Annotated in this window: 85 protein-coding genes, 1 tRNA gene, 1 pseudogene and 1 riboswitch; of the genes and pseudogenes, 61 read left to right on the top strand and 26 right to left on the bottom strand. The window is 68.1% G+C overall.

What is annotated here, in order from left to right; genetic code table 11:
* A pseudogene (locus IQ458_RS19645) lies at positions 1 to 231 on the bottom strand (hypothetical protein); the annotation flags it as partial.
* A 233-nt stretch (positions 232 to 464) separates the two neighbouring features.
* Between IQ458_RS19645 and IQ458_RS13640 the strand changes: the two are divergent.
* From IQ458_RS13640 to IQ458_RS13625, 4 genes are all read left to right on the top strand, one after another.
* Positions 465 to 1040, top strand: coding sequence for a YceI family protein (locus IQ458_RS13640; protein WP_141455456.1), 576 nt, complete (start codon positions 465 to 467; stop codon positions 1038 to 1040).
* 169 nt (positions 1041 to 1209) lie between these two features.
* Positions 1210 to 1407, top strand: coding sequence for a zinc-finger domain-containing protein (locus tag IQ458_RS13635; RefSeq protein WP_141455457.1), 198 nt, complete (start codon positions 1210 to 1212; stop codon positions 1405 to 1407).
* Between the two features lie 16 nt (positions 1408 to 1423).
* Positions 1424 to 2563 (top strand): glycosyltransferase family 4 protein, encoded by a 1140-nt coding sequence (locus IQ458_RS13630; RefSeq protein ID WP_203323161.1) that lies wholly within the window; start codon positions 1424 to 1426, stop codon positions 2561 to 2563.
* Positions 2538 to 3875 (top strand): O-antigen ligase family protein, encoded by a 1338-nt coding sequence (locus IQ458_RS13625; RefSeq protein WP_183639341.1) that lies wholly within the window; start codon positions 2538 to 2540, stop codon positions 3873 to 3875. The genes IQ458_RS13630 and IQ458_RS13625 overlap by 26 nt, the downstream gene beginning before the upstream one ends.
* A gap of 67 nt (positions 3876 to 3942) precedes the next feature.
* Here IQ458_RS13625 and IQ458_RS13620 read toward each other — a convergent pair whose 3' ends face one another.
* Positions 3943 to 4860 (bottom strand): LpxL/LpxP family Kdo(2)-lipid IV(A) lauroyl/palmitoleoyl acyltransferase, encoded by a 918-nt coding sequence (locus IQ458_RS13620; protein WP_183639340.1) that lies wholly within the window; start codon positions 4858 to 4860, stop codon positions 3943 to 3945.
* 34 nt (positions 4861 to 4894) lie between these two features.
* Between IQ458_RS13620 and waaA the strand changes: the two genes are divergently transcribed.
* Positions 4895 to 6193, top strand: coding sequence for a lipid IV(A) 3-deoxy-D-manno-octulosonic acid transferase (gene waaA / locus IQ458_RS13615; protein WP_192198032.1), 1299 nt, complete (start codon positions 4895 to 4897; stop codon positions 6191 to 6193).
* Positions 6194 to 6200: 7 nt separating this feature from the next.
* A complete protein-coding gene (locus IQ458_RS13610) occupies positions 6201 to 7442 on the top strand; it encodes a CaiB/BaiF CoA transferase family protein (RefSeq protein ID WP_203323160.1) in 1242 nt (413 codons plus the stop codon).
* Positions 7443 to 7538: 96 nt separating this feature from the next.
* Here IQ458_RS13610 and IQ458_RS13605 read toward each other — a convergent pair whose 3' ends face one another.
* The 3 genes from IQ458_RS13605 to IQ458_RS13595 all read right to left on the bottom strand — a co-directional run bounded on the left by IQ458_RS13605 (position 7539) and on the right by IQ458_RS13595 (position 10420).
* Entirely contained in the window at positions 7539 to 8930 is a 1392-nt protein-coding gene (locus IQ458_RS13605; protein WP_203323159.1) for a TolC family outer membrane protein, read from the bottom strand.
* A gap of 20 nt (positions 8931 to 8950) precedes the next feature.
* Positions 8951 to 9607 carry a protein-L-isoaspartate O-methyltransferase family protein gene (locus tag IQ458_RS13600; RefSeq protein ID WP_203323158.1) on the bottom strand — a complete coding sequence of 219 codons (657 nt, stop codon included), beginning with the start codon at positions 9605 to 9607 and terminating at the stop codon, positions 8951 to 8953.
* Between the two features lie 147 nt (positions 9608 to 9754).
* Entirely contained in the window at positions 9755 to 10420 is a 666-nt protein-coding gene (locus tag IQ458_RS13595) for a TetR/AcrR family transcriptional regulator (RefSeq protein WP_183639335.1), read from the bottom strand.
* Between the two features lie 110 nt (positions 10421 to 10530).
* Between IQ458_RS13595 and IQ458_RS13590 the strand changes: the two genes are divergently transcribed.
* Entirely contained in the window at positions 10531 to 11628 is a 1098-nt protein-coding gene (locus IQ458_RS13590) for an efflux RND transporter periplasmic adaptor subunit (protein WP_235996843.1), read from the top strand.
* 76 nt (positions 11629 to 11704) lie between these two features.
* Positions 11705 to 14875 carry an efflux RND transporter permease subunit gene (locus IQ458_RS13585; RefSeq protein WP_203323156.1) on the top strand — a complete coding sequence of 1057 codons (3171 nt, stop codon included), beginning with the start codon at positions 11705 to 11707 and terminating at the stop codon, positions 14873 to 14875.
* 23 nt (positions 14876 to 14898) lie between these two features.
* Here the strand turns inward: IQ458_RS13585 and IQ458_RS13580 are convergent, their stop codons facing one another.
* The 11 genes from IQ458_RS13580 to ilvC form a co-directional block, all read right to left on the bottom strand.
* Positions 14899 to 15222, bottom strand: a complete 324-nt coding sequence (locus IQ458_RS13580; RefSeq protein WP_192198028.1) for a low molecular weight protein tyrosine phosphatase family protein — start codon at positions 15220 to 15222, stop codon at positions 14899 to 14901.
* A gap of 11 nt (positions 15223 to 15233) precedes the next feature.
* Positions 15234 to 15929: an aspartate/glutamate racemase family protein gene (locus IQ458_RS13575; RefSeq protein WP_192198027.1), complete on the bottom strand. Its 696-nt coding sequence runs from the start codon at positions 15927 to 15929 to the stop codon at positions 15234 to 15236.
* Positions 15930 to 15995: 66 nt separating this feature from the next.
* The gene (locus IQ458_RS13570; protein ID WP_203323155.1) at positions 15996 to 16400 is read right to left on the bottom strand and encodes a hypothetical protein; all 405 of its coding nucleotides are present in this window, start codon (positions 16398 to 16400) and stop codon (positions 15996 to 15998) included.
* Positions 16401 to 16527: 127 nt separating this feature from the next.
* The gene (gene leuB, locus IQ458_RS13565; protein WP_192198025.1) at positions 16528 to 17616 is read right to left on the bottom strand and encodes a 3-isopropylmalate dehydrogenase; all 1089 of its coding nucleotides are present in this window, start codon (positions 17614 to 17616) and stop codon (positions 16528 to 16530) included.
* Entirely contained in the window at positions 17606 to 18187 is a 582-nt protein-coding gene (gene leuD / locus IQ458_RS13560) for a 3-isopropylmalate dehydratase small subunit (RefSeq protein WP_141455471.1), read from the bottom strand. Before leuD ends, leuB begins: the two co-directional genes overlap by 11 nt.
* Positions 18187 to 19638 carry a 3-isopropylmalate dehydratase large subunit gene (gene leuC / locus IQ458_RS13555; RefSeq protein WP_235996842.1) on the bottom strand — a complete coding sequence of 484 codons (1452 nt, stop codon included), beginning with the start codon at positions 19636 to 19638 and terminating at the stop codon, positions 18187 to 18189. Before leuC ends, leuD begins: the two co-directional genes overlap by 1 nt.
* Positions 19639 to 19651: 13 nt before the next feature.
* Entirely contained in the window at positions 19652 to 21211 is a 1560-nt protein-coding gene (locus tag IQ458_RS13550) for a 2-isopropylmalate synthase (protein WP_183639327.1), read from the bottom strand.
* The gene (locus tag IQ458_RS13545; RefSeq protein ID WP_183639326.1) at positions 21208 to 22332 is read right to left on the bottom strand and encodes a threonine dehydratase; all 1125 of its coding nucleotides are present in this window, start codon (positions 22330 to 22332) and stop codon (positions 21208 to 21210) included. Before IQ458_RS13545 ends, IQ458_RS13550 begins: the two co-directional genes overlap by 4 nt.
* A gap of 78 nt (positions 22333 to 22410) precedes the next feature.
* A complete protein-coding gene (locus IQ458_RS13540; RefSeq protein ID WP_141455474.1) occupies positions 22411 to 22662 on the bottom strand; it encodes an ACT domain-containing protein in 252 nt (83 codons plus the stop codon).
* On the bottom strand, positions 22646 to 24370 hold the full coding sequence (ilvG, locus tag IQ458_RS13535; protein ID WP_203323154.1) for an acetolactate synthase 2 catalytic subunit: 1725 nt from the start codon (positions 24368 to 24370) through the stop codon (positions 22646 to 22648). Before ilvG ends, IQ458_RS13540 begins: the two co-directional genes overlap by 17 nt.
* Complete coding sequence (gene ilvC, locus IQ458_RS13530; protein ID WP_203323153.1) at positions 24367 to 25377, bottom strand: ketol-acid reductoisomerase; 1011 nt, start codon at positions 25375 to 25377, stop codon at positions 24367 to 24369. Before ilvC ends, ilvG begins: the two co-directional genes overlap by 4 nt.
* Positions 25378 to 25767: 390 nt before the next feature.
* Here ilvC and ilvD point away from each other — a divergent pair, with 390 nt between their 5' ends.
* Together ilvD and IQ458_RS13520 are read left to right on the top strand one after the other, a co-directional pair.
* Positions 25768 to 27609 (top strand): dihydroxy-acid dehydratase, encoded by a 1842-nt coding sequence (gene ilvD, locus IQ458_RS13525; protein WP_192198023.1) that lies wholly within the window; start codon positions 25768 to 25770, stop codon positions 27607 to 27609.
* 50 nt (positions 27610 to 27659) lie between these two features.
* Positions 27660 to 28472, top strand: a complete 813-nt coding sequence (locus tag IQ458_RS13520; RefSeq protein ID WP_203323152.1) for a PhnD/SsuA/transferrin family substrate-binding protein — start codon at positions 27660 to 27662, stop codon at positions 28470 to 28472.
* Between the two features lie 11 nt (positions 28473 to 28483).
* On the opposite strand, the gene IQ458_RS13515 is transcribed toward IQ458_RS13520, so the two are convergent.
* Positions 28484 to 30031, bottom strand: a complete 1548-nt coding sequence (locus IQ458_RS13515; protein WP_203323151.1) for a BCCT family transporter — start codon at positions 30029 to 30031, stop codon at positions 28484 to 28486.
* 143 nt (positions 30032 to 30174) lie between these two features.
* Positions 30175 to 30278, top strand: a riboswitch (TPP riboswitch).
* A 70-nt stretch (positions 30279 to 30348) separates the two neighbouring features.
* On the opposite strand from IQ458_RS13515, the gene thiC reads away from it, so the two are divergent.
* The 4 genes from thiC (at position 30349) to IQ458_RS13495 (ending at position 33799) form a co-directional block, all read left to right on the top strand.
* The gene (gene thiC, locus IQ458_RS13510) at positions 30349 to 32226 is read left to right on the top strand and encodes a phosphomethylpyrimidine synthase ThiC (protein WP_203323150.1); all 1878 of its coding nucleotides are present in this window, start codon (positions 30349 to 30351) and stop codon (positions 32224 to 32226) included.
* Between the two features lie 109 nt (positions 32227 to 32335).
* On the top strand, positions 32336 to 32947 hold the full coding sequence (locus IQ458_RS13505) for a DUF4136 domain-containing protein (RefSeq protein ID WP_183639316.1): 612 nt from the start codon (positions 32336 to 32338) through the stop codon (positions 32945 to 32947).
* On the top strand, positions 32944 to 33111 hold the full coding sequence (locus tag IQ458_RS13500; RefSeq protein WP_181444250.1) for a hypothetical protein: 168 nt from the start codon (positions 32944 to 32946) through the stop codon (positions 33109 to 33111). The genes IQ458_RS13505 and IQ458_RS13500 overlap by 4 nt, the downstream gene beginning before the upstream one ends.
* A 7-nt stretch (positions 33112 to 33118) precedes the next feature.
* Positions 33119 to 33799, top strand: coding sequence for an ion channel (locus tag IQ458_RS13495; protein ID WP_192198019.1), 681 nt, complete (start codon positions 33119 to 33121; stop codon positions 33797 to 33799).
* A gap of 91 nt (positions 33800 to 33890) precedes the next feature.
* Here the strand turns inward: IQ458_RS13495 and ppa are convergent, their stop codons facing one another.
* Positions 33891 to 34427 carry an inorganic diphosphatase gene (gene ppa / locus IQ458_RS13490; RefSeq protein ID WP_183639312.1) on the bottom strand — a complete coding sequence of 179 codons (537 nt, stop codon included), beginning with the start codon at positions 34425 to 34427 and terminating at the stop codon, positions 33891 to 33893.
* Between the two features lie 197 nt (positions 34428 to 34624).
* Between ppa and IQ458_RS13485 the strand changes: the two genes are divergently transcribed.
* The 3 genes from IQ458_RS13485 to IQ458_RS13475 all read left to right on the top strand — a co-directional run bounded on the left by IQ458_RS13485 (position 34625) and on the right by IQ458_RS13475 (position 36637).
* The gene (locus tag IQ458_RS13485; protein WP_183639310.1) at positions 34625 to 35413 is read left to right on the top strand and encodes a lytic transglycosylase domain-containing protein; all 789 of its coding nucleotides are present in this window, start codon (positions 34625 to 34627) and stop codon (positions 35411 to 35413) included.
* A 121-nt stretch (positions 35414 to 35534) separates the two neighbouring features.
* Entirely contained in the window at positions 35535 to 36038 is a 504-nt protein-coding gene (locus tag IQ458_RS13480) for a hypothetical protein (protein WP_183639308.1), read from the top strand.
* An 89-nt stretch (positions 36039 to 36127) separates the two neighbouring features.
* Positions 36128 to 36637, top strand: a complete 510-nt coding sequence (locus tag IQ458_RS13475; protein ID WP_203323149.1) for a CcdC protein domain-containing protein — start codon at positions 36128 to 36130, stop codon at positions 36635 to 36637.
* 18 nt (positions 36638 to 36655) lie between these two features.
* Here IQ458_RS13475 and IQ458_RS13470 read toward each other — a convergent pair whose 3' ends face one another.
* Positions 36656 to 37291 carry a Rossmann-fold NAD(P)-binding domain-containing protein gene (locus IQ458_RS13470; RefSeq protein WP_183639304.1) on the bottom strand — a complete coding sequence of 212 codons (636 nt, stop codon included), beginning with the start codon at positions 37289 to 37291 and terminating at the stop codon, positions 36656 to 36658.
* Between the two features lie 173 nt (positions 37292 to 37464).
* Between IQ458_RS13470 and IQ458_RS13465 the strand changes: the two genes are divergently transcribed.
* The 24 genes from IQ458_RS13465 to IQ458_RS13350 all read left to right on the top strand — a co-directional run bounded on the left by IQ458_RS13465 (position 37465) and on the right by IQ458_RS13350 (position 66132).
* Positions 37465 to 37866: a hypothetical protein gene (locus tag IQ458_RS13465; protein ID WP_183639302.1), complete on the top strand. Its 402-nt coding sequence runs from the start codon at positions 37465 to 37467 to the stop codon at positions 37864 to 37866.
* Between the two features lie 206 nt (positions 37867 to 38072).
* Positions 38073 to 38465: an EF-hand domain-containing protein gene (locus IQ458_RS13460; protein ID WP_141455490.1), complete on the top strand. Its 393-nt coding sequence runs from the start codon at positions 38073 to 38075 to the stop codon at positions 38463 to 38465.
* A gap of 163 nt (positions 38466 to 38628) precedes the next feature.
* A complete protein-coding gene (locus IQ458_RS13455) occupies positions 38629 to 38967 on the top strand; it encodes an EF-hand domain-containing protein (protein ID WP_183639298.1) in 339 nt (112 codons plus the stop codon).
* 55 nt (positions 38968 to 39022) lie between these two features.
* Positions 39023 to 39370, top strand: a complete 348-nt coding sequence (locus tag IQ458_RS13450) for a hypothetical protein (RefSeq protein ID WP_183639297.1) — start codon at positions 39023 to 39025, stop codon at positions 39368 to 39370.
* A gap of 151 nt (positions 39371 to 39521) precedes the next feature.
* On the top strand, positions 39522 to 40238 hold the full coding sequence (locus IQ458_RS13445) for an HAD family hydrolase (RefSeq protein ID WP_183639295.1): 717 nt from the start codon (positions 39522 to 39524) through the stop codon (positions 40236 to 40238).
* 200 nt (positions 40239 to 40438) lie between these two features.
* A complete protein-coding gene (locus tag IQ458_RS13440) occupies positions 40439 to 40909 on the top strand; it encodes a hypothetical protein (RefSeq protein ID WP_183639293.1) in 471 nt (156 codons plus the stop codon).
* A gap of 83 nt (positions 40910 to 40992) precedes the next feature.
* Entirely contained in the window at positions 40993 to 41472 is a 480-nt protein-coding gene (locus IQ458_RS13435) for a hypothetical protein (RefSeq protein WP_183639291.1), read from the top strand.
* 111 nt (positions 41473 to 41583) lie between these two features.
* Entirely contained in the window at positions 41584 to 42600 is a 1017-nt protein-coding gene (locus tag IQ458_RS13430; protein WP_328805185.1) for a sugar kinase, read from the top strand.
* 249 nt (positions 42601 to 42849) lie between these two features.
* Complete coding sequence (locus tag IQ458_RS13425; protein WP_192198015.1) at positions 42850 to 43689, top strand: HpcH/HpaI aldolase/citrate lyase family protein; 840 nt, start codon at positions 42850 to 42852, stop codon at positions 43687 to 43689.
* A 97-nt stretch (positions 43690 to 43786) separates the two neighbouring features.
* Complete coding sequence (locus tag IQ458_RS13420; RefSeq protein WP_203323147.1) at positions 43787 to 46198, top strand: sodium:solute symporter; 2412 nt, start codon at positions 43787 to 43789, stop codon at positions 46196 to 46198.
* A gap of 82 nt (positions 46199 to 46280) precedes the next feature.
* Entirely contained in the window at positions 46281 to 47156 is an 876-nt protein-coding gene (locus IQ458_RS13415) for a LysR family transcriptional regulator (protein ID WP_183639284.1), read from the top strand.
* A gap of 278 nt (positions 47157 to 47434) precedes the next feature.
* The gene (locus IQ458_RS13410; protein ID WP_192198013.1) at positions 47435 to 49642 is read left to right on the top strand and encodes a TonB-dependent receptor; all 2208 of its coding nucleotides are present in this window, start codon (positions 47435 to 47437) and stop codon (positions 49640 to 49642) included.
* Positions 49643 to 49665: 23 nt separating this feature from the next.
* A complete protein-coding gene (locus IQ458_RS13405) occupies positions 49666 to 50973 on the top strand; it encodes a serine hydrolase domain-containing protein (protein ID WP_203323146.1) in 1308 nt (435 codons plus the stop codon).
* Positions 50970 to 51920 carry a ribokinase gene (locus tag IQ458_RS13400; RefSeq protein WP_183639278.1) on the top strand — a complete coding sequence of 317 codons (951 nt, stop codon included), beginning with the start codon at positions 50970 to 50972 and terminating at the stop codon, positions 51918 to 51920. The genes IQ458_RS13405 and IQ458_RS13400 overlap by 4 nt, the downstream gene beginning before the upstream one ends.
* A 26-nt stretch (positions 51921 to 51946) precedes the next feature.
* A complete protein-coding gene (locus tag IQ458_RS13395) occupies positions 51947 to 54133 on the top strand; it encodes a formylglycine-generating enzyme family protein (RefSeq protein ID WP_203323145.1) in 2187 nt (728 codons plus the stop codon).
* 3 nt (positions 54134 to 54136) lie between these two features.
* The gene (locus IQ458_RS13390; RefSeq protein ID WP_235996841.1) at positions 54137 to 56056 is read left to right on the top strand and encodes a glycoside hydrolase family 127 protein; all 1920 of its coding nucleotides are present in this window, start codon (positions 54137 to 54139) and stop codon (positions 56054 to 56056) included.
* Between the two features lie 128 nt (positions 56057 to 56184).
* Positions 56185 to 57372 carry a CaiB/BaiF CoA transferase family protein gene (locus tag IQ458_RS13385; protein ID WP_203323144.1) on the top strand — a complete coding sequence of 396 codons (1188 nt, stop codon included), beginning with the start codon at positions 56185 to 56187 and terminating at the stop codon, positions 57370 to 57372.
* Between the two features lie 143 nt (positions 57373 to 57515).
* Positions 57516 to 58211: a TorF family putative porin gene (locus tag IQ458_RS13380; RefSeq protein ID WP_203323143.1), complete on the top strand. Its 696-nt coding sequence runs from the start codon at positions 57516 to 57518 to the stop codon at positions 58209 to 58211.
* Between the two features lie 11 nt (positions 58212 to 58222).
* Complete coding sequence (locus IQ458_RS13375; RefSeq protein WP_141455506.1) at positions 58223 to 58315, top strand: potassium-transporting ATPase subunit F; 93 nt, start codon at positions 58223 to 58225, stop codon at positions 58313 to 58315.
* 15 nt (positions 58316 to 58330) lie between these two features.
* On the top strand, positions 58331 to 60049 hold the full coding sequence (kdpA, locus tag IQ458_RS13370; RefSeq protein ID WP_203323142.1) for a potassium-transporting ATPase subunit KdpA: 1719 nt from the start codon (positions 58331 to 58333) through the stop codon (positions 60047 to 60049).
* 10 nt (positions 60050 to 60059) lie between these two features.
* Positions 60060 to 62108 carry a potassium-transporting ATPase subunit KdpB gene (kdpB, locus tag IQ458_RS13365; protein ID WP_203323141.1) on the top strand — a complete coding sequence of 683 codons (2049 nt, stop codon included), beginning with the start codon at positions 60060 to 60062 and terminating at the stop codon, positions 62106 to 62108.
* 10 nt (positions 62109 to 62118) lie between these two features.
* The gene (kdpC, locus tag IQ458_RS13360) at positions 62119 to 62751 is read left to right on the top strand and encodes a potassium-transporting ATPase subunit KdpC (RefSeq protein WP_203323140.1); all 633 of its coding nucleotides are present in this window, start codon (positions 62119 to 62121) and stop codon (positions 62749 to 62751) included.
* A gap of 4 nt (positions 62752 to 62755) precedes the next feature.
* Complete coding sequence (locus IQ458_RS13355; protein WP_203323139.1) at positions 62756 to 65386, top strand: sensor histidine kinase; 2631 nt, start codon at positions 62756 to 62758, stop codon at positions 65384 to 65386.
* Between the two features lie 17 nt (positions 65387 to 65403).
* A complete protein-coding gene (locus tag IQ458_RS13350) occupies positions 65404 to 66132 on the top strand; it encodes a response regulator (protein ID WP_183639262.1) in 729 nt (242 codons plus the stop codon).
* Between the two features lie 36 nt (positions 66133 to 66168).
* Here IQ458_RS13350 and IQ458_RS13345 read toward each other — a convergent pair whose 3' ends face one another.
* Positions 66169 to 67275, bottom strand: a complete 1107-nt coding sequence (locus IQ458_RS13345) for a PQQ-dependent sugar dehydrogenase (RefSeq protein WP_203323138.1) — start codon at positions 67273 to 67275, stop codon at positions 66169 to 66171.
* A gap of 199 nt (positions 67276 to 67474) precedes the next feature.
* Here IQ458_RS13345 and IQ458_RS13340 point away from each other — a divergent pair, with 199 nt between their 5' ends.
* From IQ458_RS13340 to IQ458_RS13300, 9 genes are all read left to right on the top strand, one after another.
* Positions 67475 to 68611: a sensor histidine kinase gene (locus IQ458_RS13340; RefSeq protein WP_203323137.1), complete on the top strand. Its 1137-nt coding sequence runs from the start codon at positions 67475 to 67477 to the stop codon at positions 68609 to 68611.
* 26 nt (positions 68612 to 68637) lie between these two features.
* The gene (locus tag IQ458_RS13335) at positions 68638 to 69441 is read left to right on the top strand and encodes a LytR/AlgR family response regulator transcription factor (protein WP_203323136.1); all 804 of its coding nucleotides are present in this window, start codon (positions 68638 to 68640) and stop codon (positions 69439 to 69441) included.
* Between the two features lie 121 nt (positions 69442 to 69562).
* The gene (locus tag IQ458_RS13330) at positions 69563 to 70054 is read left to right on the top strand and encodes a nuclear transport factor 2 family protein (RefSeq protein WP_203323135.1); all 492 of its coding nucleotides are present in this window, start codon (positions 69563 to 69565) and stop codon (positions 70052 to 70054) included.
* Between the two features lie 5 nt (positions 70055 to 70059).
* Positions 70060 to 70539, top strand: coding sequence for a YybH family protein (locus IQ458_RS13325; protein ID WP_203323134.1), 480 nt, complete (start codon positions 70060 to 70062; stop codon positions 70537 to 70539).
* 204 nt (positions 70540 to 70743) lie between these two features.
* Positions 70744 to 71775 (top strand): tRNA dihydrouridine(20/20a) synthase DusA, encoded by a 1032-nt coding sequence (gene dusA / locus IQ458_RS13320; RefSeq protein WP_203323133.1) that lies wholly within the window; start codon positions 70744 to 70746, stop codon positions 71773 to 71775.
* A 12-nt stretch (positions 71776 to 71787) separates the two neighbouring features.
* On the top strand, positions 71788 to 72702 hold the full coding sequence (locus IQ458_RS13315) for an arginine deiminase-related protein (RefSeq protein ID WP_203323132.1): 915 nt from the start codon (positions 71788 to 71790) through the stop codon (positions 72700 to 72702).
* A 148-nt stretch (positions 72703 to 72850) separates the two neighbouring features.
* Positions 72851 to 73276 (top strand): hypothetical protein, encoded by a 426-nt coding sequence (locus IQ458_RS13310; protein ID WP_183641430.1) that lies wholly within the window; start codon positions 72851 to 72853, stop codon positions 73274 to 73276.
* A 65-nt stretch (positions 73277 to 73341) separates the two neighbouring features.
* Positions 73342 to 74028, top strand: coding sequence for a response regulator transcription factor (locus IQ458_RS13305; RefSeq protein WP_141455518.1), 687 nt, complete (start codon positions 73342 to 73344; stop codon positions 74026 to 74028).
* Positions 74028 to 75473 carry an ATP-binding protein gene (locus tag IQ458_RS13300; RefSeq protein ID WP_192197999.1) on the top strand — a complete coding sequence of 482 codons (1446 nt, stop codon included), beginning with the start codon at positions 74028 to 74030 and terminating at the stop codon, positions 75471 to 75473. Before IQ458_RS13305 ends, IQ458_RS13300 begins: the two co-directional genes overlap by 1 nt.
* 30 nt (positions 75474 to 75503) lie before the next feature.
* Here the strand turns inward: IQ458_RS13300 and IQ458_RS13295 are convergent, their stop codons facing one another.
* Positions 75504 to 76250, bottom strand: a complete 747-nt coding sequence (locus IQ458_RS13295; protein WP_328805183.1) for a M90 family metallopeptidase — start codon at positions 76248 to 76250, stop codon at positions 75504 to 75506.
* Positions 76251 to 76253: 3 nt separating this feature from the next.
* On the bottom strand, positions 76254 to 76589 hold the full coding sequence (locus IQ458_RS13290) for a hypothetical protein (protein WP_183641428.1): 336 nt from the start codon (positions 76587 to 76589) through the stop codon (positions 76254 to 76256).
* A gap of 221 nt (positions 76590 to 76810) precedes the next feature.
* Between IQ458_RS13290 and birA the strand changes: the two genes are divergently transcribed.
* The 8 genes from birA (at position 76811) to IQ458_RS13250 (ending at position 81515) form a co-directional block, all read left to right on the top strand.
* Positions 76811 to 77779: a bifunctional biotin--[acetyl-CoA-carboxylase] ligase/biotin operon repressor BirA gene (birA, locus tag IQ458_RS13285; RefSeq protein WP_183639245.1), complete on the top strand. Its 969-nt coding sequence runs from the start codon at positions 76811 to 76813 to the stop codon at positions 77777 to 77779.
* On the top strand, positions 77776 to 78528 hold the full coding sequence (locus tag IQ458_RS13280; RefSeq protein WP_183639243.1) for a type III pantothenate kinase: 753 nt from the start codon (positions 77776 to 77778) through the stop codon (positions 78526 to 78528). Before birA ends, IQ458_RS13280 begins: the two co-directional genes overlap by 4 nt.
* Positions 78529 to 78550: 22 nt before the next feature.
* Positions 78551 to 79258, top strand: coding sequence for an SPOR domain-containing protein (locus IQ458_RS13275; RefSeq protein ID WP_203323131.1), 708 nt, complete (start codon positions 78551 to 78553; stop codon positions 79256 to 79258).
* 33 nt (positions 79259 to 79291) lie between these two features.
* Positions 79292 to 79367 (top strand) — tRNA-Thr (locus IQ458_RS13270).
* A gap of 122 nt (positions 79368 to 79489) precedes the next feature.
* Positions 79490 to 80413 (top strand): arginase, encoded by a 924-nt coding sequence (gene rocF, locus IQ458_RS13265; RefSeq protein ID WP_183639239.1) that lies wholly within the window; start codon positions 79490 to 79492, stop codon positions 80411 to 80413.
* 156 nt (positions 80414 to 80569) lie between these two features.
* Entirely contained in the window at positions 80570 to 80722 is a 153-nt protein-coding gene (locus tag IQ458_RS13260) for an entericidin A/B family lipoprotein (protein WP_141455525.1), read from the top strand.
* Positions 80723 to 80914: 192 nt separating this feature from the next.
* A complete protein-coding gene (locus IQ458_RS13255; RefSeq protein ID WP_141455526.1) occupies positions 80915 to 81049 on the top strand; it encodes an entericidin A/B family lipoprotein in 135 nt (44 codons plus the stop codon).
* 250 nt (positions 81050 to 81299) lie between these two features.
* Positions 81300 to 81515, top strand: coding sequence for a CsbD family protein (locus IQ458_RS13250; protein ID WP_183639237.1), 216 nt, complete (start codon positions 81300 to 81302; stop codon positions 81513 to 81515).
* A gap of 75 nt (positions 81516 to 81590) precedes the next feature.
* Here IQ458_RS13250 and IQ458_RS13245 read toward each other — a convergent pair whose 3' ends face one another.
* Positions 81591 to 82412 carry a hypothetical protein gene (locus IQ458_RS13245; RefSeq protein ID WP_203323130.1) on the bottom strand — a complete coding sequence of 274 codons (822 nt, stop codon included), beginning with the start codon at positions 82410 to 82412 and terminating at the stop codon, positions 81591 to 81593.
* A 104-nt stretch (positions 82413 to 82516) separates the two neighbouring features.
* Between IQ458_RS13245 and IQ458_RS13240 the strand changes: the two genes are divergently transcribed.
* From IQ458_RS13240 to IQ458_RS13230, 3 genes are all read left to right on the top strand, one after another.
* Complete coding sequence (locus IQ458_RS13240; protein ID WP_203323129.1) at positions 82517 to 83812, top strand: tryptophan--tRNA ligase; 1296 nt, start codon at positions 82517 to 82519, stop codon at positions 83810 to 83812.
* A 1-nt stretch (position 83813) separates the two neighbouring features.
* Positions 83814 to 84113, top strand: coding sequence for a hypothetical protein (locus tag IQ458_RS13235; protein WP_203323128.1), 300 nt, complete (start codon positions 83814 to 83816; stop codon positions 84111 to 84113).
* Between the two features lie 192 nt (positions 84114 to 84305).
* Positions 84306 to 85235: an MBL fold metallo-hydrolase gene (locus IQ458_RS13230; RefSeq protein ID WP_192197993.1), complete on the top strand. Its 930-nt coding sequence runs from the start codon at positions 84306 to 84308 to the stop codon at positions 85233 to 85235.
* On the opposite strand, the gene IQ458_RS13225 is transcribed toward IQ458_RS13230, so the two are convergent.
* The 3 genes from IQ458_RS13225 to IQ458_RS13215 all read right to left on the bottom strand — a co-directional run.
* Positions 85236 to 85619, bottom strand: a complete 384-nt coding sequence (locus IQ458_RS13225) for a VOC family protein (RefSeq protein WP_203323127.1) — start codon at positions 85617 to 85619, stop codon at positions 85236 to 85238. It lies immediately after the preceding gene.
* A 47-nt stretch (positions 85620 to 85666) separates the two neighbouring features.
* Positions 85667 to 86050 carry a VOC family protein gene (locus IQ458_RS13220; RefSeq protein ID WP_183639225.1) on the bottom strand — a complete coding sequence of 128 codons (384 nt, stop codon included), beginning with the start codon at positions 86048 to 86050 and terminating at the stop codon, positions 85667 to 85669.
* A gap of 68 nt (positions 86051 to 86118) precedes the next feature.
* Positions 86119 to 86879: dihydrolipoamide acetyltransferase family protein (locus tag IQ458_RS13215; protein WP_203323126.1), on the bottom strand; the 761-nt coding region annotated here is incomplete at its 5' end.

Raw genomic sequence — 86879 nt, 5'->3', positions numbered from 1 at the left:
GGGGGCGGCCAGCGCGGCCCGGAACGCGGACCCGAACGCACCCGTGTCCCCGGGCAGCCGCCGGGGCGCCCACCAGCGCCAGGGCGCGCTCGTCCGCAGGACCAGTGCCTCGTGCGGTGCCGCCTCCAACGCGCCGGCCAGGGCCGACGCCTGGCGGACGTTGCCCGCATGGCCGTCAGTGAGGGTCCAGAGGCGGTCGGAAAGCAGGGTGGGGCGGTCTGTTTGTTCCACCTGTCAAAACAATCCGTTCCGGAGCAGCCGGATGATCGCCAAAGTCGGGACACTCTACACTGGCCGGGTTGTGATTCGCGCGGTCGGGCGAATCCGACGTGCCCGATCCCGCCTCCTTTCGGATGAACCTTTTCCCCGGGTCTTCCGCCGGCCGTCGGTCATGTCGCCCGCCTCGACCCCGCCTTGACGAAGCCTGACGTATTCGACTGACCACCACCCCCGGAGATTCCACCATGCGCAAGACCCTGTTGATTGCCGCCCTGTTCGCGTTCGCCGGTTCCGCGTTCGCCGCCCCGGTCACCTACAAGATCGACCCCAACCACACCGACGTGATCGCGCAGTGGAGCCACTTCGGCTTCTCCAACCCGAGCGCGCACTTCGGCAAGGCCGACGGCACCATCGTCTATGACGCCGAGAACGTGTCCGCGTCGAAGGTCGAGGTGACCCTGCCGCTGTCCGGCCTGAACAGCTTCGTCGCCGATTTCGACGAGCACCTGCGCAGCGCCGATTTCTTCGACGCCGCCAAGTTCCCGGCCGCCACCTTCAAGAGCACCAAGGTGGAAGCCGCCGGCGAAGGCAAGCTCAAGGTCACCGGCAACCTGACCATCAAGGACATCACCAAGCCGGTGGTGCTGGACGTGACCCTGAACAAGGCCGGCGAGCACGCCATGGCCAAGCGCGCGGCGATCGGCTTCGACGCCACCACCACCGTCAGCCGCACCGAATTCGGCGTGGGCAAGTACGCGCCGGCGGTCAGCGATGAAGTGAAGCTGCGCATCACCACCGAAGCGATGGTGCCGAAGGAGTAAGTCTCCCCGGGGCCGGTGCCCCTCCCTCCCCCGACCGGCCCACCCGCGCCGTCCGGTTTCCGCCGGGCGGCGTTTCTTTTTTTCGCCGGCCTTGTCCGCGGCGCGCGCACGGGCCCGGTTTCCCCACCGGTGGTAAACTTCCCCGGTTCCCCCGAATCGCATCGCCGCCATGAGCCAGACCGCCACCGCGCCCGCCAACGCCGAGAAGCGCTACACCGTGCATCGCGCCGACCTGCCGTTGAGCTGCCCGCTGCCGTCGATGGCGCTGTGGAACTCGCATCCACGCGTGTACCTGCCGATCGAGGATGCGCCGGGCGGCGAAGTCCAGTGCCCGTACTGCGGTTCCCACTTCGTCCTCGCCGACTGATTCCGGCCGGGCCGCGATGCCCCGCCTGACCGTGGTGCAACTGCTGCCGGCGCTGGAGTCCGGCGGCGTGGAGCGATCGACCCTGGAGATCGCCGAGGCGCTGGTCCGGGCCGGCCATCGTGCCATCGTCGTCTCCGCCGGCGGCCGGTTGGTACCCGCGCTGGAAAAGTCCGGCGCCGAACACATCACCCTCGACATCGGCCGCAAGTCGTTGCTGACCCTGCGGCACGTCCGCACCCTGCGCGATCTGTTCCTGCGCGAGCGCCCGGATCTGGTGCACGCCCGTTCGCGCCTTCCGGCGTGGCTGGGATGGAAGGCGCTGGGCGCTGTGCCCACCGCGAGGCGCCCGCGCTTCGTCACCACCGTGCACGGCCTCAACTCGCCGGGTCGCTACAGCGCGATCATGACCCGTGGCGAACGGGTGATCTGCGTATCGGAAACCGTGCGCGACTACGTGCTGGCGCACTACCCGCGCACCGATCCCGGCAAGCTGCGGGTTATCCCGCGCGGCATCGATCCGACACGCTTCCCACATCGGGCATGGCCTGATCGGGCGATGCGCGCCGAGTTCGCCAGCGAATACCCGGGCCTGGCCGGCGACGGCCCGCTGCTGTTGCTGCCCGGCCGCGGGACGCGGCTGAAGGGGCATGGCGATGCGGTCTCGCTGCTTGCCCGGCTGCGCGCGCAGGGACTGGACGCGCGATTGTGGATGCCCGGCGCGCGCGAAGCCGGTCGCGAGCAGTACATCGGCGAACTGGAACGGCAGGCCGGGCAGGGCGGCTTCGGCGACGCGCTCGTGATCACGCCACCGACCGCACGCATCGCCGATGCCTATGCGGCGTCGGATCTGGTGCTGCAACTGTCGCGCAAGCCCGAGGCATTCGGTCGCACCGTCATCGAAGCGCTGTCGGTGGGACGTCCGGTGGCGGGCTGGGACCATGGCGGCGTCGGCGAACTGCTGGCGGAACTGCAACCGCAGGGCGCGGTGCCGCCATTCGACGAAGCAGCGCTGCTGCGGACGGCACAATCCCTGCTGGCGTCGCATCCGTCGCCTTCAGCGGCTACGATGCCGGCCTACACCCTGCGTGCGATGCAGGACGCCACGCTCGCCACCTATCTTGAACTCGCCCATGACCGCCAGCTCGCCGATCACTGAGAACGCGCAGCACGCGCCCCACGGCTGGCGCTGGGCGCCGGCGTGGGTGCTGACGTTCGTCGCGCTGTGGCCGATGCCCGGGTTCGCCGAGGGCGTGATGGTGCTCGGCGCATTGGCGGCCATCGTCCGCTTGCTGCTGGCACGCTTCCGCGGCAGTGCCAGCCTGCTCAGCAACCCGGCCTGGGCGCTGACCAGCGTGATGTTCCTGGCCTACTGGCTGCCCGAATTGATTTCGGCCGTCGAGGCGGTCGACTCCGCGCGCGCGCTGCGCGAGGCGGTGGTGGATCTGCGCTACCTGCCTTTCCTGTGGCTGGTCGCCGCCGCAGTGGCCAACGAACGCGGCCGACGGACCACGTTCGGCGGCCTCGCCGTCATCGTGGCGGTATGGACCTGCGATGCGCTGCTGCAGGCGGTGTCGGGCACCAGCCCCTTGTTCTGGAGCCTGGATCAGCTCAAGCAGCTGACCAGTGGTCATTCCATGTGCACGGCCGAGGACGTGGCGGTGCTGGATCGCCTCAGCGGCTTCCTGGGCCCCTGCAACCTCAAGCTGGGCGTGGTGCTGGCCAGCCTGTCCCCGTTCGTGCTGTTCGGCGCGGGCCGGAAGCTGGGAACCTTCGGATGGGTCGCCGCGGCCGCGGCGGTGGGCGTGGTGATCATCCTGGCCGGCGCGCGCGCCGCCTGGATCACCTATGCGCTGGTGCTGGTGTTCTCCGGCCTGCCGCTGCTGGGCTGGAAACGCCTGTTGGCGGTATTCGCCTTCGGCGCGCTGGCGCTGGTCGCACTCGGCGTGTCCTCGCCGCAGCTGCGCGAACGCCTGGACCGCACCAGCCAGGCCCTGGCCGCCGACGAGGACGGCGTCGACATGGCGCTGTCCGGACGTACCCAGATATGGGGCGCGGCCTGGTGCATGGTCAAGGAACAACCGATCAACGGCGTCGGCGTGAGGGGATTCCGCAAGGCGTTCCCCGACTGCGATCCGTTGCACGGTGGCCGCCCGGCGTGGGGCCACGGTCCCGCGCTGCATGCCCACCAACTGGTGCTGGAAGTGCTGAGCGAAACCGGCGGCATCGGCTTGCTGCTCTGGCTGGCCGGCGCCGCGCTGGCCTGGCGCGCCTGGCGCTATGCCACCCCGCAGGCCAAGGAACGCGCGCGCCCGGCGATGCTGGCGCTGGCGGTGACGGTGTTCCCGTTCAATACCCACCTGGCGTTCTATTCGACATTCTGGGGCGGGCTGACCCTGATGCTGGCCGCGCTCTACACCGGTAGCCTGCTGGCCCGCGAGGCCGCGCCGGAATCCGGGCCGGCGGCGTGATCCGGTTGGCGGGTCCCGCGGCCTGAGCGAGGCGTGTCTGATCCGGACTGCGCGGACTACAGGCGGACTACGGGTCGTACCGCTTGCTGCGGCCTTCGGGCTGGCGCTTGAAGCGGCGGTGGATCCACAGGTACTGCGCGGGCGCTTCCCGCACCATCGCTTCGATCTGCGCGTTGACGCGCGCGCTGTCGGCCACCGCGTCCTGCGACGGGAAATCCTCCAGCGGCGGCGCCACCCGCAGGATGTAGCGGCCGCCTTCGCGGCGATGGAAGAACGGCACCACCGCGCATCCGGTCAGGCGCGCGAGCTGGTGGGTGGCCGTAATGGTGGCGGCCGGCACGCCGAAAAACGGTGCGAACACCGTGTCCTTGCCGCGCATGTCCTGGTCGGGCGCGTACCAGAGGAAACCACCCTGCTTGAGATGACGGACCGCGCCGCGGATCTCGTCGTTGGTGAACATGTGGGTGGCATAGCGCAGGCGGCCGCGCTTGACCGCCCATTCGAACACCGGATTGCGGTGGCGCCGGTACATGCCGGCCAGTTCGATGTGGTCGCAGATGAGCCGGCCGCACATCTCCAGTGTCATGAAATGCCCGGACACCATCAGCACGCCGCGTCCCTGCGCACGCAGCGCCTGCAGGTGTTCCAGTCCTTCGACGACCACGTCGCGCCGCATCGGCGTGATCGAGCCCCACCAGGCGCGCGCGAACTCGAACAGGCCGACGCCCAACGCCTGGAAGCTGTCCTTCAGCAATGCCTGCCGCTCCGCCTCGTCCATGCCCGGGAAGCACAGCGCGAGGTTGACCTCCGCCGCGCGCCGGCGCGAAGGCGCCAGGTATGGCGCCAACCAGCCGATGCACGCACCCAGCGCGCGCTGCACCGGCCAGGGCAACTGCGCCCCGGCGACCATGACACCCAGGCCAAGCCACTTCAGCCACAGGCGTGGGGAAAACGGGGGGCGGGCGGGCATCTGCGGGGCGGCCATGGCTTAATTCTAGCGTCTTACCTATCCTTTCCCGATGCGGAAGGACTTCACCGAGCGTTTGTTGCGTGGCCTGTACTCGGGCGCGCTGTACCTGTTGACGCCCGTCACCGTGTACCACCTGATCTGGCGCGGTTTCCGCTTCGCCGAGTACTTCCAGCGCTGGAACGAGCGCTTCGGCAGTTATGAGCGCAAGCCGGAGCCGGCGGACATCTGGCTGCATGCGGTGTCGGTGGGCGAAGTCAACGCCGCCGCGCCGGTGGTGGAAGCCTTGCGCCGCGCGCGTCCGGACCTGCGCTGGGTGGTCACCACCATCACCCCGACCGGCTCGGAGCGGGTCGCCGCCCTATGGGGCGACAGTGTCGAACACGTCTACGCGCCCTACGACCTGCCCGGCGCCGTCGGGCGCTTCCTGGACCATTACCGCCCGGCGATCGGCCTGGTGATGGAAACCGAGCTCTGGCCCAACCTGCTGTTCGGTTGCCAGGACCGCCACATACCGACCTATATCCTCAACGGTCGCCTGTCGGCGCGTTCACTGCGTGGCTACAGCGTATTGCGGCCGTTGATCGCGCGGACCCTGCGCACCCTGCGCCGGGTCGCCGCGCAATCCGATGCGGATGCGCGCCGGTTCGTGGTGCTCGGCGCGGATCCGGAACAGGTGCGCGATATCGGCAACCTCAAGTTCGACGTGCGTGTTCCCGATGGACTGGACGGGTTCGTGGCAGGCTTCCGCGAGAGCGTCGGCCCGCGTCCGGTCTGGATCGCGGCCAGTACCCACGAGGACGAGGAATCGGCGGTGCTGGCGATCCACCGCCATCTGCGCGCGCGCTGGCCGGATCTGCTGCTGCTGTGGGCGCCGCGCCATCCCGAGCGCTTCCCGCGCGTGCAGGAAGCGGCCGAAGCCGCGCACCTGCGCACGGCCTCCCGTCGCGGGAAGCGCTGGCCGGCCGCGGATACCGACGTGTTCGTCATCGATACGCTGGGGGAACTGGCTTCGTTCTACGCCTGCGCGGATGTGGCTTTCGTCGGCGGCAGCCTGCAGCCGATCGGCGGCCACAACCTGCTGGAACCGGCCGCGGTGGGCACCCCCGCGGTGACCGGTCCGCACCTGCACAATTTCGTCGAGATCGCCAAGCGGCTGAGGGAGGCCGATGCGCTGATCGTCGGCCAGGACGCGCAGGCGGTGGCGGCCGGCGTGCAGCGCCTGCTCGAGGACCCGATCGAACGCCAGCGCATGGCCGACAACGGACGCGCGCTGGTCGAACACGGACGTGGCGCACTGGCGCGCACGCTGGCGATGATCCAGCCGGATCTGCCGCCCTCGGTGGACTGACGCGCAGGTGAGTACGCCCGTCATTCCTCCACAGGCGCTGGCCGGCGTGCGCGTGCTGGATCTGTCGCGGGTGCTCGCAGGGCCCTGGTGCACGCAGACGCTCGCGGATCTGGGCGCGGACGTGATCAAGATCGAGCGCCCCGGCAGCGGTGACGATACCCGTGGCTGGGGCCCGCCATTCCTGCGCGATCACGATGGCCACGAGACCGGCGAGTCGTCGTATTACCTGTGCGCCAACCGCAACAAGCGATCGCTGGCGGTGGATATCGCGACCGCCGACGGGCAGGCGTTGATCCGCCGGCTGGCACGGGGCTGCGACGTGGTGGTGGAGAACTTCAAGGTCGGCGAAATGGCGCGCTATGGACTGGACGCCGCCCGCCTGCGCACCGACGATCCGCGCCTGATCTATTGCTCGATCACCGGCTACGGACAGACCGGGCCGTATGCGCGCCGCCCCGGTTACGACTTCGCCGTGCAAGGGCTGGGCGGCCTGATGAGCGTGACCGGCGAACGCGACGGTCTGCCCGGCGCGGGACCACAGAAAGTGGGCGTCGCCGTCGCCGATCTGTTCACCGGCATGTACGCCACCGTCGCCATCCTGGCCGCGCTGCGGCATCGCGACGCGACCGGAGAAGGGCAGGTCATCGACATGGCGTTGCTCGATGCGCAGGTGGCGATGCTGGCCAATCTCGGCAGCCAGTACCTGGTGGGCGGCGTCGTGCCGCAAAGAATGGGCAACGGCCATCCGAGCATCGTGCCGTACCAGGCGTTCGAGGCCGCCGACGGCCACGTCATTCTCGCGGTGGGCAACGACGCGCAGTTCGCGCGTTTCTGCGCCATCGCCGGACATCCGGAATGGGCCGGCGATCCGCGTTTCGCCCGCAACGCCGATCGCGTGCGCAACCGCGACGTGCTGGTTCCATTGATCGCGGACGCGATGCGCATGCGCGGCCGCGCGGATTGGCTGGCCGTGCTCGAAGCCGGTGGCATTCCTTGCAGCCCGGTCAACGACATCGACGAAGTGTTCGCGGACCCGCAGGTGCGTGCCCGCGGCCTGCGGGTGAGCGTGGATCACCCCGCACGGGACGCGTTGCCGATGGTGGCCAGCCCGCTGCGATTGTCGGCCACGCCGGTGCGCTATCGAAGCGCGCCGCCGATGCTGGGCCAGCACAGCGAAGAAGTCCTGCGCGAGTCGGGATTCTCTCCACGGGAAATCGACGAGCTGCGCGCTCGCGGCCTCATCTCCTGAGGCCGCCCGCGGCCGCGCGGCAGGAATCTGGATTGAACTTACAAAAAAACGGCGGGCCGAAGCCCGCCGTTTTCACTTGTCGATGGTGCGGTCCGATCAGTTGGCGCTGGTGGCCGCCGGCGCCAGACGTGCCTCGGCGTTGACCGTCAGCAGGCGGTTCACGTCTTCGACATCGGCGCGCTCCAACGTGCCGGCGGCCTGCTCCAGCAACAGCCGGTTCTGCAGGTACTGGTACTTGGAGCGGGCATACTCGACCTGCGCCTGGAACAGTGTGCGCTGGTTCTGCAGCACGTCCAGCACGGTGCGGGTACCGACTTCCAGGCCGACTTCGGAAGCGTCGTAGGCGCTCTGCGCCGACACCACCGCCAGGCGGCGGGCCTCGACTTCGCTCACGCCCGCGACCAGCGCCTGATAGACATTGCTGGTGTTGCGGACCAGGGCGCGCTTGGTCTGCTCGACGGTATCGTCGGCGATGTCGCGCTGGGCCAGGGCCTGGCGCACGCGCGACTGGGTGGCGCCACCGGCGAACAGCGGCACGTTCAGGGTGATGCCCCACCGGTGGCCTTCGGAATCGCTCGAAATGCCCGGGCTGCCGGGGCCGTGCACCGAATCCCAATTGGCGCCGTTGCTGTAGCTGCCCTGGAAGCTGAGGGTCGGGTAGTGGCCGGCGCGCGCACTGGACACGCCGAAGTCGGCGGCCTGCTTCTGGAACTCGGCGGCTTTCAGCGCCGGATTCTGTTCGACCGCGCGATCCACCCAGCCCTGCGCCGACTGCTCGGCCGGCAGTTCGGGACGGAAATCGTCCGGCAGGCCCTGCAGGTTGCTGATCGGCTGGCCGGTCAGTTCGGTCAGGGCGCGGTAGGTGTCGTCCAGGGTGTTGCGGCTCAGGATGGTGCTGGCGCGGGCGCTGTCGTACTGCGCGCGGGCTTCATGCACGTCGGTGATCGGCGCCAGGCCGACTTCGAGGCGCTTCTGGGTGTAGTCGAACTGCTTCTTGGCGGCGGCTTCGTTGGTCTGTGCCGCGGCCAGCGACTCGATCGCGATCAGCACGTCGAAGTAGGCCGCCGACGTGCGGGTGATCAGCTCCTGGTTCGACGAGTTGAGGTTGTAGTCGGCCGCGGTGCTGTTGGCGCGCTCGGCACGCAGGTTGGAGATGCGGCTCCAGTCGAAGATCGACTGGCTCAGCGTCGCACCGTAGGTGCGGCCCTTGGTGTCGCCGACCGCGACGACGTTGCCGAATTCATCCTGCTGGAAATTGCCGGGTCGGCTGCTGTGCGAACGCTCATAGCCTACCGAGCCATCGAGCTGCGGAAGCAGCGCGGCGCGTGCCTGCACCTTGCCTTCCTTGGTGCTCAGCGTGTTGGACTCGGCGATCGACAGCTGGGTATCGCCGGTCCGCGCCAGATCGAAGGTCTGGAGCAGGTCGGTGGCGCTGGCGCCGACGGGCAGGGCAAGGGCGAGCGCGAGTACGAGGGGGCGACGGCTCATGCGGTTTCCTTATTGATCCTTTAGAAGACGAACTTCGGCGCCGGGGCGGCGCCGACAAGGTAGGCGAGATCAGTCTCGAACAACGATTCGATGCGGCCGCCGTTGACATCGGCGTGGTGCAGGACCGCTTCCATCACCGGCGACTGTCCGCGCACGACGAACAGGCGGCCACCGGGGCGCAGCCATTCCAGGAAACGCGCCGGGATGCTGTCCACCGCCGCGGTCACGCAGATCGCATCGAAGCGGCGCTCGGTCGTGTAGTGCAGCGCATCCGCGGTTTCGATGCGTACGTTGTTGCCCAGGCCGGTGCGATCCAGGCGCTCGCGCGCGGCGGCGGCCAGTTCGGGCTGGATTTCCAGGCTCACCACGTCGCGCGCCAGCGCGCCCAGGCAGGCCGCCATGTAGCCGCTGCCGGTGCCGATCTCCAGCACTTCCTCATCGGACTGGATGTTGAGCGCCTGCAGGGTACGGCCCTCGAGCACCGGCTTCATCATCTTCTGGCCATGGCCCAGCGGGATCTCCAGATCCGCGTAGGCCAGCGCGCGGTGAATCTCCGGGACGAACGCCTCGCGCGGCAGCGTGGCCAGCACGTCCAGCACGCGGACTTCCAGCACGTCCCAGGGACGTACCTGCTGTTCGACCATGTTTTCGCGGGCGAGGGAGTAATCGATCGTCATGGGGGAAATCATCCGGCGCGTGGGACTGGGTCGAGCATTTTACCGGGACGGCCCCGGTCGCGCTCGGGAAGGATCGCGGCTGGCCCCCGCAGGGCGCAGTGCCGGAAGTCACCGCGACCTCCGTCGGGCATCCTCGGCGGCATGAGCCTAGCGCTTTCCGTAGGCCCGCAGGAACAGGTCCACGCCGGCATCCAGGTGGCTGTCCACGTCACCCCGGCCGGGCCGCTCGCACAAGCCGCACATCATGCGTCCATGGAGATCGCCCTTGATCAGGCTGAAGAACTGCTCGGCGGCCCGGGGCACGTCGGGGATATCCAGCTCGCCGGCATCCACGCGCGCCTGCAGCAGGGCGGCGAAGGCGTCGTGGGTGCGCTGCGGCCCGGCCTGCCAGAACACCTGCTTCAGGTTGTCGTCGATGTTGCCGGGCACCAGCATCATCCGGTGGGTGCTGATGGCCTCGTCGCTGCTGATCAGGGCGAAAAACGCCTGGGCGATGACCCGCAACTGGTCGCGCAGCGGTCCCTTGAGTTCGATCTGGAACAGATCGTCGGGCAGCATTTCCTCGCATTTGGCCCGCACGGCCTCGGTGAACAAGGCTTCCTTGTCACCGAAATGGCTGTATACGGTCAGCTTGGAGACGCCGGCCTCGGCGGCGATCTGATCCATCGAGGTTCCTCCGAAGCCCTCGCGGGCGAACAGCCGCTTGGCGGCGTCGAGGATGGCGGCACGCTTGCCGAGATCCTTCGGACGCCCGGGCCCGGTGGCGGGCTTGGCGGCAGGACGGCGGCTGGCGGGGGGAACGGGGCTGGCCATTCGGCAATACTAGACTACTCGGTTCGATATTTATACTATACCGGCAAGTCCATTAATTACTGAATGACAACGGAGTCGCGATGCACAGGCACGGCTTGCGCGGGATCGGAATGGGTCTGTTCCTCGGATTGGCGCTGTCGGCCTGCGGAGGAAGCGATGAAGCCGCGGAAACCCCGCGGCCGGCCATGGTGGTGCATCCCGCCGGCGGGGTCGAGGCCGCGCTGACGGCTTACGCGGGCGAGGTGCGGGCCCGCGAGGAAAGTCCGCTGTCGTTCCGGGTCGGCGGCAACCTGACCCGTCGAAACGTCGATGCCGGCGCGCGGGTGCGGCGCGGAGAAATCCTGGCGCTGCTGGATCCGGGTGATTTCAGCCTGCAGGAGCAGGCCGCGCGCGCCGAACTGGCCGCGGCCGAGGCCGAACTGGCCCGCACCCGGGGCGATCGGGACCGTTATGCCAAGCTGGTCGAGCAGTCGGTAGTCAGCCGCTCGGCCTACGATGCGCAGGTCGCGGCCTGGAAGGCCGCCGAAGGCCGCGCCCGCGCCGCCCGCGCGCAGATGGAAGTGATGCGCAACCAGGCGGGCTATTCGCAACTGCGCGCGCCGCGCGACGGGGTGATCGCCAGCCGCCAGGCCGAAGCGGGCCAGGTGGTGGCCGCCGGCCAGACCATCTACACGCTGGCCGCCGATGGCGGGCGCGAGGTCGCGATCGGCCTGCCGGAAAACCGCATCCGCGAGTTCAGCGTCGATCAGCCGGTACTGGTGGAACTATGGAATGCGCCGGGTGAGCGGTTGCCGGGCACCATCCGCGAAATCGCACCCGCGGCCGATTCGCAGACCCGCACCTACGCCGCGCGGGTCAGCCTGGTCGGCGAAGCGGTCAACGCGGTCGAGCTGGGCCAGAGCGCGCGCGTCTACGTACAGGAACATGGCGCCAAGGCGGCATTGAAGCTGCCGCTGTCGGCGGTGCAGCGTGGTGCCAAGGGCGGCACCGCGGTCTGGGTGGTGGATCCGAAGACCGCCAAGGTGTCGCTGCGACCGGTTCGGCTCGGCGCCTATGGTGATACCGAAGTACCCGTGCTGTCCGGCGTCGCCGCGACCGACTGGGTCGTGGCCGGCGGTGGCCATCTGCTGCGCGAAGGCGTGGCGGTGACGCCCGTGGATCGCGACAACCGTCCCGTGCTGGCGGCACCCGCCAAGGAAGCGCGCTGATGAAAGCGACGATCAGCATGGCGCGCGCGCCCGCGCGGCCGCTTCGCGTCGCATCCATTGAAGGGAGTCGCTGACCATGCGCCGCTTCAATGTCTCCGAGTGGGCCCTGACCAACCGCTCGCTGGTGCTGTTCGCGATGATCGTGCTGGCGCTTATCGGTACCTGGTCGTACCGGCACCTGGGCCAATCCGAGGATCCACCGTTCACTTTCAAGGCGATGGTCGTGCGCACGGTATGGCCCGGCGCGACCGCAGACGAAGTGTCCAAGCAGGTCACCGAGCGCATCGAGAAGGCGCTGATGACCACCGGGAAGTACGAGTTCATCCGTTCCTATTCGCGGGCTGGCGAGTCGCAGGTCATCTTCATGGCCCGGGATTCGCTCAACTCCAGGGACATTCCCGAACTCTGGTACCAGATCCGCAAGAAGGTCGGCGACGTCCGCTATACCCTGCCCGAAGGCGTGGTGGGGCCGTTCTTCAATGACGAGTTCGGCGACACCTTTGGCAACATCTATGCGTTGACCGGGCCGGGTTTCGACTATGCGGTGATGAAGGACTACGCCGACCGCATCCAGCTGGAACTGCAGCGCGTATCCGACGTGGGCAAGGTGGAACTGGTCGGACTGCAGGACGAGAAGGTCTGGATTGAACTGTCCAACACCAAGCTGGCGACGCTGGGCATCCCGTTGACGGCGGTGCAGCAGGCGCTGGACGAGCAGAACGCGATGACCCCGGCCGGCTTCTTCGAGACGCCGAGCGATCGCGTGCAACTGCGCGTCAGCGGCGAATTCAGTTCGGTCGAGGAGATCCGCGAGTTCCCGATCCACGCCGGCGGCCGCACGGTGCGCCTGGGCGACATCGCCGAAGTGCGTCGCGGCTTCGCGGATCCATCCGCGCCGAAGATGCGCTTCATGGGCGAGGACGCCATCGGCATCGCGGTCGCGATGAAGGACGGCGGCGACATCCTCAAGCTGGGCGATACCCTGGAACACGAATTCCAGCGCCTGCAGAAGACCCTTCCGGTCGGCATGCAGCTGCGCAAGGTATCCGACCAGCCGCATGCGGTGGAGGAATCGGTCGGCGAGTTCGTGCGGGTACTGACCGAGGCGGTGATCATCGTGCTGGTGGTGAGCTTCTTCTCGCTGGGTCTGCGTACCGGCCTGGTGGTGGCGGTCTCGATCCCGCTGGTGCTGGCGATGACCTTCGCGGTGATGCATTACTTCGGCATCGGCCTGCACAAGATCTCGCTGGGCGCGCTGGTGCTGGCGCTGGGCCTGCTGGTGGACGACGCGATCATCGCGGTGGAGATGATGGCCATCAAGATGGAGCAGGGTTACGACCGGCTGAAGGCGGCGAGCTTTGCCTACGAGTCGACCGCCTTCCCGATGCTGACCGGCACCCTGGTCACGGCCGCCGGCTTTCTGCCGATTGCGACCGCCGCGTCGAGCACCGGCGAATACACGCGCTCGTTGTTCCAGGTGGTGACGATCGCGCTGGTGGTGTCGTGGATCGCGGCGGTGCTGTTCATTCCCTATCTCGGCGACAAGATGCTGCCGGATCTGGACCAGCCGCGCCCGCCCAAACCGGGTTCGCTGGCCGCGCGCTGGCATGGCCTGCGCGCGCGCCTGGCCGATCGCCATCCCGCACTGGCCGGCTGGCTGGAACCCGCGCCGCATGACGCCCACGATCACGACCCCTACCAGCGGCCGTTCTACCAGAAGTTCCGCAAGCTGCTGGATGCCTGCCTGCGCCATCGCTGGCTGGTGATTGGCGTGACCGTGCTGGCATTCGTACTGTCGATCGTGATGTTCCGTTTCATTCCGCAACAGTTCTTCCCCGATTCGGTGCGTCCGGAACTGATGGTGGATCTGGAGCTGGCCGAAGGCAGCTCGCTCAAGTCCACCGATGCGCAGGCACGCCAACTGGAGAAGCTGCTGGCCAAGCGCGAAGGCATCCAGAACTACGTGGCCTACATCGGCACCGGCTCGCCGCGTTTCTACCTGCCGCTGGACCAGCAATTGCCACAGGCCAATTTCTCGCAGTTCGTGGTGCTGGCCGATGACATCGAGACGCGCGAATCGACACGCAAATGGCTGATTGAGGAAGTCGCGCCGAAATTCCCGCAACTGCAGTTCCGGGTGACCCGGCTGGAGAATGGACCGCCGGTGGGCTATCCGATCCAGTTCCGCGTGTCGGGCGAACACATTGATCGCGTGCAGGCGCTGGCACGCCAGGTGGCCGAGAAGGTGCGCGCGAACCCCAATGTCGCCAACGTCAATCTCGACTGGGATGAACCCAGCAAGATCGTGCGCCTGGTGATCGACCAGGATCGCGCCCGCGCGCTCGGCGTGAGCACCGCGCAGGTATCGCACTTCCTGACCAGTTCACTGTCGGGCCTGCACGTGAGCACCTATCGCGAGGGCAACGAGTTGGTCGAGATCCTGCTGCGTGGTCCGGAGCAGGAACGCGCGCGCATGGATCTGGTCGGCAGCCTGGCGGTGCCGACCAGCAATGGCGGAAGCGTGCCGCTGTCGCAGATCGCCAACCTGGAGTACGCCTTTGAGGACGGCATCATCTGGCACCGCAACCGCCTGCCGACGGTGACCGTGCGTGCGGATCTCAATACCGATGATCTGACCCCGCCGACCGTGGTGGGGCAGATCCAGCCGACCCTGGAGGACATCCGCAAGGCGCTGCCGGAAGGCTACCTGCTGGAGACGGGCGGCACCGTCGAGGATTCGGCGCGCGGGCAGAATTCCATCAACGCGGGCATGCCGCTGTTCCTGCTGGTGGTGGCGACCCTGCTGATGTTGCAGCTGCGCAGCTTCCCGCGGATGGCGCTGGTGGCGATGACCGCGCCGCTGGGGCTGATCGGCGTGACCCTGGCGCTGCTGATCTTCCGGGTGCCGTTCGGTTTCGTCGCCATGCTCGGCACCATCGCCCTGGCGGGCATGATCATGCGCAATTCGGTGATCCTGGTGGATCAGATCCAGCAGGACATCGACGCGGGCCATGACCGCTGGCATGCGATCATCGATGCCACCGTGCGCCGGTTCCGGCCCATCGTGCTGACCGCGCTGGCGGCGGTGCTGGCGATGATCCCGCTTTCGCGCAGCGCGTTCTTCGGGCCGATGGCGGTGGCGATCATGGGCGGCCTGACCGTGGCGACCCTGTTGACCCTGCTGTTCCTGCCGGCGCTGTACGCGGCCTGGTTCAAGGTCAAGCCCGAGGAAGGCAACGCGGCCTGACGCAGGGTGGGCTTCGGCCCGCCCTAGCGAAGATACCGCGGTACCTTGGCGCGCAGCAGCGCGATCAACTCCGGGTCCATGTAGTCGTACTCGTCAGGGATATCGAGGCAGACGATTCGCTGCCGGCCCAGGTGGGCACGGAAGCGCGACGACAGCTTGTCGCGGTGCGCGCGTTCCATGACGAATACCAGATCCGCCCACGTCAACAACTCCGGCGTGAGCGGATTTTCAGCATCGTTGTTCAGGCCGGCCGACGCGGTCTCCACGCCGGGCCAGTCCGCAAAGACCTGCTCGGCCGTCGGACTGCGCAGACGGTTCTGGCTGCAGATGAAAAGCACCTTGCGCATGCCTGCCGGACTCAGGCACCGAGTGCGTGGTCGGCCGCGGCACGGGCATGCAGCGCGGTGGTATCGAAGAGCGGGACGGGCGAGTCGTCCGTGCCCACCAGCAGCGATATCTCCGTGCATCCCAGGATCACCGCTTCCGCACCGCGTGCAACCAGACGGCCAATGATGTCCCGATAGAGGTGCCGCGAGCGGTCGTCGACGATGCCCCGGCAAAGCTCCTCGTAGATGATGCGGTGGACCTCGAGGCGGTCTTCGCTCCCGGGGACAAGCACTTCCAGGCCATGCCGCCGCTGCAGGCGCTCGCGATAGAACTCCTCTTCCATGGTGAAGCGCGTGCCCAGCAGGCCGACCCGCCGGACTCCCGCCGCGGCGACGGCGCTCGCGGTCGGATCGGCGATGTGAAGCAATGGCAGCGCGATCGCGGCTTCCACCGCGGGCGCGACCTTGTGCATCGTGTTGGTGCAGATCACCAGGAAATCGGCACCGGCCGATTGCAGGCGCCGCGCACCGTCTGCCAGCAGCGTCCCCGCGCGCTCCCACTCGCCGCCGCGTTGCAATTGTTCGATCTCGTGGAAATCAACGCTGTAGAGCAGGAGGCGCGCCGAATGCAGCCCGCCCAGGCGTTCCTGCACGCGCTGGTTGATCAGGCGGTAATAGGGCACGGTGGATTCCCAGCTCATGCCACCCAGCATTCCGATGGTCTTCATTCCGGCATTGTAGGGGCAAGGACACGCGGGTGATGCGTGTGGGAGACAGGTGGGAACGGATGCCAATCAGGCGTCCGATGGAGAACCTTCGTCGCGAACCAGGGCTTCGCCGGCCGGTTTCGGATCGGACTGTAGAACCAGTTGTGCCAGCAACGCCACCCACACGGGAATCACGAACCAGCCCCGCCAGACATCTTCGAGCCCGCTCTTCGGGAATCCATGCTTCGCCACGAAGTAGAACACGCCGAAAAACAGCAGGACGAAGATCGGAACCAGGCGCGGTTGCATGAGGCCCATGAGCCCGGACTCGTTGGCGTCGGCCGTTTCCGGGGGCGAGTTGAGCAGGAAGACCAGGGCCAGCGGAAGGAAGCCTTCCAGCACCGGCCATCCCGCCAGCGAGCCGACGCCCCAAAGCGTGATCAGCGAGGCGGAGACCACCAGTTTCAATCGATGCTTCGTGCCGGGCGTCATGTCCGCGTCCTCTGCATGCCGAAGCGGACTATGGCCGGATCAGGTCTCAACCACAAGCAGTTGGGGACGGCTGGCAAGACAGGCAAAAAAAAGGCGGGCCGAAGCCCGCCTGTCAGAGAGAGCAGACTCAGTCCCTGAGTTCGGCGACGTAGCAGTGCTCGTTCAACTGTTCGACCACCGCCTGGGCGGCGGCCTGGGTGGAGACACCGCGACCACCCGCGGCCAGATCATTGGTGAACACCTGCGCGTTCAGGGCGCCGTCGACCGCGCGCTCGATGCAATCGGCCTCTTCGTCCAGGCCCAGCGAGTGGCGCAGCAGCATCGCGCAGCTCAGGATGGTGGCGTACGGGTTGGCGATGCCCTTGCCGGCGATGTCCGGCGCGGAACCGTGGATGGGCTCGTACAGGCCGACCCGGCCGTCGCCCAGCGAGGCCGACGGCAACAGACCCAGCGATCCGGCCAGCATCGAGGCTTCGTCGGTCAGGATGTCGCCGAACATGTTCTCGGTGACGATCACGTCGTACTCGCGCGGCCGCGACAGCAGATGCATGGCCATGGCATCGACCAGCACGTGCTCCAGTTTCACGTCGGCGAATTCCTCGCGGCCGATGCGCGCGGTAACGTCGCGCCACAGGCGCGAGGTCTCCAGCACGTTGGCCTTGTCCACCGACACCAGGTAGCCGCGACGCTGGCGCGCCAGGCGGAACGCGCTGCGCACCACCCGCTCGATCTCGGTGACGCTGTAGCTGCACAGATCGCTGGCGCCGCGTTCGTCGCGGGTCTTGTCGCCGAAGTAGATGCCGCCGGTCAGTTCGCGCACCACCATGATATCCACGCCGGTCAGCAGGTGCGGCTTGATCGGCGAGGCGTTCAGCGCGGCCGGGTGCGGGCGGACCGGTCGCAGGTTGGCGAACAGGCCCAGTCCACGGCGCAGCGCCAGCAGGCCCTGCTCGGGACGGATCTTCGCGTTCGGGTCGGACCATTTCGGTCCGCCCACCGCGCCCAGCAGCACCGCGTCGGCCTGCTGGCAGGCGCGCAGCGTGGCGGCCGGCAGCGGATCGCCATGACGATCGATGGCGATGCCGCCGATGTCGTGTTCGGTGAAGGTGAAGTCGTGGCCGTGGCGACGGGCCACGGTACGCAGGACGGAGACGGCGGCGGCGGTGACTTCCGGACCGATGCCGTCGCCGGGCAGGACGGCGATTTCAGCGCGCATGGCGGGTTTCCTCGTAGTGTTCGATATCGGCCTGGCGGGCCAGCAGATAGCCCATTTCGTCGACGCCCTCGAGCAGGCAGGTCTGGGCGAAGGCATCCAGCGGGAAGGGGTAGACGCGGCCGTCGGGCGTGCGCAGCTCGCGCGCGGCCACGTCGATGACCAGTTCGTCATCGGGGCGTTCCATCAGCGCCTGCACGTCGTCCTCGGCCAGCACCACCGGCAACAGGCCGTTCTTCAGGCTGTTGTTGCGGAAGATGTCGGCGATCTCGCTGCTGACGATCGCGCGCAGGCCCAGGTCGGTCAGCGCCCACGGCGCGTGTTCGCGCGAGGAGCCGCAGCCGAAGTTCCGGCCGGCCAGCAGTACGGCACGGCCGGCGTTTTCCGGCTGGTTGAACGGGAATTCCGGATTGGGCGTGCCGTCGGCCTGCCAGCGCCAGTCGTTGAACGCATTGCGGCCCAGACCGGCGCGTTCGGTGGTGGACAGGAACCGGGCCGGGATGATCTGGTCGGTGTCGATGTTGGTCTGGCGCAGCACGACGCTCTGCGAACGCAGTTCACGGAAACCGCTCATCACGCCACCTCCTTGCGCGCACCGAACAGTTCGCGGGGATCGCTGACCCTTCCGTTCACCGCCGCCCACGCCGCCGTCAGCGGCGAGGCCAGCAGGGTGCGCGAGCCGGGGCCCTGGCGTCCCTCGAAATTGCGGTTGCTGGTGCTGACGGCCAATTGGCCGGGGGCGACCAGATCACCGTTCATGGCGATGCACATCGAGCAGCCCGGTTCGCGCCATTCCGCACCGGCGGCACGCACGATGGCGTCGATGCCCTCGGCCTCGGCCTGGCGCTTGACCTGCTCCGAGCCCGGCACCACCAGCATGCGCACGCGCGCATCGATCTGGCGGCCGCGCAGTACGGAAGCGACCTCGCGCATGTCGCTCAGGCGGCCATTGGTGCAGGAGCCGACGAACACCACGTCCACCGCGGTGCCGGCCAGCGCGTGGCCCGCCTCCAGCGCCATGTAGTCCAGTGCCTTGCGCGCGGCGGCGTCGTTGGCGGCGGGAATCGGGACATCCACGCCGATGGCGGTGCCCGGATGGGTGCCCCAGGTCAGGGTCGGGCGAATGTCCGCGGCGTCGATGCGCACTTCCACGTCGTGGCGGGCACCCTCATCGCTGCGCAGCGCCGACCACTCGCGCCTGGCCTGCTCGAAGTCGGCGCCCTTGGGCGCGCGCGGCGCCTGCGCCAGCCAGGCGAAGGTGGTCTCGTCCGGGGCGACCATGCCGGCGCGCGCGCCGGCTTCGATCGACATGTTGCACAGGGTCATGCGCTGCTCCATGTCCATCGCGCGGATGGTGGAACCGCGATACTCGATAACGTGGCCGGTGCCGCCGTTGACGCCGATCACGCCGATGATGTGCAGGATGACGTCCTTGGCGCCGACGCCCGGCGCCAGTTCGCCCTCCACCGTGATCGCCATGGACTTCGGCTTGCGCTGCAGCAGGCACTGGGTGGCCAGCACGTGGCCGACCTCGCTGGTGCCGATGCCGAACGCCAGCGCGCCGAACGCGCCGTGGGTGGAGGTGTGGCTGTCACCGCAGACGATGGTCATGCCGGGCTGGGTGAAGCCCAGTTCGGGCGCGATGACGTGGACGATGCCGCGCTGGTCGGAACCCATGTCGAACAGTTCGATGCCGTGTTCGGCGCAGTTGCGCGCCAGGGTCTGGACCTGCGATTCGGCGGCGGCCGTGTAGTAGGGCAGCCTGCCGTCCGCGCCGGCGGGCAGGGTGGGCGTGGAGTGATCCATCGTCGCCTTGGTGCGGTCCGGGCGGCGCGGCTTCAGGCCGCGCGACTTCAGTTCGGTGAACGCCTGCGGCGAGGTCACTTCATGAATCAGGTGCAGGTCGATGTACAGGACCGCGGGTGCGGCGTCGCTTTCGGGACTGACGACGTGCGCGTCCCAGAGTTTGTCGAACAGGGTACGGGGTGGTTGGGTGGTCATGGTCGGGGAGTCGGGAGAATTCATGTCGCGATCGGCCTCACGCGGCCGCTACTTCCTGGCTGGCAACGCGGCGATGGCGCAGCAGGCGGTTGGCCACGTCCAGCCATGCCAGCGCCGATGCCTCGATGATGTCCTTGCTGGTGCCGGTGCCTTCGTATTCCTCGCCTTCGCAGCGCACCGACAGGCTGGCCTCGCCGCGCGCGTCGGCGCCGATGCCGACGCTGTGAACCTGGTAGCTCTCCAGTTGCAGTTGCACGCCGGTGGCGGCTGACAGCGCGCCGAACAATGCGTCCACCGGACCATTGCCCTGCGCCGTTTCGGCGACCCGGTTGCCGTCCGGATCCGACAGTTCGACCAGGGCGTTGGCGCGGCTGCCGACGTCGCTGATGGTCATCGAGGACAGGCGGTAACCGTCGCTGACGGACGCATCCTGCATCAGCGCCTGCAGGTCGGCGTCGCCAACCACGCGCTGCTTCTCGCACAACGCCTTGAACTGCTCGAACACCAGCTTCAGCTCGTCCTCGTCCAGCCAGTAGCCCAGTGCGCGCAGGCGCTGTTCGACCGCTGCGCGGCCGCTGTGGCGGCCCAGCACCATCTGCGAAGAGGGCCAGCCCACGTCCTGCGGCTGCATGATTTCGTAGGTGCCGCGATGGCGCAGCATGCCGTGCTGGTGGATGCCGGATTCGTGGGCGAAGGCGTTGGCGCCGACGATCGCCTTGTTGCGCTGGACCGGCATGCCGACCAGCCGCGACAGCAGCTGCGAGGTCGGCACGATGCGGCGGGTGTCCACCCCGGTGTCCAGGTTGTAGAACGCGTTGCGGACCTTCAGCGCCATCACGATTTCCTCGATGGCGCAGTTGCCGGCGCGCTCGCCGATGCCGTTGATGGAACCCTCCACCTGGCGCGCGCCGCCCTCGATGGCGGCCAGCGAGTTGGCCACGGCCAGGCCCAGGTCGTTGTGGCAGTGGGTGCTGAACACCACCTTGTCCGCGCCCGGCACCTGCGCGATCACGCGCTGGAACATGCCGCGGATTTCCTCCGGCGTGGTGAAGCCGACGGTATCGGGCAGGTTGATGGTGCGGGCGCCGGCGGCGATCGCGGCGGCGACCACCTCGTGCAGGAAATCCTCCTCGGTGCGGGTGGCGTCCTCGGCGGAGAACTCGACGTCGTCGATATGCGCGCGCGCCATGCCGACGTGCTTGTGGACCGACTCCAGCACCTGCTCGCGGCTCATCCGCAGCTTGTGCTCGCGATGCAGTGGACTGGTCGACAGGAACAAGTGCAGGCGTGGCCGGGCGGCGGCGGTGACCGTGCGCAGCGAGGTCTCGATGTCACCCGCCAGGCAGCGCGATAGCACCGCCAGGGTGGTCCCGCGCAATTCACGCGCGATCAGCGCGTGCGCCTCGCGGTCCGACTGCGAGCTGGCGGGGAAGCCGGTCTCGATGATGTCCACGCCCAGGTCGGCCAGCCCGCGCGCCATCACCAGCTTCTGCTGCGGGGTCATGCTGCAGCCGGGCGACTGCTCGCCGTCGCGCAGGGTGGTATCGAAGATGCGGACGTGGTCGGACGGCTTGGATTCGGAAATGTTCGTGTTCACCAGCTGGATTCCTCTGCGACGGCGGCAGTGCGGCGCGGACGGGATGCGGGCGGCACTGCGGTGGAACGGGGGATGGTTGGATTGCGCGGCGTCGTGCCGGCAAGCGAAGGCTCGCCTTCGCGGTTGCGCCGGCGCGGTTTGCGCGGCGGGCGCGGACGGACTTCGGAGAGCAGTCGGGCCAGGACGGTGGCATCGATGTTCCCGCCGGACACCACCGCGCACTTGCGCTTGCCGGCCACGCGCCGGCCGGCGGCCAGCGCCAGCGCGCCGGCGCCTTCGGCGATGACATGTTCCTCCAGCGCCAGCCGGACCAGCGTCTCGCGCAGTTCGGCCTCGCGCACGATGACCACGTCGTCCAGCAGGTTGGCGCACAGGCGGCGGGTGATGAAGCCGGGAATCTTGACCCGCACGCCGTCGGCCAGCGAAGCGGCGGGATCGCGCGCGGCGGTGTCGCCGCGGATGGCGCGGGCCATCGAATCCACGCCTTCCACCTGCGCCCCGATCACGCGCACGCCCTGCGATTTCAGCGCCAGCGCGACACCGGACGCCAGGCCGCCGCCGCCGATCGGCACGATGACCACGTCCGGCGCGTGTGGGGCGATTTCGATTCCTACCGTGCCCTGGCCGGCGATCACGTCCGGGTCGTCGAACGCGGACAGGAAGCGGTAGCCGTTCTGTTCGGCGAGGTCACGGGCGAAGGCGAAGGCTTCGTCGTAGCTGGCGCCATGCTGGCGCACGGTCGCGCCCCAGTGGGCGACACCGGCGATCTTGGTTTCCGGCGCGCCGTGCGGCATCACCGTGATGGCCTGCACGCCCAGCCGGTAGGCGGCCCAGGCCACGCCCTGGGCGTGGTTGCCCGCCGAAGCGCAGATGACCGGGCGGCTGTCGCCGCGTTCGCGCGCGGCCAGCAGCGCGTTCAATGCGCCGCGCACCTTGTAGGAACCGGTGCGCTGCAGGTTCTCCAGTTTCAGCATCACGCCGAAGCGTTCGGCATGGTGCAACGGCGTCGGCGGCAGATAGCGGCGCAGGCGCGCCTGCGCGGCCAGCACGTCGGCCACGCTGACCCGGACGTCGCCGACGTCCGGGTCTTCGCTGCTGGCGGCGCGGCCGGCATCAGGCATCGCGGCACGCGAACGGCTGATGTTGAAGAAGACGCCTCCGGACGTGGGTGCCGACGGCGTGGACGGACAACGTGTTCATCACGCGGCCTCCCCGGAATCGACGGCGGTGATCTCGACCGATTCGCAGTCGTAGATCTTCTGCATCTGCAGGCGCAGGGTTTCGGGCGGGCGCTGGCCGTCGACCACCAGCTGCACGCGCCAGCGCCCGTCGGAGGGCGCGGGTTCGCCGCTGATGGCGCGCGGCGCGAAGCCGCGCCGCTCGGCCATGCCGATCACGCGCGTCAGCGCGCCCTCGGCGGGTTTCAGCACCAGGTCAAGCCGGTATCGCATGGGAGGAGGGCTCCGGGCTCTGCTTGGCGGGATTGCCGTCCAGCATCGAGCTGTTGGCATGGTTGGGCGGCACCAGCGGCCATACGTTGGCCTTGATGTCGATGGCGACGTGCAGCAGCGCGGGACCGGGCTGGGCCAGCAGTTCGGCCAGCGCGTCATCGACCTGGTTGCGCAATTCGATGCGGCGGGCGGGAATGCCGAACACCTGCGCCAGCGCGGCGAAGTCCGGGTTGTCGGACAGATCGATTTCGCTGTAGCGCTCGGCGAAGAAAAGTTCCTGCCATTGCCGGACCATGCCCAGCGCGCTGTTGTCCAGCAGCACGATCTTCACCGGCAGTCTGCAGCGGGCGATGGTGGCCAGCTCCTGCACGTTCATCATGAAGCTGCCGTCGCCGCTGACCAGCACCACCGTGCGATCCGGGCAGGCGAACTGCGCGCCCATCGCCGCCGGCAGGCCGAAACCCATCGTGCCCAGCGCCCCGCTGGTCAGGTGGTTGCGGGGATGCCCGAACTTGCAGTGCTGGGCCACCCACATCTGGTGCTGGCCAACATCGCAGGCGACGATCGTGTCGGCGGGCGCCACTTCGGTCAGCCGCTTCAGCAGGCCCGGCGCATAGATGTCGCTGCCTGGCGCGTCGTAGCGGAAGCCGTGCCGTTCGCGGTTGCCGGCGCAGCGCTTGCGCCATTCCTCGCAGGTGCTGCGCGCCGCGCTCAGGGTCCGCAGGCCGGCGGCGACGTCGCCCGGAATCGCGATGTCGGCGCCGCGCAGCTTGGAGATCTCGTAGGCGTCGGCATCCAGGTGCACGACCCGCGCGAACGGCGCGAACTCGGCCAGCTTGCCGGTGGCGCGATCGTCGAAGCGCGCGCCGACGACCACCAGCAGATCCGCTTCCTGCACCGCCATGTTGGCGGCGCGGGTCCCGTGCATGCCCAACATGCCCAGGAACTGCGGGTGGTTGCCGGGCAGCGCGCCCAATGCGCGCAGGGTCAGCACGGTCGGGATGCGGGTGGCCTCGACGAACTGGCGGAACGCATCCACGGCGTCCGCCAGGGCGATGCCGCCGCCGCCGTAGATCACCGGCTTCTCGGCGCCGGCGATCGCCGCCAGCGCCTCGGCCAGCCGCGCGTCCTCCGGTGCCGGCACCGGATCGATCGCGGCCGGCACGTGGTCCGGCAGATGCGAGGCATCGGCCATCTGCACGTCCTTGGGCAGATCGATCAGCACCGGTCCCGGACGGCCTTCGCGCGCGATGCGGAACGCTTCGCGCACCATCTCCGGCAGATCCTCGACGCGCCGCGCCAGGAAGCTGTGCTTGACGATCGGCATGGTCAGGCCGAACACGTCCAGTTCCTGGAACGCGTCCGTACCCATCAGCGGCGTGGCGACCTGTCCGGTCAGGCAGACCATCGGCACCGAATCCAGCATCGCGTCGGCGATGCCGGTGACCAGGTTGGACGCACCGGGGCCTGACGTGGCCACGCATACGCCGACCTTGCCGCTGGCGCGGGCGTAGCCGTTGGCGGCCAGCGCCGCACCCTGCTCATGGCGCACCAGGATGTGCTTCAGCGACGAATCCACCAGCGCGTCGTAGAACGGCATGATGGTGCCGCCCGGATAGCCGAACAGCGTATCCACGCCTTCGGCTTCCAGGGCCTGGGTCAACCAGCGGGCGCCATTGCGGGAAGCAGCGGCAGCATCGGCGTTCATGCGGCGGCGGCCTGTTCTGTATCGGGTTGGGAGGCGTTGGCCTGCAGCCACACCATCTTGGCGCGCAGTTGCTTGCCGACGACTTCGATCGGATGTTCCAGGTCGGCCTGCTTGTACTTCTTGTAGTTCGGCAGGCCGGCTTCGTACTCGGCGATCCAGTTCTTGGTGAAGGTGCCGTCCTGGATGTCCTTCAGGACTTCCTTCATGCGTGCCTTGGTGCCGGCGTCGATCACGCGCGGGCCGCTGACGTAGTCGCCGTACTGGGCGGTCTCGGACACGAATTCCAGCATGCGGGTGATGCCGCCCTCGTAGAACAGGTCGACGATCAGCTTCAGCTCGTGCAGGACTTCGTAATAGGCGATTTCCGGCTGGTAACCGGCTTCCACCAGGGTCTCGAAGCCGGCCTGCACAAGCGAGGAAGCACCGCCGCACAGGACCGCCTGCTCGCCGAACAGATCGGTTTCGGTCTCTTCCTTGAAGCTGGTCTTGATGATGTTGGCGCGGGCGCCGCCCAGGCCGGCGGCATAGGCCAGCGCCAGCGCCTCGGCCTGGCCGCTCTTGTCCTGGTAGACCGCATAGATGCAGGGCACGCCGCGGCCGATTTCGTACTCGCGGCGGACCAGCGCGCCCGGGCCCTTGGGCGCGACCAGCACCACGTCCAGATCCTCGCGCGGGCTGATCAGGCCGTAGTGGACGTTGAGGCCGTGGGCGAACAGCAGGCAGGCGCCTTGCTTCATGTTCGGCGCCAGCACGTCGTTGTAGAGCTGTTTCTGGACCATGTCCGGGGTCAGCACGGCGACCAGGTCGGCATCCTTCACGGCTTCGGCCGGCGACTTGACCAGGAAACCGTCGGCCTGGGCCTTGGCCTCGGTGGGACCGCCCGGGCGCAGGCCCACGGTGACGTCGAAACCGGATTCGCGCAGGTTCAGCGCGTGCGCGCGGCCCTGGCTGCCGTAGCCGACGACGGCGATCTTGGGTTGCGGGGCGGAGGAGGCGGCGGTGGTCATTTGCGGAATTCCTGAGTTGGGAAGGGCGGGTGGGTCGGAAAAAATCGGCGGCAATAAAAAACCCCGCACTTCTCAGTGCGGGGTTTTGCGAATCTGGCGTTGTTTTCTGCTTACACGCCCGTTCGTCCCGCACCTGTTGGCGAGGTAATAAGGACGACGACGAGAATGGAGGCCGCGCTGGGCGCGGTCCGCAGGTCGTGGGTCAGGGGCGTGTGGCGATGCAACATGAGGCCAAGGGAAACATGCCCGTTCGAGCCTTGTCAAGCGCGCCGGGGAAATTTTCGGTAATGTCCCGATGAGAGGCCGGTTTGCGTGGCGATGGTTGCAACTGCAACCATGAAAAGCCCGCAGAATCGCCGCCTTCCGCGCAATACGACTCCCCCGCAGACCATGCCTGAATACCGATCCAAGACCTCCACCCATGGGCGCAACATGGCCGGTGCCCGTGCGCTCTGGCGCGCCACCGGCATGAAGGACGGCGACTTCCAGAAGCCGATCATCGCCATCGCCAACTCCTTCACCCAGTTCGTGCCGGGACACGTCCACCTGAAGGATCTCGGCCAACTGGTCGCCCGCGAGATCGAACGCGTCGGCGGTGTCGCCAAGGAATTCGACACCATCGCGGTCGACGACGGCATCGCGATGGGCCATGACGGCATGCTGTATTCGCTGCCCAGCCGCGAAGTCATCGCCGACTCGGTGGAGTACATGGTCAACGCGCACTGCGCCGACGCGCTGGTGTGCATTTCCAACTGCGACAAGATCACTCCGGGCATGCTGATGGCCGCGCTGCGGCTGAACATCCCGACCGTGTTCGTTTCCGGTGGTCCGATGGAGGCGGGCAAGACGCGGCTGGCCGATCACAAGCTGGATCTGATCGACGCGATGGTGATGGCGGCGGATCCGAACGCCAGCGATGAAGCGGTGGCGGCGGTCGAGCGCAGCGCGTGCCCGACCTGCGGTTCCTGCTCGGGCATGTTCACCGCCAACTCGATGAACTGCCTGACCGAGGCATTGGGCCTGTCGTTGCCGGGCAACGGCACGGTGGTCGCCACCCATGCCGACCGCGAGCAGTTGTTCCTGCGCGCCGGCCGCCTGGCCGTCGAGCTGTGCCATCGCTGGTACGGCGCGGAGGATCCGACCGCATTGCCGCGCGGCATCGCCACCTTCGAGGCCTTCGAGAACGCGATGACCCTGGACATCGCGATGGGCGGTTCGACCAACACCATCCTGCACCTGCTGGCGGCCGCGCAGGAGGGCGAGGTGGCGTTCGACATGCGCGACATCGACCGGCTGTCGCGACGCGTGCCGCAGTTGTGCAAGGTCGCGCCCAACACCCAGAAGTACCACATCGAGGATGTGCACCGCGCCGGCGGCATCATGGCGATCCTGGGGGAACTGGCGCGCGGCGGGCTGCTGCACACGCAGGTGGCGACCGTGCACGCGAAGACGCTGGGCGACGCGATCGCGCAATGGGACGTGGGCGTGGTGGAGGACGAGAAGGTCCACACCTTCTACAAGGCCGGGCCGGCGGGCATTCCGACCCAGGTCGCCTTCAGCCAGGACACCCGCTGGCCGTCGCTGGATACCGATCGCGCCGAGGGTTGCATCCGCGATGTCGAGCACGCCTTCTCGCGGGAAGGCGGCCTGGCGGTGCTGTACGGCAACATCGCCCGCGATGGCTGCGTGGTGAAAACCGCCGGTGTCGACGAATCCATCCACGTGTTCGAAGGCAACGCACGCGTCTACGAAAGCCAGGACGCGGCGGTGAAGGGCATCCTGGGCGACGAGGTGAAGGCCGGCGACGTGGTCGTAATCCGCTACGAGGGACCGAAGGGCGGGCCGGGCATGCAGGAAATGCTGTATCCGACCAGCTATCTGAAATCCAAGGGCCTGGGCAAGCAGTGCGCGCTGCTGACCGATGGGCGCTTCTCGGGCGGCACCTCCGGATTGTCGATTGGCCATGCCTCGCCGGAAGCGGCGGCGGGCGGCGCGATCGGCCTGGTCCGCGACGGCGATCGCATCCGCATCGACATTCCCGCCCGCGGCATCAACCTGCTGGTGGACGAGGCGGAACTGGCCGCGCGCCGCGCCGAACAGGATGCGCGCGGATGGAAACCCGCGCAGCCGCGCGCGCGCCGGGTGACCACCGCGCTCAAGGCATACGCGCTCCTCGCCACCAGCGCCGACAAGGGCGCGGTGCGCGACAAGGCATTGCTGGACAACGCATGAGGCTGCGCCGGTTGCGTTTGGGCGCGTTTCTCGCGGGCGGTATCGCGCTCGTGTCACTGGTTGCGCCCGCCCTGGCAGCGGATCCCGAGCCACTGGTGGTGGCCACCTACGCCTATCCGCAGCGGGATCGGGCGGCGGCGATCCGGCCGCTGGCCGACTATCTCGGCCGCCGGCTGCAGCGCCCCGTCGAAGTGCGCGTGCTGCCGTCGCCCAGCGCGTTGATCGCGGGCATGGCGGCGGGAGAAGTCGATGTCGCGGTGCCCAACCTGCACGGTTACCTGCAGGCGCTGCGATTGCCGCCGGGCAGCGTGGCCACGTTGCCGGTGCCGGACGTGCCCGCCGCGCAGGCGCAGCGCTACCGCGCGGTGATCGTCGCGAAACGGCCGTTGTCAGGCATCGCGCTCGCCGCCGGGGCGGCCACGCTGAGGCTGGCGCTGGTCGGCCGCGATTCGGCGTCGGGCGGATTCGTGCCGCGTGGCGGACTGGCGGAAATGGGCATCGCGAATCCTGAAGCCGCATTCGCGCGGGTCGACTACGCCGGTTCGCATGCCGCGTCGCTGGCCTGGCTGAAGGACGGCCGCGCCGACGTGGCCGCACTGGCGGCCGATGTCTACGACGCGGAACCGCAGCCGGACCTGCATGAACTCTGGCGCTCGCCGGTCATTCCGCCCGGGCCGCTGCTGTGCCGGCCGGCAGCCGATCGGGATTGCGCCGCGATCGGCGGTGAACTGCTGGTTGCCGACCAGCAGGATCCCGCGGTGATGGCGGGACTGCGCGCCGGCTGGCCGGAGTTCGGCGACGCGGTGCGGCTGGTGCCCGCCGACGAGGCGATGCTGGCGGAAATGGCCGGCCGGATCGACTGACGGCGAGGCCGTCAGCGTTCCTCCGACTGCGCGGCGTCCTCGCGCGCGATCCAGTCCATGATCAGCCGGCGCGCGCGCTGCTCGCGCCGGCGCCCGAGCCGATATTCCTGGTTCAGCGCGCGGTACAGGCCCAGCATCACCAGCAACAGCAGCAGCGCGAATGGCAGCGCGGTGATGGTGATGACGCCTTGCAGGGCATCCAGGCCGCCTGCCAGCAGCAGGGTCGCCGCGACCAGCGCCACGCCCACGCCCCAGACCAGGCGTCGGCGCAGCGGCGGATCGCCGGCTGTGTCGGTGGACATGCTCGCCAGTACCAATACCGCCGAATCGGCCGAGGTCACGAAGAAGATCATCAACAGCAGCACCGCGATGCCGGCCAGCAGCGTCGACAGCGGCAGATGATCGAACAGGGTGAACAGCACGGTCTCATAGCCGCGCGCCAGCGGCGCGCCCATGTCCACGCCGCCGAGAATCTGCATCCACAACGCCGTTCCGCCGAACACCGAGAACCACACGAAGCCCAGCAGGCTGGGGATGACTACCACGCCGAACACGAACTCGCGGATGGTCCGGCCGCACGAGATGCGGGCGATGAACGATCCGACGAACGGTGCCCACGCGATCCACCAGGCCCAATAGAAGATCGTCCAGTCGGCTACCCACGTGCTGCCGGAGAACGGCGACATCCGCAGGCTCATGTTGACCAACTGGTTGAGATAGGTGCCCAGCGTGGTGGTGAAGGTGTCGAAGATGAAACCGGTGGGACCCAGCACCAGCACCATCGCCAGCAACAGCGCGGCCAATCCGAGATTGAAGTTCGACAACCATTTGATGCCGCGATCCACGCCGCTGATGGTGGAAGCCATGTACAGCACGAACGCCACGCCGATGATCGCCAGCTCGGTGCCGATGGAATCGGGAATGCCGGTGACCCGCGCCACGCCGGCGGCGATCTGGATGGTGCCGAATCCCAGCGTGGTGGCCACGCCGACCGCGGTGGCCACCACCGCGGCGATGTTCACCGCGTGGCCGATCCAGCCGCGATGATGATGCCCGATGACCGGTTGCAGCAGATCGCTGATCAGGCCGCGCCCGCCACGATTGAACTGGAACCAGGCCATCGCCAGTCCGATCAGCGCGTAGATCGCCCAGGGATGCAGGCCCCAGTGGAAGAACACGTAGCGCATCGATGCGCGCGCGGCATCCAGGCTGCCCGGCACCAGCCCTTCCGGCGGCTTGAAGTAGTGCGACACCGGCTCGGCGGCGCCCCAGAACACCAGGCCGATACCCATGCCGGTGGCGAACAGCATCGCCAGCCAGCTGGCATTGGAGAATTCCGGCTCGGCATCCTCGCCACCGATGCGCAGGTTGGCGAAGCGCCCCACCGCCAGATACAGCAGGAAGACCAGCGCGGCGAACACGATCAGCAGGTACAGCCAACCGGCGCTGGAAATGATCCCGGCCAGCTGCTGCTGGATCCAGGCGTTGAAAGGACCGGGCGCAAGACCGGCGGCGGCGACCAGGAGGGCCACCAGCAGGATGGAGATACGGAAAACCACGCAGGCCTCCTTGTCTGAACGGGAGGGGCCGGGCAGGGCGCGAATCGTCGGGCGGAAAAATGCGGACGGGCGGTACCCCGGCGGGCACGCATCATAGCAAGCTCCGCCTGAAGCGCTCCCGCGCCGCCGATATGGTGTAATAGCGCCCGAAGCGGGGGTATCGCCGGCCCGGTGGGCGGCGGTTGAGACAGACCCTTCGAACCTGATCCGGTTAAGACCGGCGTAGGGAAGCTTCGCAGGACGCGACCGATCGCCAGCGATCAGCCCGCGTTCCATGCGCCGCCGCTTCGTCCCGCTTTCCAACCAGGACGATGCCGATGAACGCCGTGCCCTCCCGCTTGCTGCAGGATACCCAGCAGCTCTCCGAATCCGTCACCCGTCCGATTCCCGGTTCGCGCAAGGTCTTCGTGACCGGTTCGCGCCCGGATCTGCGCGTGCCGATGCGCGAAATCGCGCTGACCCGCACGCCGACCCTGTTCGGTGGCGAGGAGAACGCGCCGGTCACGGTCTACGACACTTCCGGCCCGTACACCGATCCGGATGCGCGCATCGATCTGGCGGCGGGCCTGCCGGCATTGCGCGCGCGCTGGATCGAGGAGCGCGGTGATACCGAGGCGCTGTCCGCGCTGAGCTCGGAATTCGGCCGTTCGCGCGAGACCAATCCGAAACTGGATGCGGTCCGTTTCCCCGGACGCATGCTGCCGCGCCGCGCCAAGGCAGGCGCCAACGTCAGCCAGATGCACTATGCGCGCAAGGGCATCGTGACGCCGGAGATGGAGTACGTCGCCATCCGCGAGAACCAGAGGCTGGAGGCGGTGCGCGAAGCGCTGCTGCTGGCACAGCATCCGGGCGAGAGCTTCGGCGCGAGCATCCAGAAGATCATCACGCCGGAATTCGTGCGCGACGAGATCGCCCGCGGCCGCGCGATCCTGCCGAACAACATCAACCACCCGGAGAGCGAGCCGATGATCATCGGCCGCAATTTCCTGACCAAGATCAACGCCAACATCGGCAACAGCGCGGTCTCCTCCGGCATCGCCGAGGAAGTGGAGAAGCTGGTCTGGTCGATCCGCTGGGGCGGCGACACGGTGATGGATCTGTCCACCGGCAAGCACATCCACGAGACCCGCGAGTGGATCATCCGCAATTCACCGGTGCCGATCGGCACCGTGCCGATCTACCAGGCGCTGGAGAAGGTCGACGGCCGCGCCGAGGAACTGACCTGGGAGATCTTCCGCGACACCCTGATCGAACAGGCCGAGCAGGGCGTGGACTACTTCACCATCCATGCCGGCGTGCTGCTGCGCTACGTGCCGCTGACCGCCAAGCGGGTCACCGGCATCGTCTCGCGCGGTGGTTCGATCCTGGCCAAGTGGTGCCTGGCGCACCACAAGGAGAATTTCCTCTACACCCACTTCGAGGAAATCTGCGAGATCATGAAGGCCTACGACGTGGCCTTCAGCCTGGGCGACGGCCTGCGCCCGGGTTGCATCGCCGACGCCAACGACGCCGCCCAGTTCGGCGAGCTGGAAACGCTGGGCGAGCTGACCAAGATCGCCTGGAAGCATGACGTCCAGACCATGATCGAAGGCCCCGGCCACGTGCCGATGCAGCTGATCAAGGAGAACATGGACAAGCAGCTGCGCGAGTGCGGCGAGGCGCCGTTCTACACGCTCGGACCGCTGACCACCGACATCGCGCCGGGCTACGACCACATCACCAGCGCCATCGGCGCGGCGATGATCGGCTGGTACGGTACCGCGATGCTCTGCTACGTGACGCCCAAGGAGCATCTGGGCCTGCCCAACCGCCAGGACGTGCGCGACGGCATCATGGCCTACAAGATCGCCGCGCATGCCGCGGATCTGGCCAAGGGCCATCCGGGCGCGCAGGTGCGCGACAACGCGCTGAGCAAGGCGCGCTTCGAGTTCCGCTGGGAGGATCAGTTCCACCTCGGCCTGGATCCGGAGAAGGCCAAGGAATTCCACGACGAGACCCTGCCCAAGGACGCGCACAAGCTGGCCCACTTCTGTTCGATGTGCGGCCCGCACTTCTGCTCGATGAAGATCACCCAGGACGTGCGCGACTACGCGGCCGAGCATGGCGTGGATGAACAGCAGGCGATCGAGGCCGGCATGGCCGAGAAATCGGCCGAGTTCCTCGCCCAGGGCGCGAAGGTCTATCACCAGGGCTGAACCATGCGGCGGGCGGATGCGTCCGTTCGCCGCCTTTCCGGGCCGGCGGGGCTTGTGCCGCCGCCGCGCCCGCGCGACGCTTGGCGTCCCGGACAGGAGAATGCCGAACATGCGCAATGCCATCCCATTCCTCACCCGCGGCCTGCTGCTGGCCGGGGTCCTGCTGCTGGCGGCCTGCGCCACCGGCCCGCGCATCAGCAGCGAGGCCGACCCGTCGGCCGATTTCGCGCGCTACCGGAGCTTCGCGTTCTACTCGCCGCTGGCGGTGGAGAGCGAAGGCTACGCCACCATCACCAGCGCCCGGCTCAAGGCCGCCGCCCGCGCGCAGATGGAATCGCGGGGTTACGCCTACGACGAGAAGTCGCCGGACCTGTGGTTGAACATCAACGCCTACATGCAGGAAAAGACCGACGTGGTCAGCATGCCGGACGTGGACTACAACTATTACTACAGCTACCGCGCCCGCCGGTATGTCGCCGTTCCCTACTGGTATGACCGCACCAACGTCTACCAGTACACCGAGGGCACGCTGAACTTCGATCTGGTCGACGCCAAGCGCAACCAGCTGGTATGGGAGGGCATCGCGGTCGGCCGCGTCGCCAACGCCAAGCCGGCCGAACGCGCCGCGCGCCTGGACCAGGCGGTTGCCGACATCTTTGCGCGTTATCCCTACCGGGCCGGCAGCGGTACCCCGGTCGTTCCCGCGGCGCCGCGCAAATGAGCGGCGCGGCGAGTGCGGCCCGGGCGGGCATCGGCTTCGGCACGGCGTTGGCGATCACCATTTCCTGGAGCGCCAACAAGTCGCTGCTGTGGGCCATCATCCACGGCCTGCTGTCGTGGATCTACGTGATCTATTACGCGCTGGTCTACCACTTCAAGGGTTGAGATGGGCATGACCTGGCTCCGCTGGCTGGTTACCGCGCGCCGGCACCCGTCGGCGTGGTTGCTGCTGGTGCAGCTCGGCGGGGTGCTGCTGTACCCGGTGATGGAAAGCACCGCCGGCGGCCGCGCGCTGTTCGGGGCTTTCGGGATCCTGGTGCTCGCGCTGGCGCTATGGGTGGTCAACCGCAGCCCGCTGCGGCTGTGGTTCGCGCTGGCGCTGGGCGTGCCGTCGGTGGTGCTGTCGCTGCTGGCCGCGATCACCGACAACAACGTGCTGTACACCCTCGCGCACCTGCTGGAGAGCGCGCTGTACTTCTATACGGCCGGCAGCCTGATGGCCTACATGCTGCAGGACCACGAGGTCTCCAGCGACGAACTGTTCGCCGCCGGCGCGACCTTCACCCTGCTGGCGTGGGCGTTCGCGTTCGCCTTCTCGGTCTGCCAGCAGTGGTATCCGGGCAGCTTCATCGCGGCGGTGAATCCGGAGCAGCCGCGCACCTGGATGGAACTGCTGTTCCTCAGTTTCAGCCTGCTCTCGGGCGTGGGCCTGAGCGACATCGTGCCGGTGCAGGCGCAGGCGCGCGCGCTGGTGATGCTGGAGCAGTTCGCGGGGGTCATGTACATCGCCCTGGTGGTGTCGCGGCTGATCGGCCTGACCACGCTGAAGATGGGGATACGCAAGAGCGGTTGAACAGGCGTCGGAACCGCCGCCTCATGCGAACAACCATGCAAACAAAAAGCCCGCCGATGGCGGGCTTTCTGCTGTGCGATGCGGGGCCGGCTTACTTCTTCAGTTCGGCGTAGCGCTGCATCGCGTCGACCAGCACCTGCTTGGCGTCGGCGGCGTTGCCCCAGCCGTCCAGCTTCACCCACTTGCCCTTCTCCAGATCCTTGTAATGCTCGAAGAAGTGGCCGATGCGCTCCAGCCAGTGCGGGCTGACCTGGTCGATGTCGGTGATGTGCTTGTAGCCGGAGAACACCTTCTCCACCGGCACGGCGAGCAGCTTCTCGTCGCTGCCGGCCTCGTCGCTCATGCGCAGCACGCCGACCGGGCGGCAGCGGATGACCGAGCCGGGGATCAGCGGCAGCGGCAGCACCACCAGCACGTCGGCCGGATCACCGTCGCCGCACTGGGTGTTGGGCACGTAGCCGTAGTTGCAGGGATAGCGCATCGGGGTGGAGAGGATGCGATCGACGAAGATCGCCCCGCTTTCCTTGTCCACTTCGTACTTCACCGGTTCCGAATCCTTCGGGATTTCGATGATGACGTTGATTTCTTCCGGCGGGTTCTTGCCGGTGGAAACGTGGTCCAGACCCATGATGCGTGTGCTCCAGAGCGTGCGGAATGACAGGGCCGGCAATTCTACGCGCTTGCCTGTTGCGGCGCAGCAGGGGCGGGCCGGAGGACTTTCCGGGAGGGGGCCGGAATCCCGGCGTGGCCGGGCTGCCGGGCCAGCCGTCGCCGGTTCGCCATGGGGGTTGCGGCTCAGCTTGCCGGCCCTAGAATCCGCCCCGTATGCGCGGCCCCTCCGTCCTGCTGGTCTGTCTGCTGGCCTTCCTGGCCGGCTCCGGCGTGCCCGACGCCCAGGCGCGGACGGTCTACCGCTGCGTGCGCGACGGCACCGTCAGCCTGGCCACCGCGCCGGAGCCGGGCTCGCGCTGCCAGGCCAGGGAAATCGACGACAATGCCGTGCAAACCCCGAACCTGTGGGGACGGATGGGCATCTTCAGCGGCACCCTGTACGAACGCGAGCAGGACGGCCAGCTGGTGTACAGCACCCGCAACCTGCCCGGGTCGCGGGTCTACCTGAAGTTCACCGTGGCCACCCCGCCGGGCGAGCCGGCCCATCCGGGCCTGGGCAAGGTCGGCAAGCCGCGCCTGAACATGTATCCCGTGGATTTCCGCACGGCGGCGAAGAAGACCGGCGTGGACGATGCCTGGCTGCGCGCGATTGCCCATGCGGAAAGCGATTTCGACGCCAAGGCGGTGTCCTCCAAGGGTGCCAAGGGCGTGATGCAACTGATGCCGGAGGTGGCGACCGAGTACGGGGTGACCGATCCGTTCTCCTCCACCCAGTCCATCGATGCCGGCGCGCGCCATCTCAGGCAATTGATGCGGCGCTACAAGGGTGACCTGACCCTGGTGGCGGCGGCCTACAACGCCGGCATCGGCACCGTCGCCCGGTACGGCGGGGTGCCGCCCTATGCGGAAACCCAGGAATACGTGGCCAAGGTCACCGCCCTGTACGACCTGTACCTGCGCGCGCTCGGCCGCAAGAGCGCCCCCGAACGCCCGGCGCAGTGACCGGCCGATGATGCGCATCCGCGCGTCGTTCCGGCCCGCGCGGCATTTCTTCACTTCCACATCCCCCGCGCGGGCCTATGGTCTTCACAGGCTGGAAGACAGCCGCCCACGGGAGAACGCCATGAAACGACGTGTTTTCAGCGCTCCGGACCTGGGCACCGCGGAACAGGCCATGGGTGCCGCGCTCCGACTCGGCATCCGTCCCGGCCACGCCGCGGTCCTGGCCCAGTCCGACATCGAGATGACCCAGGTCCCCGATGCCGAGAAGGAAGCCTCGCCGACCGATTTCATCCCCGCCGCCTGGCGCGGAATCGTCGGCGGTGGCGTCATCGGCCTGGTCGGTGGCCTGATCGGCATGTGGCTGCCGCAGGCCGGATTCCATGCGCTTGGGGTGATCATCACCACGCTGGTGGGCGCGACGGTCGGTGGCTGGTCCGCCGCGCTGGCCGGATCCACCGTGCCCAGCGAGGTCCGCCGCGACTACGAGCGCGAAATCGAAGCTGGCCGCCTGCTGGTGGTCATCGATGGCGAGGACGATGCGTTGCTGGACCGCGCCAGCCAGGCGATTGCCGCCACCGACGGCATGCAGCCGCTGCGGCAGGTGCCGCACGGACTGCTGCGCTGAGTTTCCCCCGCAACTGATGACAACCGTCACTGGTCCCGGCGCCCTGCCGGGACCTAAGGTGGGCGCCAACCAATCCCTGGACGCCCGCCATGCCTGCCGCCGCCCTGCCAGCCCTGACTCCCTATCTCGTCACCGCGGGAATCGGCTGGATCATGTATCGCCGCATCCGCCGCAGCTTCGGCCGCCAGCCCTGGCAGCCCAAGCGCACCGTGTTCCGCCTGGTCCTGATGGTGCTGCTGCTGGGCATGCTGCTGTTCGGCGCCGCGTTCCTGCCGGGCGTGGCGGCGGGTGTGGCCACCGGGCTGGCGGGTGGCTCGCTGCTGGGCGGATTCGCGCTGCGGCACACGCGGGTCGAATGGCACGAAGGGCTGCCGACCTACGTGCCGAACCCCTGGTTCGGCGGCATCCTGACCCTGCTGCTGGTCGGCCGCCTGGCGTGGCGCTGGTCGCAGGGCGCGTTCGCCGACGGTGCGGCGGCCTCCGCGCAACAGGCCAGTCCACTGACGATGGGATTCGCGGCGGCGCTGGTCGGCTATTTCCTGCTGCTCAACGCCGGCCTGTGGTGGCGCATGCGACGCCTGCACGCCACGGTTGGCTAACCGGATATCGGCCGAGAATCAGCGGGCAATCGCTTCGGACTCGATGATCCGCGTGCCGGGCGTCGCCGCATGGGCAGCCTCCAGCAGCGCGGCGGCCACCGCGGTGGCCGGCACCACCCGGTAGCGTGCGGGCACCAGCGGTGCGAGCGTGGTCAGCAGGCGCAGCGCGAGGTGTTCGCCGGCGCGCCGGCGCGGGCGTTCGCCGCCCAGCAGGGAAGGGCGGATGAAGGTGAGCGAATCGAAGCCGCAGGCGGACAGGGCCTGTTCCAGTTCTCCCTTCGTGCGCGAGTAGAAGATCCGCGAATCCGCGCGAGCGCCGGCGGCCGAGGTGACCGCCAGCGTGCGTGCGCCATGCTGGTGCAGCAGGCGGGCGAGCGCGAGCGGATAGTCGAAGTCGACCCGGCGAAAGGCATCGCGCGAGCCGGCGTCGCGCAGGGTGGTGCCCAGGGCGCAGATCATGGCGTCGGCGCGCCAATGGTCGGCCGTCGGATCCAGGCGCTCGAAATCGATGATCGGGTTCGACAATCGCGGATGCGGGGCCAAGGGCCGACGGGTCGGTGCGATGACCCTGCCGATGTGGGTATCGGCCAACGCGAGTGCCAGCACCGCCTGGCCCACCAGCCCCGTGCTCCCCGCCACCAACAGACGTTCCATCCCGTTCCTCCCGTGGCCGTTTTCCGCCGTGGCACGAGCCGACATCCCGCCACGCCTCCGGCCACGGTCCGGCGCGCGCATCACGTATCCTATGCCATCGCCGTCGAACGCCGCCGGCACCTGCACGATCCGCGTTGCCGGATCCCTCGCGTGACGGGAGCACGCAAGAACGCATGAACCTGCCCCTGCACTTCGGATTCCTCGGCGCGCTGGAAGCCTGCTTGATCGCTTTCGCCATCGGCCTGCTGGTCTACGCCGGCTGGCAGGCGATCTGCCGGGCACTGGGCTGGTCGATCGGGCATGCGATCGGATGGTCGTGCGTGATTGCGGTAATCATCGGCGCCGGCATCGATATCTGGAACCTGTTCTACCTGGGCATGGTGAAGCTGGAGTCGCCGCTGTACGCGCGCATTGCGCTGAAAGCCATCCACGATCCGGACGCGCTGGGCACCCGCGTGGTCCTGGAGATCATCGGCGCATTGACCGGCGTGGTGATGGGTTGGCAATGGTTCAGCCGAGCCTGGCGTGAAGGGTCCGTTCGCCGGGAAGAAAAAAACACGCGGATTGAACACTGATCTGACGTGTGCATCACGCTGCGATACGCCTTGCACATAGCCATCACGTATCGCTAACGAACGATGTAATCGAAAAAAAATCGTGGGTGGTTAAGCCTGCGTGCACATTCATTTCGCGCCGCAGGATTGATTCAGAAGCACAACGGCATCGTCGGCATCGTGCGCTACAGGACGCACTTCCTAATTCCATAACGGAGCAAACGACGATGACCAAGAACAACACCCGCAAGCCGCTGATTGCCCTGATCGCCCTGGGTGCCGCCGTCGCCATGCCGATGGCGTTCGCGCAGGATACGCAGGCCCAGCAGCAGCCGCAGCAGACCCAGCAGGCCGAGCCGACGCAGCAGGCGCAGCCGACCACGGATCAGGCGGCGGGCGGTGCGGAGCAGTCCGCCCAGCAGTCGACCCAGTCGGGCAGCCAGCAGGGTTGGGCCGATATCGACAAGGACGGTGACGGCAACATCACCAAGGAAGAGGCCGCCGCCAATGCCGGCCTGTCCCAGGTGTTCGACAAGGCCGATGGTGATGCCGATGGCAAGCTGACTGCCGACGAGTACAAGGCGTTCGTCGAAAAGAACTACAGCGAGCCGCAGAAGTAAGTCGCGCAACGCGGTCGTCATGACCGCAGGGTGACGGCGCAGCGCACCGTCATCGCGCCCGCGGAGGGCGGCACCGCCGCCCTCCGTCTCCAGGCGAGCCGTTGTTCCCCGTGTCCGGATGCACGCATCGGCGGGTGTACGAACGCAGCAACAGGAGGAGCGCATGAAATCATCATCTCCCCGGTTCCATCTTCCGCTGGCCCTGCTGGTCGCCGCATTGGCGGCATCCGCGCCGGGCATGGCGCAGGACCGCGACGCCCAGGAGCAACGCCAGGAGACGCCTCCGCGGCAGGCCGACACACCGCCGGCCAATGACGCGGCCACGCCCGCGCCCCGGCCGTTCGAAGAGCTTGACGCCAATGGCGATGGCAGCATCGCCAAGGACGAAGCCGCGGTCGATCCCGCATTGACCCAGGCTTTTGGAACCCTCGACCAGGACGCCGACGGCAAACTCGCACCCGCCGAGTACGCCGCCTACAAGCCGGCCGGCAACGGCCGCTGATCTTTTCACCCGCCGCGGCACGATCCGCGATCGGCGCGGCCAGAGGAGGACATGAATGAATTCCTTTTTCCACAGCAACACGCAGGACCGCCCGCGTCCCACCTGGTGGTTGGTGGCGATGCTCGGTGGCGCGCTTGCGTTGACGGCATGCAGCAAGACGCAGGACGAAACGACGATGCCGCCGTCCGACACCGCACCGCCGGCGGAAACCACGCCGCCACCGTCGGAACCGGCGACCACGCCGCCACCCGCCGATCCGAGCGCACCGCCGACCACGGATCCGAATGCACCGCCGACGACCACGCCGCCGCCGGCAGACGGCACCACGCCGCCGGCCAGCGATCAGACGCCGCCGCCTCCGGGTGATTCCGGCAGCGGCAGCAGCACGCCGCCGGCAAAGTAACGGCGCGCGGCGCGCTTCCCGTTCCAGTGGTACCGGAACGGAAGTTCGCGCGACACGGTTCACGACCAAGGAAGAGGGCGGCCTTCGGGCCGCCCTCGGCATGTCCGGCGGCTGCTATGCTGCGCGCCCCCACGATCAGGAGGCCGCACGCATGGGCATACGCTGGGTCGGTTTCGACGGCGACGACACCCTCTGGAAGAGCGAGGACTATTACAGGCAGGCCGAGCAGGATTTCGAGGCGATCCTGGCCGGTTACATCGATCTGGCCGATCGCCGCATGCAGCAGCACCTGCTGGATACCGAGCGACGCAACCTCAAGGTGTTCGGCTATGGGGTGAAGGGCATGACCCTGTCGATGCTGGAAACCGCGATCCAGCTGACCGACGAGCGCATCAGCGCGCGTGATCTGCATCGCGTCCTGGAGATTGGCCGCGCCACCCTGCAGCATCCGGTCGATCTGTTGCCGGGAATCCGCGAGGCGGTCGAAGCGATCGCGCGCGATCACGAAATCGTCCTGATCACCAAGGGCGACCTGTTCCACCAGGAAGCCAAGATCGCGCAATCCGGACTGGCCGATCTGTTCCACCGCATCGAAGTGGTGTCGGAAAAGGATGTGTCCACCTACACGCGCGTGCTGCAGGAACTGGAAGTGGCGCCCGCGCAGTTCGCGATGATCGGCAATTCGCTGCGCTCGGACATCGAGCCGGTGATCCAGCTCGGCGGCTGGGGCATCCACATGCCTTACCACGTCACCTGGGCGCTGGAAGCCGAGCATGGCCTGGGCGCGGAGGTGCCGAACCTGGTGACGGTGGCCGCCGCAGTCGAACTGCCGGCCGCGCTGGCGGGGATCGAGGCCCGTACCGGCTGAGGGCGTCCCGGCGTTCTCCCGGGAATCGGGGCCGGAAAAGGAGCCTGGTTGAACGGAAGGTATCCGCCTCCAGCGGGAGCCGGGGAAGGCCCGCCGGGTTAAATCCGGGTTCACGCGTCAGGCGACATCTTTCACACACAGGTCCGCGGGACAGGACCTTTCACCTATGGGCCCGGCGAGACGGGCCACCGGAGGATGTCATGGCAAGCTTCTCACTCACGCGTCTGCTGGCTCCCACTGTCCTGGCCGCCGGTCTCGGACTGGCGGCGCTGGCGCCTTCGCCGGCCCGCGCGGACGACGATCTGGTCCGGGTCATCGTGGACGTGGCCGATGTCATCTACCACGGCGGACAGCCCTACTACCGCCACGGGTACGGGGATCGTTACGGCTACGGCAATCGCGTGATCGTGGTGCGCGATCGCTACCACCGTCCGACCTACTACCGCTACGTGCCGCGGCAGTATTACCGCACGCCGCCGCGCGGCAACGCCTACGGCTACTACCGCAACAACCCGCATTACGTGCGTTACGTCGATCGCGACCGCTATGATCGCTACGACCGTTACGATCGCCGTGACCGGTATGACCGGCGTGATCGGGATCGCTGGGACGACGACGATCGCCGCTGGCGCCGCCACGATGGACGTGGCCGCCATCACGACGACGATTGATCCGATACCCATCGCATGACCAGCGGGCGGCCGGTGCACACCGGCCGCCTGCAATGACACCGGCGCTGCGGCACAATGCGCGCATGCCTGCGCCCCGTTTCCTCCGCACCACCCTTTTCCCCGGCCTGATCGCGCTCGTCGTGGCGGCGGGCGCCGCGCAGGGCACCACGCCCGCGCCAGCCAGGACCGAAGCGGCTGAATGGCCCGGGAGCGGGGACGCGTCGGTGGATCGCCACCTCAAGGACATCAACGACTACGCGGCGCGCTATCCGGCGGCCTTCGCCGATGAGATGGCGCGTTACTACAGCGTGCCGCGCGCCTATGTGGAAGCGATGATGAAACAGCCGGACTGGTCCGCCGGCGACATCTACATGGCCTGCGCGGTGGCGCAGGTGGCCGGCCAGCCGTGCCGCGCGGTGGTGCGCGAATGGTCGCGCGATCACGCCGGCGGTTGGCGCGCGGTGGCCGAACGCCTGGACGTGCGCCCCGGTACCGCCGGCTACCGCCGCCTGCGCAAGGGCCTGGACGACACTTATCGACGTTGGGAGCGTCCCGAGCCCTGAGCAGAGCGGCGGCGATCGGGCGACCTTGTCTCCGTTTCAATGCGATGCGCGCGCCAGCGCCTGCGGCACCGTACACTCCGGGACCGTTACATGCATGGACAGGGAGGCGGAGTGGGGAAGGTTGTCTGTTTTGGCGAACTGCTGCTGCGGCTGGGCGCGCCCGGTCGCGGGACCCTGCTGCAAACGCCTTCGCTGGAGGTGCATGTCGGTGGCGCCGAGGCGAACGTCGCGGTGTCGCTGGCCCGCTTTGGCCACGCCGCGCACATGGTCGGCGCGGTGGCCGACAATGCGCTGGGCCAGGCCGCGACCGGAGAATTGCGCCGGCATGGGGTCGATATCTCGGCGGTGCAGCGGCTGCCTGGACGGATGGGCCTCTATTTCCTCACTACGGGCGCGATCCACCGGCCCTCGCAGGTGCTCTACGACCGTGCCGGTTCGGCCTTCGCGCAGGCCGGCGGTGGTTGCCATGACTGGCCCGCGCTGCTGGCCGGCGCCGATTGGCTGCATGTGTCCGGGGTGACGCCGGCGCTGGGCGCGGACGCGGCGCGGGGCACGCTGGAAGCGATGCGCGCCGCGCGCGCGGCGGGCGTCCGGGTGTCCTTCGACGGCAACTATCGCCCGCAGCTGTGGCAGACATGGGATGGCGATGCGCCGGCGCTGCTGCATGGCCTGATGGCCGAGGCCGACGTGATGTTCGCCAGCCATCGCGACATCGAAGTCGTGCTGGGACGCTCGTTCGATGGCGCCACCGCGCAGGAACGCTTCGCCGTCGGCGCGCAGGCCGCGTTCGCGGCGTTTCCGCGATTGCAGCGGATGGCCGCGACCGTGCGCGTGCAGCGCAGCGTGGATCACCATGCCCTGTCCGCGGTCGCGCTGCGGCGCGACGGGCGCCTGCTGGGAACGCCGGAGTACGAGATTCCGGGCATCGTCGACCGCATCGGTACCGGCGATGCGTTCGCCGCCGGCGTGCTGCATGGCGATCTGACCGGCCGGGACGACGCCGACGCGTTGCGTTTCGGCCTGGCGGCGGGATGCCTCAAGCATTCGCTGCCGGGCGACTTCAGCACCCTGGATGTCGCCGAGGTCGATGCCTTCCTGACGCAGGCGGGGTTCGACGTGCGCCGTTGACCGCGCGGCGACGGGTTGCATCGCAGCAAACCGGGCCCATCCGGGCGCGCGGCCAGGGGCGCGCTTGTCGTCGCGGGTGTTTCGCGGCGCGCACGCCTGCCGCGACACGGGGCCGGGATCACCGCCACGGCAAGGCGTGACGCGGCGGCGGTGGCATATCGCAAGCAAATGTTGGGTCTGAAGATGCCGGGCGCGACTTTTCTTTGTGTCCGCATCGTTGAAACTGCCCCGCCATGAAGAGTGCGGTCCATGCGTAGCAAGTTGTTCGTGCCCGGCAGTCGCCCGGAACTGTTCGCCAAGGCGATGGCGAGCGGTGCCGACGCGATCTCCTTCGACCTGGAGGACGCCGTGCCTCCCGGGCGCAAGGCGGAGGCGCGCGCGAACCTGGCGCAGTTCCTGGCGGGCGCGGACCTGCCGGCCGGCAAGGTGATCATCGTGCGTACCAACGCGCCGTCTTCGCCGGAGTTCGAGGCGGACCTGGCCGCGCTCGCGGGCCGCCGGGTGGATCTGCTGAACCTGCCCAAGATCGAGCAGGCCCGGGACGTCACCACGGCGGTGGTGGCGATGGCCTCGCTGCTGGCGACCGAGCAGGCGCCGGAATTGCTGATCAACATCGAGACGCCGCTGGGCCTGCGCAACGCCGCCGACATCGCCCGCGCGCATCCGCGCGTGGCCGGACTGCAACTGGGCCTGGGTGACCTGTTCGAGCACCTGGGCATCGATCGCCGCGATCCGGCCAACCTGCACGCGGCGATGTACGCCCTGCGCATGGCCGCCGCCGAAGCCGGCGTGTTCGCCTATGACAGCGCCTATCCGGACCTCGCCGACGAAGCGGGATTCCGGACCGAGGCGGGCATCGCCCGCCGGCTGGGCTATCTGGGCAAGAGCTGCATCCATCCCCGCCAGATCGACCTGGCCAATGCCGTGTTCCAGCCTTCCGGCGAAGAGATCGCGCGGGCGCGGCGGATCGTCGCGGCCGCCGCCGAGGCGGCGCGGCAAGGACGTGGCGCCTTCCTGCTGGAAGGACGCATGATCGATCCTCCCTACCTGCACCGTGCGCAAGCCATCGTCGCGGCGGCGGAGGCATGAAGATCGCGGGGGAGCGCAGGGGATTGCCATCCACGCGGCGCGTTCCGGATGCGCCGGATGCCGCGACCACACCGAATTTCGAAAGCATGGAAACACGATGAGCCGAACCGCCTTCCTGCCCGTATCCAAGGAGGCGACCGGCTTCCTGCGCGCCGCGCTATGCCTGTTGCTGCTGCTGTGCGCGGCCGTTCCCGGCGTGCACGCCGAGAGCCTGACCTCGGTCGAACGCGATGCGCTGCCGGCGCTGCCTGCCGGCGCGCACGTGGAGATGCTGAGATCGATCGAGGACCGTCCGCTTGCGCTGGGCAGCGATGGCGCGTGGGTCCTGTCGGCCGATGGCCGCCAGTGGCAGGCGCTGTCATGGCCTGGCGGCGCCGCGCCACGCGTGCTGGACGCCGGCGGTGATGGCCGTCGCCTGTTCGCGCTGATGTCCGTCGGAACCGGACCGGCGCGGATCGAGGAACTTCGGCTCAGCGGAAACAGCCTCGCCCGCCAGTCGATGCCCGCGCTCCCGCTGGCGCTGAGCGGCGCACGCTTCGCCATCCTGGGCGAAAACCTGTACGTGATGGGCCTGGGCGACGGCACGCCTCGCCTGTGGCGTACCGTATTGAACGGGCCTGCCGCGTGGGTCGACGGCCCGGCGTGGCCGGAAGGCGCCTCGGGCGGCGAGTTGCTGGCGCAGACCAACGCGCTCTACCTGATCGGCACCGGCACGACCTCGCAACCGTTGTGGCGCTGGACGGCCGATCACGGGTGGGAAACCAAGCCGGCGGTGCCGGGCACGCGCCTGCCGGGTTCGGCGCGCGCGATGGGACAGGCGCATCTGCTGATGCTGGTGCGCGACAATCGCGGCACGCACCTGATGACCTATCACACCATCACCAGCGCCTGGGCCACGCTGCCGGCGACGGTTGGCGACGACGTGCTGCTGGCCACCGGCTGGCGCAACGGCCTGGTCTGGATGACCGGCGATGGCAAGGGCGGGCAGGTCATCGAATCCGCGCAGCTGGCGTCCGGAAAACACCTGCTGAAGTGGATGGACTGGCTGGTGATCATCATCTACCTCGCGTCGATGATCGGCATTGGCATGTACTTCTACCTGAAGGAAAAGCGCAATTCGACCTCGGACTTCTTCGTCGGCGGGCGCAGCATTCCGTTCTGGGCGGCAGGCGTGAGCCTGTATGCCACCAACACCAGTTCGATCAGTTTCATCGCCATTCCGGCCAAGGCGTTCGAGACCAACTGGCAGTACATGACCAACAACCTGATCGCCGTGCTCGGGCTGATGTTCGTGGCGGTGTGGATCGTGCCGCTGCTGCGCCGGCTGGACCTGATGTCGGTGTTCTCGTACCTGGAAACCCGCTTCCACCCTGCCATCCGCATGCTCGCCAGCGCGCTGTGCATCGCTATGCAGGTCGGCGCGCGGATGAGCGTGATCCTGTTCCTGCCCGCGCTGGCGATCGCCACCATCACCGGCATCAGCGTGGTGTGGAGCGTGATCCTGATGGGCGTGTTCACCATCATCTATACCGCGATGGGCGGCATGAAGGCGGTGATCTGGACCGACTTCGTCCAGGTATTCGTGAAGATGGGGGGCGCGATGTTCGCCATCGGCTTCATCATCTGGCACTTGAAGGGCGGTGCGCCGGAGTTCTTCGCCACCGCGATGGCCGAGCAGAAGATGCATACGCTCGACTTCAGCTTCGACCTGACCAAGGCCACGGTGTGGGGCTTCATCTTCCTGGTGATCTTCGACGTCGTGCTGACCTTCCCCAAGGACCAGGTGTTGATGCAGCGCACTCTGTCCACCAAGTCGGACAAGGAGGCCGGGCGTTCGATCTGGGCGTTCGCCGCGATCATGATTCCCGGTGGTTTCATCTTCTACGGTATCGGCACGGCGCTGTTCGTCTACTACAAGAACAACCCCGAGCGCCTGAATCCGCTGCTGCCGATCGATGCCACCTTCCCGCTGTTCATCGCCGCCGAACTGCCGCCGGGCGTGACCGGGCTGATCATTGCCGGCATCTTCGCCGCCGCGATGGCCACGCTGTCGAGCATCATGAACAGCGTTGCCACCCTGATCTCGGTCGACTTCTACGAGAAGCTGTCGAAGAAGGCCGACCAGAAGAAGAGCGTGCTGTTCGCCGAGATCACCACGGTGATGGTCGGCCTGGTCGGCATCGGCCTGGCGCTGCTGCTGTCGCGCTACGACATCCATTCGCTGTTCGACATCTCGATCGAGTTGGCCGGCTTGCTGGGCGGTGGTTTCGCCGGCGCGTACACGCTGGGCATGTTCACCCGCCGGGCCAATTCACCAGGCGTTGCGATCGGTATTGGCTCGAGCATCGTGCTGACCTTCCTGGCCTGGTCGATGGACCTGGTCCATCCGTACTTCTACCTGGCCATCTCGATCCTGCTGTGCATCGTCATCGGCTACCTGGCCAGTCTGCTGTTCCCGGCGCCGCAACGCTCGCTCAAGGGCCTGACCATCTACCGCGATGCGGAGTAACCGCGCTTTCCGCCCCTGCCGTTGGTCCTGTCGCGCGCGCGGCGGGGCTCCTGTAGCCTGAGCGCACGCCAGGGGGAGACACGTGGATACCCAGTTCCTGAACACCTTCGTCACCGTGGTCGACCGCGGCTCGATGGCGGCGGCCGCGCGTGAACTGAACATCACGCCGGCGGCGGTGGCGCAGCAGATCCGCACCCTGGAACGCGAACTCGGTGCATCGCTGATCGCGCGGGTGGGGCGGACCGTGAGCGTCACCGAGGAGGGCTCGCGGATCATCCAGCGGGCCCGCGATCTGCTGCGCGACGTGGCCGACATGCGCAGCGTCGCCAACGACAGCGCGGTATCCGGCGAACTACGCCTGGGGGCCTGCCCGACCGCGCTGGCCGGCATGCTGCCGGATATCCTGGCGCGGATGGTGGAAACGTTTCCGCAGATCAACGTGTTCATCAAGCCGGGCTACTCGGCGGATCTGTACCGCGCGGTGGAGTCGGGCGAGCTGGACGCGGCCATCGTGCTGCAGGCGCCGTTCTCGCTGCCCAAGACCTGCCAGTGGCAACTGCTGCGCGAGGAACCGCTGGTGGTGCTGGCGCCGGCGGCGATGGCTGGCCGCGACCCGCACGAACTGCTCGCCACCCAGCCGCTGATCCGCTACGACCGCAACCAGTGGGGCGGCCGCCAGGCCGACGAGTACCTGCGCAGCGCCGGCATCGTTCCGCACGAGCGTTTCGAACTCAACGCCCTCAACGCCATCGCGGTGATGGTGGACCGCGGCCTGGGCGTTTCGCTGGTGCCCAACTGGGCGCGGCCCTGGCCGGAGGGGCTGGACCTGGTCCGGATTCCGCTGCCCAACGAATGCGTGCCGCGCCGCATCGGCATGGTCTGGTCGCGCTCGACCGTGCGCATCCGCCTGGTCACCGTCCTGCTGCAGGAAAGCCAGGCGGTTTCGCAGCTGTCCTGAACACGCGCGATGCTGCACTGCATCGATACCGTCGACCGGGATCACCCAACAAAAACTAGGCTCTGAACATAGGCGCGAAGGATTCTTTCCGTGACGGCGTGCACCTAGGCTCTGTCGACATTGTCGAGGCTGTCGCCGGCGTCTGGGAGGAACGTCTGGCAGCGCGGGCGCCATTTTCTCCGCCGCCCGCGGATGCGCAACAACAACAAGAACGCTATCGGGGAGCCCTGCGGCCTGCGCCGCGGTTCTCGCAGCCCACCATCTCAGAGAAGAACACCATGAAGCACGTGCCCGCCGCATTCGGCGTATTCCTGCTGGCCGCCGCCGTCAGCGCCAGCGTCAAGGCCCAACAGAACACCCCGCCGCCGCCGGACGAGGCGTCGAAGGCCGGGGAAGTGGAAGCCACCAATCTCGACCAGGTGATCGTGACCGGCGTGCGCACGCCGAAGGCGGTGGACAAGATTCCGGGCGCGATCACCCTGGTGTCCAAGCAGGAAGTCGAGCGCACGCTCGGCCTGACCGAGGACGCCACCGCTGTCCTGGCGCGGCAGGTGCCCGGCTATTCGGAATCCTCGCAGGCGATGAGCAATACAGGCGAGACGCTGCGCGGACGTATCGCGCTGCGCCTGTTCGATGGTATCCCGCAGACCTCGCCCCTGCGCGAGGGCAACCGCTCCGGTACCTTCACCGACATGGGGCTGGTGGGCCGCATCGAGGTCATCAATGGTCCCTCGGCTTCCGAGGGCATCGGCGCGCAGGGCGGCATCATCAACTACCTGTCCAAGACGCCCACCAAGGACGGCAGTGAAACCACCGTCACCTCCCGCTACAGCACGCAGAACGGCAGCGACAGCGGAGGCTGGAAGCTGGGCGTGAACTATGCCTACAAGGCGGATGATTTCGACCTGCTGACCGCCGCCTCCTTCATCGACCGCGGCATCTCCTACGATGGCCGTGGCCGTCGCATCGGCATGAACGCCAGCGGCTCAATCTCGGATTCAAAATCGGACAACCTGTTCATCAAGTGGGGCATGAACTTCGGCGAGGCCGGAGAGCAGCGCATCCAGGGAACCTTCAGTCGCTTCAACGTGCAGGGCAACAACAACTATCACTGGGTTCCCGGCGATCGCGAGCAGGGAATCACAGATACCGCCGAGCGTGGCCGGATTCCTGGCTCGAAATCGGAATTCAACGATTTCACCCAGTTCGCTTTCTCCTATACCCACGGTGATTTCTTCGCCGGCACGCTGAAGGTCGACCTGTACAAGGCGGACCAGGCCATGCGCTATCCGGCCGAAAATGGAGACGACAGGCAGGATCCGGACATCGCACCGATGGGCACGCTGTGGGACCAATCCGAAATCCACTCCAACAAGCAGGGCCTGCGCACGGCCTGGACGCGTCCGCAGCTGTTCGGCGTGGACGGATTGGAAATGCGCGCCGGCCTGGATCTGGTCGAGGACGAAACCGAGCAGAGTCTGGCGCTGACCAACCGGGTCTGGGTGCCGCCGATGACCTACAAGAGCACCGCGCCCTACCTGCAGCTGTCCTACGACATCGGGCCGGTGACCCTGAGCGGCGGCGTGCGCCGCGAGGACGGAGAACTGTCGGTGGATGACTACACCACCACCTGGTTCCGCGATCGCCGCTCTGTGCAAGGCGGAAAGCTGTCCTACGAGGAGACGCTGGTCAACTTCGGCGCGATTTGGCGCCTGCCTGCCGGCTTCTCCGTGTTCGCATCCTACGGCGAGGGCTTCGGCCTGCCGAATGTGGGTATTCCGCTGCGCAACATCCAATGTTCCAACGATTCGCCGGAAGGCACCCAGCCCGATGGCTGCCCGAACGATCCGCAGGCCACCGTGGCCGGCATCCTCGACCTGCAGCCGATCATCGCCGACAACCGCGAGGTTGGCCTGAACTGGCAGGGCCAGCGCGGCAGCTTTGGCCTGTCGCATTACAAGTCGGAGTCGGACTTCGGCGTATCGCTGGCGGTGGATCCGATCAGCCGCGACTTCGTGATGGTGCGCGCGCCGGTGGAGATCAAGGGCTACGAATTCAACGGTGAGTACAACTTCAGCGATAAGTGGAAGGCAACCGCGCTGTATTCCCGCATCCGCGGCAAGACCACGTTCGTGACCAACGGGCCGCTGGATAAGGAAATGGGCATCAACGACATCAGCCCCGACAAGATCGGTGCGTCGCTGACCTGGAACTTCCTGCCGCGGGGCAACGTGATCCTGGGTGCGACCCAATGGCTGGATCGCGACATCAACGAGGGACGTGCGGGCGAAGAACACACCAAGGGCTACACGCTCTACGATCTGACCGTCAACTACGAGACCGAGAAGTACGGCAAGTTCACCCTGGGCGTGGAAAATCTGACCGACAAGTTCTACATCCTGAGCTGGTCGCAGATCGACTTCTACCGCAACTATTTCGCCGGCCGCGGCCGCGTGATCTCGCTGACCCACACCATCAACTTTTGAAACGGACGACTCCCCCACGTCGGATGTTTCAGGCAACGCACGGGCGGCGGGTGTGGCCGCTGCTGATGGCCGCGCTGATGGCCGTGCACACGGCGCGGGCGCAAGACCCGGTGGTGGACCTTCCGTCCGCGGCATCCGCCGCGGCGGAAGGTTTCTCTCCAGTCCGCCTGCAGCGGCTGGATGATTCCCTCGAACGGGCGACCGGACCGGAGGGCTACCTCGGTGCGGTGGCCCTGATCGTGCGCGACGGCAAGGTCATCACGGTGCAGGCGCACGGCAGCCATGATCTCGCGCGCAGCCGGCCGATGACGGAGGATGCCATCTTCCGCATCTATTCGATGACCAAGCCGATCACCTCGGTGGCGGTGCTCCAGCTGATGGAGCAGGGCAAGCTGGGCCTGGACGATCCGGTGAGCCGCTACCTGCCGGCGTTCAAGCACATGCAACGCTTCGCCGGCGGCACGGCGGACAAGCCGGTGCTGGTGCCGGCGCAACGTCCCATCACCCTGCGTCAGCTGCTGACCCATACCGCGGGTTTCGCCACCGGCGGCGAGGGCTTCGAGGAAGCCACCCGCCTGCTGGAACGCGCCGACCTGCACGATTCACCGGATCTGGCGACCTTTGCCTCGCGACTGGCGGCGGTGCCGCTGGCGACCGAACCCGGAACCCGCTTCAAGTACGACGGCACCGGCATCGAGGTGCTGGCGCGCGTGGTCGAGGTGGTGAGTGGAGAGTCCTTCGAAGCGTATGTGCGCGGACATATCCTTGCGCCGCTGCGCATGCGCGACACCGGATTCAGCGTGCCGGAAGCCGCGCGCGGGCGCGTGGTCGATCTGACCCGCATGGGCGCCGACGGTCGGCTTGGGCTGGACGACAGCCGCAGCGCACGGCAACCGGGGGTGTCCCTCAATGCCTATCCCAGCGGCGCGGGTGGACTCTACTCCACGATTTCCGACTATGCGCGGTTCTGCCAGATGCTGCTGGCTGGCGGCGCGCTGGATGATCAGCGCATCCTCGGCCGCAAGACCGTGGACCTGATGATGATGAACCACCTCCAGGGACAGCTCGATCCGCCGGTTACCGAATTCAGCCGCGCCGAAGGCTTCGGCCTGGGGGGCTCGGTGATCCTGGACGTAGCCGGGCGCGGGCGATTGGGTTCGGTCGGCGCGTTCGGCTGGTCCGGCGCGGCCTCGACCTATTTCACGATTGACCGGCAGGAACGCCTGATCGCGATCCTGTTGCTGCAGCACCTGCCCGACGGCCAGGCGCACGATCTTCCCCGTCTCGCCACGCCTTTCTACAACCTGGTCTACCAGGCACTGGAACCATGACCGCAACACCCAGGCACATCCTCGTCGCCGGCTCGGCGAATCTCGATTTCGTCGTCCGCGCCGCGCACGTGCCGGCCCCGGGCGAAACGGTACTGGGGCGCGACTTCGCCACCTTCCCGGGCGGCAAGGGCGCCAACCAGGCGGTGGCGGCGGCGCGCGCCGGCGGCGCGCCCACCCGCATGCTGCTGGGACTGGGCGAGGATGCGTTCGCCGCGACCCTCGAGGATTCATTGCGCGGCGCCGGCGTGGAACCGGTGATCGTGCGATCCCGAAAACTGCCCACGGGCACCGCCTTCATCTGCCTGTCCGACGACGCGGAGAACGCGATCACGGTCGCACCCGGCGCCAACAACGCGCTGCGGGCCAGCGATCTGCCGCCGTTGGCCGCGGTGTCGCACCTGCTGCTGCAACTGGAGACCCCGATAGAAACGGTCACGGCCTATGCCGCGACCGCGCGCCACGCGGGAGTCACGGTGGTGCTCAACGCCGCACCCGCGCGGTCGCTGCCCGATGCGCTGCTGCGCGCGGTCGACGTGCTGATCGTCAACGAAGGCGAACTCGAAGCGCTGGCGGGATCCGCCGGCGGCATCGCCGATCGCCTTGCCCGCCTGGCCGTGCCCTGCGTGGTGGTCACCCTGGGTGCGCGCGGCTGCATCGCGCGCAGCGCCGAGGGCCTGTTCCTGCAACCGGCGTTCCGGGTGGACGCCGTCGATACCACCGCCGCCGGCGACACCTTCTGCGGTGCGCTGGCCGCGCGGCTGGCGCGGGGCGACGTCCTGGCCGATGCATTACGCTACGCCTGCGCGGCGTCGGCGCTGGCCTGCACGCGCCTGGGCGCGCAGGCCTCGGTGCCCGCGCGCGAGGCGGTCGAAGCCTTCCTGCGCGACGCGCCGGCCACCACCGCGCAGGCGCGCGAGGCATTGGCCGCGCAGTTCGGCCTGACCTGAATCCCCCTCCCTGAAAGAACCACGCCATGACCGCCGCACCGGATCCGTTCCCTCCCGCCCACGACGACGACGCGCCGCGCCACGTGCCGAAGACCGAATACAAGTTCTCGCACGTCACCACCCAGCGCTATCTGCCGACGCCGGGCAAGGCGCCGGGTTGGCCATTCGCCGAGATCGGCCACTGGAAGATCGACGTCAACGCCACGTCGGCCGACTGGATCGCCGAACTGCGCGACTGGCGCCGCGAACATCTGACCCGCATCGGCTACGACGACGCCAACTACCGACGCCCCGAGCTGCAATGGGCGCAGCGCAACTTCGTGCATGCGCAGATGATGGTGGAGGATCGCTATTTCTACGATCCGGCAGCCGGCCGCTACACCGTGGATCGCTACCTGGATGATCTGGAGCAGCGCTTCGGCGGGCTGGACAGCGTGCTGCTCTGGTACGTCTATCCGAATATCGGCATCGACGATCGCAACCAGTTCGACATGGCCGCGGATCTCCCAGGTGGCCTGGCCGGCCTGAAAAGCGCGGTCGATGATTTCCATCGACGTGGCGTCAAGGTGTTCCTGCCGACCATGCCCTGGGACAACGGCACCCGCGCGCAGGGCGAGGCGGACTGGCAGGCCATCGCGCGGCTGGTGAAGGAAGTCGGCGCCGACGGCATCAACGGCGACACCTACAACGGCGTGCCGCGCGCGTTCTTCGATGCCTGCGATGCGCTCGGCCAGCCGGTGGTGGTGCAGCCGGAATCCACGATCAGCGCCGAGGAACACCTGATCTGGAACGTACAGAGCTGGGGCAAGAAGGCACCGAACGAGGTCATTCCGCCGGTCGCCAAGTTCAAGTGGCTGGAACCGCGCCACATGATCAACTACGAGAACCGCTGGGGCCGCGACCGCAACCACGATCTGCAGTACATCTTCTTCAATGGCATTGGTTACAACGCCTGGGAGAACATCTGGGGCCTGTGGAACCAGTTCACCCCGCGCGACGCCGAATCGCTGCGCCGCGTCGCCACCCTCGAGCGCCGCTTCGCACCGCTGATGGTCAGCCGTGACTGGACGCCCTACTACCCGACCTTGCAGGCGGGCGTGTTCGCCAGCCGTTTCCCGGGCGAGGGCCAGGTGCTGTGGACGCTGGTCAACCGCAACGAGTACGACGTGGAAGGCGAACAACTGGCGCTGCCGCACCAGCCGGGCCGCCAGTACTTCGATGCCTGGCACGGGGTGGAACTGCAACCGCTGATCACGGGTGACCAGGCGGTGCTGGAGATGAACCTGGAAGGCCGCGGGTTCGGCGCGGTGCTGGCCTTGGACGAAGGCGTTGAGATCGAAGGCTTGCCTGCGTTCCTGTCGCTGATGGCGGATCTGGCGCGGGTGCCGCTGCGCACGCTGTCCAACCGCTGGCACGCCATTCCGCAGCGGATCACGCCGATCGCGCCCACTGACGTGCGCGCGCAGGCACCGGAAGGCATGGTGACCGTGCCGGCCGGCGAGTTCGTGTTCGTGGTCGGCGGCGTGGAGATCGAGGGCCAGACCTGGGAAGGGCTGGACGTGCAGTATCCGTGGGAGGGCAGTGCGCGCCGGCATCACCGGAGGCGGATGGCGATGAAGGCGTTCCACATCGATCGCCATCCGGTCACCAACGCCCAGTTCAAGCGGTTCCTGGAGGCCAGTGGCTACGCGCCGCGCGACGTGCACAACTTCCTGCGCGACTGGCAGGACGGTGCACCGCGCCCGGGTTGGGAAGACAAGCCGGTCACCTGGGTCTCGCTGGAGGACGCGCGCGCCTATGCCGAATGGGCGGGCAAGCGCCTGCCGCGTGAATGGGAATGGCAATACGCCGCGCAGGGCACCGACGGGCGGTTGTATCCGTGGGGCAACGAATGGCGCGCCGATGCGGTGCCGCCGGTGAACCGCGGGCGCCGCCTGCTTCCGCCGGCTGATGTCGGCGCGTATCCACAGGGTGCGAGCCCGTTCGGTGTGGAGGATCTGGTTGGCAACGTGTGGCAGTGGACCGACGAGTACGCCGACGAACACACCCGCGCGGCGATCCTGCGCGGCGGCAGCGCCTATCAGCCGCAGACTTCGCACTGGTATTTCCCGCAGGCGTACCGGCTGGATCAGCATGGCAAGTACCTGCTGATGGCACCGAGCAAGGATCGGTCCGGCATGCTCGGTTTCCGTTGCGTGGTGGACGCGGAGTAGGGCATGGCGGTGAATGCACAGGCCCCGCGGGGCGATCGCTTCGTTCCCGCGCCCGCGGGCGCGGTGGTGCTGGGCGGCGTGCTGGGCGAGGCCATCGAGGCCAGCCGGCGAGGCCGCCTGGGCCATTTCATCACCGGCCCGGACAGCCCGGCGATCGCGATCTTCCATCCCGAGCACACTCGCGAGAATCTGGAAGGCGACTGGTACGGCGAACACGCGGGCAAATGGTTGTACGCCGCCGCCCGCGCGGTGGCGCGCAGCGGCGATGTCGACCTGCGCGACAACCTGCGCGCGGTGGCCGACTACCTGCTGTCCCGCCAGGCCGACGACGGCTACCTGGGCAACTACGCGCCCGAGCGCCGCTTCATGCGTCCGCAGCCGCCCAAGCCGGTCAGCTGGGATGGCGCGCCGGCCTGGCGGACCTGGGACATCTGGACCCACAGCTATCTGATCCTCGGCCTGATCGAAACCTGGCGCGCGCTGGGCGACGAGCGCTACCTGGCCGCCGCGCAACGCATCGGCGATCTGTGCTGGCGCACGCTGGGCGAAGGCGGCATCGACATCACCTCGCTCGGCAACCACTTCGGCATGTCGGCCACGGTGCTTATGGATCCGGCGGTGGAACTGCATCTGGCGACCGGCGACCTGCGCTACCTGGAACTGGCCGAGCGCATCGCCGAACAGGCCGACGCCGAGCCGCGGCTGGGGCTGATCCGGCGCGCGCTGGAAGGTGCCGACGCGTCGGAAATCGCCACCGGCAAGGCCTACCAGCTGGCCTGGAACCTGGTCGGTCTGGCCAAGCTGCACCGGGCGACCGGCAAGGCGCGCTATCGCGACGCGGTCGATCACCTGTGGCGCAACATCCGCGATCACCACCTGACCCTCGGTGGCGGTCCCTGGGGCGGGGTGGCGCATCGCTCGCGCGAAGTGTTCAATCCCGCCGGCGTGTTCAGCCCGCAGGCCTATGTGGAAACCTGTTCGGTGCTGGCATGGCTGCAGCTCAATCGCGAGCTGCTGCGGATCACCGGGCATGCGCGCCATGCCGAGGAAATCGAGCGCATCGCCTACAACGATCTGCTCGGCGCCGCCGCGCCCAACGGCGAGGACTGGTGCTACTACTCGTTCCCGAATGGCCCGCGCGTCCACACCACCTATTGGCGCTGCTGCAAGTCCAGCGGCGCGATGGCGTGGGAGGAACTGCCACCGCTGGCCTACGGCGTGGCCGAGGACGGCGCGTTGCAGGTCAATCTCTACGCGCCCGGACAGGTGCGGCTGGCTTTGCCAAAGGGTGAAGTGGGGATCGTCCAGTCGGGCGGTTACCCGTTCGCGGACGACGTGACCCTGACACTGCAACCGGCGCAGGCGATGCGCTTCGCCCTGCGCCTGCGCGTGCCCGCCTGGACCGAAGGCGCCCGCGTGACAGTGAACGGCGAGGTGCTGGATGCCGGAATCGCGCCGGGAGAGTGGCTGGATATCAGCCGTGACTGGCAGCCGGGCGACGTCGTGGCGCTGCGCCTGCCGATGACGCCGACGCTTCATCTCCGTCGCAGCCGCAACGTGCAGGAATCGCGCGCGCCGGACGGTTCACCGGTGCGCCAGCAGGTGCTGCGCTACGACTACGTCGGCCTGACCCGGGGACCGCTGGTGTACGCGACGGGGCTGATTGACGGATTCAAGCACGAGGAAGCGGTGCGCCTGCCGGACGCGCCGCCGGCGCGATGGCTGCGTGAACTCGCCGCCGCCGATGGCGGTCCGGGCATGGACGTGGAGATGCAACTGGATGGCCGCGCGCCGCTGCGCTTCGCGCCGTACTACCGCGCCGGCGGCCGCGAGGATGGCGCGTGGCGGCTGGGCTGGCTGTCGCTGGCGCCGGATCCCGTCGCCTGGGCGGATCCGCCGGATGCCGGCCGGGCCATGGAGTAGCGGAGTGCGCGTGCCGGGCAAGCAAGAATTTGTCGCCGCTGAAAATATGCGGTCCCGCTGTTTCGTCCCCGGAGCATGCGGGAGACTGGCCGCGGCACGGCTAGCGGCACCCGATGGAAACTTCACGCATGGATAACCCGTCTCCCTTCGGCCTGGTGCGGCGCGAGGGCCCCGCAGGACCGCTCAGCGGCGTCAAGGTGCTGGATCTGAGCGCCTACATCGCCGGGCCGTACGGCTGCACGCTGCTGGCCGACCAGGGCGCGCAGGTGATCAAGATCGAGCCGCCGGATGGCGACAACCTGCGCAAGTATCCCTCCACGCTGGCGGCCGAGAGCCGCGCGTTCATGGGCGTGAACCGCAGCAAGATCGGCATCGTCCTGGACCTCAAGTCGGCCGAGGGCCTGGCCGCGCTGTTGCGGCTGGTGCGGGAGGCCGACGTGCTGGTGCACAACTTCCGGCCCGCCGTGCCGAAACGGCTGGGTATCGATTTCGATCGCCTGACCCTGATCAATCCGCGCCTGATCTACTGCGCCGTCACCGGCTATGGCGAGCATGGTCCGATGAAGGACAAGGCCGGTTACGACCAGGTCCTGCAGACCATGACCGGCATGTGCGCTTTGCAGGGCAAGCGCGGCGGCGCGCCGGAGATCATCTACGGTTCGGTGGTGGACTATTACGCAGCGGCGCTGTTGGCGGGCGGGGTGTCCTCCGCGCTGTACGAGCGCGAGCGCAGCGGGCGCGGCCAGTTCGTCGGGGTGTCGCTGTTGCGCAGCGCGCTGACCATGCAATCGGCAAGGATGATCTGGGCCGAGGGCGAATCGCTCGACATCGGCCGCGACATGCGCTCCGGTGGCGTCACCGGCATCCATCCTGCACGCGAGGGCCACATCTACATCTCCGCCAATACGCCCAGGTTCTGGAAGGCCTTGTGCGGAAAGACCGGCCTGGACGCGCTGGCGGCGGACGAACGCTACGACAGCGTGCGCAAGCGCGCCGAACACGCCAATGAAATCGTGCCGCTGCTGCATGACGCGCTCGCCACCCGCACCGCGCTGGAATGGGAAGCCCTGTTCGGCGACGAGGTGCCGTGCGCGGCCGCGCGCCGGGTCGAGGACATGTTCGATCATCCGCAGGTTCTGGCCGAGGACATCGTCGCCAACATCGAACATCCGGCGGTGGGCCGCTATCGCGGCGTGACCCGGCCGATCGCATTCGGCCGCACGCCCGGCCCGGCGCCGTTCGCCGCACCGGTGTTCAACCAGCACACCGGCGACGTGCTGGATCGCTGCACGGACGATGGCACCGTGAAGGACTGAACCCCCGAACCGGTCCACGCACCGGTTCTCACGGGTTTTTACGATGAATTTACGCGGCCGACCGGGCCGCGAATGGAGGCTTTACGCCTGCCGGCGGGAAGATTTCCACAGTCGCGGAGCCGTTTCCGCGTGGACATCCCGCAATGCGCATTCCTTCCCTCCGCACGCCGGCACTGGCGTGCGTATTCCTGCTGGCGCTGGCCGAACCCGCCGCCGCCGTTACCCTGAGCGGCAATGCCGCGCTCACCACCGACTACATCTGGCGCGGCACCAGCCAGACCCAGGGCGACCCGGCGGTCCAGGCCGGCTTCAAGGCGGCGGCCGCCAATGGCCTCTACGGATCGGTGTGGGGTTCCAATGTGGAATTCGCCACTGGAACGAATGCTTCCAGCGAATTCGATTTCGTCGTTGGCTGGACCGGCAACCTCACGGATGACTGGGCGCTGGACGTCAATCTCACGCATTACCGCTATCCGGGCACGACCGTGGACCTCAACTGGTCCGAACTCAACGGCACCGTGACCTGGAAGCAGAACTACTGGGCGCAGGTCGGCTGGTCCAACGACGCCCTGGCGACGGACCGGAACGGCACCTACGCGCAGTTGGGCGCGCGCGCTCCGCTGGGAGAACGGTGGCGGCTGGAAGGCGCGGTCGGCCGTTACTGGCTGGATGACGCCTATGGCGACAGTTACGCGCACGCGCAACTGGGCGCGGTGTGGGCGTTCAAGACGCCGTTCGAACTGCGCGTGACCGCGCACGCCACCGACGATTCCGCCAAGCGCCTGTTTCCGGATTTGGCCGGCTCGCGTGTCGAGGCGGCCCTGCAAGCGTCTTTTTGAGGAGAACTCCCATGCCTGGTTGGCTGGCCTTGTTGTGTGGCATCGCGGTGATCGTGGCGGCAGGCTACCTGCTGTACGTGATCTTGCGTCCCGAAGAATTCTGATGCGGGTGAACGACAATGACTGAAGCATTTCTCGTCTTCGCGCTGGCCATCGCGCTGGGCTGGCCGCTGGGCCGTTACCTGGCGGCGGTGATGCGCGGCGCGCCGATGCGCGGCGACCGGCTGTTCGGCTGGATCGAAAAGCCGATCTACGCGCTGCTGGGCACGCGCCCGGAGCGGGGCATGAACTGGCGCGGCTATGCCGGCGCGTTCCTGCTCAGCAACCTGATCGTCGGCCTGATTGCCTGGGTCATCTTCATGACCCAGGCCTGGCTGCCGTTCAATCCCGACGACATCCCGAACATGCGCTGGGACACCGCGCTGCACACGATGGTGTCGTTCCTGACCAATACCAACCAGCAGCACTACTCCGGTCAGGCACAGCTGTCCTACCTGTCGCAGATGACCGGCATCGTCGGCCTGCAGGTGGTGACGCCGATGATGGGCCTGGCGATGGTGGTGGCGACGCTGCGCGCGTTGTTCGGCGGCCGTGGCGGGGTGGATTCCACCCAGGAAGGCGGTGTCGGGCAACCGAGCGAACGCGTGGACGTGGGCAACTACTGGGCCGATGTGGTGCGTTCGACGGTCCGCTTCATGCTGCCGCTTTGCCTGGCGTGGACGCTACTGCTGACCAGCCAGGGCGTGCCGTCCACGCTCGCCGCCGGTCCGGTGGCGACGCCGGTGGACAGCAGTGCCGGCATGGGCGAACAGAAAATCCCGTTGGGCCCGGTCGCGGCGATGGTCGCGGCCAAGCAACTGGGTTCCAACGGCGGTGGCTGGTACGGCCCGAACAGCTCGGTGCCGCTGGAGAACCCGACCCCGCTGTCCAACCTGCTGGAGACCCTGGCCATCCTGCTGATCCCGGTGTCAGTGGTGTTCATGGTCGGCACGTTCACCGGCCGGCGGAAGTTCACCGCGCTGGTATTCGGCAGCATGATGCTGATGTCGGTGATATCCACCGGCGCGGCGATCTGGTCCGAGGCGCATTCGGCGACGGCTGCCGATCCCGCGCTGATGGAAGGCAAGGAAGTGCGTATCGGCGCCGACGCGTCCGCGTTGTGGGCGGCGGTGACCACCCAGGTCAACAACGGTTCGGTCAACGCCATGCACGACTCGCTGGCGCCGATGACCGGGCTGGTCGCGCTGGTCAACATGCTGGTCAACGCGATCTGGGGCGGTGTGGGCTGCGGCCTGCAGCAGTTCATCGTGTACCTGCTGCTGAGCGTGTTCCTGGCCGGCCTGATGACCGGGCGCACGCCGGAACTGTTCGGCCGCAAGATCGAGGCCGGTGAAGTGCGCCTGCTGGCGTTGCTGATCCTGTTGCAGCCGCTGGTGGTGCTGGGACTGACCGCGATCACGCTGGCCGTCCCGTCGATCACCGGCAATTCCAATCCCGGCTTCCACGCCATCAGCCAGGTCTTCTACGAGTACACCTCGGCCTTCGCCAACAACGGCTCGGGTTTCGAAGGGCTGGGCGACGCCACCTACTGGTGGAACCTGAGCTGCGTGGTGGCGCTGGCACTGGGACGCTTCCCCGCGCTGATCATCCCGCTGCTGGTGGCCGCGCGCATGGCCGGCAAGCGCCACGCCGCCGAATCGGCCGGCACCCTGCACATCGAAACGCCTACCTTCGCGCTGACCCTGGTGGCCGTGGTCGTGATCCTCACCGTGCTGCAGTTCATGCCCGCACTGGTGCTGGGACCGATCGCGGATCACCTGTCACTGGTCGCGCACTGAGAGCACTCCCATGACGACGATTTCTTACCAGGAAAAAACCCGCCGGGATCATCCGGCGCTGATGGACGGCGCGGCGTTCCGCGCGGCCCTGCGCGACGCCTTCCTCAAACTGGCGCCGCGGCACCTGATCCGCAGCCCGGTGATGGCGGTGGTGATGGGCGGCACCCTGCTGTCGGCGGTGATCACGCTGGCCGGGGTGGCATCGGCCGGATTTGGCTGGGCCGTGACCGCGATCCTGTTCGTGACGGTGCTGTTCGGCAACTTCGCCGAAGCGGTGGCCGAAGCGCGCGGCCGCGGCCAGGCCGCATCGCTGCGGCGCGCACGCAAGGATCTGGTCGCGCGCCGGGTGGAGACCGCGCTGGGCGGCGCCGAAACCCGCATTCCGGCGGCCGAGCTGCGTCCGGGCGATTACGTGATCGTCTCGGCGGGCGAGCAGATTCCCGCCGACGGCGAGATCATCCGTGGTGTGGCGACCATCAACGAGTCGGCGGTGACCGGTGAATCGGCGCCGGTGCTGCGCGAGGCCGGCACCGATCGCTCCGGCGTGATCGGCGGCACCAAGGTGCTTTCCGACGAGATCGTGGTGAAGATCACCGCCGAGCCGGGGCACAGCTTCCTCGACCGGATGATCGCGCTGGTGGAAGGCGCCAATCGCCAGAAGACCCCCAACGAGATCGCGCTGACCCTGCTGCTGGCGGCGATGACTCTGACCTTCCTTATCGTAGTGGCGACCCTGCCGGCGATCGGTGCCTTCGTCGGCGTGAAGGTGGATCCGCTGCTGCTGATCGCGCTGCTGGTGTGCCTGATTCCGACCACCATCGGTGGCCTGCTGCCGGCCGTCGGCATCGCCGGCATGAACCGCGCGTTGTCGGCCAACGTGCTGGCCAAGTCCGGCAAGGCGGTGGAAGTGGCCGGCGACGTGGACGTGTTGCTGCTGGACAAGACCGGCACCATCACCCACGGCGATCGCCAGGCCACCGCGTTCCATCCGCTGGCCGGCATCGACAAGGCGCAGCTGCGTGACGCCGCGCTGCTGGCCTCGCTGGCCGATCCGACCCCGGAAGGCAAATCGATCGTGCGGCTGTCGCGTGAGCAGGGCTGCATCCTGGACGAGCCCGAGCGGGCGACCTACCTGCAGTTCACCGCCCAGACCCGGATGTCCGGCGTGGACGTGGAAGACCGGGTGATCCGCAAGGGCGCCGGCGATGCCATCGGCCGGCACGTGCAGGCACACGGCGGCAACGTGCCCAACGAACTGGCCGCGCGCATCGAGCAGGTCGCCCGCGGCGGCGCCACTCCGCTGGTGGTGTCCGAGGGCCGGCACGTGCTGGGCGTGGTCGAGCTGTCCGACGTGGTCAAGCACGGCATCAAGGAGAAATTCGCCCGCCTGCGCGCGATGGGCATCCAGACCGTGATGATCACCGGCGACAATCCGCTGACGGCTGCGGCCATCGCCGCCGAGGCCGGCGTCGACGATTACATCGCCGAGGCCAGGCCGGAGGACAAGCTCGCCCGCATCCGCCGCGAGCAGGCCGCTGGCAAGCTGGTGGCGATGGTCGGCGACGGCACCAACGATGCGCCGGCGCTGGCGCAGGCCGATGTGGGCCTGGCGATGAACTCGGGCACCCAGGCGGCCAAGGAAGCCGGCAACATGGTCGACCTGGATTCGGATCCGGCCAAGCTGCTGGCGGTGGTCGAAGTCGGCAAGCAGCAGTTGATCACGCGCGGCGCGCTGACCACTTTCTCGCTCGCCAACGACGTGTCCAAGTACTTCGCGATCCTGCCGGCGCTGTTCGCCGCCGCGCTGCCGCAGATGGGCGCGCTCAACGTGATGCACCTGTCCAGTCCCGCCAACGCCGTGCTGGCCGCGCTGATCTTCAACGCGATCATCATCCCGGCGCTGATTCCGCTGGCGTTGCGCGGCGTGCGTTTCCGCCCGGCCACCGCTACCGTGCTGCTGCGGCGGAACATGCTGATCTATGGCGTGGGCGGCGTGCTGCTGCCGTTCGTGGGCATCAAACTGATCGACATGGCGCTGTCCCTCGTGACTGGCGCCTGAGGAAAACCACATGCAATCTCCCGTGAGCTACAAGATCGTCGCGTCGCCGCATATCACCCGCGCCGGCCTGCTACGTCCCTCCCTTGGCCTGGCGCTGGTGTCGCTGCTGGGTTTCGGCCTGCTGTATTCGCTGGCCGGCACCGGGCTGGGGCGCGGCCTGTTCCCCGCGCAGGCGACCGGATCGATCATCGACGCGCAGGGCCACGTCGCCGGTTCGGTGCTGGTAGCGCAACCCTTCACCGACCCGCGCTACTTCCAGCCGCGTCCGTCGGCGGCCGGCTACGATCCGATGGCGGCCGCCGGCAGCAACCAGTCGCGCGGCAATCCGGATCTGCGCAAGCGCATCGACGAAGCCCGCACGGCGGTGGCCGCGCGCGACGGCATCGCGCCGGTCGATGTGCCGCCCGATCTGATCACCCAGTCCGGTGGCGGCCTGGATCCGCACGTCAGTCCGCGTGGCGCGGAGGTGCAGATCGCCCGCGTCGCCCGCGCCCGCGGCCTGCCGCCGGCCACGGTGGCGGAACTGACCAAGCGCCATACCGAGGCCCCGCAGTTCGGCCTGCTCGGCGAGCCCCGGGTGAATGTCCTGCGCCTGAATCTGGCGCTGGACGCACTGCCAGCCACCACGCAGCAGGCACAATAGCCGCATGACCGACGCCCGCAGCCGCCAAGCCGATGCCCTGATCGACGGCCTGCACCGCGAGGCGGGCGGCCGCCTGACCATCTTCCTGGGCGCCGCGCCCGGCGTCGGCAAGACCTACACGATGCTTTCGCGCGCGCGGGAAATGCGCAAGCAGGGCACCGACGTCGTGATCGGCATCGTCGAGACCCACGGCCGCAGCGAGACCGCCGCGCTCACCGAGGGCCTGGAGGTGGTGCCGCGCAGGCGGGTCAGCTACCAGGGGCGCTGGCTGGACGAGATGGATCTCGACGCGCTGCTGGCGCGCCGGCCCAAGGTCGCGCTGGTCGACGAGCTGGCGCACCGCAACGCGCCCGGCAGCCGCCACGAGCGCCGCTGGCAGGACGTGATGGAACTGCTGGAAGCGGGCATCGACGTCTACACGACGATCAACATCCAGCACCTGGAAAGCCTCAATGACGTGGTCCACCGCATCACCGGCGTGCGGGTCAGCGAGACCGTGCCGGACGCGGTGTTCGATCGCCTGCGCGACATCGTGCTGGTCGACCTGCCGCCGCGCGAGCTGATCGAACGCCTGCACCAGGGCAAGGTCTACCTGCCGGACCAGGCCGCGCAGGCGTTGCAGGCGTTCTTCTCGCCATCCAACCTGATCGCGCTGCGCGAACTGGCGATGCAGACGGTCGCCGACCGGGTCGACAACGATCTGCGCGATACCCGGACCGCGCGCGGCCTGCCCGGCATGGCGCTGCGCCGCCGGGTGCTGGTGGCGATCGACGGCATGGGCCAGTCGGAGTACCTGGTGCGGGTCGCCCGGCGCCTGGCCGAACGCCGCGACGCGCCGTGGACGGTGGTGACCGTGCAGGCGCGCGAGGCCGGCGAGGCCACCCAGCTGGAACTGGATCGCGCGTTCGCGCTGGCGCGCCGACTCGGCGCGCAGACCGATGTGGTGCACGGCAACAGCATCGCCGACGCACTGCTGGATCACGCCGCCCAGATCGGCGCCTCCACGCTGGTGCTGGGACGCACCCGCGAGCGGCCGGTGGCGCGGATGTTCAACCGCACCCTGACCCAGCAATTGCTGCAACGGGCCGCGCACTACGAACTGGTCATCATCAACACGCCGGAAGCGCGGGCACGCTCGCGTCGCCGCTGGAACCGCGCCGACATGCCGGTGTTGCGCAACGATCTGCTGTTCGCGGTAATCGCGGCGGTGCTGGCGGTCGGCGTGTCCTGGCTGGTCGAACGCTGGACCGGCATCGACGATCTGTCGATGGTGTTCATCGTCGCGGTGGTGCTGGTGGCCACCCGCACCCGGATGGCGGCGGCGGTGGTCGCGGCGCTGCTGAGCTTCCTGGCCTACAACTTCTTCTTCATCGACCCGCGCTTCACCTTCAACATCGGCGCCTCGCAGGGCGTGACCACGGTGTTCCTATTCCTGCTGGCGGCGCTGGTCGCCGGCCGGCTGGCCTCGCGCCTGCGCATGCAGGTGCTGGCGCTGCGCGCGGCCAATGCCCATGCCACCGCCCTGCAGATGCTCGGACGGCAGCTCACCAGTGCGGCGGATCTGGGCCAGGTGCTGGCCGCCGGCCGCGACGCGCTGGGTACGGCGATGGACGCCGAAATCTGGCTGCGCTGGGATGGACAGGTGGCGGCATCGAACGGGGTGGTGCTGGAAGGCAAGGATCTGGCCGCCGCCGACTGGGCCCAGCAGCATGCGCAGGCCACCGGTCGCTTCACCGATACCCTGGCCGGATCCGCATGGTGGTTCCTGCCGCTGCGCGACGCGCGCGGGGTGATGGGGGTGGCCGGCGTGCGTTTCCCGCGCGAACTGCCCCGGCTGGGTTTCGAGCAGCGGCGGATGGCGGAGGCGATGGCCGACGACATCGCCCAGGCCGCGCTGCGCACGCGGCTGGTCGCGGATCTGGAGGGCGCGCGCATCACCGGCGAGACCGAGCGCTTGCGCTCGGCCCTGCTGTCCTCGGTCTCGCACGATCTGCGCTCGCCGCTGGCCTCGATGATCGGTTCGGCCAGCAGCCTGGCGAATTACGCCGACGCGATGGACGCCGAGGATCGCAAGGCGCTGCTGGACACCATCCAGCGCGAGGGCGAGCGGCTGGATCGCTACATCCAGAACCTGCTCGACATGACCCGGCTGGGCCATACCGGGCTGACCCTCAACCGCGACTGGATCAACGTCGACGAACTGATCGGCTCGGCGGTCGGGCGGCTGCAGCGCTACCAGCCGGAAGTGCGGCTGCAGACCCGGATCGCCACCGACCTGCCGCCGATCTGGGTGCATCCGGCGCTGGTCGAGCAGGCGGTGTTCAATGTGCTGGAGAACGCCGCCAAGTTCTCCCCGCGCGGCGAGCCGGTCGAGGTCGAGGCGCGCCTGGTCGACGAACAGTTGCGCATCGACGTGCGCGATCGCGGGCCGGGCATCCCGGAACAGGAGCGCAGCCGCATCTTCGACATGTTCTACAGCGTGGAGCGCGGCGATCGCGGCCGCCAGGGCACCGGCCTGGGCCTGACCATCTGCCAGGGCATGATCGGCGCCCACGGCGGCAGCGTGGAGGCGCTGCCCGGGCCGGATGGCCGCGGCACCACGATCAGGATTACGCTTCCCCTCCTGCATCCCTGAGTTCCGCCGGTCCCGCCTTGAATCCCGCCGACACCGTCCCGGTTTCGTCCGCGCCCCCGGTCCGCATCCTGGTGGTCGACGACGAGCCGCAGATCCGCAAGTTCCTCGACATCAGCCTGCGTGCGCAGGGGTATCGGGTACTGCTGGCCGAGGACGGCGCTTCCGGCCTGGCCGCGCTCGCTTCGCCCGGCGCGGATCTGGTGATCCTGGACATCGGCCTGCCGGATCGCGACGGCCACGAGGTGTTGCGCGAAATCCGCGGATTCTCGCAGGTGCCGGTGATCATGCTGACCGTGCGCGCGGGTGAGCAGGAGAAGGTGGCCGCGCTCGACGCGGGCGCCAACGACTACGTGACCAAGCCGTTCGGCGTGCAGGAACTGATGGCGCGCATCCGCGGCCTGCTGCGTGCCCACGCGGGCGCGACGGTGGAGGCGCCGGTGGTGTTCGATGATGGCCGCCTGCATGTTGATCTGGCCCGGCGCGAGGTGTCCCTGGACGGCGAGCCGCTGGCGTTGAGCCGCAAGGAATTCGCCCTGCTGTCCCTGCTGTTGCGCCATGCCGGCCGGGTGGTCACCCAGCCGCAATTGCTGCGCGAACTGTGGGGCCCCACCCACCAGCAGGACACCCACTACCTGCGCATCCTGGTCGGCAAGCTGCGCCAGAAGATCGGCGACGACGCTTCCGCGCCGCGCTACATCGCCACCGAGCCGGGCGTGGGCCTGCGTTTCATCGACGGTGGCCACTGACGCGGCCACCGCGCGAAGGCAACCGGGACGCAGGCGTCAGGGACGACGCTCCAGCCGCAGCAACCGTCCCTCCGGCTCATCCGTCAACAGATACAGCGTGCCGTCCGGCGCCTGTTTCACGTTGCGCAGTCGGGTTCCGCTGAGCAGCACTTCCTCGCCGAGCACGCGATCGCCCTCCAGGTCCAGCCGCAGCAGGCTGCCGGTGGACAGTCCGGCGAGGATCATGTCGCCGCGCCATTCCGGAAACTGCGAGCCGCTGTAGATGACCAGGCCGGTGGGCGCGACGGTGCGATCGGTCCAGGTCCATGCCGGCGCGGTGTAGATCGCCCCGGGCAGCGTCTGCGGCCGGTAGCCGGTGGTGCGATAGCGGCCCGAGGTGTGCACCGGCCAGCCGTAGTTGGCGCGCGGACGCAGCACGTTGACCTCGTCGCCGCGATGGGTGCCATGTTCGGACATCCAGATGCGTCCGTCCGCCGCCTGCCCCAGTCCCTGCGCGGCGCGGATGCCGAGCGCATAGAGACCGGGCACCGCATTCGCGCCAAAATCCGGATTGCCAGGCACGGGCTCGCCGTCCAGGGTGAACCGATAGATCTTGCCGCGCCTGTCCGTGGGATCCTGCGCCACCGGCAACGGCGGATTGTCGCCTTCGCGGAAATGACGCTCGCCGACGGTCAGGTACAGATGGCGCTGGCGATCGATCAGCAAGCCGCCGCCGTAGTGGAAGCGCTCGGCCGAACGCGGGGTGGCGGCGAACAGCGGACGCAGCTCGGCCAGGCGATCATCGATCAGGCGCGCGGTGGCCAGGCGGGTGGTGAGGCCGTCCGCGTCCTGTGACGCGTAGGTGAAGTACAGGCGGCGATTGCTGGCGAAATCCGGGTGCAGCACCACGTCGAACAGTCCGCTGTTGTCGCCGCGACCCTCGAAGGCGTCGACCAGATCGTCGGGCATGCCGGCGACCGGATGCTTCGCGCCGTCCGGTCCGATGCGGACCAACCCGCCTTCCTTTTCGCTTACCAGAAAGTCCCCATCGGGCAGGAATGCCATCGACCAGGGACGCCGGAGGCCAGTGGCGACCGGGATTGTTTCGATTGCTTCCGCGGGGGCTGTCGCCATGCCCGCGGCCAGTACCAGTTCGAACAGCATCGACGATTCCTTTGTTATCGTGCCCCGCCGCCCATGCCGATCGCGCGTGGGCCTTGAAGGAGGGTTTCCCGTGTCGTCGAACAGGCTAGCCGTTGCCGGGATGCGCGACCGCGCGTTTGCGCCGGAACGTTCCCGACGCGCGCCGAACCGAGCCGCGCCGGGCGACCTATCCTGTCCATCGGGTTGCACCATGTATGCCATGACGCCGGATCCCGCTTCTTCCCGCCCTCCCGCTCCGCCGCTCGATCCGTCGCCGGCATGGTCGGGAAATGCCCTGTTCTGGTGGCTGCATGCGGGTGGCTGGGGCGGCGTTTTCCTGGTCAACTACTTTTCCGCGCTCGCCAACGGCAAACCGGCCGAATACTGGACCGTGCTGCTGGCGGTGGCGACGACCGGATTCCTGGGCACGCTGGGCCTGCGCTACCTGCTGCGCGCATGCGCCGACCGGCCGCCGGCGCGGTTGGCGCTGCTGATGATCGTGCCGGTGTTGTTGATCGCGGCGGCGATGGCGATGGCCTTCAAACTCGTCACGGATCTGGGGTGGTGCGGTCACTGCCTGCCCTTCACCCGGTTCGGCTACGTCACCTACGTGATCAGCCAGCTCTACGTGCTGGTGGGCTGGACCAGCCTCTATCTGGTCATGACCACGTGGCGGAAACTGCGCATGCAGACCGAAGCGGCGCTGGCGGCGACGGCGACGGCGCACCAGGCGCAGCTGAAGATGCTGCGTTACCAGCTGAACCCGCACTTCCTGTTCAACACCCTCAACGCCATCTCCACCCTGGTGCTGGACCGCGACAACGCCACCGCCAACCGGATGGTGCAGGGGTTGAGCGCATTCCTGCGCCACTCGCTCGACAACGATCCCATGCAGCGGGTGACCCTGAAGCAGGAACTGGACGCGATCGGCCTGTACCTGGATATCGAGAAGACCCGCTTCGCCGAGCGCCTGCGGTTGGAGATCGAGATAGAACCGGCCTGCTGGTCGGCATTGCTGCCAAGCCTGCTGCTGCAACCGCTGGTGGAGAACGCGATCAAGTACGCGGTGGCCAAGCGGGTGGAAGGCGGCACGATCGGCCTGCACGCCTCGCGCGAGGGGGAGCGCCTGAGATTGTCGGTGGTCGACGACGGTCCGGGATGGCCGGCGCTCGATCACGGGGGCGTGCCCCCGGACAACGCGCCGCGCGGCAACCGGGTGGGCCTGGCCAATACCCGCGATCGGCTTCGCGTGCTGTACGGCGCGCAACAGAGTTTCGATGTCCGCAATCGCGAGGAGGGTGGGTTCATGGTGACGATGACCCTGCCGTTCGAAACCGGCGGCGCGCCACGGGAGTGACCATGCCACGAGCTGCGAGTGAACGGATGATCCGGACCCTGATCGCCGACGACGAGCCGCTGGCGCGGCGCGGACTGGAACTGCGCCTGGCCGGCGAACGCGACATCCAGATCGTCGGCCAGGTCGGCGATGGCGCCGCGGCGGTGCGCGCGGTGTCGGAGCACGCGCCGGATCTGCTGTTCCTCGACGTGCAGATGCCCGGCCTGGACGGCTTCGCGGCCCTGCGCGCGATCCCGGCGCAGCAGATGCCGCTGGTGGTGTTCGTCACGGCTTATGACCACTACGCGCTCAATGCCTTCGAGGCCAGCGCGGTGGACTACCTGCTCAAGCCGGTGGACGACAGCCGCCTGCACCAGGCCCTGTTCCGCGTGCGCGAGGTGCTGGATCGGCGTGATGCCAGCGATCATCGCGCGCGGCTGCTGGGTCTGCTCGGCGCGCTCAGCGGCCGGCCCGCGTTGACCCTGGACGAGGCGCTGGATGCCGGCGGCGCGCAGGCGTTCCGCGATGCGGACACGCCGCTGGCGATCCGCGATGGCGCGCGCACCTTGCGGCTGCCGAGGACCAGCATCCGCTGGGTCGATGCGGCGGGCGATTACCTGTGCATCCATACGGATCGCGACACCCACGTGCTGCGTGCAACGCTCGGACAACTGGAGAAACGGCTGGATCCGACCCGGTTTCCACGCATCCATCGCTCGACCCTGGTCAACGCCGGACGGGTCAGCTCGCTGCGTCCGCACCTCAACGGCGAGTATTTCCTGACCCTGGACTGCGGGCAGGAACTCAAGCTCTCGCGCAGCTACCGCGACCGGCTCGCCCTGTTCAAGTAACACGTGCCCGAGGCGCGTGCTCGGAGGCATTGCGCCGAAGCGTGCGGAATCCGCGGTGGGCGCCATTGTCCGCGGACGCCCCGCCCGTCAGTCTGCACGGACATTCCCAAGGAGACGTGCAATGAACCAGCCGCGGTTTCGAAGCCTGCTCGCGGGTGCCCTCTTTGCCTTGACCGCGGGCGCGCACGCGCTGCCGGCCGATGCACCCGCTGCCCATTCGGCGGCGCAACAGGATCCCGCCGCGCAGGCGGGCATGCGCCAGGCGATCAATCACTACTTCCGCGGCCAGGCCACCGGTGAGGCGTCCCACATGCGCCAGGCGTTCCTGCCGAGCGCGCGGATCGAGAGCGTGCGCGACGGCAAGGTCACCTCGCTGACGCTGGACGAGTTCTGCGCGTTCTTCAAGGGCAAGGCCGCGGCAGACGAGGCATCGCGCGTGCGCACCATCGATTTCATGGATGCCTCGGGGAGCGCCGGTACCGCCCGCATCACCCTGGACCATGGCGCGGTCGTGATCACCGACTATTTCCTGCTGCTGAAGGTCGGCGACGAGTGGAAGATCGCCAACAAGATCTCCTATTTCGGCCGCAAGGCCGAAGGCCAGGCCGGATGATGCGCATGAAATCCGCGCTGCTCTTCGCTTCGCTCCTGTGCCTGTCCATTGCCAGTCTCCCCGCCCCCGCGGCGGACGGGCCAATGGCCCGCGAGGCCGAGGCGGCGATCCGCGCGACCGACGCCCGATGGTCCGAGGATCTCTACGCCGGCCGCCTGGACCGGGTGATGGAGAACTACGACGAAAACGCGGCGTTCCTGACCCATGGCAGTCCACTGATTCGCGGCAAGGCGGCGATCCGCGCGTGGTTCCGGGAACGCCTGGATACGCCGGGATACTCGGCCAGGTTCCGGCCCACGGAGATCACCATTGCGGCATCCGGCGACATGGCCTACGAACTGGGCGAGTTCGAGGCGACCGTCCTGTCCGGGGGACGGACGATGCGGGTCAAGGGCAAGCACCTGGTCACCTGGCGATGGAACGGCGCGCGTTGGGTGGTCACCGCCGAGTCGATCAACACCGATGGGCCGGCGGTCGCCGGGTAGGCCGCACGCCCTCGCGGGAAATCGGCGGCACTGCGGTCTGAACCGGCGCGGACGGCGCTGGACAGGGACGTGGGAGGAGTTCGGGCCGCCGCCACGACATGGGCGATAATGGCCCGGCAGGCGCCTGGCGGCCGCGGACCCGCGTCCCGGACCGTCCATCAGGCGGCCTGGATGTCCGCAGACCCCACTGGAAACAAGCCGAGCATGCCGTTGGAAACCGCCGTCCCGACAGGGGCAAAGCCCCGTAGTCCCGATATCAGGGAAGGCGTGACCCTGTCCGTCGCCCCGATGATGGACTGGACCGATTCGCATTGCCGCGTGTTCCATCGGCTGCTGTCGCCGCATGCGCGGCTGTACACCGAGATGGTGCATGCGCAGGCGGTAATCCACGGCGATCGCGATCGCCTGCTCGGATTCGATGCGGTGGAACATCCGGTCGCGCTGCAACTGGGCGGCAGTGAGCCCGACCTGCTGGCACGGGCCGCGCGCATCGGCGAGGAATGGGGCTACGACGAGGTCAACCTCAACGTCGGCTGTCCTTCCGATCGCGTGCAGGCCGGCCGCTTCGGCGCCTGCCTGATGAAGGAACCGGCGCTGGTGGCCGACAGCGTGGCGGCGATGATCGCCGCGGTCGCGATTCCGGTGACGGTGAAGTGCCGGTTGGGCGTGGATGAACTGGAGGACTACGATCGCTTCCGGGCGTTCGTCGATACCGTCGCGGACGCGGGCTGCACGACGTTCTTCGTGCATGCGCGCAAGGCCTGGCTGCAGGGCCTGTCGCCGAAGGAGAACCGCGAGATCCCGCCGCTGCGCTACGACTGGGCCTACCAGCTCAAGCGCGAGCGCCCCGATCTGACCGTGGCGGTCAATGGCGGCATCGGCACCGTCGTCGACGTGCAAACGCACCTGCGGCACAGCGACGGGGTAATGCTGGGCCGCGCCGCGTATCACGAGCCGTATCTGTTGCATGAACTGGAAGGCTCGCTGTGGGGGGCGCCATTGCGCAGCCGCGCCGAGCTGCTGCGCGCACTGCGTCCTTACGTGGAAAGCCGGCTGGCGGCGGGCGTCGCGCTCAAGCACGTGACCCGCCATGTCCTGGGCCTGTTCCATGGCCAGCCCGGCGGGCGCTTGTTCCGCCAGATCCTGAGCGAGGGTGCGCATCGGCCGGGGGCCGACTGGTCGCTGCTGGAGCGCGCGCTCGCGGCGACGGAATCGCGCCTGCAGCCGGCCGCCTGAGGGCGACCCGCGATGCTCACCCGCGATATTCCGGAGTTCCTGCGTCTGGCCCGCGCCAGCGCCGCCGACTTCGGGCCCGCCACCGCGCGCGCCGCCTTCCTGGTCAGTCCGGAGGGTTTCGTCCGTGCCGACGAGTCGGCGCGCGACAACCGCTACATGGCCGATGCCGGCGGCTTCAATGCGTCGGCCGCGCTGGACGAACACCGCGCGCTGCATCGCGCGCTGTCCGCCGAGTTGCCGGTGATCGCCTTTCCGGGCAATCCGCGGACGCCGGACGCGGTGTTCCCCAACAACGTGTTCGCGACCGCGCCCGGGCGCCTGATCGTCGGCCGCATGCGCCACGAGGTCAGGCGGCGCGAGGCGGAGCGAGGCGATATCCGCGACTTCTTTCGCGACACCCTCGGTTACCGGGAAATCGACCTGTCCATCCAGCCCCATCCCTGCGAGCTGACCGGGGCGCTGGTCATCGATCGCGCACGCGGGCTGGGTTTCTGCGGCCTTTCCGACCGCTGCGACGAAGCCGGCGCGGCGCTGATGCACGAAGCGTTCGGCCTGCGCGCGACCCTGATGTTCGACCTGGCCCCGGGCGAATACCACACCAATGTCGTGCTGGCCTTACTGGCCGGGCGTGCCGTCCTGTTCGCTGCGCCGGGCTTTGCCGACCCGCGCGTGCCGGCTGCCCTGGGCGAACTCTACGGGCCACTGGCCATCGCCCTGTCGCCGGATGAACAGGCCGCGTTCGCCGCCAACGCAATCGCGCTGCGCCCGGACAGCGTCTGGATGAGCGAACGGGCGGCCCGGGCGCTTTCCGCCGATACCCGCCGACGCCTGGAAGCGCAGGCCGGGTTCGTCGTGCGCGACGTCCCGCTGGCCGCCGTCGAGGCCGGCGGGGGCTCGCTAAGATGTTGTGTCGGCGAGATTTTCTGACCGTTCCGTAAGCTGAACGGTGGCGCCAGGCTTGTGGATAAGTTCAGACCGGATTCACTGCCCGGAGCCAAGACTTTGCGTCCATTGGTCTAGAAGTGGTTTCGGGTTCCGTTCAGTTTGGGAAGCCGAGATCCGTTACGATTCCGTTATGCATCGCACACTTTCTTCCATCGCGTTCGTGGCACTGCTGGCGCTGGCCGGCATGGTGGTCGTGGCCGACGCCCGGGCGCAGGCACAAGGCCAGGGACAGGGGCGGGGACATGACGATCGTGGCGAGCGTTCGGGGCAGCGCGAACAGGGATTTCCCCGTTCCAACGATGCCCGCGACAACAACCACAATTCGCTGTCCGATTCCGTGCGCCGCGCCCAGCGCGAGCCCGGCATCCGCGTGCTGAGCGCCGAACGCGTGCCGTTCGATGGCCGGGACATCAATCGCATGAAAGTGATCGATGAGCGTGGCCGCGTGCGTTACATGGACGATGCCGGCGGCAGTCGCCGCCGCACGCCGTCGCGTGGGGGAGAAGGCGAACAGGCGCCCGCGTCTGCACGTAGTGATAACCCACCTCAACCGTAGTCTTACGTAGAATCACTCGTAAGCTCGTGGCGGCCCAGGTGCCGCCCGCATTCCAAGGAGAGTCCATGCGTATCTTGCTGGTCGAAGACGAAGCCCCCCTGCGCGAAACCCTGGCCGCCCGTCTGAAGCGCGAAGGCTTTGCCGTCGACGCCGCCCAGGACGGCGAAGAAGGCCTGTACATGGGCCGCGAAGTCCCGTTCGACGTGGGCATCATCGACCTCGGCCTGCCCAAGATGTCGGGCATGGAATTGATCAAGGCCCTGCGCGACGAGGGCAAGAAATTCCCCATCCTGATCCTGACCGCGCGTTCCAGCTGGCAGGACAAGGTCGAGGGCCTGAAGCAGGGCGCCGACGACTACCTGGTCAAGCCGTTCCATGTCGAGGAACTGCTGGCGCGCGTCAACGCGTTGCTGCGCCGTGCCGCCGGCTGGAGCAAGCCGACCCTGGAGTGCGGTCCGGTCGCGCTGGATCTGGCCGCGCAGACGGTCAGCGTCAATGGCAGCAACGTCGACCTGACCAGCTACGAGTACAAGGTGCTGGAGTACCTGATGATGCATGCCGGCGAACTGGTCTCCAAGGCCGACCTGACCGAGCACATCTACCAGCAGGATTTCGATCGTGACTCCAACGTGCTGGAAGTCTTTATCGGCCGCCTGCGCAAGAAGCTGGATCCGGAAGGCGAACTGAAGCCGATCGAGACCGTGCGCGGACGCGGCTACCGCTTCGCCATCCCGCGCACCAACGAGGCTTGATGGCGTCCCCGGCGGGCGCCGAACCCTCGGCCAGGCCGCGGCGCGCGCCGTTCGACGGCTGGCGCCCGCGATCACTGCGTGCCCGCCAACTGCTGGCCGCCAGTCTCGGACTGGTGGCCTTTCTCGCTTTGGCGGGCTACGCGCTGGATCGCGCGTTCATTGCCACCGCCGAGGACAACCTGCGCCAGCGCCTGAAAGCCTATGCGCTCAAGTACACCGACGAAATCGACTTTACCCGCGGCGGTGCGCTGATCCCGCCGTTCGACACGCCCGATCCGCGTTTCGAGATGCCCGACAGCGGCCTGTATGCGGAAGTGATCCTGCCCAATGACCGCTGGGGCTCCAACTCCACCCTCGGGCCGGTGCTGCCGGCGTCGCCGATGCTCGGCCCGCTGGAGGAAGCCTTCGACGGTCCGGTCACGTTCCGTCGCGCCGACGGCAGCGAGAGCCAGGTCTACCGCTATGGCGTGGGCTTCGTCTGGGCCGAGCGCGGCCCGGATGCGGAGTTTCCCTACAGCATCTACATCCTCGAGGACGCGCAGGCGCTCAACGCGCAGATGCGCGTGTTCCGCGGCGCGCTGTGGGTGTACCTGGGCAGCGCCGGCTTCATCCTGCTGCTGCTGCAGATGGCGGTGCTGCGCTGGAGCCTGCGTCCGCTGCGGCGCGTGATCACCGAGTTGACCCGCGTGCAGGGTGGACAGATCGACCGCATGAGCGAACGCCATCCGCGCGAACTGGAACCGCTCACCGACAGCATCAACGCCTTCATCGAGAGCGAACGCGAGAACCTGGAGCGCCAGCGCAATACCCTGGCCGATCTCGCGCACAGCCTGAAGACGCCGCTGGCGGTGCTGCGCACCCAGCTCGACAGCGGCAGCGGCGAGGCTTCGCTGCGGGAGGAACTGGACAACCAGCTCAAGCGCATGAATGGACTGGTGTCCTACCAGCTGGCGCGCGCGGCCTCCAGCGGCCACAAACTGTTCTCCGCGCCGGTGCCGATCGAACCGCATGCGGAAGAGATCGTCAGCGGCCTGGAGAAGGTCTATGCCGGCAAGCGCGTGCTGTGCGAATTCGAAATCGATCCGCAGGCGAGGTTCTACGGCGAGACCGGCGATTTGCAGGAACTGATGGGCAACCTGCTGGAGAACGCGTTCAAGTGGGCGCGTTCGCGCGTGTTGCTGACCGTGCGCCCGCTGCCCGCGGCACCGCAGCGGCGCGCCGGCCTTTACCTGTCGGTGGAGGATGACGGCCCCGGCATCACCGAGGAGAACATCCCGGTCGTCCTCCAGCGTGGCGTGCGCGGCGACGAGCGCGTGCATGGCCATGGCATCGGCCTGTCGATCGTGCAGGACCTGATCCGCGACTACCGCGGCGAGCTGCAGGTGGGACGTTCGGAGGAACTGGGCGGCGCGCAGTTCGTGGTCACCCTGCCGCAGGGACTCTGATCCGCCGCGCGGTGCGCGGCGACCCGCCGGTCACCATTCCGGCGGCGGACCATAGAACCGGCGCAGGTGTGCGGCCACGTCGGGCATGGCCTGGCGCAGCAGGCGTGGTGCGGAGAAGTGGTATTCGGTGGCCACCGCGAAGAATTCGTCCGGCCCTTCGGTCGCATAGGCGTCGATCCGGGTCTCGCGGCCGGTATCCACCTCCTGGCACAACTGATCGTAGGCACGCTGGAAATCCTGCGCCCAGCGGCGGCGCCAGTCGCCGGGCAGTGGAGGCGTCCCGTCCATCTCGCCGTCGAGCGCATCCAGCTTGTGTGCCATTTCGTGCACGGCCACGCAGAAACCGGCGTCGGGTTCGGCCAGGTCCGCCTGCACGTCCGCCCACGACAGGATCAGCGGGCCGGCATCCCAGGATTCGCCGGCCAGATCGTCTTCCCATTCGTGTTGCACGCCCGCCGCGTCGGTGTGGCTGCGGTGCACGCGGAAGGCTTCGGGATAGACGATGAGCTGCGACCAGCCGCGCCAGCCGCGATGGCCGAATTCAAGCAGCGGCAGGCAGCACAACGCGGCCAGCTGGGTGCACTGCTGGATATCGAGCGACAACTCACCCAGTGGAGTGATGGTTTTTTCGTGCAGGAAGCGCGCGGTCAGTGCGCGCAGGCGCCAGCGGCGCACGTCGTCGAGGCGCGCGATCCACGGCGTATCGAGGCAGATGCGTTGCCAGATCTCGTCATCGATGGGAGCAGGCGGACGGAACCGCCGGAGCAGTCGCAACACTGGTCAGCGAAACATGCCCGGCAGGAAGCTGTGCCATTTCGGTGCGCGCGGGCGCGGCAGCACCGGGCTTGGATCGCTTTCATCCTCGCCGCCGCCGCCGCGACTGCCCACCACCGGCAGCGTGCCGCCGGACGATGACGTGGTCGCGGGCGCATACTTGTCGCGCACCGACGCGCGCGCGGCGCGCGTGGCGGCTTCGCTGGGCGGGGATGCTTCGCTGGCCTTGTCGGCGATTTCCTGGCAAGCCGATGCGCTGACGGTCGACAACACGCGGCCGTTCTGCGCCATCGCCGGCGCACAGATGCAGGTCAGCAGGACGATGAAGCTGGCGCGAAGCATCGGAGGACTCCTGTCGGATGGCGGCCGAGGCGGCGGCCATCCTGCTGAATATAGCCGGAAACCGGGATGATGGTCTGAATAGGCCGGGGCGCGGCGAAGTCGCCCGGGAGCGGCCGGAGCGGGCCCGGCCCGCGCCGGCATAATGACGCCATGTCATGCCCGCCCGCCGCCGCCCCTGAAGCCTCCCTTCCGCCCGCCGACAACGGCCGGGAGCCGGGGCGGTGAGTGCCGAACGCGAGCTGCTGAGACGGCTGCAGGCCGGTCCCGTGTCCGGTGACGCGCTGGCCCGGGACGCGGGTCTGACCCGTGCCGCCATGTGGAAACGCATCGAGGCGCTGCGGGAGGCGGGGGTGCGCATCGACGCCAGGGCAGGCCGGGGCTATGCCCTGGCCGGGCCGCTGGACCTGCTGGATGCCGGAACAATCGGCCAGGCGCTGGACCCCGGCTGCCGGGATGGCCTGGCGGCGCTGGAAGTCGCCTGGTCGCTGGATTCGACCAACAGCGAACTGCTGCGCCGGGATACCCCCTCGCAGGGCGTGAGCGCATTGCTGGCCGAACAGCAGACCGGCGGGCGCGGACGGCGCGGGCGCCGATGGGCGTCGCCGGTCGCGGCCAACCTGTACCTGTCACTGGCACGCCATTTCTCCGGCGGGCTGGCGCGGTTGGGCGGACTCAGCCTGGTCACCGGCGTCGCGGTGGCGGAGGCGCTGCGCGCGCTGGGCTTCGCCGGCACCGGACTCAAATGGCCCAACGATCTGGTGGTGGACGGCCGCAAGCTGGGCGGCGTGCTGGTCGAAGGCGGCGGCGAACACGGCGGCCCGGTCCGGGCAATCATCGGCATCGGCATCAACGTGCGCATGCCGGCGACGTTCGCGGCCGGCATCGACCAGCCCTGGATCGATCTGGCCGCGCTGGGCGGCACCGCGCCGGATCGCAACGCGCTGGCGGCGGCGCTGCTGTCGCATCTGCTGCCCGCGCTGGACCGGTTCGATCGCGATGGCCTGGCCCCGTTCCTGCCGCGCTTCGCGTCGCTGGACGTGCTGGCCGGGCGGGAAGTGGCGATACATGGAGCGCGGCAGACACGCCACGGTGTCGCCGGCGGGCTGGCCGAGGACGGCGCATTGCGCGTCCTGATCGATGGTGCCTGGGAGAACGTGCATGCCGGGGAAATCAGTGTGAGGGCGCAATGACGCAATGGTTGTTCGATCTGGGGAACTCGCGGCTCAAGTGCACGCAACTGGATGGCGAGGGACGTCCCGGCGAGGTGATCGCGTTCGGCCATGACGAGCGTGGGTTCGCCGAAGCGCTGCGGCGGCACTTGCCGGCCGCGGCGGATTCGGCCTGCCTGGCGAGCGTGGCGTCGCCCGTGCTGACCCTGGCCGTCATCGATGTACTGACCGAAAGATTCCAGCGCATTTCACTTGCCCGCACGCAGGCCGCGTTCGCGGGCGTGCGCGTCGCCTATGCACGGCCGGAAAAGCTGGGCGTGGATCGGTTCCTGGCGATGGTCGCGGCGCATGCCCGCGGCGCGCGCGCGTGGATGATCGCCGGCATCGGCACCGCCATCACCATCGATCTCCTGGACGCACGCGGCCTGCACCGGGGCGGGCGCATCGCGCCTTCGCCCGCGCTGATGCGCGCCGCGCTGCACCAGGCCGCCGCGCAGTTGCCGGCGCAGGGTGGCATCTATCGCGAGTTCGCCGACGATACCGAGGACGCGCTGGCGTCCGGTTGCGACGGCGCCGCGTTGGGCCTGATCGAACGCAGCCTGCGGCTGGCCGCCCGCGAACTCGGCGAGACGCCGGCGCTGCTGCTGCACGGTGGTGGCGCCGAGGCATTGCGCGCCTGCCTGCCTGAAGCGGAGTTCGCCCCGTCGCTGGTACTGGAGGGCCTGGCGCAATGGGCGAAGGCCGGCCGCCCCGCCGATGCGGCGGCGTGACCGTCATGGATAGAATCCCCGCATGCTGATTCGCGCCCTGATCGTCCTGCTGGCCGTCCTCAACCTGGGCGTGGCCGCCTGGTGGCTCACCCGCTCCGAACCCGCCGCGTCGCCATTGCCGGAAGTGCCGGCGGGAGTGACCAGGCTGGAACTGGTGGAATCCGCGGTGCTGCCATCGGCTGCGCCGCAGGCGGCCGTCACCGCCGCCACGCCGCCGTCTTCGCCCGCAGCGCCGGCCAGCGTGCCGGCCGCGCCGCCAACCGCCGCGCGGGCCTGTTTCCGTGCCGGTCCGTTCGCCGAGCGGGCCGCCGCCGATCTCGCGCGTGGCCGGATTGACCCGACGGTCGGCCGCGCGATTCCACGGGAAACGCCGGGGAAGGGCGCCAGCGGCTACCGGGTCTCGCTGCCGCCAATGGCCAGCCGCGAGGAAGCGGTGGCGATGGCGCAGCGCATCGGGGCGGCGGGCTTCGACGATTTCCTGGTGATCAACCAGGGAGAGGAAACCAACGGAATCGCATTGGGTCGCTACCGCAGCCGGGAAGGCGCCGAGCGGCGCCAGGCACAACTCGCAGCGGCTGGTTTTCCCGCACGCGTCCATGCGATAGGCGAGGAGGGCCCGTCGCGCTGGTGGCTGGACGTCGCCGCCCCGGCCGGAACCACCGCCATGGCGCTGCGCCCGCTGGCCGGCGTTCCGGTGCAGCCGCAGGACTGCCCTGCCGCACTGCGGTAGAATCCCGGGACCGGCGCAACGCCGGCCCTCCGTGCCGCTTTAGCTCAGCTGGTAGAGCAACCGCCTTGTAAGCGGTAGGTCATCCGTTCGATTCGGATAAGCGGCACCATCTCGCTCTTGCGAGCGTCGATCATCAAGCGGTCCATCGCCGCCGCGCTGCTGCAGCGCCACAGCCCGGTCATGCAAATCGGACTAGACTTCCGGATCTTTCCAGAACACCGAGTGTTGCCGATGGCCCGTACGTTTCCCCCCGTTTCCCTGATAGGCGTGCCCACCGACATTGGCGCGGGGCACCGCGGCGCGCGGATGGGACCGGATGCCCTGCGCATCGCCGGTCTCGGCGAGGCGCTGGCCGGGCGCGGGGTGGACGTGATCGACACCGGCAACGTGCAGGGACCGGCGAATCCCTGGATCGATCCGGTGCGCGGCTATCGCCACCTGGACGAAGTGGTGGCCTGGAACCATGCGCTGATGGAAGCGACCGCCGCCGAGCTGGGCAAGGGTCGCCTGCCCATCATGATGGGGGGCGATCATTGCCTGGCAATCGGATCGATCACCGCCATTGCCCGCCATTGCCGCCAGCAGGGCAAGCGCCTGCGCGTGCTCTGGCTCGATGCGCATTCGGATTTCAACACCAGCGAAGTCACGCCTTCCGGCAACATCCACGGCATGCCGGTCGCGTGCCTGTGCGGCATCGGCCCGGATGCGCTGACCCGGCTGGGCGGCGACAGCCCGGCGATCACGCCGGCGATGGTGCGGCAGATCGGCATCCGCTCGGTGGATCCGGAAGAAAAGAAGCTGATCAAGGATCACGCGGTCGATGTCTACGACATGCGCTACATCGACGAGGTGGGCATGAAGCGGACCATGGAAGCGGCGCTGGAAGGCGTCGATGCCGATACCCACCTGCATGTCAGTTTCGACGTGGATTTCCTGGACCCCAGCATCGCGCCGGGCGTCGGCACCACCGTACCGGGGGGGCCGAACTACCGCGAGGCGCAACTGGTGATGGAGATGATTGCCGATACCGGCCGGATGGGCTCCCTGGACATCGTCGAACTCAATCCGGTGCTGGACCGCCGCAACCGGACCGCCAAGCTGACCGTCGATCTGGTGGAAAGCCTGTTCGGAAAATCCACCTTGATGCGCGACTGAACCGGAGCCGGCCGCAGGCTTATTCATGCCTGAATGCCGCCCGCCGCTTTCACGTGCCGTGAACGGCCGGCTGTCCATGGTGGAACCACGCTGCAAGGGTCGCCTGCCGCACCGATGCAGCATCGTTCCACCAGGCATTTCACCAAGGAGGCGAGCATGAAACGTTGGATGGCTTTGCTGATGCTGGCGATGTTTTCCACCGCGGTCCTTTCCGGCTGCAACACCATGGCCGGCGCGGGCAAGGACGTGCAGAAGGTCGGCGAGAAGGTCGAAGACAAGGCGCAGGATTGCAAGGACGGCAAGTGCTGACGTCGTAACCCCTTGGCGCAGCGACGAGGCGCGCCTTCCGGAAGGGCCGGCCATGCCGGCCCTTTCGTTTTCCGGAGCCTTGGTCAGCCCCGATGCAGCATGCTTTAATCAGACTCGCCGCCGCAGGGGAAGGCTGGCGCGGGAAGGTCGGCCGCCACTCCCCGGGAGCCAACATCAACCAGGAGCTTTCCCATGAAGCGCTACGTCGCCCTGTTGTTCATCGCCATGTTCTCGATCGCCGCGCTGTCCGGCTGCAACACCGTCAAGGGGTTCGGCAAGGACGTGCAGAAAGTGGGCGAGAAGGTCGAGGACGCCTCCGGCAAGTAAGCGCCGGTCCGCGTGCGCCGGCAGCCACTTGCTGGCGCGGGCGGGAAGGGAAGGGCCGGCATCCGCCGGCCTTTTTCCGTTGTGGAACCGACGTCGGGAAATCGGGTCTCCGGAGTTTTCGCGGCACGTTTGGCGGTAGGAAATCCGGCCGAAATAATGTGGCGTTGACGCCGCCTTGATCGTGCGGGAATGGCCGGGTTGCGATGCTGGTCGCGCGGTGTTCCCCGCCGCGAGACCAAGAGGAAATCCCATGAACCAGGACATCATCGCCGGTAACTGGAAACAGCTGAAGGGCCGCATCCAGGCCAAATGGGGCGATCTGACCGACGACGACTTCCAGGTTGCCGAAGGCAATGCCGAATACCTGGAAGGACGCCTGCAGGAACGCTACGGCTGGGGCCGCGAGCGGGCCCACGATGAAGTGAAGGCATTCGAGCGCAGCCTGCGCTCGGACATGAAGCACTGATTCGGCCGGACAACCGGTACGACGACGGGCCGCGCGAGCGGCCCGTTTCTTAGTGGCGTCCGATGGTTCCGGCGTTCAGCGCCAGCGCGGCGGATCGGCGACGAAACCATTGGGGAACGCCTGCGGCGCGCGTTCGCGATAGGACGGACGGTAGGGCGGCGGCAGGATGCCCAGGGCCACCAGCCGGCGCGGTTCGTCGTATCGGATCTGGCTGACCTGGTCGGGCGTGCGCCGGGCGCGCACGAAGTCGGTGGAACCCACCGGCGCCCATTCGCGTTCGCCGTGCCCGGTGCCGATGCGCTGGCGGCTGGCCATCGCGTCGCCGGCGGACTCGGCCGCGGTCGGTGCGGCGGCCTTCGCGTCGGCGCTTTCCGATTGCGCGCGGGAACCGGCATAAGGCGGGTAGGGCGCCGGCGTCGGGTGGACCGGATAGCGCGGCGAGTAGTAGGGCCGTGCTTCGCGGAACGCCGCGACACCGATCACCCCGACATTGCGCGGACGTCCGGTCCGCGTGGCATAGCTGTCGCCATGATCGGTGAACACGAACTGGGCGACATCCTCCAGCGACTTCCGCCAGCCGGCGATCTCGGCGGTCTCCCAGGGATCCAGCACGTAGCCGGCCTGCGAGGGCGCGGCGGTTTCGCCGGTGACCGCGTTGACGCCGTCCACCGACAGCACCACCAGCACGCGCTCGCCGGTGGTATTGGTCAGGCGTACGGCGTAGCGGTGGCCGGGCTGGCCGGCCACCCAACTATCGCCGCGATGCGGATAGCTGGGCAGCCATTGGCCGGTGTCGCGGTCGATGACCGCCACGTCCACCAGCGGCCCGGCCTCGGCGCGGGAGCAGGCGGCCAGCGGGAACAGCGAGGCAAGCAGGAGCAGGCAGGCGCGGAACATGGCGGTTCTCCGGAAGGGACGTGCGTGTCAACGCGTCGCCGTCGCGGATGGGGTTTGCGCCGGCAGCGGTTAAACTGGCCGTGTTCAGACTTCAGAAAGACGCAATGACCACCCGAGTCCTGACCGGCATCACCACCTCCGGCACCCCCCACCTGGGCAACTACGTCGGCGCGGTCCGCCCCGCCGTGGCGGCCAGCCGCAACCCGGGCGTGGAGAGCTTTTATTTCCTCGCCGACCTGCACAGCCTGATCAAGGCGCAGGATCCGGCGCGCACCCAGCGTTCGACCTTGGAAATCGCCGCCACCTGGTTGGCGGCGGGGCTGGATCCGGACAAGGTGTGGTTCTACCGGCAGAGCGACATTCCCGAGATCACCGAGCTGACCTGGTTCCTGACCTGCGTGGCGGGCAAGGGCATCCTCAACCGCGCGCATGCCTACAAGGCGGCGGTGGACAAGAACCGCGCCGACGGCGAGGACGATGACGCAGGCGTCTCCGCCGGACTGTTCATGTACCCGGTGCTGATGGCCGCCGACATCCTGATTTTCAACGCCAACCAGGTACCGGTGGGGCGCGATCAGATCCAGCACATCGAGATGGCGCGCGATTTCGGCCAGCGTTTCAATCACGTCTACGGCAAGGAGTATTTCGCGCTGCCGGAAGTGCTCATCGACGACAACGTCGCCACGCTGCCCGGCCTGGACGGGCGCAAGATGAGCAAGAGCTACAACAACACCATTCCGCTGTTCGTGCCGCGTGAGGAGCTGAAGAAGCTGGTGTTCTCGATCCTCACAGATTCGCGTGGACCTGGCGAGGCCAAGGACACCGAGGGTTCGGCGCTGTTCCAGTTGTACCAGGCCTTCGCCGGCGCGGAGGAAACCGCCGCCTTCGCCCAGGCCTTCGCCGACGGTATCGGCTGGGGCGACGCCAAGCAGAAACTGTTCGAGCGCATCGACGCGGAAATCGGCCCGCTGCGTGACAAGTACCTGGCGCTGATGGCACGGCCCGAGGAGATCGAAGCGATCCTGCGCGACGGCGCGCAGCGCCTGCGCACGAAGTACGCCATCCCGTTGCTGGCGGAATTGCGCCACGCGGTTGGCCTGCGCAACCTGGCCGAGCAGTCGGCGGTGCCCGTGAAGGCGGCCGCGGCCAAGGCCGCATTGCCGCAGTTCAAGCAGTATCGCGACAAGGACGCGCGGTTCTATTTCAAGTTCACCGACGCCGATGGCCAGTTGCTGATCCAGAGCAATGGCTTCGACGCGCCCAAGGATGCCGGCCAGATCATCGCCGTGCTGAAGCAGGCCGAGCGCGCGGATCAACTGGAAACCACCGAGATCGTGCTGCAGGTTGCCGCCGCGGAGGTGCTGGCGGCATTGAAGCAGTTGCGCGACGCCGAGGCCTGAGATGCCGTTCCTGGCGATGGTGCTGTTCCTGCCGTGGTTCGCGCTGCTGGGCACGCTGTTCTGGCTGTTTCCCCGGCAACCGCGCAGCGGCCGGCGCAAGGTATTCGACACGGCCAGCCTGGCGGTGGCGTTCGTGCTCAGCATGCTGGGCATGTACTGGGGCTACGCGCTGGGCCTGGCCGACATCGGCACCGGCGCGATCTGGAAACAGGTGCTGGCGACCCTGGTCGGCTACGGCGGTTTCCTGTTCGTGCTGACCGTGGCGGTGCTGCTGCGGTCGTGGTGGCTGGAGCGCGGCTGAGCGCGCCAGGTGGAAGCGTCCTTCCGGCTGATTGCGGGAGCGACGTGAATCGCGAAAAGAAGTGCTTCCGATTCGCGACTCACGTCGCTCCCACAGTGAGGCATGTGATGTGCTTCTGCGACCAAAGATGCATCGTGGCGGCGCCGGGACGCCGGTAGAATCGGTTCCATCCTAGCGTTACCCCACAAGCGTATGGACACCATTGGCATCCACACCATCGATACCGCGTTCCAGCGGGATCATTTCGATGCCGCCTACCTGATTGTCGAACAGGGACGTGGCGCATTCATCGATACCGGCACCAACCACGCGGTCCCGCGTTTGCTGGAGACGGCACGAAAGACGGGCCTGGCGGCGGAGGACATCGATTGGGTGCTGGTCACCCACGCGCATCTGGATCACGCCGGCGGCGCGGGCGAGTTGATGGCGCACCTGCCGCATGCGCGCCTGGTCGCGCATCCGCGAGCCGCCCCCCACCTGATCGATCCGGCCAAACTGATTGCCGGCGCCACCGCCGTCTACGGAGAAGCGGAGATGGCGCGCAGCTACGGTTCCATCCGGCCGGTGCCGGAGGAACGCGTGGTCGTCGCCGAGGACGGCCATGCGCTGGAACTGGCCGGACGCCGCCTGCAGTGCATCGACACGCCCGGGCATGCGCGCCACCATTACTGCGTGTGGGACGAACGCAGCCGCAGTTGGTTCACCGGCGACACCTTCGGTCTGTCGTATCGCGAGATGGACGGTCCGCACGGACCGTTCATCCTGCCGACCTCCTCACCGGTGCAATTCGAACCCGAGGCGCTGAAGACCTCGATCGCGCGATTGCTCGCGTACCGGCCGCGGGCGATGTACCTCACCCACTATGGCCGGGTTGAGGAACCGGACCGGCTGGCGGCGGAGCTGTTCGAACAGATCGATGCGATGTGCGTGTTGGCCCGGCAATGCGACGGCAAGCCGGACAGGCACCGCGCCATGGTCGCCGGATTGACCGCGCTGTACCAGGAACGCGCCCGCGCGCTGCGGTGCCCGCTGGACGATGCCGGCGTGACGCAGGTGCTGGAGATGGATATCGAACTCAACGCGCAGGGCCTGGCCTGCTGGCTGGATCGGGATCGCCGCTGATCAATCCCAGCGGTTCACGCCCTCGCGTTCGCCTTCACCCATCGGCACGATGCAGAAGCGCTGCCCGGTCGGGGCTTCCATCACCCACCAGCGGTCGTGGACGAAGCGGATCCGGCGCGCGCCGAGTTGTTCCAGGCGCGTGGCCTCGGCTTCCAGATCGTCGGCTTCGATATCCAGATGCACGCGGGAAGGGTGATCGACCTTCTGCACCTCCACGTGCAGTCCGCCGGCGGCGTCCTTCAGCCGGTCGTACAGGCCAACGCCGCCATCATCGGCGCTGACCACCGGCAGGCCGAGGGCGCGGCTCCAGAACGAGGAGGCGGCGCCCAGGTCGTCGGTCTGGCAATCAATGATGAATCCGGCGAGGCGGCTGTGGTGGGCCATGTCGATGCTCCGGAAAGGATGGTTTGAACGTCCGCTGGCGGGAGGCGTCAATCCCAATGGTTCGGCTCGACGCCGCGCTCGGGATGGCGCATGCGCACCACGCAGAAACGTTGCCCGGTCGGCGCTTCCATCAGCCACCAGCGTTTGACGAAACCGATGCGCTTGGCACCCAGTTTCTCCAGTCGGTCGGCTTCGGCATCCACGTCGTCGGCCTCGATGTCCAGGTGCACGCGCGAGGCGTGCGCCACCTGTTGCACTTCGACGTGCAGGCCGCCCGGCGCGCCTTCCAGCTCGGCGTAATGGGCTTCGCCATCCTGGTAGGTCTCGCCGCGCGGCAAGCCCAGCGCCTGGCTCCAGAACTGCGCGGCGGTTTCGTGATCGTGGGTCTGGCAATCGATGATGAAACCAGCCAGCCGACTGCGATGGGCCATGTTCCGTTCTCCGCGACGTGGGAGGAAACGCGACCCGCCGCCGTGTCCGGCGGCGGGTGGGGACCGGCTTACGCCGGCAATGCCAGATCGTCGATCAGCGCCTTGAGGAAGCGCGCGGCTTCGCCGCCGGTGCAGGCGCGGTGATCGAAGGTGACCGACAGCGGGATGATCTTGTGCGACTCGAAGCCGCCCATCACCGGCGTGACCTGGTGGCGGGCGCGGCCGGCGGCGACGATCGCCACGCACGGCGGCACTACCACCGGCGTGGCGTAGCGGCCGGCGAACATGCCGAAATTGGACAGCGAGATCGTGTAGCCGCTCAGCTCGGAAGCCGGGATGCTGCGATCCTCGACCTGCGCGCGCAGGCGGTTGATGCCTTCGCGCACGCCGCGCGCATCGAGGATGTCGGCATTGCGCAGGGCCGGCACGAACAGGCCGTCGTCGGTGTCCACCGCGATGCCCACGTCCACCTGCGGATGCAGGGTGCGGGTGAGCTTGTCGCCATCGAACCAGGCGTTCATCGCCGGCACCGCCTTGCAGGCGCGGACAATGGCGCGGATCAGGCGCACGGTGACGTCGTTGCCCGGCGTCCAGGCATGCACGTCGGCGTCGTCGCTGAGCGTGGTCGGTACGACCTTGGCGTGCGCGTCGGCCATCACCCGCGCCATGTTGCGGCGCACGCCCTTGAGCTGTTCCGGCTGGCCGGTGACCGCCACGCCCGGAGGCTGGGTGCGCATCGGCTTGCCGGAGGCGGACAGCGTGGTGCGCTGCGCGACGGCGGGAGCCGGCGCCGCGGTGGCTTCGGCCACGGCGGCGCGAACCGGTGCGG

It is taken from the genome of Pseudoxanthomonas beigongshangi, from assembly GCF_016820515.1.
Taxonomy (GTDB): Bacteria; Pseudomonadota; Gammaproteobacteria; order Xanthomonadales; family Xanthomonadaceae; genus Pseudoxanthomonas_A; species Pseudoxanthomonas_A beigongshangi.
Note: the sequence above shows the minus strand (reverse complement) of the source record. Positions and strands in the feature narration are given on the sequence as shown.

Bases quoted from the DNA above. Each gene is read 5' to 3' on its own strand.
- IQ458_RS13640 (WP_141455456.1), top strand. From the start codon at position 465: ATGCGCAAGACCCTGTTGATTGCCGCCCTGTTCGCGTTCGCCGGTTCC.
- IQ458_RS13635 (WP_141455457.1), top strand. From the start codon at position 1,210: ATGAGCCAGACCGCCACCGCGCCCGCCAACGCCGAGAAGCGCTACACC.
- IQ458_RS13630 (WP_203323161.1), top strand. From the start codon at position 1,424: ATGCCCCGCCTGACCGTGGTGCAACTGCTGCCGGCGCTGGAGTCCGGC.
- IQ458_RS13625 (WP_183639341.1), top strand. From the start codon at position 2,538: ATGACCGCCAGCTCGCCGATCACTGAGAACGCGCAGCACGCGCCCCAC.
- IQ458_RS13620 (WP_183639340.1), bottom strand. From the start codon at position 4,860: ATGGCCGCCCCGCAGATGCCCGCCCGCCCCCCGTTTTCCCCACGCCTG.
- waaA (WP_192198032.1), top strand. From the start codon at position 4,895: ATGCGGAAGGACTTCACCGAGCGTTTGTTGCGTGGCCTGTACTCGGGC.
- IQ458_RS13605 (WP_203323159.1), bottom strand. From the start codon at position 8,930: ATGAGCCGTCGCCCCCTCGTACTCGCGCTCGCCCTTGCCCTGCCCGTC.
- IQ458_RS13600 (WP_203323158.1), bottom strand. From the start codon at position 9,607: ATGACGATCGATTACTCCCTCGCCCGCGAAAACATGGTCGAACAGCAG.
- IQ458_RS13595 (WP_183639335.1), bottom strand. From the start codon at position 10,420: ATGGCCAGCCCCGTTCCCCCCGCCAGCCGCCGTCCTGCCGCCAAGCCC.
- IQ458_RS13590 (WP_235996843.1), top strand. From the start codon at position 10,531: ATGGGTCTGTTCCTCGGATTGGCGCTGTCGGCCTGCGGAGGAAGCGAT.
- IQ458_RS13585 (WP_203323156.1), top strand. From the start codon at position 11,705: ATGCGCCGCTTCAATGTCTCCGAGTGGGCCCTGACCAACCGCTCGCTG.
- IQ458_RS13580 (WP_192198028.1), bottom strand. From the start codon at position 15,222: ATGCGCAAGGTGCTTTTCATCTGCAGCCAGAACCGTCTGCGCAGTCCG.
- IQ458_RS13575 (WP_192198027.1), bottom strand. From the start codon at position 15,929: ATGAAGACCATCGGAATGCTGGGTGGCATGAGCTGGGAATCCACCGTG.
- IQ458_RS13570 (WP_203323155.1), bottom strand. From the start codon at position 16,400: ATGACGCCCGGCACGAAGCATCGATTGAAACTGGTGGTCTCCGCCTCG.
- leuB (WP_192198025.1), bottom strand. From the start codon at position 17,616: ATGCGCGCTGAAATCGCCGTCCTGCCCGGCGACGGCATCGGTCCGGAA.
- leuD (WP_141455471.1), bottom strand. From the start codon at position 18,187: ATGAGCGGTTTCCGTGAACTGCGTTCGCAGAGCGTCGTGCTGCGCCAG.
- leuC (WP_235996842.1), bottom strand. From the start codon at position 19,638: ATGAATTCTCCCGACTCCCCGACCATGACCACCCAACCACCCCGTACC.
- IQ458_RS13545 (WP_183639326.1), bottom strand. From the start codon at position 22,332: ATGCCTGATGCCGGCCGCGCCGCCAGCAGCGAAGACCCGGACGTCGGC.
- IQ458_RS13540 (WP_141455474.1), bottom strand. From the start codon at position 22,662: ATGCGATACCGGCTTGACCTGGTGCTGAAACCCGCCGAGGGCGCGCTG.
- ilvG (WP_203323154.1), bottom strand. From the start codon at position 24,370: ATGAACGCCGATGCTGCCGCTGCTTCCCGCAATGGCGCCCGCTGGTTG.
- ilvC (WP_203323153.1), bottom strand. From the start codon at position 25,377: ATGACCACCGCCGCCTCCTCCGCCCCGCAACCCAAGATCGCCGTCGTC.
- ilvD (WP_192198023.1), top strand. From the start codon at position 25,768: ATGCCTGAATACCGATCCAAGACCTCCACCCATGGGCGCAACATGGCC.
- thiC (WP_203323150.1), top strand. From the start codon at position 30,349: ATGAACGCCGTGCCCTCCCGCTTGCTGCAGGATACCCAGCAGCTCTCC.
- IQ458_RS13505 (WP_183639316.1), top strand. From the start codon at position 32,336: ATGCGCAATGCCATCCCATTCCTCACCCGCGGCCTGCTGCTGGCCGGG.
- IQ458_RS13500 (WP_181444250.1), top strand. From the start codon at position 32,944: ATGAGCGGCGCGGCGAGTGCGGCCCGGGCGGGCATCGGCTTCGGCACG.
- IQ458_RS13495 (WP_192198019.1), top strand. From the start codon at position 33,119: ATGACCTGGCTCCGCTGGCTGGTTACCGCGCGCCGGCACCCGTCGGCG.
- ppa (WP_183639312.1), bottom strand. From the start codon at position 34,427: ATGGGTCTGGACCACGTTTCCACCGGCAAGAACCCGCCGGAAGAAATC.
- IQ458_RS13485 (WP_183639310.1), top strand. From the start codon at position 34,625: ATGCGCGGCCCCTCCGTCCTGCTGGTCTGTCTGCTGGCCTTCCTGGCC.
- IQ458_RS13480 (WP_183639308.1), top strand. From the start codon at position 35,535: ATGAAACGACGTGTTTTCAGCGCTCCGGACCTGGGCACCGCGGAACAG.
- IQ458_RS13475 (WP_203323149.1), top strand. From the start codon at position 36,128: ATGCCTGCCGCCGCCCTGCCAGCCCTGACTCCCTATCTCGTCACCGCG.
- IQ458_RS13470 (WP_183639304.1), bottom strand. From the start codon at position 37,291: ATGGAACGTCTGTTGGTGGCGGGGAGCACGGGGCTGGTGGGCCAGGCG.
- IQ458_RS13465 (WP_183639302.1), top strand. From the start codon at position 37,465: ATGAACCTGCCCCTGCACTTCGGATTCCTCGGCGCGCTGGAAGCCTGC.
- IQ458_RS13460 (WP_141455490.1), top strand. From the start codon at position 38,073: ATGACCAAGAACAACACCCGCAAGCCGCTGATTGCCCTGATCGCCCTG.
- IQ458_RS13455 (WP_183639298.1), top strand. From the start codon at position 38,629: ATGAAATCATCATCTCCCCGGTTCCATCTTCCGCTGGCCCTGCTGGTC.
- IQ458_RS13450 (WP_183639297.1), top strand. From the start codon at position 39,023: ATGAATTCCTTTTTCCACAGCAACACGCAGGACCGCCCGCGTCCCACC.
- IQ458_RS13445 (WP_183639295.1), top strand. From the start codon at position 39,522: ATGGGCATACGCTGGGTCGGTTTCGACGGCGACGACACCCTCTGGAAG.
- IQ458_RS13440 (WP_183639293.1), top strand. From the start codon at position 40,439: ATGGCAAGCTTCTCACTCACGCGTCTGCTGGCTCCCACTGTCCTGGCC.
- IQ458_RS13435 (WP_183639291.1), top strand. From the start codon at position 40,993: ATGCCTGCGCCCCGTTTCCTCCGCACCACCCTTTTCCCCGGCCTGATC.
- IQ458_RS13425 (WP_192198015.1), top strand. From the start codon at position 42,850: ATGCGTAGCAAGTTGTTCGTGCCCGGCAGTCGCCCGGAACTGTTCGCC.
- IQ458_RS13420 (WP_203323147.1), top strand. From the start codon at position 43,787: ATGAGCCGAACCGCCTTCCTGCCCGTATCCAAGGAGGCGACCGGCTTC.
- IQ458_RS13410 (WP_192198013.1), top strand. From the start codon at position 47,435: ATGAAGCACGTGCCCGCCGCATTCGGCGTATTCCTGCTGGCCGCCGCC.
- IQ458_RS13405 (WP_203323146.1), top strand. From the start codon at position 49,666: ATGTTTCAGGCAACGCACGGGCGGCGGGTGTGGCCGCTGCTGATGGCC.
- IQ458_RS13400 (WP_183639278.1), top strand. From the start codon at position 50,970: ATGACCGCAACACCCAGGCACATCCTCGTCGCCGGCTCGGCGAATCTC.
- IQ458_RS13395 (WP_203323145.1), top strand. From the start codon at position 51,947: ATGACCGCCGCACCGGATCCGTTCCCTCCCGCCCACGACGACGACGCG.
- IQ458_RS13390 (WP_235996841.1), top strand. From the start codon at position 54,137: ATGGCGGTGAATGCACAGGCCCCGCGGGGCGATCGCTTCGTTCCCGCG.
- IQ458_RS13385 (WP_203323144.1), top strand. From the start codon at position 56,185: ATGGATAACCCGTCTCCCTTCGGCCTGGTGCGGCGCGAGGGCCCCGCA.
- IQ458_RS13380 (WP_203323143.1), top strand. From the start codon at position 57,516: ATGCGCATTCCTTCCCTCCGCACGCCGGCACTGGCGTGCGTATTCCTG.
- IQ458_RS13375 (WP_141455506.1), top strand. From the start codon at position 58,223: ATGCCTGGTTGGCTGGCCTTGTTGTGTGGCATCGCGGTGATCGTGGCG.
- kdpA (WP_203323142.1), top strand. From the start codon at position 58,331: ATGACTGAAGCATTTCTCGTCTTCGCGCTGGCCATCGCGCTGGGCTGG.
- kdpB (WP_203323141.1), top strand. From the start codon at position 60,060: ATGACGACGATTTCTTACCAGGAAAAAACCCGCCGGGATCATCCGGCG.
- kdpC (WP_203323140.1), top strand. From the start codon at position 62,119: ATGCAATCTCCCGTGAGCTACAAGATCGTCGCGTCGCCGCATATCACC.
- IQ458_RS13355 (WP_203323139.1), top strand. From the start codon at position 62,756: ATGACCGACGCCCGCAGCCGCCAAGCCGATGCCCTGATCGACGGCCTG.
- IQ458_RS13345 (WP_203323138.1), bottom strand. From the start codon at position 67,275: ATGCTGTTCGAACTGGTACTGGCCGCGGGCATGGCGACAGCCCCCGCG.
- IQ458_RS13340 (WP_203323137.1), top strand. From the start codon at position 67,475: ATGACGCCGGATCCCGCTTCTTCCCGCCCTCCCGCTCCGCCGCTCGAT.
- IQ458_RS13335 (WP_203323136.1), top strand. From the start codon at position 68,638: ATGATCCGGACCCTGATCGCCGACGACGAGCCGCTGGCGCGGCGCGGA.
- IQ458_RS13330 (WP_203323135.1), top strand. From the start codon at position 69,563: ATGAACCAGCCGCGGTTTCGAAGCCTGCTCGCGGGTGCCCTCTTTGCC.
- IQ458_RS13325 (WP_203323134.1), top strand. From the start codon at position 70,060: ATGAAATCCGCGCTGCTCTTCGCTTCGCTCCTGTGCCTGTCCATTGCC.
- dusA (WP_203323133.1), top strand. From the start codon at position 70,744: ATGCCGTTGGAAACCGCCGTCCCGACAGGGGCAAAGCCCCGTAGTCCC.
- IQ458_RS13315 (WP_203323132.1), top strand. From the start codon at position 71,788: ATGCTCACCCGCGATATTCCGGAGTTCCTGCGTCTGGCCCGCGCCAGC.
- IQ458_RS13310 (WP_183641430.1), top strand. From the start codon at position 72,851: ATGCATCGCACACTTTCTTCCATCGCGTTCGTGGCACTGCTGGCGCTG.
- IQ458_RS13305 (WP_141455518.1), top strand. From the start codon at position 73,342: ATGCGTATCTTGCTGGTCGAAGACGAAGCCCCCCTGCGCGAAACCCTG.
- IQ458_RS13300 (WP_192197999.1), top strand. From the start codon at position 74,028: ATGGCGTCCCCGGCGGGCGCCGAACCCTCGGCCAGGCCGCGGCGCGCG.
- IQ458_RS13290 (WP_183641428.1), bottom strand. From the start codon at position 76,589: ATGCTTCGCGCCAGCTTCATCGTCCTGCTGACCTGCATCTGTGCGCCG.
- IQ458_RS13280 (WP_183639243.1), top strand. From the start codon at position 77,776: ATGACGCAATGGTTGTTCGATCTGGGGAACTCGCGGCTCAAGTGCACG.
- IQ458_RS13275 (WP_203323131.1), top strand. From the start codon at position 78,551: ATGCTGATTCGCGCCCTGATCGTCCTGCTGGCCGTCCTCAACCTGGGC.
- rocF (WP_183639239.1), top strand. From the start codon at position 79,490: ATGGCCCGTACGTTTCCCCCCGTTTCCCTGATAGGCGTGCCCACCGAC.
- IQ458_RS13260 (WP_141455525.1), top strand. From the start codon at position 80,570: ATGAAACGTTGGATGGCTTTGCTGATGCTGGCGATGTTTTCCACCGCG.
- IQ458_RS13255 (WP_141455526.1), top strand. From the start codon at position 80,915: ATGAAGCGCTACGTCGCCCTGTTGTTCATCGCCATGTTCTCGATCGCC.
- IQ458_RS13250 (WP_183639237.1), top strand. From the start codon at position 81,300: ATGAACCAGGACATCATCGCCGGTAACTGGAAACAGCTGAAGGGCCGC.
- IQ458_RS13245 (WP_203323130.1), bottom strand. From the start codon at position 82,412: ATGTTCCGCGCCTGCCTGCTCCTGCTTGCCTCGCTGTTCCCGCTGGCC.
- IQ458_RS13240 (WP_203323129.1), top strand. From the start codon at position 82,517: ATGACCACCCGAGTCCTGACCGGCATCACCACCTCCGGCACCCCCCAC.
- IQ458_RS13235 (WP_203323128.1), top strand. From the start codon at position 83,814: ATGCCGTTCCTGGCGATGGTGCTGTTCCTGCCGTGGTTCGCGCTGCTG.
- IQ458_RS13230 (WP_192197993.1), top strand. From the start codon at position 84,306: ATGGACACCATTGGCATCCACACCATCGATACCGCGTTCCAGCGGGAT.
- IQ458_RS13225 (WP_203323127.1), bottom strand. From the start codon at position 85,619: ATGGCCCACCACAGCCGCCTCGCCGGATTCATCATTGATTGCCAGACC.
- IQ458_RS13220 (WP_183639225.1), bottom strand. From the start codon at position 86,050: ATGGCCCATCGCAGTCGGCTGGCTGGTTTCATCATCGATTGCCAGACC.